The organism is Aquabacterium sp. NJ1 (genome assembly GCF_000768065.1).
Classification (GTDB): domain Bacteria; phylum Pseudomonadota; class Gammaproteobacteria; order Burkholderiales; family Burkholderiaceae_C; genus Aquabacterium.
Genome location: NZ_JRKM01000001.1, coordinates 1721276 through 1834436 on the forward strand (window position 1 = coordinate 1721276; position 113161 = coordinate 1834436).

Annotated in this window: 108 protein-coding genes and 3 tRNA genes (2 of these 111 cut by a window edge); 33 read left to right on the plus strand and 78 right to left on the minus strand. The window is 64.5% G+C overall.

Features of this window, described 5'->3' with window-relative positions; all coding sequences use genetic code 11:
• From JY96_RS07325 to JY96_RS07335, 3 genes are all read left to right on the plus strand, one after another.
• A protein-coding gene (locus JY96_RS07325; protein WP_035036217.1) for a zinc-ribbon and DUF3426 domain-containing protein crosses the window boundary here: on the plus strand, nt 1-56 show its end. 1696 nt of this gene lie to the left of the window's left edge; only the last 56 of its 1752 coding nucleotides appear in the window; its start codon lies beyond the left edge, outside the window; it ends in the stop codon at nt 54-56.
• A gap of 24 nt (nt 57-80) precedes the next feature.
• Nucleotides 81-986 carry a carbohydrate kinase family protein gene (locus JY96_RS07330; RefSeq protein ID WP_035036219.1) on the plus strand — a complete coding sequence of 302 codons (906 nt, stop codon included), beginning with the start codon at nt 81-83 and terminating at the stop codon, nt 984-986.
• A gap of 130 nt (nt 987-1116) precedes the next feature.
• Nucleotides 1117-2142, plus strand: coding sequence for an endonuclease/exonuclease/phosphatase family protein (locus JY96_RS07335; protein WP_052162243.1), 1026 nt, complete (start codon nt 1117-1119; stop codon nt 2140-2142).
• A gap of 25 nt (nt 2143-2167) precedes the next feature.
• On the opposite strand, the gene gpmA is transcribed toward JY96_RS07335, so the two are convergent.
• Complete coding sequence (gpmA, locus tag JY96_RS07340; protein WP_035036223.1) at nt 2168-2911, minus strand: 2,3-diphosphoglycerate-dependent phosphoglycerate mutase; 744 nt, start codon at nt 2909-2911, stop codon at nt 2168-2170.
• Nucleotides 2912-3064: 153 nt separating this feature from the next.
• On the opposite strand from gpmA, the gene JY96_RS07345 reads away from it, so the two are divergent.
• From JY96_RS07345 to JY96_RS07365, 5 genes are all read left to right on the plus strand, one after another.
• Nucleotides 3065-3478: a rhodanese-like domain-containing protein gene (locus JY96_RS07345; protein ID WP_035036225.1), complete on the plus strand. Its 414-nt coding sequence runs from the start codon at nt 3065-3067 to the stop codon at nt 3476-3478.
• 170 nt (nt 3479-3648) lie between these two features.
• Nucleotides 3649-3909 carry a glutaredoxin 3 gene (gene grxC, locus JY96_RS07350; protein WP_035036227.1) on the plus strand — a complete coding sequence of 87 codons (261 nt, stop codon included), beginning with the start codon at nt 3649-3651 and terminating at the stop codon, nt 3907-3909.
• A 108-nt stretch (nt 3910-4017) separates the two neighbouring features.
• Nucleotides 4018-5550 (plus strand): methyl-accepting chemotaxis protein, encoded by a 1533-nt coding sequence (locus tag JY96_RS24195; RefSeq protein WP_035041623.1) that lies wholly within the window; start codon nt 4018-4020, stop codon nt 5548-5550.
• Between the two features lie 167 nt (nt 5551-5717).
• Entirely contained in the window at nt 5718-6176 is a 459-nt protein-coding gene (gene secB / locus JY96_RS07360) for a protein-export chaperone SecB (protein WP_035036229.1), read from the plus strand.
• Nucleotide 6177: 1 nt separating this feature from the next.
• Nucleotides 6178-7203, plus strand: coding sequence for an NAD(P)H-dependent glycerol-3-phosphate dehydrogenase (locus JY96_RS07365; protein WP_052162244.1), 1026 nt, complete (start codon nt 6178-6180; stop codon nt 7201-7203).
• Between the two features lie 213 nt (nt 7204-7416).
• Here the strand turns inward: JY96_RS07365 and trmL are convergent, their stop codons facing one another.
• From trmL to JY96_RS07385, 4 genes are all read right to left on the minus strand, one after another.
• Nucleotides 7417-7887, minus strand: a complete 471-nt coding sequence (gene trmL / locus JY96_RS07370) for a tRNA (uridine(34)/cytosine(34)/5-carboxymethylaminomethyluridine(34)-2'-O)-methyltransferase TrmL (protein ID WP_035036232.1) — start codon at nt 7885-7887, stop codon at nt 7417-7419.
• Between the two features lie 27 nt (nt 7888-7914).
• Entirely contained in the window at nt 7915-9534 is a 1620-nt protein-coding gene (locus tag JY96_RS07375; RefSeq protein WP_161784257.1) for an HDOD domain-containing protein, read from the minus strand.
• Between the two features lie 91 nt (nt 9535-9625).
• Nucleotides 9626-11545 carry a tetratricopeptide repeat protein gene (locus tag JY96_RS07380; RefSeq protein ID WP_052162246.1) on the minus strand — a complete coding sequence of 640 codons (1920 nt, stop codon included), beginning with the start codon at nt 11543-11545 and terminating at the stop codon, nt 9626-9628.
• Nucleotides 11546-11727: 182 nt separating this feature from the next.
• A complete protein-coding gene (locus JY96_RS07385; RefSeq protein WP_035036236.1) occupies nt 11728-14580 on the minus strand; it encodes a YncE family protein in 2853 nt (950 codons plus the stop codon).
• A gap of 397 nt (nt 14581-14977) precedes the next feature.
• Here JY96_RS07385 and JY96_RS07390 point away from each other — a divergent pair, with 397 nt between their 5' ends.
• Nucleotides 14978-15223 (plus strand): helix-turn-helix transcriptional regulator, encoded by a 246-nt coding sequence (locus JY96_RS07390; protein WP_369796191.1) that lies wholly within the window; start codon nt 14978-14980, stop codon nt 15221-15223.
• 9 nt (nt 15224-15232) lie between these two features.
• Entirely contained in the window at nt 15233-16576 is a 1344-nt protein-coding gene (locus JY96_RS07395) for a type II toxin-antitoxin system HipA family toxin (protein WP_035036242.1), read from the plus strand.
• 75 nt (nt 16577-16651) lie between these two features.
• Here the strand turns inward: JY96_RS07395 and JY96_RS07400 are convergent.
• A tRNA-Arg gene (locus tag JY96_RS07400) sits at nt 16652-16727 on the minus strand.
• 140 nt (nt 16728-16867) lie between these two features.
• On the opposite strand from JY96_RS07400, the gene JY96_RS07405 reads away from it, so the two are divergent.
• On the plus strand, nt 16868-17404 hold the full coding sequence (locus JY96_RS07405) for a cytochrome c5 family protein (RefSeq protein WP_035036245.1): 537 nt from the start codon (nt 16868-16870) through the stop codon (nt 17402-17404).
• 66 nt (nt 17405-17470) lie between these two features.
• Here JY96_RS07405 and JY96_RS07410 read toward each other — a convergent pair whose 3' ends face one another.
• The 9 genes from JY96_RS07410 to JY96_RS07450 all read right to left on the minus strand — a co-directional run bounded on the left by JY96_RS07410 (nt 17471) and on the right by JY96_RS07450 (nt 25779).
• A complete protein-coding gene (locus JY96_RS07410; protein ID WP_035036247.1) occupies nt 17471-18022 on the minus strand; it encodes a DUF2946 family protein in 552 nt (183 codons plus the stop codon).
• An 18-nt stretch (nt 18023-18040) separates the two neighbouring features.
• On the minus strand, nt 18041-19078 hold the full coding sequence (locus JY96_RS07415; RefSeq protein WP_035036250.1) for a YheT family hydrolase: 1038 nt from the start codon (nt 19076-19078) through the stop codon (nt 18041-18043).
• A gap of 7 nt (nt 19079-19085) precedes the next feature.
• Nucleotides 19086-19544, minus strand: a complete 459-nt coding sequence (locus JY96_RS07420; protein WP_035036252.1) for a nuclear transport factor 2 family protein — start codon at nt 19542-19544, stop codon at nt 19086-19088.
• A gap of 30 nt (nt 19545-19574) precedes the next feature.
• Entirely contained in the window at nt 19575-20459 is an 885-nt protein-coding gene (gene purU, locus JY96_RS07425) for a formyltetrahydrofolate deformylase (RefSeq protein WP_035036254.1), read from the minus strand.
• A gap of 97 nt (nt 20460-20556) precedes the next feature.
• Nucleotides 20557-20772, minus strand: a complete 216-nt coding sequence (locus tag JY96_RS07430; protein ID WP_035041634.1) for a zinc-finger domain-containing protein — start codon at nt 20770-20772, stop codon at nt 20557-20559.
• Nucleotides 20773-20788: 16 nt separating this feature from the next.
• Nucleotides 20789-21712 (minus strand): branched-chain amino acid transaminase, encoded by a 924-nt coding sequence (locus JY96_RS07435; protein ID WP_035036256.1) that lies wholly within the window; start codon nt 21710-21712, stop codon nt 20789-20791.
• A 106-nt stretch (nt 21713-21818) separates the two neighbouring features.
• Nucleotides 21819-23015, minus strand: coding sequence for an acetate/propionate family kinase (locus JY96_RS07440; protein WP_035036258.1), 1197 nt, complete (start codon nt 23013-23015; stop codon nt 21819-21821).
• A gap of 10 nt (nt 23016-23025) precedes the next feature.
• Nucleotides 23026-24426: a bifunctional enoyl-CoA hydratase/phosphate acetyltransferase gene (locus JY96_RS07445; protein ID WP_035036260.1), complete on the minus strand. Its 1401-nt coding sequence runs from the start codon at nt 24424-24426 to the stop codon at nt 23026-23028.
• Between the two features lie 168 nt (nt 24427-24594).
• Complete coding sequence (locus JY96_RS07450; RefSeq protein WP_052162247.1) at nt 24595-25779, minus strand: diguanylate cyclase; 1185 nt, start codon at nt 25777-25779, stop codon at nt 24595-24597.
• 231 nt (nt 25780-26010) lie between these two features.
• Between JY96_RS07450 and JY96_RS07455 the strand changes: the two genes are divergently transcribed.
• The 4 genes from JY96_RS07455 (at nt 26011) to JY96_RS07470 (ending at nt 30953) form a co-directional block, all read left to right on the plus strand.
• Nucleotides 26011-27624 carry a DUF1800 domain-containing protein gene (locus tag JY96_RS07455; protein ID WP_035036262.1) on the plus strand — a complete coding sequence of 538 codons (1614 nt, stop codon included), beginning with the start codon at nt 26011-26013 and terminating at the stop codon, nt 27622-27624.
• A gap of 14 nt (nt 27625-27638) precedes the next feature.
• On the plus strand, nt 27639-28838 hold the full coding sequence (locus JY96_RS07460; protein WP_035036264.1) for a DUF1501 domain-containing protein: 1200 nt from the start codon (nt 27639-27641) through the stop codon (nt 28836-28838).
• Nucleotides 28839-29039: 201 nt separating this feature from the next.
• A complete protein-coding gene (locus JY96_RS23715) occupies nt 29040-29801 on the plus strand; it encodes a PEP-CTERM sorting domain-containing protein (RefSeq protein ID WP_035036266.1) in 762 nt (253 codons plus the stop codon).
• Nucleotides 29802-29897: 96 nt separating this feature from the next.
• A complete protein-coding gene (locus JY96_RS07470; protein WP_161784258.1) occupies nt 29898-30953 on the plus strand; it encodes an AraC family transcriptional regulator in 1056 nt (351 codons plus the stop codon).
• 71 nt (nt 30954-31024) lie between these two features.
• Here the strand turns inward: JY96_RS07470 and JY96_RS07475 are convergent, their stop codons facing one another.
• Nucleotides 31025-31354: a DUF962 domain-containing protein gene (locus JY96_RS07475; RefSeq protein ID WP_035036271.1), complete on the minus strand. Its 330-nt coding sequence runs from the start codon at nt 31352-31354 to the stop codon at nt 31025-31027.
• Nucleotides 31355-31449: 95 nt separating this feature from the next.
• Here JY96_RS07475 and JY96_RS07480 point away from each other — a divergent pair, with 95 nt between their 5' ends.
• Nucleotides 31450-32334, plus strand: a complete 885-nt coding sequence (locus JY96_RS07480) for a LysR family transcriptional regulator (protein ID WP_035036273.1) — start codon at nt 31450-31452, stop codon at nt 32332-32334.
• Nucleotides 32335-32586: 252 nt separating this feature from the next.
• Here the strand turns inward: JY96_RS07480 and JY96_RS07485 are convergent, their stop codons facing one another.
• Complete coding sequence (locus JY96_RS07485) at nt 32587-34218, minus strand: GMC family oxidoreductase (protein ID WP_235333874.1); 1632 nt, start codon at nt 34216-34218, stop codon at nt 32587-32589.
• Between the two features lie 61 nt (nt 34219-34279).
• Between JY96_RS07485 and JY96_RS07490 the strand changes: the two genes are divergently transcribed.
• Complete coding sequence (locus JY96_RS07490; protein ID WP_052162248.1) at nt 34280-34885, plus strand: TetR/AcrR family transcriptional regulator; 606 nt, start codon at nt 34280-34282, stop codon at nt 34883-34885.
• 405 nt (nt 34886-35290) lie between these two features.
• Here the strand turns inward: JY96_RS07490 and JY96_RS07495 are convergent, their stop codons facing one another.
• Nucleotides 35291-35854 carry a TetR/AcrR family transcriptional regulator gene (locus JY96_RS07495; RefSeq protein WP_035036275.1) on the minus strand — a complete coding sequence of 188 codons (564 nt, stop codon included), beginning with the start codon at nt 35852-35854 and terminating at the stop codon, nt 35291-35293.
• A gap of 128 nt (nt 35855-35982) precedes the next feature.
• Between JY96_RS07495 and JY96_RS07500 the strand changes: the two genes are divergently transcribed.
• The 5 genes from JY96_RS07500 to JY96_RS07520 are packed head-to-tail and all read left to right on the plus strand — an operon-like array spanning nt 35983 to nt 41406.
• Nucleotides 35983-37515: an NAD(P)/FAD-dependent oxidoreductase gene (locus JY96_RS07500; protein ID WP_035036277.1), complete on the plus strand. Its 1533-nt coding sequence runs from the start codon at nt 35983-35985 to the stop codon at nt 37513-37515.
• Entirely contained in the window at nt 37512-38537 is a 1026-nt protein-coding gene (locus JY96_RS07505; RefSeq protein WP_052162249.1) for an alpha/beta hydrolase, read from the plus strand. Before JY96_RS07500 ends, JY96_RS07505 begins: the two co-directional genes overlap by 4 nt.
• A 2-nt stretch (nt 38538-38539) precedes the next feature.
• Complete coding sequence (locus tag JY96_RS07510; RefSeq protein WP_035036279.1) at nt 38540-39430, plus strand: SDR family oxidoreductase; 891 nt, start codon at nt 38540-38542, stop codon at nt 39428-39430.
• A 1-nt stretch (nt 39431) separates the two neighbouring features.
• The gene (locus JY96_RS07515) at nt 39432-40250 is read left to right on the plus strand and encodes an SDR family oxidoreductase (protein ID WP_035036283.1); all 819 of its coding nucleotides are present in this window, start codon (nt 39432-39434) and stop codon (nt 40248-40250) included.
• Between the two features lie 28 nt (nt 40251-40278).
• The gene (locus tag JY96_RS07520) at nt 40279-41406 is read left to right on the plus strand and encodes an SMP-30/gluconolactonase/LRE family protein (protein ID WP_035036286.1); all 1128 of its coding nucleotides are present in this window, start codon (nt 40279-40281) and stop codon (nt 41404-41406) included.
• A 5-nt stretch (nt 41407-41411) separates the two neighbouring features.
• Here JY96_RS07520 and JY96_RS07525 read toward each other — a convergent pair whose 3' ends face one another.
• The 25 genes from JY96_RS07525 to rsmI all read right to left on the minus strand — a co-directional run bounded on the left by JY96_RS07525 (nt 41412) and on the right by rsmI (nt 58615).
• Entirely contained in the window at nt 41412-42299 is an 888-nt protein-coding gene (locus JY96_RS07525; protein WP_200883450.1) for an alpha/beta hydrolase, read from the minus strand.
• Nucleotides 42300-42563: 264 nt separating this feature from the next.
• Nucleotides 42564-42640 (minus strand) — tRNA-Met (locus tag JY96_RS07530).
• Between the two features lie 97 nt (nt 42641-42737).
• Nucleotides 42738-42814, minus strand: a tRNA-Met gene (locus JY96_RS07535).
• A 204-nt stretch (nt 42815-43018) separates the two neighbouring features.
• The gene (rplQ, locus tag JY96_RS07540; protein WP_035036289.1) at nt 43019-43408 is read right to left on the minus strand and encodes a 50S ribosomal protein L17; all 390 of its coding nucleotides are present in this window, start codon (nt 43406-43408) and stop codon (nt 43019-43021) included.
• 97 nt (nt 43409-43505) lie between these two features.
• Entirely contained in the window at nt 43506-44492 is a 987-nt protein-coding gene (gene rpoA / locus JY96_RS07545) for a DNA-directed RNA polymerase subunit alpha (protein ID WP_035036291.1), read from the minus strand.
• A 142-nt stretch (nt 44493-44634) separates the two neighbouring features.
• Nucleotides 44635-45258, minus strand: a complete 624-nt coding sequence (gene rpsD / locus JY96_RS07550; RefSeq protein WP_035036295.1) for a 30S ribosomal protein S4 — start codon at nt 45256-45258, stop codon at nt 44635-44637.
• A gap of 323 nt (nt 45259-45581) precedes the next feature.
• Nucleotides 45582-45986 carry a 30S ribosomal protein S11 gene (gene rpsK, locus JY96_RS07555; protein WP_035036296.1) on the minus strand — a complete coding sequence of 135 codons (405 nt, stop codon included), beginning with the start codon at nt 45984-45986 and terminating at the stop codon, nt 45582-45584.
• 35 nt (nt 45987-46021) lie between these two features.
• Entirely contained in the window at nt 46022-46384 is a 363-nt protein-coding gene (rpsM, locus tag JY96_RS07560) for a 30S ribosomal protein S13 (protein WP_035036299.1), read from the minus strand.
• Between the two features lie 41 nt (nt 46385-46425).
• Nucleotides 46426-46539: a 50S ribosomal protein L36 gene (rpmJ, locus tag JY96_RS07565; protein ID WP_035036301.1), complete on the minus strand. Its 114-nt coding sequence runs from the start codon at nt 46537-46539 to the stop codon at nt 46426-46428.
• 319 nt (nt 46540-46858) lie between these two features.
• Nucleotides 46859-48169 carry a preprotein translocase subunit SecY gene (secY, locus tag JY96_RS07570; protein ID WP_035036304.1) on the minus strand — a complete coding sequence of 437 codons (1311 nt, stop codon included), beginning with the start codon at nt 48167-48169 and terminating at the stop codon, nt 46859-46861.
• 45 nt (nt 48170-48214) lie between these two features.
• Complete coding sequence (gene rplO / locus JY96_RS07575) at nt 48215-48649, minus strand: 50S ribosomal protein L15 (RefSeq protein ID WP_035036307.1); 435 nt, start codon at nt 48647-48649, stop codon at nt 48215-48217.
• Between the two features lie 24 nt (nt 48650-48673).
• Nucleotides 48674-48856, minus strand: a complete 183-nt coding sequence (rpmD, locus tag JY96_RS07580) for a 50S ribosomal protein L30 (protein ID WP_035036309.1) — start codon at nt 48854-48856, stop codon at nt 48674-48676.
• Between the two features lie 16 nt (nt 48857-48872).
• Nucleotides 48873-49391 carry a 30S ribosomal protein S5 gene (gene rpsE, locus JY96_RS07585; protein WP_035036311.1) on the minus strand — a complete coding sequence of 173 codons (519 nt, stop codon included), beginning with the start codon at nt 49389-49391 and terminating at the stop codon, nt 48873-48875.
• A 29-nt stretch (nt 49392-49420) separates the two neighbouring features.
• Nucleotides 49421-49783, minus strand: coding sequence for a 50S ribosomal protein L18 (gene rplR, locus JY96_RS07590; protein ID WP_035036312.1), 363 nt, complete (start codon nt 49781-49783; stop codon nt 49421-49423).
• A gap of 14 nt (nt 49784-49797) precedes the next feature.
• On the minus strand, nt 49798-50331 hold the full coding sequence (rplF, locus tag JY96_RS07595; RefSeq protein WP_035036314.1) for a 50S ribosomal protein L6: 534 nt from the start codon (nt 50329-50331) through the stop codon (nt 49798-49800).
• Nucleotides 50332-50347: 16 nt separating this feature from the next.
• The gene (rpsH, locus tag JY96_RS07600; RefSeq protein ID WP_035036316.1) at nt 50348-50743 is read right to left on the minus strand and encodes a 30S ribosomal protein S8; all 396 of its coding nucleotides are present in this window, start codon (nt 50741-50743) and stop codon (nt 50348-50350) included.
• Between the two features lie 30 nt (nt 50744-50773).
• A complete protein-coding gene (gene rpsN, locus JY96_RS07605; RefSeq protein WP_035036319.1) occupies nt 50774-51079 on the minus strand; it encodes a 30S ribosomal protein S14 in 306 nt (101 codons plus the stop codon).
• Between the two features lie 8 nt (nt 51080-51087).
• A complete protein-coding gene (gene rplE, locus JY96_RS07610; protein ID WP_035036321.1) occupies nt 51088-51639 on the minus strand; it encodes a 50S ribosomal protein L5 in 552 nt (183 codons plus the stop codon).
• 8 nt (nt 51640-51647) lie between these two features.
• Nucleotides 51648-51965: a 50S ribosomal protein L24 gene (rplX, locus tag JY96_RS07615; protein ID WP_035036324.1), complete on the minus strand. Its 318-nt coding sequence runs from the start codon at nt 51963-51965 to the stop codon at nt 51648-51650.
• Nucleotides 51966-51991: 26 nt separating this feature from the next.
• Nucleotides 51992-52360 carry a 50S ribosomal protein L14 gene (gene rplN / locus JY96_RS07620; protein ID WP_035036327.1) on the minus strand — a complete coding sequence of 123 codons (369 nt, stop codon included), beginning with the start codon at nt 52358-52360 and terminating at the stop codon, nt 51992-51994.
• 355 nt (nt 52361-52715) lie between these two features.
• Nucleotides 52716-54176 (minus strand): metalloprotease TldD, encoded by a 1461-nt coding sequence (gene tldD, locus JY96_RS07625; RefSeq protein WP_035036332.1) that lies wholly within the window; start codon nt 54174-54176, stop codon nt 52716-52718.
• Nucleotides 54177-54255: 79 nt separating this feature from the next.
• Nucleotides 54256-55197: a lipase secretion chaperone gene (locus tag JY96_RS07630; protein ID WP_035036335.1), complete on the minus strand. Its 942-nt coding sequence runs from the start codon at nt 55195-55197 to the stop codon at nt 54256-54258.
• A gap of 179 nt (nt 55198-55376) precedes the next feature.
• Nucleotides 55377-56324, minus strand: a complete 948-nt coding sequence (locus tag JY96_RS07635) for a triacylglycerol lipase (protein WP_035036338.1) — start codon at nt 56322-56324, stop codon at nt 55377-55379.
• A gap of 267 nt (nt 56325-56591) precedes the next feature.
• Entirely contained in the window at nt 56592-57557 is a 966-nt protein-coding gene (locus JY96_RS07640) for a triacylglycerol lipase (RefSeq protein ID WP_052162251.1), read from the minus strand.
• A 146-nt stretch (nt 57558-57703) separates the two neighbouring features.
• Nucleotides 57704-58615: a 16S rRNA (cytidine(1402)-2'-O)-methyltransferase gene (gene rsmI / locus JY96_RS07645; protein ID WP_035036340.1), complete on the minus strand. Its 912-nt coding sequence runs from the start codon at nt 58613-58615 to the stop codon at nt 57704-57706.
• A gap of 1 nt (nt 58616) precedes the next feature.
• Between rsmI and JY96_RS07650 the strand changes: the two genes are divergently transcribed.
• Genes JY96_RS07650 through JY96_RS07660 form a run of 3 tightly spaced genes read left to right on the plus strand, consistent with a single transcriptional unit; the run spans nt 58617 to nt 60241 of the window.
• Entirely contained in the window at nt 58617-58994 is a 378-nt protein-coding gene (locus JY96_RS07650) for a YraN family protein (protein ID WP_235333875.1), read from the plus strand.
• A gap of 36 nt (nt 58995-59030) precedes the next feature.
• A complete protein-coding gene (locus JY96_RS07655) occupies nt 59031-59609 on the plus strand; it encodes an SIS domain-containing protein (protein WP_035041642.1) in 579 nt (192 codons plus the stop codon).
• Nucleotides 59609-60241 carry a BON domain-containing protein gene (locus tag JY96_RS07660; protein ID WP_035036346.1) on the plus strand — a complete coding sequence of 211 codons (633 nt, stop codon included), beginning with the start codon at nt 59609-59611 and terminating at the stop codon, nt 60239-60241. Before JY96_RS07655 ends, JY96_RS07660 begins: the two co-directional genes overlap by 1 nt.
• A gap of 360 nt (nt 60242-60601) precedes the next feature.
• On the opposite strand, the gene JY96_RS23520 is transcribed toward JY96_RS07660, so the two are convergent.
• The 5 genes from JY96_RS23520 to JY96_RS07685 form a co-directional block, all read right to left on the minus strand.
• Nucleotides 60602-60835 carry a hypothetical protein gene (locus JY96_RS23520; protein WP_161784259.1) on the minus strand — a complete coding sequence of 78 codons (234 nt, stop codon included), beginning with the start codon at nt 60833-60835 and terminating at the stop codon, nt 60602-60604.
• A gap of 344 nt (nt 60836-61179) precedes the next feature.
• Complete coding sequence (locus JY96_RS07670) at nt 61180-62079, minus strand: NAD(P)-dependent oxidoreductase (protein ID WP_035041644.1); 900 nt, start codon at nt 62077-62079, stop codon at nt 61180-61182.
• Nucleotides 62080-62150: 71 nt separating this feature from the next.
• A complete protein-coding gene (locus tag JY96_RS07675) occupies nt 62151-63287 on the minus strand; it encodes a PilT/PilU family type 4a pilus ATPase (RefSeq protein ID WP_035036352.1) in 1137 nt (378 codons plus the stop codon).
• A gap of 47 nt (nt 63288-63334) precedes the next feature.
• Nucleotides 63335-63988: a Crp/Fnr family transcriptional regulator gene (locus JY96_RS07680; protein ID WP_035036356.1), complete on the minus strand. Its 654-nt coding sequence runs from the start codon at nt 63986-63988 to the stop codon at nt 63335-63337.
• Between the two features lie 2 nt (nt 63989-63990).
• The gene (locus tag JY96_RS07685) at nt 63991-65034 is read right to left on the minus strand and encodes a type IV pilus twitching motility protein PilT (RefSeq protein WP_035036359.1); all 1044 of its coding nucleotides are present in this window, start codon (nt 65032-65034) and stop codon (nt 63991-63993) included.
• Between the two features lie 36 nt (nt 65035-65070).
• Between JY96_RS07685 and JY96_RS07690 the strand changes: the two genes are divergently transcribed.
• Genes JY96_RS07690 through proC form a run of 4 tightly spaced genes read left to right on the plus strand, consistent with a single transcriptional unit; the run spans nt 65071 to nt 69230 of the window.
• Nucleotides 65071-65757 (plus strand): YggS family pyridoxal phosphate-dependent enzyme, encoded by a 687-nt coding sequence (locus tag JY96_RS07690; RefSeq protein ID WP_035036361.1) that lies wholly within the window; start codon nt 65071-65073, stop codon nt 65755-65757.
• Between the two features lie 39 nt (nt 65758-65796).
• Complete coding sequence (locus JY96_RS07695) at nt 65797-66537, plus strand: response regulator transcription factor (RefSeq protein ID WP_035036363.1); 741 nt, start codon at nt 65797-65799, stop codon at nt 66535-66537.
• On the plus strand, nt 66534-68390 hold the full coding sequence (locus JY96_RS07700; RefSeq protein ID WP_035036365.1) for a hybrid sensor histidine kinase/response regulator: 1857 nt from the start codon (nt 66534-66536) through the stop codon (nt 68388-68390). The genes JY96_RS07695 and JY96_RS07700 overlap by 4 nt, the downstream gene beginning before the upstream one ends.
• Nucleotides 68391-68399: 9 nt before the next feature.
• A complete protein-coding gene (gene proC, locus JY96_RS07705; RefSeq protein WP_035036367.1) occupies nt 68400-69230 on the plus strand; it encodes a pyrroline-5-carboxylate reductase in 831 nt (276 codons plus the stop codon).
• Between the two features lie 437 nt (nt 69231-69667).
• Here proC and ubiA read toward each other — a convergent pair whose 3' ends face one another.
• The gene (ubiA, locus tag JY96_RS07710) at nt 69668-70555 is read right to left on the minus strand and encodes a 4-hydroxybenzoate octaprenyltransferase (protein WP_235333876.1); all 888 of its coding nucleotides are present in this window, start codon (nt 70553-70555) and stop codon (nt 69668-69670) included.
• A 115-nt stretch (nt 70556-70670) separates the two neighbouring features.
• Between ubiA and JY96_RS07715 the strand changes: the two genes are divergently transcribed.
• The gene (locus tag JY96_RS07715; protein ID WP_035036369.1) at nt 70671-71432 is read left to right on the plus strand and encodes a SapC family protein; all 762 of its coding nucleotides are present in this window, start codon (nt 70671-70673) and stop codon (nt 71430-71432) included.
• Here JY96_RS07715 and JY96_RS07720 read toward each other — a convergent pair.
• From JY96_RS07720 to JY96_RS07730, 3 genes are read right to left on the minus strand one after another with little or no spacing between them, the layout of a single operon-like run.
• A complete protein-coding gene (locus JY96_RS07720) occupies nt 71426-72976 on the minus strand; it encodes an efflux transporter outer membrane subunit (protein ID WP_035036373.1) in 1551 nt (516 codons plus the stop codon). The genes JY96_RS07715 and JY96_RS07720 overlap by 7 nt on opposite strands.
• Nucleotides 72969-76109, minus strand: a complete 3141-nt coding sequence (locus JY96_RS07725; protein ID WP_035036376.1) for an efflux RND transporter permease subunit — start codon at nt 76107-76109, stop codon at nt 72969-72971. Before JY96_RS07725 ends, JY96_RS07720 begins: the two co-directional genes overlap by 8 nt.
• 13 nt (nt 76110-76122) lie before the next feature.
• On the minus strand, nt 76123-77424 hold the full coding sequence (locus JY96_RS07730) for an efflux RND transporter periplasmic adaptor subunit (RefSeq protein ID WP_369796130.1): 1302 nt from the start codon (nt 77422-77424) through the stop codon (nt 76123-76125).
• A gap of 137 nt (nt 77425-77561) precedes the next feature.
• Here JY96_RS07730 and JY96_RS07735 point away from each other — a divergent pair, with 137 nt between their 5' ends.
• Nucleotides 77562-78170, plus strand: a complete 609-nt coding sequence (locus JY96_RS07735; protein WP_035036388.1) for a TetR family transcriptional regulator — start codon at nt 77562-77564, stop codon at nt 78168-78170.
• 29 nt (nt 78171-78199) lie between these two features.
• On the opposite strand, the gene JY96_RS07740 is transcribed toward JY96_RS07735, so the two are convergent.
• The 25 genes from JY96_RS07740 to gspG all read right to left on the minus strand — a co-directional run bounded on the left by JY96_RS07740 (nt 78200) and on the right by gspG (nt 111601).
• Nucleotides 78200-78883 (minus strand): histidine phosphatase family protein, encoded by a 684-nt coding sequence (locus tag JY96_RS07740; RefSeq protein ID WP_035041649.1) that lies wholly within the window; start codon nt 78881-78883, stop codon nt 78200-78202.
• Nucleotides 78884-78933: 50 nt separating this feature from the next.
• Nucleotides 78934-79266 carry a DUF1840 domain-containing protein gene (locus JY96_RS07745; protein WP_035036394.1) on the minus strand — a complete coding sequence of 111 codons (333 nt, stop codon included), beginning with the start codon at nt 79264-79266 and terminating at the stop codon, nt 78934-78936.
• A gap of 62 nt (nt 79267-79328) precedes the next feature.
• The gene (locus JY96_RS07750) at nt 79329-80000 is read right to left on the minus strand and encodes a hypothetical protein (protein WP_152606396.1); all 672 of its coding nucleotides are present in this window, start codon (nt 79998-80000) and stop codon (nt 79329-79331) included.
• On the minus strand, nt 79987-81693 hold the full coding sequence (locus tag JY96_RS07755; RefSeq protein ID WP_200883452.1) for a putative porin: 1707 nt from the start codon (nt 81691-81693) through the stop codon (nt 79987-79989). The genes JY96_RS07750 and JY96_RS07755 overlap by 14 nt, the downstream gene beginning before the upstream one ends.
• 16 nt (nt 81694-81709) lie before the next feature.
• Nucleotides 81710-82396 (minus strand): hypothetical protein, encoded by a 687-nt coding sequence (locus JY96_RS07760; RefSeq protein ID WP_052162253.1) that lies wholly within the window; start codon nt 82394-82396, stop codon nt 81710-81712.
• A gap of 9 nt (nt 82397-82405) precedes the next feature.
• A complete protein-coding gene (locus JY96_RS07765) occupies nt 82406-82807 on the minus strand; it encodes a biopolymer transporter ExbD (RefSeq protein WP_035036400.1) in 402 nt (133 codons plus the stop codon).
• A 14-nt stretch (nt 82808-82821) separates the two neighbouring features.
• A complete protein-coding gene (locus tag JY96_RS07770; protein ID WP_035036401.1) occupies nt 82822-83229 on the minus strand; it encodes a biopolymer transporter ExbD in 408 nt (135 codons plus the stop codon).
• A 13-nt stretch (nt 83230-83242) separates the two neighbouring features.
• Nucleotides 83243-84949, minus strand: coding sequence for a DUF2341 domain-containing protein (locus JY96_RS07775; protein WP_035036402.1), 1707 nt, complete (start codon nt 84947-84949; stop codon nt 83243-83245).
• A 173-nt stretch (nt 84950-85122) separates the two neighbouring features.
• Complete coding sequence (locus tag JY96_RS07780) at nt 85123-96012, minus strand: filamentous haemagglutinin family protein (protein ID WP_035036404.1); 10890 nt, start codon at nt 96010-96012, stop codon at nt 85123-85125.
• Between the two features lie 34 nt (nt 96013-96046).
• A complete protein-coding gene (locus tag JY96_RS07785) occupies nt 96047-97672 on the minus strand; it encodes a ShlB/FhaC/HecB family hemolysin secretion/activation protein (protein WP_035036406.1) in 1626 nt (541 codons plus the stop codon).
• 109 nt (nt 97673-97781) lie between these two features.
• Entirely contained in the window at nt 97782-99089 is a 1308-nt protein-coding gene (locus JY96_RS07790) for a hypothetical protein (protein WP_035036407.1), read from the minus strand.
• 74 nt (nt 99090-99163) lie between these two features.
• A complete protein-coding gene (locus JY96_RS07795) occupies nt 99164-100045 on the minus strand; it encodes a PEP-CTERM sorting domain-containing protein (RefSeq protein ID WP_035036409.1) in 882 nt (293 codons plus the stop codon).
• 379 nt (nt 100046-100424) lie between these two features.
• Nucleotides 100425-101297: an ankyrin repeat domain-containing protein gene (locus JY96_RS22075; RefSeq protein ID WP_081961115.1), complete on the minus strand. Its 873-nt coding sequence runs from the start codon at nt 101295-101297 to the stop codon at nt 100425-100427.
• Between the two features lie 9 nt (nt 101298-101306).
• Nucleotides 101307-102095 (minus strand): LuxR C-terminal-related transcriptional regulator, encoded by a 789-nt coding sequence (locus JY96_RS22080; protein ID WP_161784260.1) that lies wholly within the window; start codon nt 102093-102095, stop codon nt 101307-101309.
• A 117-nt stretch (nt 102096-102212) separates the two neighbouring features.
• Complete coding sequence (locus tag JY96_RS07810; protein WP_235333877.1) at nt 102213-102611, minus strand: type II secretion system protein; 399 nt, start codon at nt 102609-102611, stop codon at nt 102213-102215.
• A gap of 44 nt (nt 102612-102655) precedes the next feature.
• Nucleotides 102656-103051, minus strand: coding sequence for a type II secretion system protein (locus JY96_RS07815; protein WP_200883454.1), 396 nt, complete (start codon nt 103049-103051; stop codon nt 102656-102658).
• A gap of 18 nt (nt 103052-103069) precedes the next feature.
• On the minus strand, nt 103070-103540 hold the full coding sequence (locus JY96_RS07820) for a type II secretion system protein (protein ID WP_035036411.1): 471 nt from the start codon (nt 103538-103540) through the stop codon (nt 103070-103072).
• A 1-nt stretch (nt 103541) separates the two neighbouring features.
• Nucleotides 103542-105734: a secretin N-terminal domain-containing protein gene (locus tag JY96_RS07825; RefSeq protein WP_161784261.1), complete on the minus strand. Its 2193-nt coding sequence runs from the start codon at nt 105732-105734 to the stop codon at nt 103542-103544.
• A gap of 2 nt (nt 105735-105736) precedes the next feature.
• Nucleotides 105737-106414: a hypothetical protein gene (locus JY96_RS22085; protein ID WP_052162257.1), complete on the minus strand. Its 678-nt coding sequence runs from the start codon at nt 106412-106414 to the stop codon at nt 105737-105739.
• Entirely contained in the window at nt 106411-106983 is a 573-nt protein-coding gene (locus JY96_RS07835) for a hypothetical protein (protein ID WP_152606397.1), read from the minus strand. The genes JY96_RS22085 and JY96_RS07835 overlap by 4 nt, the downstream gene beginning before the upstream one ends.
• Nucleotides 106980-107597, minus strand: coding sequence for a hypothetical protein (locus JY96_RS07840; protein ID WP_035036416.1), 618 nt, complete (start codon nt 107595-107597; stop codon nt 106980-106982). The genes JY96_RS07835 and JY96_RS07840 overlap by 4 nt, the downstream gene beginning before the upstream one ends.
• Nucleotides 107594-108412: a hypothetical protein gene (locus JY96_RS07845; protein WP_152606398.1), complete on the minus strand. Its 819-nt coding sequence runs from the start codon at nt 108410-108412 to the stop codon at nt 107594-107596. The genes JY96_RS07840 and JY96_RS07845 overlap by 4 nt, the downstream gene beginning before the upstream one ends.
• Nucleotides 108413-108414: 2 nt before the next feature.
• Nucleotides 108415-109995, minus strand: a complete 1581-nt coding sequence (locus JY96_RS07850; protein WP_052162258.1) for a GspE/PulE family protein — start codon at nt 109993-109995, stop codon at nt 108415-108417.
• A complete protein-coding gene (locus tag JY96_RS07855) occupies nt 109992-111080 on the minus strand; it encodes a type II secretion system F family protein (RefSeq protein WP_161784262.1) in 1089 nt (362 codons plus the stop codon). Before JY96_RS07855 ends, JY96_RS07850 begins: the two co-directional genes overlap by 4 nt.
• A gap of 17 nt (nt 111081-111097) precedes the next feature.
• Complete coding sequence (gene gspG, locus JY96_RS07860; RefSeq protein WP_081961117.1) at nt 111098-111601, minus strand: type II secretion system major pseudopilin GspG; 504 nt, start codon at nt 111599-111601, stop codon at nt 111098-111100.
• A gap of 210 nt (nt 111602-111811) precedes the next feature.
• Here gspG and JY96_RS07865 point away from each other — a divergent pair, with 210 nt between their 5' ends.
• A complete protein-coding gene (locus JY96_RS07865) occupies nt 111812-112414 on the plus strand; it encodes a YqiA/YcfP family alpha/beta fold hydrolase (protein WP_035036425.1) in 603 nt (200 codons plus the stop codon).
• Here JY96_RS07865 and JY96_RS07870 read toward each other — a convergent pair.
• Nucleotides 112353-112985: a GNAT family N-acetyltransferase gene (locus JY96_RS07870; protein ID WP_052162260.1), complete on the minus strand. Its 633-nt coding sequence runs from the start codon at nt 112983-112985 to the stop codon at nt 112353-112355. The two genes, JY96_RS07865 and JY96_RS07870, sit on opposite strands and share 62 nt — an antisense overlap.
• A 114-nt stretch (nt 112986-113099) precedes the next feature.
• Between JY96_RS07870 and JY96_RS07875 the strand changes: the two genes are divergently transcribed.
• A protein-coding gene (locus JY96_RS07875) for a ribonuclease catalytic domain-containing protein (RefSeq protein ID WP_035036427.1) crosses the window boundary here: on the plus strand, nt 113100-113161 show its 5' end (the start). The gene runs 1999 nt beyond the window's last position; only the first 62 of its 2061 coding nucleotides appear in the window; it begins with the start codon at nt 113100-113102; the stop codon falls past the right edge of the window.

Here is a 113161-nt window from a genome sequence, read left to right on the forward strand (position 1 = left end):
TGAAGGCGACCGACCTCCACCCGGCCGGCTACACCGCCGAGCTGTTCTACCCCTGACCCGATTCACCCCCGAGGATCACCATGTCCGTTCTGATCTGCGGCTCCCTGGCCTTTGACACCATCACCACCTTCCCCGGCCGATTTGCCCAGCAGATCCTGCCCGAGCAGGTGCACATCCTCAACGTGTCCTTCCTGGTGCCCACCCTGCGCAAGGAATTCGGCGGTTGCGCCGGCAACATCGCCTACAGCCTCAAGCAGCTGGGCGGCCACCCCCGCATCATGGCCATGCTGGGCAAGGACGGCGCCATCTACCGCAACCACCTCGACAGCCTGGGCATGATGCTGGCCGACGTGCGCATGGTCGAAGACGACTACACCGCGCAGGCCATCATCATCACCGACCAGGACAACAACCAGATCACGGCCTTCCACCCCGGCGCCATGGGGCAGGCCCACCTGCAGAAGATCGAAGCCAACCCCGCGATCAAGCTGGCCATCATCGCCCCGGACGGCCGCGACGCCATGATCCAGCACGCACGCCAGGCGCACACCGTCGGCATTCCCTTCGTGTTCGACCCGGGCCAGGGCCTGCCCATGTTCGATGGCGAAGAGCTCAAGACCTTCATCTCGCAAGCCACCTGGGTCACCGTCAACGACTACGAAGGCAAGATGCTGGCCGACCGCACCGGCAGCAGCCTGGCCAACCTGTCCAAATCGCACCTCAAGGGCCTGATCGAGACCCTGGGCGCCGATGGCTGCAACGTCTACATCCAGGGCGAAAAGACCCACGTGCCCGGCGTCAAGGCCTCGGCCGTGGTCGACCCCACCGGTTGCGGCGATGCCTTCCGCGGCGGCCTGCTCTACGGCCTGGCCAATGGCTGGGACCTGGTCAAGTCCGTGGCCCTGGGCAACCGCATCGGCGCCATCAAGATCGCCGCTGCCGGCCCGCAGAACTACACGCTGGACCGCGCTGCGCTGGGCGTCTGATCACGCGTCACACCCTGTCACAAGACACCCCTGACGGGGTGTCGGCGCACAGCAGCGGCAGCGCGTTGGACACGGTCGGGGCTGAAGCACTCGGCACCGACCCACCACCACAAACGCTGCGGAGCCCGCCTTGCCATCGCCCTTCCTGTCGCGCGCCCTTGCGCTGACCTGCGCCCTGAGCGCCACCCTGTTTACCGCGTGCAGCCACGCCGGCTGGCTCGACAGCACCGCCTCATCCAGCAAAAGCAGCCTGACCCTGGCCACCTGGAACCTGGACTGGCTGATGACCCCGCGGGCCCATGACGACATGGCACCCCGCTGCACCAGTCACCAGCCTGCCAGCGACGAACGCACCTTCCCCTGCACACCCGGCAGGCCGCAACCGCCCTCACGCACGCAGGCCGACTTTGATGCGCTGGCGCACACCGCCGCGCAACTGCGCGACGAGCAGCAGGCCGATGTCGTCGCGCTGCAGGAAGTGGATGGCCCCGAGGCGGCCCGCATGGTGTTCAGCAAAGGCTGGAAGCTCGATTGCTTCGTGAACCGCGCGCATCCGCAGAAGGTGGGCTTTGCCATCCGCGACGGGCTGCCCTACCGCTGCAACGGCGATCTCGCCGCGCTGGACGTGGACGGCGCCACGCGCGCCGGCGCCGACATCACGCTCTACCCGGGCACGCCTCAGGAAGTGCGACTGCTGGCCGTGCACCTCAAGAGCGGTTGCTTCGACGGCCGCCTGGACCGCCACTTCAGCCCCTGCGAGCGCCTGCGCCAGCAAGCCCCCATCGTCGAAGCCTGGATCGACCAGCGTGTGCGTGAAGGCAAGGCCTTTGCTGTGCTCGGTGACTTCAACCGCCGCCTGGAAAAGGACGCCCGCTACCCCGCCGGCCCGGATGAAGCCGCGCCCATCAACCTGATGCAGGCCTGGAGCGACAACGAGCCGCCCGGCGCCATCCTGACGCGCGCCACCGAGGGCCAGGCCTATGTGCCCTGCGATGCCGGCGACCACCACAAGGCCTACATCGACGACATCCTCATCGACACCAAACTGGCCGCCAGAAACAAGAACAGGCGCTTTGCGCGCCTGCCTTTCAACCCTCAGGACCGTGGCCGGGAACTCTCCGACCACTGCCCGGTGGTGTGGGGCTTGAGCCCCTGATGCTTAAAGTCTGATCACGCCCTGATCAGGCCTTGCCTTGCGTGGCCACGGCCGCTGCGGCCTTGGCAGCGGCTTCCGCGTCGCCCAGGTAGTAGTGCTTGATGGGCTTGAGGTTCTCGTCCAGCTCGTACACCAGGGGGATGCCGTTGGGAATGTTCAGGCCCACGATGTCGGCATCACCGATGTTGTCCAGGTACTTGACCAGCGCACGGATCGAGTTGCCGTGGGCGGCGATCACCACGCGCTTGCCCGACTTGATGGTCGGGGCGATCTCTTCGTTCCAGTAAGGCAGCACGCGGGCCACGGTGTCCTTGAGGCACTCGGTCAGCGGGATCTGGTCGGCGGGCAGGCCGGCGTAGCGCTTGTCCTGGCGCTGGCCCATGGGGTCGTTGGGGGCCAGGGCAGGCGGCGGGGTGTCATAGCTGCGGCGCCACACCAGCACCTGCTCGTCACCGTGCTTCTGGGCCGTCTCGGCCTTGTTCAGGCCTTGCAGGCCACCGTAGTGGCGCTCGTTGAGGCGCCAGCTCTTGACCACCGGCAACCAGATGCGGTCCATCTCGTCGAGGCAGTAGTTCAGCGTGTGGATGGCACGCTTGAGCACCGAGGTGTAGGCGATGTCGAACTCGTAGCCTTCGGCCTTGAGCAACTGGCCAGCGGACATGGCTTGCGACACGCCGGTGGGCGTCAGGTCCACATCGACCCAGCCGGTGAAACGGTTTTCCAGATTCCAGGTCGATTCGCCGTGGCGAATCAGCACGAGCTTGTACATGAGGTCGATCCCGATGAGCTAAGAAAGTGGTGCCGGCAGCCGTGGCCAGCGTAATCCGCGATTTTATAATCCTCGCCTGCCCGAGCGGCCATTGGTTCGCGGGCCCGCAGGGCGTTGCCTCCAGGCACCCTGCACACAAAGAGAGTTTTTTGCATGACTTCCACGAGCTACATCGCTGACAACTGGTACTGGATGGTGGCGGCCGGTGCGTCCGGCGCCCTGCTGCTGTGGCAACAGATCAAGGAAGGCGGCGGTGGCGGCCTGAGCCCGGCCCTGGCCGTGCAGCTGATCAACAAGGAAAAGGCCCAGGTCATCGACGTGTGCGAGCCGGCCGAGTTCGCCGCCGCCCACGTGGCCGGCGCCAAGAACATCCCGCTGGGTGAAATCGGCAGCGGCAAGGGCCTGCCCGGCAACAAGAAGCTGCCCTTGGTGGTGGTGTGCGCCGCGGGCGTGCGTTCGGCCAAGGCCGTGACCCAACTCAAGGCCATGGGTTACGAGAACGTCCAGTCGCTCGCCGGCGGCCTCAAGGCCTGGCGCGAAGCCAACCTGCCGATCGACAAGGCCTGAAACCGCGGCCGGTACGCACAGGCCTGCCCAACACCCCGGCCTCGTCTGCGCACGCAGGCCCGGCGTGACATGTCACCGTTAGTCCCCATGAATCAGGCGGACATGTCCAAGCGGTGACAATACGGACATCGCCACTCATACCCCCAGCGGTTTCCCGCCGTTGCCCGATCATGCAAGCCGTCAAGATGTACACCACCCAGGTCTGCCCTTACTGCCTGCGCGCCAAGGCCTTGCTCAAGCAGCGCGGGGTCGAGGCCATCGAAGAGATCCGCATCGACCTGGACCCGGCCCAGCGCGAGCACATGATGGCCATCACCGGCCGCCGTACGGTGCCGCAAATCTTCATCGGCGACACGCACGTGGGTGGCTGTGACGACCTGATGGACCTGGACAAGCGCGGCGGCCTGCTGCCACTCCTCGGCGCTGCCTGAGCTCAAGTCCCGGGCGCTCATACCGAAAAAAGCCTTGTTCTGCGTCATGCAGGATGGCAGTCATCCCTCCCGATGCCTGCACCAAAGAGTCAAGGCAAGGTCATCGGTATGAATTTCAACAAGCGTTTGCTGCTGTGCACGGTCATTCCGGCCGCGCTTTTCGTGGCGGCCCTGGCCGTCAGCCTGTGGGGGCTGGTCCGCACCCAGAGCGAGTTCGACGACTACATCGGGCATGAACAGGCCGTGGCCAATGGCCTGGCCGAGATGTACGCCCAGGGTTTGCAGATGGGCCAGGCCCTGCGCAACGTGGTGCTGGACCCGGCCAACCCCAAGGCCTATGAGAATTTTGCGGCCGCGCAATCTGGCTACGACAAGACTTATGCCCAGACGCTGACGGCCGCCAAGGGCTCGGCCCTGGAGGCGCGTCTGCATGAACTGGCACCGCTGCGCGACGCCCAGGCAGACAAGCAACGTGCCGTGCTGGATGCGATCAAGAGCGACAGCGCCACCGCCATCCGCCTGCTGATCAAAGAAGAAACGCCCGTCTGGCGCAACCTGCGCGCGCCCTTGCTGGACAACCTCAAAACCGCGCGCGCCAGCGCCGATGAGGCCCATGATCGAACACAACGGCGGGGCCGCAACGCCACCATCGCCGTGGTGGCTTTGGCGCTGATCGCCGTGGGCGTGGCCGCGACCCTGAGCCTGCTGATGAAGCGCACCGTGGACACCGAAATCGGCGGCGACCCTGCCGTGGCCCGCGACCTGCTGCGCCGCATTGCGGAGGGCGATTTGACCCTGGAGTTGTCCTCGCAGCAGGCCAGCCAGGGCCTGATGGGCGAGTTGCGCCGCACGCAGCAGAACCTGCAAGGCATGGTCGCGCAGGTTCGCGCCAGCTCGGACAGCATCAACAACGCCAGCACCGAAATCGCCAGCGGCAATCTGGATCTCAGTGCGCGCACGGAAACCGCCGCCAGCAACCTGCAGCAGACGGCCAGCTCGATGGAGCAGCTGACGGGCACCGTCCGCCAGAGCGCCGATTCCGCGCGACAAGCCAACCAGCTGGCCCAATCGGCGGCCGAGGTCGCCCAGCGTGGCGGCTCGGTGGTGGCCGAAGTGGTGTCCACGATGGACGAGATCAACGGCTCGTCGAAGAAGATCGCCGACATCATCGGGGTGATCGACGGCATCGCCTTCCAGACCAACATCCTGGCGCTCAACGCCGCGGTGGAAGCCGCGCGTGCTGGCGAACAAGGCCGTGGTTTTGCCGTGGTGGCAGGCGAAGTGCGTTCGCTGGCCCAGCGCTCGGCGGAGGCCGCCAAGGAGATCAAGAGCCTGATCGGCACCAGCGTGGACAAGGTCGAGACCGGGGCCAGGCTGGTGGGCGAGGCCGGCGCCACCATGAGCGAGATCGTGGCCTCCGTGCAGCGCGTGAGTGACATCATTGGCGAGATCTCGGCTGCGGCGGCCGAACAGTCCGATGGCATCGGGCAAGTCAACACCGCCATCACCCAGCTCGATCAGATGATCCAGCAGAACGCGGCGCTGGTCGAGCAGTCCACCGCGGCGGCCGAATCGCTCAAGGGCCAGGCCGACACGCTGACGGGCACGATGCAGCTGTTCCGCCTGCGTCACACGGCCTGAAGCCGACACCTTCAAACGCGGGGCCTTGCCCCGGCGCAAACCCTGAGCACTGTGTGACAGTGCCGTCATCGGGCTGGTTCATAATCCAGCCCGAATGTCTTTCTGGCTTGGACTTTTTGCGCCAACCGCAGCGCCCCGGCCTACATCACCTCGTTTAAGGATCTGTCATGACTGACCAAGCCAACCAACCTTCGTTCTCGATTCAGCGCATCTACCTGAAGGACCTGTCGCTGGAGCTGCCCAATGCCCCCCAGATCCTGCTGGAGCAAGGTCAACCCAACGTTGATGTGCAACTGAACCTGCACGCCGAGCCCGTGACCGACGGCCTGTACGAAGTGGCCGTGACCGCCACCGTGACCGCCAAGGTCAACGACAAGGTGCTGTTCCTGGTGGAAGCCAAGCAAGCCGGCCTGTTCGAGATCAAGAACGTGCCGCAAGAGCAGATGCAGCCCATCATCGCGATTGCCTGCCCGCAGATCGTCTACCCCTACCTGCGCGCCACCGTGGCCGACGTGCTCAACCGCACCGGCTTCCCGCCCGTGCACCTGACCGAAGTGAACTTCCAGGCCATGTACGAGTCGCAGCTGCAACAAGCCGCTGCCGCCGGTCAAGTTCCCCAAGCCTGAATTGGCCAACGACGCAGCCACGACTGGGCTCGCCACGCGCAAGCTCACTGTGCTGGGCGCGGGGGCCTGGGGCACGGCCCTGGCGATCAGCGCGGCACGCCACAACCCGCAGGTGATGCTGTGGGCACGGGACGCCGCGCAGGTCGAAGGCATGCGCTCAAGCCGCTGCAACGCGCGCTACCTGCCCGAGGCGAGCTTTCCTGAGGCCCTGCAACTGAGCCACGACCTCGATGAGGCCGTGGCGCACGCGCGCGCCGATGGCGGGCTGGTCATCATCGGCACCCCCATGGCCGCTTTGGGCAACATGCTGCAGAGCCTGCCCGATGACGTGGCCACGCTGTGGTTGTGCAAGGGCTTTGAAAAAGGCACGGGCCGGCTGGGGCATGAAATCGCCCAGGCCCTGCGGCCGCATGCGCGCAGCGGCGTGCTGTCGGGGCCGAGCTTTGCGCATGAAGTGGCATTGGGCCAGCCCACCGCCCTGGTGGCGGCGAGCACCGACATCGCCCTGGCCGAACAGGCCGTGGCGGCCTTCCACAGCGACAGCCTGCGCGTCTACACCTCCACCGACCCGATTGGTGTCGAAGTGGGTGGCGCCGTCAAGAACGTGCTGGCCATTGCCACCGGGATTGCCGATGGCATGGAGCTGGGGTTGAACGCCCGCGCCGCGCTGATCACGCGTGGTCTGGCCGAAATGACTCGACTGGGCGTGGCCCTGGGCGCCCGCGCCGACACCTTCATGGGTTTGTCGGGCCTGGGTGACCTGGTGTTGACGGCCACGGGCAACCTGTCGCGCAACCGCACGGTGGGCCTGCAACTGGCTTCGGGCAAGACGCTGCAGCAGATCCTGCATGACCTGGGGCACGTGGCCGAAGGTGTCTACAGCGCCGCCACCGTGTGGCAACGCGCGCAGACGCTGGGGGTGGCGATGCCCATCACCGAGGCGGTGGTTGCCGTGCTGGATGGGCGTTTGACACCGGCTGCAGCCGTGGGCGCCTTGATGCGGCGCGAAGCCAAAGCCGAGGGTTGAGCCCAAACCGCAGCGTCTCCAGCCAGGGGCGCTGGGCGGTCAACGCAGCGAGGTAAAGGAGGAGGGGCCGGCGCAGCCGGACACGGGGGAGAGAGCCCGGACATCAAGAGTCCTGAGGACTGTTGATGCCTGGCGAGCGCGAAGGGCTCTGCCCCTGAGCACGAGCGGAGTTGACCGCCCAGTGCCCCTGGCTCGCTCAGATGCCAACCAGCCTCAAGCCCCGCCCGCGTAGCCGTTCTGCCGCCAGGCCTCGAACACCGCCACCGCCACCGCGTTGCTGAGGTTCAGGCTGCGCTGCTCTGGCCGCATCGGCAGGCGCACACGCTGCGCCGTGTCGAAGGTTTCACGCAAAGCCGGGTCCAGACCGCGGGTCTCGCAGCCGAACACGAACCAGTCACCCGGCTGCCATTGCACCTCGCTGAAGGGCCGGCTGCCGCGTGTCGTGAACGCGAACATGCGCGATCGGTCTGGCTGCATGGCCTCGATGAAGGCGTTCCAACTGGCGTGGCGGCGCACCGCGGCGTACTCGTGGTAATCGAGCCCGGCGCGGCGCAGCAGCTTGTCGTCCATGGAGAAACCCAGGGGCTCGATCAGGTGCAGCTCGCAGCCGGTGTTGGCCGCCAGGCGGATCACGTTGCCCGTGTTGGGCGGAATCTCAGGTTCAACCAGGACGATGCGGAACATGGGGGCGCATTATCCACGCACCGAACTTCAGCCGCCCGTGGTCTGCTTGAAGGCCATCACGGCCTGGTTGCGCAGCGTGCGCAACAGTGACAGCTCTTTTTCATTGAGCTGCAGGGTGTTGGCCTTGCCCTTGTCGGCGTAGATCATGCCCAGCACCATGTCGGCGTGGCCCTTGCGCTTCATCACCAGAGGCAGCATCAGGAAGGTCGGCGCCTGCACATGGTCGCGGAACCACGCAGGCAGGCGACCCACGATGCTGGCGGCAGACGCGTCGGCGATCAGCATGTCGGCATTCTTGAGGCACACCACGGTGAACAGGTCGGGCGTGCCGCCTGCAGGCACGGTCAGCGGGATCTTGAAGGCGGCCTTGACGATGTCCACCCCCTCGCCGATGCCCAGTCGGCCCAGCAACTGGCCGGTCTTGGCGTCGCGCATGCAGAAGATGACGCGGCGGCAGTCCATGGCGCGCAGCATGGTCTCCAGGATCATGTGCAGCACGTCGTTGAGCTTGAAGGGCTCCAGCAAGGTGTTGGTGATGTCCTGAATGCCATTGGTGAGCACGTTGGCGGTGTCCTGCTCGGGCAGGGGCATGTCGGCCGTGAGTGCGCCGTTTTCAGTGGTGAGGCCCAGGTCGCGGGCGCTGGGGCCGTCGGTCTGGCCGGCGTTGGGCGCATCCACGTAATAGCGGTCCAGCAGCTTGTCGGCGGGCGACTGCGCGGGCACGGACATGTTCAGGGCCTGCGTGAGGTCGGTCAGGCGCTTGCGGGCGCGGCTGGCGGCATCCTGCAAGGCATGTGGCGTCAGATCCAGCGCACGGGCATAGGTCTTGGTCAGGTCAGTGAGGATGTCACCCAGGTCGACGGGCTCCGCCTTGAGCATGCTGTCGGCGGTGTCGTTGGCCAGGCTGGCCAGCCACCAGACGCGCTCGGGGCGCGCAGCCAGCGACATCTTGGGCACATCCCGATCGGGGTGGGCCATGCAGGCACGCAGGCCCTCGGGCAGGCCCCACATCTCACCCACGCGGTCGGCCAGCTTGTCCAGCGACACACCCAGCACGTTCTGGGCGGCCTGTTGCTCGGTGATCGGCGGCGCCTCGTCCGTGCCTTCGCACAAGGTGCGGATCTGCTCGGCGTCGTCAGGCAGGTAGAAGGACACCAGCAGGCGCCCCAGGTTGCGGAACAACGCCCCCAGGTAGGCGTCTTCGGCCTCCTTGGCACCCCGGCTGAGTTCGCTGGCCAGGGTACCGGCCATCACGGTGCGCAGGAACTCGACCTTCAGTTGCTGGGCATGGGCTTTGTCCTCCATGTGGTCCAGCAGCATCAGCGACAAGGCCAGGTTGCGCACGCCGCCTACGCCAATCAGGGCCACCGCGCGCGACACGGTGCTGATGGGGTCGGAGCCGGCGCGGCGGAAATGCGCCGTGTTGACCACGCGCAGCAGCTTTTGCGTCAGGGCGACGTCTTGCAGCACCTCGTCACACAAGGACTGCATGCTGTCAGTTTCAGAGTTGGACAAGGCCTGCACCCGCGACACCGAGGCCGACAGCGCCGGAAAGTCGCTTTTGAAGCGCATGCGGCGCAGCAGATACTCGAGCGTCAGCTCGGCATCGTCGATTTCGGAACCCTGTGGTGGCGCTGAGTTGGGCATGGTGCTCTTATCCTCTTGCGACATTGGGCACCAGTTCCCGCCTTTTGAAAACGGGATTCGCGCCAATTTATGAGCGCAAATCCGGCCCAGCTCAGCTTGATTTGGGTGCAGAGGCCAGCCAGGCCGGCAGCGCGGCAGCCACCTCCTGCAAGGGCGCCTGCCATTGGCCCCAGCTGGTTTGCCTGAACAGGCGGGCGCTGGGGTACCAGGGGCAGTCGGGGCGGTCGACCAGCCAGCGCCAGTCGGGCACGCGCGACAGCAGGATCCAGCAGGGCTTGCCCATGGCCCCGGCCAGGTGGGCGATCGAGGTGTCCACGGTGATCACCAGGTCCATCTGGTCAAGCAAGGCGGCGGTGCTGTCAAAGCCTTGCAGCGCGTCGTGCAGGCGGATGATGTCCGGGCGATCCTTCAAGGTGGGCAGATCGGCCTCGCGGATGTCTTTTTGCAGGCAGTAGTACTGCACGCCGCTGCTGGGCAAGGCCGACATCAGCGTAGCCAGGGGCATGGAGCGGTTGGCGTCGTTGCGATGCGCGGCGTTGCCCGACCAGACGAGGCCGATGCGCGGCTGGCTGCGGGGCGCCAGGCGCGCGGCCACCGCCTGCACCTGCTGCGGGTCGGCATGCAGGTACGACGCCGGCGCCGGCAAGTGCGCAGGCGTGCTCTTGAAGGCCAGGGGCAGGCTCATCAGGGGGCAATGCACATCAAAAGCCGGCAGGGGCTCACCGCGCGCGATCACCTGGGCGCCACCGGCCAGGCTGCGCATCAGGCCCTTCAAGGGAGGCTGCACTTCCAACACCACCTTGGCGCCGAGCTCGGCCACCAGGGGCGCATAGCGGCAGAAGTTGATGGTGTCGCCCAAGCCTTGCTCGGCGTGCAGCAAGATGGTGCGGCCACGCAGGTCGGTCTCGCCCAGCCACAGGGGCTGCGTGAAGCCGCGGGGTTCAGACGAGAAGCCCGGCTTCTTCCAGCGCACCTCGAACAGGGGCAGGCCTGTGGCCCAGTCGCCGGCCAGCAGGCTCGTCCAGCCCAGTGCCCACTGCACCTCCACGTCGGTGGGCTGCGCCTGGCGCGCCATGGCAAAGGCCTGCCTGGCCTCGTCGAGCCGCGCCATGTCCAGCAGGGCGTTGCCGCGGTTCATGTGGGCACCGCCCAGTTTCGGGTCGACCTCCAATGCCCGGTCGGCCATGGCCAGGGCCTCGGCGTGGCGGGCCGATTCACGCAAGGCCCCGCTGAGGTTGGACAGGATGATGGCGTTGCGCGGCGCCAGCTGGAGCGCCTGCTCATAGCAGTCGATGGCCTCCGGCAGGCGCTTGAGCTTGAGCAAGGTGCTGGCGCGGTTGCCCAGCAGATCGGGTTGATCGGCCTTCAAGGCCAGCGAACGGTCATAAGCGGCCAGCGCTTGCGGCAAACGCTGCATGGACAACAAGGCATCGCCCAGCCCGGCAAAGGCCCCGGCGCGCTGCGGCTCGATGGCAATCGCTTTTTCATAGCAGGCCACCGCATCATCAAAACGCTGGAGCATCAGGCAGGCATGACCACGGTTGATCAGCGCAGCCACATGGCCGGGCTGCACGGCCAGCACCTGGGCAAAACTGGCTTCGGTGGCGGCCCATTGTTTCAGGGCCTGCTGCGCGGCGCCGCGCCCGAAGAAGGCTTCGACCGAGGGCTCCAGCACCACGGCTTTGTCAAAGCTGGCCAGGGCCTTTTCTGGCTGGCCCGATTCCATGCAGGCGATGCCCAGGTTGGTGTAGGCCATGCCGGCCTCGGGGTCTGCGGCAATGGCCTGCTCGAACAGCGCGATGGCTTGCGGCAAGGCGCGCTTTTGCATGGCCATGACGCCCAGCATGTGCAGGGCATCGAAGTCCTGCGGGTCGAGTGCCAGCACCGCCTGGAAGTGCCCCTGAGCCTGATCCAGTCGCCCTTGTTCATAAGCGGCAAAGGCCTGGTCAAGCAAGGCGTCGATCTGATCGCGCTTGGCGGCCGAAGCAGGTGCAGGTTGTTCGCTGTGCATGGTCAATTCATCCCTGGGCGCCAAAGCGGTTGAGCGCAAAAGGAAGACATCCTAATCGCCGGGCAGATCACGGCGGCGCCGGTCTTTCCCTGGGAAACACTTGCCAACAAAAAACCCGGCCCACGTGCCGGCAAGGCACGCAGACCGGGTGGGCAAACAGAGCCGGTCAGGTCCAAGTCGGATCACAGCGTGGCGGCGATGCGCTTGCCCGAGCCGGGGGGCGTGCAGGTGTAGGTTACTTCCTGGCCCACCGTGCTGGCCAGGGCGCGCAAGGCGGCATCGGTACGGTGTGCACCGTCACCGGCCACGAAGCTGCTGGACGCCAGGTCATACACATAGCCGCGGCGCGTGCCACCTTCCACCAGTTGGGCCACCAGATCGCACTCGGTGACGTTGCCGCCCAATTCCTTGGACACATAAGGCGTGCTGGCACGCTGGATCAGCAAGTCGATGCGAGGATTGACCGCCGCGGCATTGGCCGATGTCAGCGTGACCTGCTGGCCGACGATGGGCGCCATGTCGCTGTCCATGACGTGCATGAAGTCAGACACGTCACGACGGGTCGCATCGGGGTTGATCAGCGGGAAGCCCGAGTTCAAGGTGGGCTGGAACACGCGCACCGTGAAGAAGTGCGCCAGGGTGTCGGCCGTGCCGTCATGCACGAAGCCAAAGCCCCGCACCTGATCGCCCAGGAAGCCGGTGGCATCGGCCGTGGAGAAGGGGATGGCCGGCGAGCCAAAGCGGCCCACCTTCTGGTACATGTTGCGCAGCTGGGGCACCTTCACGATCTGCGAGATGCCTTCGAAACTCTGGAAGCCCCCTGTGCCATACATGCCCTTGGCCGGGTCCACGGTGTGGCAGCCATTGCAGTTGTTGTTGGGCGTGACCGACTTGCCGTTGATCACGAACTTGAATCCATCAGCAGGACGACTGCCGAAATAGAAATCGTGGCCGCGCTGTTGGGCGGCCGTCAGCGAGTTGTCCAGGTTGCGGATGGGGTTGGGTGGCAGCTGCACATTGAGCATGAAGTCGGCGAAGGTCTGCATCTCGGCTTCGCTCATCTGGTTGGCATTGCCCAAGAGGCCGGCAAAGGCCACGGCGAAGTTCTTGAACGAGAGGTTGCTGTCCATCGCCGAGATGCCGAACACGCCGTTGGATCGGTCACCACGCCAGTGCATGGCCCCCGAGTTGCGCATGCCCTTGAGCGTCTGCGTGATCATCGGGCCCTTCATGGGGTGGAAGTCGGTGGGCTTGTCGCTGCCGTTGATCTTGTTCTTCACACCAAAGATCAGCTTGGCAATGGAGAACTGCAGCGAATCGGTGAACTTGCCGGGGATGGGGCTGGTGGTGACCACGTCGTCCGGGTTGCCCAGGTCCCAGGCCAGGTCGTCCATCTCACCAAAGATGTGGCAGCTGGCGCACGAGGCTTCGCCATTGGCCGATGAGCGGCTTGCGTCATACAACATGGGCCGGCCAGCCACGATGGCGGCAGGCTCGGGGTTGGGCAATGCGGTCTGGGCCACCTCGGCACGCGTGGCCAGGTTCACCACCTTCACGGCGTTGTCGAAGCGGGTCATGACGTACAGGCGGCCGCGGTTCTCATCGAGCACGATGCCGCTGGGGCCACCGCCACTGACCGTGATGTAGCGGGCACTGGCGGCGCGCGGGTTGAAGGTGTCACCTTCCAGCTCGGCGGTGTTGAACACGCCGATGCGGCTGGACCCGAAGGCGGTCACGTACAAGGTCTGGCCATCGCGGGTCACGGCCATCTCCAGCGGCGTGGCCAGGCTGTGCTCCTTGGCTGTCGGATCAAAGCCCGGGTCGTTGACCAGCTTGCTGTAGTCGATGTGCTTGTTGAGGTGGTGCGGCGTGACCGTGCCGTTGTCGATCACGGTCACGCGTGACAAGGCGATCTTGCCCTGCACGGTCGAGCCCCCGAACTTGCCGGGCCCTTCGAACCGCGTCATGTTGTTGGCCTCGGTATTGCTCACGTACAGCTTGCCGCTCACGGGGTTCACGGCCATGTTGAACAAGGTGGTGCCCACATGCCGGTAGGCCGTCTTCTCGCTCAGGCTGTTGGCGTCCACGGCGAACACATCCTTGTCAGGCAGGCTGAAGGACACGGCCGCATCCCAGTTGCGTCCGACCACGTCTTCCCAATGCCCGGATGTGCGGTTGAACTTCACCAGCAGGCCGGTCTTGGGCGCGGGGCTGCCCGCTGCGTTGGTCTGCGGGCCCAGGCGGCCACCTGGCATGGTCACGCCCTTGACGGTGCACTTGGTGTTGAGCGCGAAGCTGTCGCACACCAGCTGCTCGTTGATGGACGACGTCTCGTTGCCGGATTTGAAAGCGGCCACATACACGGTGTTGCGGTCGGGGCTCACGGCCAGTGCGCGCGGCGTATCGGCAAAGAAGCTCAGGATGCTTTGCGGGACGCCTCCCAGCGTGTTGCCCAGGCTGCCCGGGTTGAACACCCACACATCAGCCCGGCCCACGCCCGGCGTGGTGAGCTTGGGGTCACCGGCGCCCGGCACGTTGGCCAGAGATGGGTCCAGACGTTGCTGGCCGCGGTGCGCCGTGGTGATGAAGGCTTTGGCAGGCAAGCCGGCGAACACGATGTCACGCGGCTCGTCGCCCACCAGCAGGGTGCGCACCACGCGAGGTGCACCATCCAGGCTGACCACGCTGACACTGTCGGACAAGTGGTTGACCACCCAGACCTCGTTGTCGTTGCGCAAGGCCACGGCCACCGGCTCCATGCCCACGGGCACGCGGGCGAACAACTGCAGGCCCGTGCTGGTGATGTTGAAGATCTCCAGCGTGTTGTTGGGCGTGTTGACGGCAAACAGCCTGCTGCCGTCTGACGACATGGCCAGCGGCCTCACCTGCCCGCTCTCGAAGGCGATGAAAGAAGGCGATGCCGCCTGTGCGGCAGGCGTTGCCACGGTCATCAGTGGCACGGACAGCGCCAGCGGGCCTGCCAATGCCTGCAGCATCGACAAGGCACCCAGGCCTTTGCGGAAACGGGTTGTCATGGCGTGTGCTCCTCGCGCTCGGTTCTTCGAGATTCAAATCAAATGGACGCTTTGACTCTAGAAACCGATGCGCCTGGGCGGAAGGCGGGAAGCGCGCACTTCCTGCCTACGGCGAGCCCCACCCCCTGAGATGCGGGCGCGAAAACACGACAACATCCGTTAATCGGATGGCGACAAACCCTTTTAGTAAAAACGGGCTGGCCGATCACCGAACGACACAACAACAAACCCGCCCCGCTTTTGAGCGATTCGATCTCCCTCACGGGAACAAATCAAAAGCTGTCATTCAAAAATACAGCATTGATTGTGTATTCATGATTTACAACTCATAATGCGTATATCAAGAATACAAACCCTGACCTGTATGCAAGCGTTTCCAGTTCGCAGTCCAGACCAGTTGCCGGCCCTGCTTCAATCGTTTCGCAAGGCCGCTGGCTTGACGCAAGCCGAGACCGCGCTGCGCCTGGGGGTCACACAGCAAACCTATTCTGCGCTGGAGCGCCATGCCAGCAAGGTCAGCGCCGAGCGCCTGCTCCAGCTCCTCAACCTGCTCGGCGTGGAGTTGGTGCTGCATGCCAAGTCCACACCCCAACCCGGCGTCCGGGCGGCAGAGCCCTCGGCGGACAACGGTCCGGCTTGGTGAAGTAACGCCATGGGAAGACGCGCTCACACCCGAGCCTTGGGCCTGTGGATGAACGGTGTCCGTGTGGGCACCTGGCGCATGGCGCCACACAGCCCGGACACCTTGCAGTACGACCCGAGCTGGGTGCAAAGCCGCGAAGGTCGGCCACTGTCCCTGTCGCTGCCCTTCACGCCTGGCAATGCCCCGCATCGGGGCGAGCGCGTGCGCCACTATTTCGACAACCTGCTGCCTGACAGCCCGGACATCCGCACGCGCCTGGCTCGCCGTTATCAGGCCCACTCTGCAAACGCCTTTGATCTGCTGGCACAAGCCGGACAGGACTGTGTCGGGGCACTGCAGATCCTGCCCAACGATGCCAGCCCAGGCGCCGCTTCCGTGCAAGCACGCCCGCTGAGCGTCAGCGAAGTGGCCGATGTCTTGCGACACGCCACCGCAGCCACAACCCCGGGCTTCATGGAGAACGACGACGTCCGCATCTCGATCGCCGGCGCACAGGAGAAGACCGCCCTGCTCCGGCTGGACGACCGATGGTGCATGCCGCAAGGTGCCACACCCACCACCCACATCCTCAAGCTGCCACTGGGTCTGGTCGGCGGCATGGGCCTGGACCTGCGTGAATCGGTCGAGAACGAGTGGCTCTGCGCGCAGATCCTGGCCGCTTATAACCTGCCGATAGCCCAATGCGAGCCGGTGCAATTCGATGGCGTGAAAGCGCTGGCCGTGGCGCGCTTTGACCGCATGTGGTGGACCGCTGCCGATGGCGAGCGACATCTCATCCGCTTGCCGCAGGAAGACTTGTGCCAGGCGACCGCCACAGCCCCCGATCTGAAGTACGAAGCGCAAGGCGGCCCAGGCATCGACCGCATCATGTCGGTGTTGGCCGGGTCAATGACACCCGAGCAGGACAAGCGCACCTTTTTCATGGCCCAGGTGCTGTTCTGGATGCTGTGTGCACCCGACGGTCATGCCAAGAATTTCAGCCTGTTCATCCGGCCTGGTGGGCGCTACCAGCTCACCCCTCTGTACGACGTGATCTCGGCTTACCCCATCCTGGGCCATGGTCCCAACCAGATCTCGCCGTTCAAAGTCAAACTGGCCATGGCGGTGCGCGGCAAGAACGCACACTGGAAGATGAACGACATCCAGCGGCGACATTGGGTGGCCATGGGTACACGACACGGTGTGATCACGGCAGATGGCCAAGCTGTCGAAGCGCTGCTGGAAGATCTCGTCGCACGCACGCCAGCGGTCATCCATGAAGTCAGGCGCCAACTGCCTGCGGGCTTCCCCAGGCAGTTGGCCGACAGCATTCTGCTCGGACTCGCGGATGCGTCCGAGCGGCTTGGCGGCTGAAAGGCTTGCCGATCATGGCACCCGGACAACAAAAAACCCGATGCGCTTCTGGCGACATCGAGTTCATGCAGGTGGTGGCGCGCCCGGCTGGGATCGAACCAGCAACCCCTGCCTTCGGAGGGCAGTACTCTATCCATTGAGCTACGGGCGCAGCAATGCCGGATTCTAGCAGTCAGCCAGACGGGCAATTTCCGGGATGGCGTATACACGACTTATAATTGCCCTTTCGCCGGGCCGGATACCCGCTATCCGCCCCACGCCACGCCACAACCAGCGCCTCCTGAACACCCCATGAGCCAAGCGCCCCAATCCCAAGAGTCCGGTCACCACCAAGGCCCGATCAGCACCCCTCAGCAACTGATTGCTGCCGTGCTGGCCGCGTTCATCATCCCGGTGGTCATCATCGTGTTGCTGGTGAACTATGTGTCGTCCAACAACAGCTCGGCGGCAGGCAGCGAGGCGCTGAGCGCCCAGGCGGTGTCGCAGCGCATCATGCCCGTGGGCACGGTGGAGATCAAAGTGGCGTCGGCCAATGCCGGCCCGCGCTCGGGTGAAGAGGTCTACAAGGCCCAATGTACGAACTGCCACGCTGCAGGCATGCTCAATGCACCCAAGTTTGGTGACGCGGGTGCCTGGGGCCCTCGCATCGCCAAGGGTGAAACCCTCCTGCTGGAACACGCTTTGAAGGGTTTCAACGCCATGCCTGCTCAAGGTGGCGGTGATTTCTCTGATCTGGAAGTGCACCGCGGCATGGTCTACATGGCCAACGCCGGTGGCGCCAAGTTCACCGAGCCTGCTGCACCGGCTGCCGCTGCATCGGCCCCCTGATACGGCTGATCGCCCAACGCAAAACCGGCTCCTGCGAGCCGGTTTTTTTATGCCCGCCTTGCCCTTTCAGGCACGGGATGCAGGCTGCGGGTCGAGCGCATAGTGGAAGCGCCCGGGCATCTCGGCAAAGGGCAGTTCTTGAGGCACCCAGGCCCCAGCCTCCACGGCATCGGCCGCTGCATCCATGTCCATGGAGCGCACCACGCCAAAGCCCTTGTCCGTGTCCAGGAAGAGGCGGCCATGTTCGTCCAGCCAGCACGATTGGACCTGTTCCACCACTTGCCCCGTGTGGGTCTCGATCAGGTAGGTAGCCTGCGCGCCCTCACCCACCTTGCGCACCAGCAGCACGAAGGGTGAGGCCTCCAGTTGCAGGTAGACGCGCTGCGGGCCGTTCTGGAAGAACCAGGCACCGCGATCGTCATGGTCGTAGTTGCGGTGGATGAATTCCTTGAGCTTGTCGTGGTTGACGCGGCTGCCCTTGACCTGCGGGAAGGGCCCGGCGGCCTGGGTGGCCTCGTCACGCATGTACCAGTCACCACGCGCATCCAGCGCCAGCCAGCCGTAGCAGTCGGGCACGTTGGGCCACTTCTTCAAAGCGGCTTTGACGATGTCGTCCATGATCGGTCCTCAGTCAGCTCAGAGTTGTTGTGACAGCCATTGGCCCACGGCCTGGGGCAGGTCGGCCACATGGCCGGGGAAACGCCCCGCCGGAAAGCCCACGTGCCCGCCTTCGTGCGGTTGCCACAGCGTCACGGCCGGGCCCACCTCGCCTTTCGTGGGCAGGCAGGACGCAGGCACGAAGGGGTCGTTGCGGGCGTTGAGCACCAACGCAGGGACGTCTCGCATGTGGCGCAGGCCGGGCTTGGCCGAGCACTTTGCCCAGTAGTCCTCGGTGCTGGCAAAGCCGTGCAAGGGCGCAGTGAAAGCATTGTCGTACTCGTACAGATCCCTGGATGCGCGCAGGGCGGCTTCATTGAACAAGCCGGGGAACTGCTTGAGCTTGGCCAGGGCCTTGGGCTTCATCGTGTTGAGGAACATGCGGGTGTAAACCTGCCGGTTGAAGCCCCGGCCAATCGCATGCCCTGCGGCGGCCAGGTCAATGGGCGAGGAGATGGCCACCACGGCCCGCACGACGCGGCTGGCATCGGCGCCCTCCTCTTGCGCCCAGCGCAGCAAGGCATTGCCACCCAAGGAGACACCCACGGCCAGCACGGGGCCATCGTGGCCCAGCGCGAGGCGGCGCAGGATCCAGTTGATCTCGGCGTGGTCGCCCGAGTGGTAGGCGCGCGGGCCGCGGTTCAACTCGCCCGAGCAGCCCCTGAAGTGCGGCACGACGTAGTCCCAGCCCTGCGCGTGGGCCCAGTGTGCAAAGGCGCGGGCGTAATGGCTTTGTGACGAACCCTCCAGCCCATGGAAGAGGGCGAGCAAGGGGCGGCCCTCGCCGCTGGGCTGGGCATCAACCTGTGGGAGGGCCTGTGTGGGAGTGGGTGCCGCGGGCCGGAAGTCCACGTCGATGAAGTCGCCATCGGGGGTGTCCCAGCGTTCGCGCCGGTAGGCCACGGGCACGTTGCCATGGTCCACGTGCGCACGGCTGTACAGCGCAGGCCAGATGGTCTGGGCGTTGCCAGCCAAGGGCCCATGCCCGGCCAGCCAGCGTGGGGCACGGTACTGCATCGTGGTGTCAGTGCAAGGTGGTGCGGGGCTCGGTGATGTCAGGCAGGTCTTGCGGCAGGCCAGCGCTGGCATGGTGCGCCACCATGCGCCAGCCCATGGCCGTACGCAGGAACACATTGGTGGCGATCACATAGGCTGTCTCCAGGCCACGCTCGGTCATGGCCTGCACCTTCTCGGTCACGTGGTGCACGGCGCACACGGCGGATTCCATACGGCGTACATGGTGCACCTGCACATGCACCGGCCCGTTGACGAACACCGCTTCAAAAGCAGCACGCACGGCCACGGTGCCGACCACGCGCGGGCCGCCGGGATGCACGCAGGCGATCTCTTCATCATCGGCCCAGACGGACATCATCTTGTCCAGATCGCCTTGCTGCATGGCCTCGTAGAAGGAGGCTTCGGTCTCGTCGGCCGTGCTCATCAGGGCTGCCTGGGAGACTTTGCGGGCACGCGGGTCGCTCATGGTCGAATCCTGCCGAAATGAAGGAGCTTGCTACTTGAAGACGACGGTCTTGTGACCGTTCATCAGCACGCGGTGTTCGGTGTGCCACTTCACGGCACGGGCCAGGACCACGCACTCCACGTCGCGGCCCACGGCGGTGAAATCTTCGGGGCTCAAGGTGTGGTCCACACGCTCGACATCCTGCTCGATGATGGGGCCTTCGTCCAGATCCGCCGTCACGTAATGGGCGGTGGCACCGATCAGCTTCACGCCGCGGTCATGCGCCTGGTAGTAAGGCTTGGCGCCCTTGAAGCTGGGCAGGAAGCTGTGGTGGATGTTGATGGCCCGGCCCTTGAGGAAGGCGCAGAACTCGGGGCTGAGGATCTGCATGTAGCGGGCCAGCACGACCAGGTCGATGCCTTCGCGCTCGACCAGCGCCTCCACCTGCTGCTCCTGGGCACGCTTGACCTCGGCGCCAGAGCCCGTGGGCAGCGGCAGGTGGTGGAAGGGAATGCCGTAGCTGGCGGCCAGTTCGGCATAGTCCGGGTGGTTGGACACGATGGCCGGGATGTCGATGGGCAACCAGCCCGAGCGCCAGCGGAACAGCAGGTCATTGAAACAGTGGCCGTGCTTGCTGACCATGATCAGCACGCGGGGCTTGCGGGCCAGCGCATGGATCTGGGCCGTCATGGCGAACTGCTGGCGCACATGGCCAAACAGCTTGTCCAGCGTCTTGATGTCGGCCAGGTGCTCAGGCGCGGCGAAGTGCACGCGCATGAAGAACAGGCCGGTGGAGTCCTCGCTTTGAACGTCGCCAAACTGCTGCGAGTCGATGATGTTGCAGCCTGCCTGGTACAGCAGGCCGGACACGGCGTGAACGATGCCTTTGGTGTCCACGCAGGACAAGGTCAGGACGAATTCTTGCGAGGTTTTCATGATGGGCCCGATTGTAGGCGGCCATCATGAAAAACGCGCCCCGGAACGAACAAGCCCGGCACATGGCCGGGCTTGCGCAAGGTGAACGCGACGCAGCTCAGTGGCCGTGGCCGATGTGCTCGCCTTCCTTGACCTTGTAGACGGTGCCACAGTAGGGGCACTGGCCTTCGCCGGAATGGGCCACGTCGATGTAGACGCGGGGGTGGTGGCTCCACATCGGCATCTTCGGGTTCGGGCAGAAGACCACGCCGGGGCCTTGCACGTCGGCCGCCGTCACTTCCACCACAGACTTGGCTTTTTGCGTATTGCTCATGGCCATGCCCTCTCGATCAGACCTTGGTCAGCCACTCGGCGTACTTGGGGTTGCGGCCGTTGACGATGTCAAAGAACGCCGTCTGGATCTTCTCGGTGATGGGGCCACGCGAGCCGATGCCGATCTGGACGCGGTCCAGTTCGCGGATCGGGGTCACTTCGGCGGCGGTACCGGTGAAGAAGGCTTCATCACAGATGTAGACCTCGTCGCGGGTGATGCGCTTTTCCTTGATCTCCAGGCCCAGGTCCTTGGCGATCGCGAAAATGGTGTTGCGGGTGATGCCGTTCAGGGCGCCAGCCGACAGGTCGGGCGTGTAGATCACGCCGTTCTTGATGATGAACAGGTTCTCGCCGGCGCCTTCGGACACGAAACCGGCGCTGTCAAGCAGCATGGCTTCGTCGTAGCCGTCATCCGTGGCTTCCATATTGGCCAGGATGGAGTTGGTGTAGTTGCTCACAGCCTTGGCCTGCGTCATCGTGATGTTGACGTGGTGGCGCGTGTAGCTGGAGGTCTTGACGCGGATGCCGCGCTTCATGCCCTCTTCGCCCAGGTAGGCGCCCCAGGTCCAGGCGGCGACCATGACGTGCACCTTGGCACCCTTGGGGCTCACACCCAGCTTTTCAGAGCCCAGCCACACCAGGGGGCGGATGTAGCCGCTTTCCAGGTTGTTGGCCTTGACCACGTCCAGCTGCGCCTGGCTGATCTGCTCTGGCGTGAAGGGCATGGGCATGCGCAGGATCTTGGCGCTGTTGAACAGGCGCTCGGTGTGCTCGCGCAGGCGGAAGATCGCCGTGCCGTTGACCGTGTTGTAGGCGCGCACGCCTTCGAAAGCGCCGCAACCGTAGTGCAGCGTGTGGGTCAGCACGTGGATCTTGGCGTCACGCCATTCCACCATCTGGCCATCCATCCAGATCTTGCCGTCGCGATCGTCCATCGACATGGGAAATCCTCTCAAAGGGGTGCGCCGCCCCGGAGAAACATCCGAAACGGGGGCTCATCGAACCTTAGATTGTAGCGCGGTGGCAGGCCCGCTTCCCGGACACCCCCTAGGCTGGCCGGGCCACCAGGCGTGCGGTGTGCCGCGCAATCATCAGCTCTTCATTGGTCGGGATGACCCAGGCGGCCACGCGGCTGTCCGCTTTGCTGATGCGCAGGGCCTGGCCGTCGGCCACCGGCAGCAGATTGGCAGCGTCGTCCAGCTCGACACCCAGCCAGGCCGCGTCACGCAGGACCCGCTCGCGGATCGGCGCGGCGTGCTCGCCAATACCGGCCGTGAACACGATGGCATCCAGGCCCCCCAGGGCCGCGCTCAACGAGCCCAGCTCGCGGCCGATGCGGTACACGTACAAATCGACCGCCTCCCGGGCTCTGGCGCTGTCGCTCTCCAGCAGGGTGCGCATGTCGGACGACAAGCCCGATACGCCCAACAAGCCCGATTCGCTGTAGAGCAGGTGCTCGATCTGGCGGGCGTTCAGGCCGCGCTCGTCCATCAGCCACAGCAGGACGCCCGCATCGATGCTGCCGCAGCGCGTGCCCATGGGCAGGCCGTCCAGCGCGGTGAAGCCCATCGAGCTGGCGATGCTGCGCCCCGCTTGCAAGGCGCACATGCTGGCGCCATTGCCCAGGTGCATGACCACGGTGCGGCCTTTGGCAGCGTGCGCATCGACATGCGGCAAGCGCGAGGCGATGTACTCGTAAGACAAACCGTGGAAGCCATAACGGCGCACGCCGGCCTCGTGCAGTTCGTAAGGCAGGGCAAAGCGCACGGCCACCTCGGGGTTGCCGGCGTGAAAGGCCGTGTCGAAACAGGCCACCTGCGGCAGATGCGGGGCCAGCTTGTGCAAGGCCGCCACGGGCGACAGGTTGTGCGGCTCGTGCAGCGGCGCCAGCGGGATCAACGTGTGCAGTTCGGCCAGCACCGCCTCATTCAACAACACCGGCTCATGGAAATGCACGCCGCCATGCACGATGCGGTGCCCCACCGCCACCAGGTGGTGGCCTTGCAGATGCGGCGGCAAGGCCTGCAGCAGGTAGGCCAGCGCGGCCTCATGGTCCATGTGTGCATCGGGCGCCCAGCGCTGCTCCAGCAGCACGTGGCCATCGTGGGCCTTGGCGATGGCGTGTGCACCATTGCCCAGGCCCTCCACCTGCCCATGCAGCAGCGGCTTGAAGGCCTTGGAGGTGAAGACAGAAAACTTCAGGCTGGACGAGCCCGCGTTGACAACGGCAATCGCATCGGTCATGGGCGCGGCCTCAGGCGTTGGACGCGGCCTTGGCGCGCGAATGGGCCAGCAGCTTGAGCACAGCCGTCGACGCCAGGCGCGTGCGCACGGAATCGGCACGGCTGGTCAGCACGATGGGCACCCGCGTGCCCAGCACGATGCCCGCGCTGTCGGCCCCCGCCAGGTATTGCAACTGCTTGGCCACCATGTTGCCCGCTTCGATATTGGGCACGACCAGGATGTCGGCCAGCCCCGCCACGGCAGACTGGATGTGCTTGGTGCGCGCGGCCTCCACGCTCACGGCGTTGTCGAAAGCCAGCGGGCCATCCACGATGCCGCCGGTGATCTGCCCGCGATCGGCCATCTTGCACAGCATGGCCGCGTCGATGGTGGCCTGCATCTCGGGGTTGACGGTTTCCACCGCGGCCAGGATGGCCACGCGCGGCTCGGGCACGCCCAGCACGTGCGCCAGGTCGATGGCGTTCTGCACGATGTCGAGCTTGTCTTCGATGCTGGGCGAGATGTTCACGGCCGCATCGGTCACCAGCAGCATGCGCGGGTAGGTGGGCACGTCCATCACGAAGACGTGGCTGATGCGCCGGCCGGTGCGCAAGCCCGTGGCCGAGGGCACGACGGCCGCCATCAACTCGTCGGTGTGCAGGCTGCCCTTCATGAGGGCCTGCACTTCGCCACTGCGTGCCAGGGCCACGGCGCGCTCGGCGGCGGCATGGCTGTGCTCGGTGTCTTCCAGGCGGAAGCCTGAGATGTCCCAGCCACCGGCCTTGGCCACGGCCTGGATCTTGGCGCGCGGGCCCACCAGCACGGGCTCGATCAGGCCATGGCGCGCGGCCTCCAGCGCACCGGCCAATGAATCCGCATCACAGGGGTGCACCACGGCACAAGGCACGGGCGGCGTGTCTTCACAGGCGCTGAACAGTTTGCCGAACACATCGTTGCGACGCAGGATCACGGCGGGCGGGTCGCGCTGGTCCACCGTCTGGTTGTGCGAGGGGGCCGCCACCGTCACGCGGCCATTGAGCAACACCGTCTTGCCGCGCGTCACCACGCAGTCCATGACCAGGCGATCAGGTGGCTGCTTGTCCACCACCGTGACCTTGGCCAGCAACTGGTCGCCCATGCTGACCTGCCCGGCGTATTCAAGGTGGTGGGCCACGATGGTCGTGCCCGGCCCAGGCAGGCGGCGCTTGAGCACACCGTGGATCAAGGCCTCGGCGCTCACGCCCTCACACACGGGCTCACGCTGGCCGGCGGGCTGCCCGTCTGCAGCCAGCACGGAGGCATCGCCCGACACCAGGGCCAGCAGGGCCACGTCGTCACGCGTCACGCTGTGGGCCACTTCCACGCTGGCGCCCACCTTGATCTGGTCGTACGTCAGGTTGCTGAATGAGGTCACGGCGGTCAAATCGTTCATGTTCGAGGCTACCCATGTTCTGCGCAGATGGTGACTAGCATAGGTCAGGATGGCTGCCGGTGTCGCCACCAATCGCGCGCACTTGATGCAAGTCCAGCCCTTGGGCGGCCGTCAAGGCCGCGCCGCCGCCCCGGACGCGACGAAGCGCCACACAGGCTGCGTCCCCGCTCAGAAAGCCCGCGTCGATTTGATCAGTGCGGCGGTCACTTCCGACAGGGCCGGCTCCAGCGCCAGCTCGCTGCGGTTGCGGCCCAGCACCTTGGCCCGGTGGAGCGCAGCCTCGGCCCGCTCCAGTGCCTTGTCCAGCGGTTCCAGCGGGGTCATCTCGGCCACCCCGGCCGAGAAATGCACACGCAGGTCCGGGGCCTGCGGTGGGCCCTCGGCCTTCATCAGGCCATCGCGCACGCGGTCCATCGCCACGAGGGCCTGGTCTGCGGTGGTCGCCGTCAACAAGATCAGGAACTCCTCGCCGCCCCAGCGTGCCACCAAGTCGGTGTCCCGCAAGACCTTGCACACCTCTTGCGCAAACAAGCGCAAGGCATCGTCGCCCACCGCATGGCCGTACAAGTCGTTGATGCGCTTGAACGCGTCCAGGTCGATCAGGGCCAGCACGCTGCCATCACCGCTGCGCGACTGCAGCTTGAGGTGATGCATGGCCATATCGCGCATGGCCCGGCGGTTGAGCAAGCCTGTCATCTCGTCCTTGTCCACCAATGTCTGGATGCGGTCCAGTGCGGTTTCGAGCGCCGCCTTTTGCGTGGCCAGCCTGGCACGCATGGTCGTCAACTGCACACCCAGCAAGGACACTGGCGCCAGCACCGTCAGCAGCACGGTGAAATGCGTCCACTCCATGGCGGGTGCATAGGTTTGGGGCGACAGCTCTGTCAGCGCCACCATGGTCAGCCCCATCACCAGCAAGGCGTTGCCGGCCATCTGCAGCTGTGCGCGCAAGCCCAGGCTGGAGATCGCGAACAGGGCGATCATCACCTGCAGCGACAACATCGCGCCGCGCACCGGGCTCATCACGGCATACACCATGGCCGCGGCCACCTGCGCCACCATGATCTGGGCCACCGCCAGGGAGGGGTCGACAAAGCGCAGGCTCCAGCCCGTGCGCACCGCCAGGTACATGCCACTGGCCGCCAGCACGCTGCTCAGCTGGCACAGGCGCACGCCCATGGGCGGCAGCTGCCACTGGCGCAAGCCGAACTCGCACAAGAGGCAGCCCATGGCATACACGAAAGCGGCCATCAGGGCTCGCGAAACGCGCACCCGCTGCAGGAGGTCGGTGCCCAACACGGCGTTGAGCAGGCGCGCCAGACCGGACAAGGAAGGCGTGTTGTTTTCAGGCATGACACATCGGTGTCGGCAGCCCTCGCGCCGGCTTGAGCGCTACGCCGGCCACTCGGCCTGCCCTGGCTCATTCGGCCTCGAAAAATGTGAACGCCTTCACGGACACAACCGCTGCCCGACACCCATGAAGTTGAAGCCGATCTGGTGCCCGTTTGATGCCAGCCGGACAACTTTACATGCCCCCGTTCCACCCTGGTCAACACGCCGCCGAGCCGCTGCGTTCAACAAGCCATGAGCACCACACCGCCCCCCTCCGCCTCGCCCGCCCTGCTCCGCCGCCGAACGCTCCTGGCCCTGGCAGCCAGCGCCACAGCGGGGTCCTGCGGTTTGTTGACGGCGTGTGCCGGCCAGCCCCCACAAAACAGCCCCAAGCCGGCCAACGCCCGGCCCCTCGCCCGCCCCATCACCAAGCTCGCCAGCCAGACCAGCCCAGGCGATCCCAGGCTCTATGTGCTGGTCAATCGCCTCAGCTGGGGCGCCAGTGACGCCGAGCTGAACCTGGCACAGCAGCTCGGCCCCGCCCGCTACGTCGCCCAGCAAACCGCCTCGTCGCCCCCTGCCGCGCTGCCGCCCGCGGTGCAAACCCAGATCGACCTGCTGACCATCTCGCAAAAGCCGCTCACCGCCCTGCTGGCCGACCTCGACACCCTCAAGCAAACCGACGACAAGCAGTCCTACCAGAAGGCGCTCACCCGCCTGGCCCGCGAGGCCGCCAGCCGTCACTTGCTGCGCGCCCTGTACTCGCCCCAGCAATTGCGCGAGCACATGAGCTGGTTCTGGTTCAACCACTTCAACGTGCACCAGCACAAGCACAACATTCGCGCCATGCTGGGCGATTACGAAGAGCGCGCGCTGCGCCCCCACGCCCTGGGCCGCTTCCGAGACCTGCTAGGCGCCGTCACCCGCCACCCCGCCATGCTGCGTTACCTGGACAACGACCAGAACGCTGCCAACCGCCTCAACGAAAACCACGCCCGCGAACTGCTGGAGCTGCACACCCTGGGTGTGGATGCCGGCTACACGCAACACGACGTGCAGGAACTGGCCCGCGTGCTCACCGGCCACGGCGTGCAACACGGCGACAAGACACCCCATCTGCGCCGCGAACTGGCCGGCCTCTACGTGCGTGAAGGCGCCTACGCGTTCAACCCCGCACGGCACGATTTCGGGGACAAGACCGTGCTGGGCCGGCACATCCAGGGCCGCGGCGCCGCCGAACTCGGCGAGGTGCTGGACACCCTGGCCAGCCACCCCGCCACGGCCCGCTTCGTCTGCGGCAAGATCGCCCGCTTCCTGCTCTCCGACACACCGCCCCCGGCACTCATCCAAAGCATGAGCGACACCTTCCTGGCCAGCCAGGGGCACATCGGCGAGACGCTGAAAGTGCTGTTCAACGCGCCCGAGTTCACGCAGCCCACACCCGGCAAGTTCAAGGACCCGATGCACTATGTGATCTCCGCCCTGCGCGCAGCCTACGACGACAAGCCCATCCGCAACACCACGCCCATCATCAACTGGCTCAACTGGCTGGGTGAAGGCCTCTACAACCGCCAGACACCCGATGGCTACCCCGCCACCGCCGATGACTGGTCCAGCTCGGGCCAGATGGCGGTGCGCTTCGAGATCGCCCGGGCCATCGGCACGCACAGCGCCGGCCTGTTCAAATCCGAAGACGGCACCCCGGGGGGCGAACCAGCCGCCTTCCCCCAACTGGCCCGCGCCAGCTACTACCAGTACACCCGAGCCATGCTGGGCCCGGATACCCGCCAGGCCCTGGACAACACCAGCTCGCCCCAGGACTGGAACACCTTGTACCTGTCCTCGCCCGAGTTCATGTACCGCTGACCCACGAGGCCACCATGCAACGCCGCACCTTCCTGAGCCACGCCTGTGCCGTCTGCGCCGCCAGTGCAACCCTGCCCTTCAGCAGCCGCCTGCTGGCGGCCACACCTGATGCGCCGCGCTTCCTGCTGGTCTTCCTGCGTGGCGGCTACGACGCCCTCAGCCTGCTCGTGCCCATCGGCAGCAGCTTCTACCAGGAGGTCCGCCCGCACATCGCCATCCCGCTGGCTGCAGGCGACCAGGCCGGCGCCGTCGCCCTCAACGCACAGTGGGCCCTGCACCCTGCCGCAGAGGCACCGCTGCGCCCGCTGCTGCAGGCCCGGCAGCTCAGCTTCATCCCCTTTGCCGGCACGGACGACACCTCGCGCAGCCATTTCGAGACGCAAGACAGCATCGAGCTGGGCCAACCCTTGGGCGCACAGCGCAACTTCCAGTCCGGCTTCCTCAACCGGCTGGCCTCGGTGCTGCCGGGTAACGCCGCCATGTCCTTCACGGACCAGTTGCCCACGGTGTTTCGCGGGCCTGTCGATGTCGCCAACACCTCGCTCAAGGGCCAGCTCAAGAACGGCCTGGCCAAGCCGCTGCAATCCGCCCTGGCCAGCATGTACCAGCACCACCCCCTGGGTGCCAAGGTGCAGGAGGGCTTCGAGGTGCGCCAGGAAGTCGGCAAGGACATGGCCGGTGAAATGGAAGCCGCCAGCCGCAACGCCGTGTCCACCAACGGCTTCGAGCAAGAGGCGCGCCGCATGGCCAGGCTCATGCGCGAACGCTATGCCCTGGGCTTCGTGGATGTGGGCGGCTGGGACACCCATGTCGGCCAGGGGCAAGTGACGGGCTACCTCGCCACCCGCCTGGGCCAGCTGGCCAGCGGCCTGGCCGGCTTTGCCGAAGAGATGGGGCCCACCATGTGGAAACAGACCACCGTCCTAGTCATCAGCGAGTTCGGCCGCACCATGCGCGAGAACGGCAACCGCGGCACGGACCACGGCCACGGCAGCGTCTACTGGGCCCTGGGCGGTGGCCTGCGTGGCCAGCCCGTGCTGGGCGAACAAACCAGCATCGAAGCCCGCAGCCTCTTCCAGAACCGGGATCTGCCCGTGCTCAACGACTACCGCGCCACCCTGGCCGGCCTGTTTCAGCGCCAGTACGGCCTGTCACCTTCTGCCCTCGACAAGGTGTTCCCCGGCTGCCAGCCGCGCGACATCGGCCTGATCTGAGCCCTTCGCGAGGTCCTTCACCCCCTGACCGGGGGATCCATTCGAGCCCCTCAACCGGCTTCGCGCGCCAGGTTTTGGCTTGGGCTGCCATTCCTGCCCCCTACACAGTGCAACCCATTCTTACTATCAATGCCACAGATGCCCGTCATCTGCTGGTGCTGATGTTGCGCCTGATGTAACCCTTACCTACCGAGGCAGACAATGACCCGTTTCTTCCAGAAGACCCTGATCGCCGCCGCCCTGCTGACCGCCCTGGGCGCCCAGGCCGCCACCGTGACCGTCGCATCGGGCGGTTCCTACAAGGGCCTGCAGCTCACCGGCGCCGACACCATCTCCTTCAGCTCCGACCTGCTCGGTGCACTGGACACCGGCAAAGTGGTGCTCAGCCCCGTCAACGGGGCCTCGGGCGTGATCCAGAAGGACGTCGATGGCTACTACACCCAGGCCGACATCACCGCGCAACTGAAGTCCTTTGACATCAACGACAGCACCAACCGCATCCTCAACGCCTACAGCGTGGGTGGCTCCAACCAGACCTCGCCTTCGCTCAAGAGCGTCTCCAGCGGCGGCTTCGTCACCATCGGTGACTTGTGGATCGACCGCACCGCCAAAGTCGTGCACGGCACGCTCACCGGCGGCAACGGCGTGGGCACCATCAACGACCTGATCGTCTGGGACATCACCAGCATCCAGGGCGACAGCGCCATCACCGCCGCCGGCAGCTACACCACCACCTTCTCCGGCCTGACGGTGACCACCACCGCCTTCGACGCCATCTCCAAGTCGCTGGGCCTGCTGACCCTGGGCAAGAGCGCGCTGTCGGGTGTCACCGACTTCGGCACCATCACCTCGCACCTGACCGTGACGGCCGCGACCCCAGCCGTGCCCGAACCCGCCACCTACGCCCTGATGGGCCTGGGCCTGATCGGCATGACCGTCGCCGCACGTCGCCGTCGCGGCTGACAATGCGTGAACCAGGTCGCAACAGGCCTGGTGTTTTTTTAGCCGCTTGATGTGGTTCATGGCGCGAGCAAGCCTTCTTGAGGCAAGCTCGCGTTGTTGCTTCCAGGTCCTGGTATCGAGCCGATGATCCCCTTGCGCACGCTGATGTTTCCGATCCAGTACCAGGAGGTCGGCGAGGCTTTCATGCGCGCCAAAGGCCTGACCACGCCCAGCGCCGCCGAGTGGCTGGCCACACTCGGGATCGACCCCACCCGCGGCAGCGACGCCCCGGATGTGCCACCCGGCTTCGTGCACGGCGAACACTTTGCTGCGCTCTTGCGCATCCTGTCGCAACACTGCAGCGACGACCGCGCCCACAGCGAACAGATCCTCGAGTGCTTCCCCGTCTCCGCGCACGGCCCCCTGGGCCTGCTGGCCATCGTGGCCACCAACATGCGCGAATGCATCGACTACGCCATCCAGTTCGGGCCGCTGGTGATGCCGGCCTTCGGCTTGCGCATGGAGATCATCGACCACCAGGTCCACCTGATCTTCGAGCGCCGCACGGACTTTGGCCCGCTCAACAGCCTCATCACCGAAATCACCCTGGGCTGCTACGGCCAGTTCAAGAACTACGCCGATACGCCCCGCCCTGATGGCGACTACTACTTCCGCCACCAGCCGGACGGCGTGCCGATGTACATCCCGGGCACGCCGCCGCGCTGCATCCATTACGGCTGCCGGGAGGACAAGCTCGTGTTCCCCGAAGAATTTCTGGATCGCCCCCTGATCATGACCAGCAAAGGCTCACGCAACGCGCTGGAATCCGTTCTCAAGGAACAGGTGGCGGTGCTGGCGCCCCAGCAGCCCTTCACCCACAAGGTGCGCCAGCTCATCCAGAGCGACGTGCATGCCGGCCTGCCCAGTGAGCTGGCCTCGGTGGCCACGCGCCTGGAGATGTCCTCCCGCACACTCAGCCGGCGGCTGCAGGAAGAGCACAGCACCTTTGCCCAGTTGAACGCGCAGATCCGCATCGAGCATGCCAAGGCGCAGCTCCTGCACACCAACAAGCCGGTATCGCAGATCGCCCTGGAGGCCGGCTTCAACGAAGTCGGCAGCTTCAGCCGGGCGTTCAAGCGCGTCTACGACAAGACGCCATCTGAGATGCGTTGAGCCCGCTCACACAGAAGCGCCAACCACCGTGACGGCCAGAACCGTTGCATCGAAGAGGAGCACTCCGCTCGTCAATGGACATCCCTTCGCGATTCAGACAACAGCCAGCGACCTCTTGTCATGGCCTCCCACACCATCTTCCAATCACCGAGGAAGCTGTACAAGGGCCAGTTGAAGGTCGCAGGCTTGTTCTTTTCGAAGACGAAATGCCCCACCCAGGAGAACCCATATCCGACAACGGGCCCAGCCAGGATGACCCACCAGTCCTGGGAGATCACAGCAAACAAGGTCACCGCAAACCCCAGCAAGGTCCCAACGATGTGCAGGTTACGGCACACGGGATTGCTGTGTTGGGAGAGGTAGAACGGATAGAACTCACGGAAAGATGAATAGTGCTTCATGATGGACCCAAGGAAAGTTCATGGGTATGGTGGGCAAGTTCAGGCATGAAATCAAATAGCCAATACAATACAGACCCATAACTTTCAGGCATGTCATGCTATCGACTGAAGTGCTGTATTTCATCGAGGTGGCCAGGTGCCGTGGCATGGGGCGTGCGGCGGAGGTCCTGGGCTTGAGTCAGCCCGCGCTCAGCAAGGCAATCGCGCGACTGGAGCGCGACGCCGGGACGGCGTTGGTGACGCGCCTGCCTCGTGGCATCGAATTAACAGATGCTGGTCGCGCGTTTTATGAGCAGGCCTGTCACGCGGCGGCGGCGCTCGAAGATGGTTTACAGGCTGCACGTGACATTGGGGGCGGCCACGCGGGGTTGTTACGCCTGGGCATGACGCCTGCGACGTCCCATTTTGTGCTGAGCGCGCTTTTCCCACGCTTGAGGCAAGAGCGCCCTGCCGCCGTTTTGAACATCAGAACGGCCTTTGGCGACGAGCTCTTTGCGCTGCTGGAACAACAACGCCTCAGTTTCGCCGTAGGACCGGTCCCCCCGCAGATTCCAGATAGCCTGAGCTTTGAAGTTCTGTACGAAGAAGGCTTCTCAATGGTGTTCAGCCAGGCTCACCCCTTGGCCACCAAAAATGAATTGACGGCGGCCGACCTGGAAGGACTGGAGGTCGCAGCCCCTGGACCTGATGAAGCCGCACGCCAGGTTGCGGAGCAAACCTTGCGTTCGATGGGTTTGCGCGCCTCAAGGGTCATGGTCGAGGCCAACACGCTTGAGACACTGTTGTTCGCGACAGCCACTTCACAGTTGGTGACCTTGATCCCCACCGATACGCCGGCCCATCATTTGCCTGAAGGGCTGGTGACCAGGCCGTTGCCTCGCTCCATCATCAAGCGACAGATCGCCATCTTTTACGGTCGTGGATACGTATCACCAATCGCGGAGCGCGCCATACAGCTCTTGCGTGAACATCGTCCGTGATCACTTCTCACGGTTGAGCCCGCTGGAAATTTCCGTTGGCAACATGTTCAAGGGTACGGCCACTCGTCCCTCCATGCGTATGAGGACGCTGCTCAACGTCTTCAGATGCCCCTGAATACGCTCAGGCATCACAGACGAGGCACTTACACCAAGCCAGGTGTCCACTCGAAGGCCGATGCCATTCAAGAGGCGCGCAGGAGAAGGTGGCTGCAGCCGTCCTGAACATCTTCACGGCAGCCCGGTGAGTCCGAGTCAGGCGAGGCTCGATCCACTGCGCAGCAACATGTCCGAGGCCTTTTCCGCAATCATCACGGTTGGGGCATTCGTATTGCCCCCCACCAAGGTGGGCATGATCGAAGCATCAACCACGCGAAGGCCTTGCGTACCGTGCACACGCAGCTCGTGATCCACCACGCTCATCGGATTGTCCCCAGGCCCCATGCGACATGTACCCACCGGGTGATAGATGGTCTCGGCATGGCTGCGGATGAAGGCTTCAAGTTCTGCATCACTCTGCGCTTGCTTACCAGGCATGAGCTCGTCGCCACGATCCAGATCGAATGCCGATGCGGCAAAGATGCGCCGCACTTGTCGAATACCCAGAATCATCTTGCGCAGGTCTTCAGGGTGCGACAGGTAGTTCGCGTGGATGGCGGGCGCTGCCATAGGGTCGGCCGAAGCAAGAGAGATGTGCCCTCGGCTCTTGGGCCGAAGAAAGCACACGTGCATTGAAAACCCCTGCCCGGCGAGATAGCGCAGATCTCTGCCATGGTCCCGTAATCGTGCCGGCATGAAATGCAGCTGCAGATCGGGGACAGGCTCCTCTGGTGAGCTCTTGATGAAAGCATTGCCCTCGGCGCCGTTGCTCGTCAGCATGCCGGCCCCCTGAAGCGCCAGCCTGGCCAGCTCCCATGGTCCCTTCAACAAGGTCAACGGGGTGAGGCCCGTTGAGCGCGCTCGCCTGCCCTGGTGGACCACCATGACATCCAGATGGTCCTGCAAATTTTGCCCGACCCCAGGAAGGTCCACGATGGGCCTGAGACCATGATGTGCCAGATGGGATCCTGGCCCGACGCCGGAGAGCATCAGCAGTTGTGGGCTTTGCACGGCACCAGCGGACAGGATGACCTCCCGTCGGGCAGCAAAGTAGCTTGGGATGCCCCCCTCCCTCTGCGCCACAACGCCACAAGCGCGAAGCCCCTCAAACACGACCCTTTGGGCATGCGCGTTGGTCACGATCTTGAGGTTCGGGCGCGCTCTTGCCGGGGACAGATAACCCTTTGCCGTGCTCCAGCGCAAACCCCTTTTCTGTGTCGTCTGGAACAAGCCGACGCCTTCCAGGTCTGCCCCATTGAAGTCGGTGCAATGCGGGAAGCCCGCTTGCTGTCCCGCCTCTATGAATGTCTGTGTCAGTGCAGTCGGCGCCTCAAAATCTGACACATGCAGCGGGCCCCCGACACCATGGAATGCTGACGGCCCACGCGCCTGATCCTCTGATCGCTTGAAATAAGGCAGGACATCACGGAAGGCCCAGCCGCGATTGCCTTCGGCCTCCCAGGCATCGTAGTCACGCGGATGGCCCCTCGTGTAGCACATCGCATTGATAGAACTGCTACCGCCCAGCGTGCGCCCACGAGGCCAAAAGAGGCGGCGCCGCGCAAGGGCAGGCTCGGGCTCCGTGTGGAATTGCCAATTGAGCACCTTGCTGCGCATGAGCCAGAGCATTCCCGCCGGGATGTGGATCGCCCAGTTGGTGTCCGCAGGCCCCGCCTCCAGAAGGCACACGGTCACGCCAGGGTCGGCACTCAAGCGATTTGCCAGAACGCACCCGGCAGATCCGCCGCCGACGATCACGTAGTCGAAAATACCCTCGGTGGCCTTCACCTGCGGTTCACCGTGTACATGCCCCATTTGAGATACCCAAAAGATGTCAGATACTAACAGTATGCGAAAGAAGACTGACGCTGTCAAACGGCTTCGGGATGTCCATGCGGCGGCTACACGTGCGGCGCTCATCAGCGCGGCAACGGAACGCTTCGTTCTGCATGGTTACGCGGGCACTTCTCTGGACGACATCGCCGCCGACGTGGGAACGACCAAGGGTGCGATCTACCACCATTTCAAGGACAAACGAGCCTTGTTCTGCGCGGTGTACGAGCAGCTTTCCCGGCAATTGATTGATGTCGTCGCCACGACTGCCACCATGCCTTCGGCCTCCGTAGAGAGTGCATTGCAGGCTTTTGTGATCAGCGCCAGCGAAGCGCGTTACGTACGCGTGCTTTTTCTGGACGGCCCTGCAGCCCTTGGTAACGTGGCTTGCAGGGAAATCGACATGCGGCATTCGCTGGGCTTGATTACCCAGTTGATCCAACTTCATGCGCCAGCTGACTTGGTGGAGACCGCTGGACTGGAGGTTCTAGCCAGACTGTTGTTGTCGTCGCTGGTGGAGGCTGCGCAGATCGTTGCCAGTTCACCTGACGTGGCAGCGGCCTCGTCGCGTGTGCTGATGGTGTTGAACCGCGTTGTGCAAGGCTTGCTTCAGAGCAAATGAAGCCATGCCGCATCGCCTCATTCAGGTGTCATCCGGTAACGGCGGGCCTGCACAGGCCCCAAGCTGCACTCGAGCAAGGTGGTTGAAGCAAGGTCCAGCAAGTTGCCTTTTGTATTGCGCGGCGAACCTTGAGCAACTCAGGCAAGATGAATGCGCCGATCCGGCGCCCCTTTCGCCGCCGCTGAGCGCTACACCACGGAGGTACTTGCAAACAGCTCGGTCTAGCCATTTCGGTTGCTGGTCGACCTTGCCTGCGCGTGATGGTCCAGGAAGATCGAAGCGCATGCTGCGCGGCGTTGTAAACACCTATAGGCGGCAGGTCATGACTCGCATCCGTCTGAGTGAAGGCCTGTTGGCGGCCACCGAGTTTTGCCCCGCTCTCTCACGCAACGATGATTCGGCCTGTCAACTGGGTGAACCGTGGCTTTGGCTCAAGAGAAGCTGACCCAAGATCAGCCGTTGACTGACGTTCTCAAGATCACTCAGGCGGTCTGCCTGCCCATCTTCGATCTTGAAAAGGATCAATTCGTTGATGCCGGCCACGATCGCCAGAACCGATTCGGGATCCAGGGGCGGGAGTGACGGCAGCAGCGCACGCTCCGCGTCATAGGCGGCCACCAGCACGTCCGCAAACTGATGCAGCACCTCTCGCTTGGCCTTCATGCCTTCCGTGCCCAGGTACAAGATGTCGATGTACAGCCGCTTCATCAGCGCGGACTGCTCCTGCATGAACGACAGGTAAGCCTTGGCCCCCAACTGGATGCGCTCCAGCGCCGAGAGACCGGGGGTACCCGAGGCCTCTTGGAGGACGCCCAGCACCCGCGCACTGTTCTCTCGGTACAGCGCCAGGAAGCAGGCTTCCTTGTTGGCAAAGTGTTGGTAGAAGGTCCGCTTGGACACCCCGGCTTCTTTCACCACATCGTCGGCGTAGAGCTCGGACAGCGCCCGTTGTTCCAACACCTTGGCCATGCCAGCGATCAGGCGACTGCGCGGTGAAATGCCATCTTTCGTCGGGGCCATGAATGAGTGGGAAACGCAAAAGCGAGACTTGGATTATTGCGGTACACTTTTGTACCACTTTTCTGTTTCCTCGCGCCATGGCTCTGCAAAACGGTTCATCCACTTCAAACGGCTTCGCTGCCACCCACGTCGCCATCGTCGGTTCAGGCTTTGGTGGGTTGGCCACGGCCCATTACCTGAGGCGAGCCGGTGTCGAGGACTTCCTCATCCTCGAGCGAGCTGGCGATGTCGGTGGGGTGTGGCGAGACAACAGCTACCCGGGGTGCGCCTGCGACGTGCAGTCCCATCTGTATTCGTTCTCCTTCGCACCCAACCCGGACTGGAGTCGGGCTTTTTCGCCCCAAGGCGAAATCCTGAGCTACCTGAAGCGATGCGCGCAGGAGTTGGGGCTGACGCCCCACCTGCGACTGAACCACGACGTCCATCAAGCCAAGTGGGACGAGGCCAGCGCCACCTGGATCCTGCAGACCAGCCAAGGTGAAGTGCGCGCCCGTCACCTGGTTGGCGCTTTCGGCTCTTTGAGCGACCCGTTGATGCCCAAGCTGCCGGGGCTGGATTCGTTCAAGGGCGAGGTCTTCCACTCGGCCAACTGGCCCAGAAGCTTCAAACCAAAGGGCAAACGCGTTGCGGTCATGGGCACCGGGGCTTCTGCATTGCAGTTCATTCCCGCCATCCAGCCAGACGTGGCGCAAATGCATGTGTTCCAGCGCACGCCACCTTGGGTCATGCCTCGCCACGACGGCCCCATTTCACCGTTTGCCCGGTCCTTGTTTCGCAAGCTGCCCTGGCTGCAAAAGCTCGCGCGCGCGCAAATCTATGTTCACCGCGAGGCCCTGGCCCTGGGTTTCCTGCACCCGCGGCTCATGGCGCGCGCGCAAGCCAAGGCGCTCAAGCACATGCATGCGGCCGTGAAGGACCCAGGCTTGCGCAAGAAGCTCACGCCCGACTACACCCTGGGCTGCAAGCGGATCCTGATCTCGAACACCTACTACCCGGCGCTGGCGCAAGCCAATGTCGAAGTCATCACCGATGGCATCAAGCAGGTCTTGCCGGACGGCGTCATCGGGCAGGACGGCGTGTTCAGGCCGGTAGACACCATCATCTATGGGACCGGTTTCCAGACCAAGGACCTGCCTTTCGCCCACCTGATTCATGATGGCAAGGGCCACACGCTGGCCTCGTCCTGGAAGAGCAGCCCCCAGGCCTATATGGGCACCACGGTTCACGGCTTTCCCAACCTGTACCTGCTGCACGGCCCCAACATCGGGCTGGGCCACACCTCCGTGGTGTACATGCTGGAGGCTCAGGCCCGGCACATCGTGGGCGTGATCAAACTGGCGCAAGCCCATGGCTACGACGCGGTGGAGCCAACAGCCTCGGCCCAGCAGCGCTTTCTGGCACGGATCGAAAAAATGATGCGAGGCACCGTGTGGGTGGCTGGCGGCTGCGAGAGCTGGTACCTGGACGAGACCGGTCGCAATTCCAGCATCTGGCCTGGCTTCACCTTCAGCTATGCACAGGCCGCGAGCAAGGTTGCAGAGAAGGACTATGCAGGGCGACGCCTTGCCTCAACGGCATCTGCACCCGGCAGCGCCAGGGCCAGCGCATGAAGCCAAACCGAGCCAAAGGCCGATTCCTGCGCGGCCTGGACCACTTGTTGGGTGCCGGTGACCACCCGCCCAGGCCAGATGCCCATGCAGTTGATCAACTCGCGCCATTCCTTCAGGTGCTGCGACGTCTCAGGCGCCTGGGCCACCGAGACGGCTCGGCCCTGGCCACGCGCCAGCGGTTTCGCGCGGACATGGCCGCCTTCCAAGTAGGCTTTGACATCGGCTCCTCGCAAGACCTGTCCATCCCGACCGATCACGGCACGCTGGCGGCCCGTCTTTATCGCCCCAGTTCGCCTTCCGGCCTGGCACCACTGACCGTGTTTTTCCACGGTGGGGGTTTCATCATGGGAGACCTGGACACCCACGACGATGCTTGCCGTTTGTTGTGTGAGGGCAGCGGCATGCCCTTGTTGTCCGTGGCCTACCGGCTCGCACCAGAGGCACCATTTCCTGCGGCGGTCGACGACGCCATGGCCAGCGCGCGCTGGGCGCTCAAGGAGCTTGGCACCATCGGGGCGACAGGCATGGCATTGGCCGGCGACAGCGCAGGCGCCAACCTGGCCGCCGTCACGGCGGCTCGCCTGGCCCAAGAGGGGCAGCCTGTCGTCGCGCAATTGCTGATCTACCCGGGAACCGATTTGTCGGCAAAACGGCCATCGCACGCCCAGTTCGGTGCGGGCTACTTCCTCGACCGCACCGAGAGAGAAACGTTCTACGGGGCTTATCTGGGGGACGTCCAGGCTCTCGCCAAGGACGAGCGAGTTTCCCCCCTGCTCGCCAGCGTACCGCCAGGGATGGCCCCTGCCCTGGTCGTCACCGCTGGCTACGACATGCTGAAGGATGAAGGGCAGGCTTATGTCCACCACCTGCGGCGAGCAGACACACCCGTTCAGCACATGCACTTTCCGCGTCTGGGCCATGCCTTCATCAACTTGGCGAGCGTCCACCGGGAATCGCGCACAGCGGTGGCGCAAATCGCCCGCCAATGGCGAGAGCTGGCATTGAAATCACAAAGGAATTGACCATGAAGCCAAGAGAACAGCGTGTACTGATCACAGGTGCAGCCAGAGGCATCGGCGCAGAGACCGCGCGGCAACTCGCTGCGCAGGGGGCCACCTTGGCGCTGGTGGGGCTGGAGGCCGATCGGCTGGCCGCCCTCGCGAAAGAACTGGGCCCTCGCCATTGCTGGGCCGAATGCGACGTGACCGACCACCACTCGGTGCAGTGCGCCGTGAACGCAGCCCTGACCCACCTTGGCTGGCTCGATGTGGTGATCGCCAACGCCGGCATCGCCAGCAATGGCACGGTGGCCGTCAGCCCTGTCGACGCCCTCGTCAAGACGGTGGAGGTCAATCTGATCGGCGTCATCCGAACGGTCAGCGCCACCTTGCCTGCCATCACGGACAGCCAGGGCTATTTCCTGCTGGTCTCGTCGGCAGCGGCGCTCAAGTCCATGCCGGGCACCTCGGCCTATGCCGCATCCAAGAGCGGGGTGGACCAGTTTGCCAATGCCTTGCGCCTGGAAGTGGCCCACAAAGGCGTCGATGTCGGTGTGGTCTACCCGGCCTGGATCGACACCGACCTGGTACGTGACCAGCGACGCGAACTGGCCTCGTTCAACGATGCCCTCAAGCAACTGCCTTGGCCATTCAACGTGGTGACCTCGGTGGAGGATTGCGCCAAGTCCATGGTCAACGCGGTGAATCAGCGCCAACGCAAAACCTATGTGCCCGCAGCGCTGGCTCCCATCGGTGCGGTACGTCAGTTTTTCATGAGCCCCTTGTGGGAGTTTTTCGTCAAACGCAAGGCCCGTGTGGCCGTGCCCAAGGTCGAGGCCGAGGTTGTGGCGATGGGCCGCTCGTTTGGCGCCAGCAGCATGGGCCACGCCCTGACCGCCAAGAAAACAGAGGGCTGACATGGCGATCACTCCATTTGAGGGCCAGGTGGTCTGGATCACCGGGGCCTCTCGCGGTATCGGCGCCGAGTTGGCCAAAGCCTTTGCGGCACAAGGCGCTCGACTCATCCTGTCCGCCCCCGAATCCGAGCGGCCCGGTTTGGACAAGACGGCGGCCATTTGCCAGGGCCTGAACGTCAAAGGCGCCACATGCCGCATCGAGACCTTCGATCTCGCCTCCAGCGAAGAGGTTGAGCAGGCCTACGCTCGCGTCAAGTCCTGCGGATGGCAGGTGGACGTCCTGGTGCACAACGCAGGCATCACGCACCGATCCATGGCCCTTGAAACAAGCCTGGATGTGGACCGCAAGATCATGGCAGTGAACTACTTCGGGCCGTTGCAGCTGACCAAACTGGTCGCGCCGGACATGATCCGTCGCGGACGCGGCAGCATCGTCGCAGTGGCCAGCGTGCTGGGGCTGATCGCCACGCCACATCGCTCGGCCTACATCGCCGCCAAGCATGCCATGCATGGCTTCTTCGAGGCCCTTCGCACCGAGACCATGGGCCAAGGCCTGCACGTGATGCTGGCCTACCCCGGCTTTGTGAACACCGACATCTCGATGCACGCGCTCACGGCACAGGGCGGCACCCATGGCCAGCGAGACCCCGGTCAGTCCAAGGCCATGTCGCCGCAGCGCGTGGCCAAGGCGATCGTTGAGGGGCTCGCCCAACGCCAGCCCAGGCTGTTGATCGCGGGCAAGGAGGGCTGGCTGGTGCTCCTCCAACGCCTGGCTCCTCGCTTGGTGACGCGCATTGTTCGACGCGTTGCGACCACCTGAATGTACCGACCACCTTGCCGGTGAACCCATGATCAAAAAGCCCCTCCTGACAAGCGCCGCGCTGGCCTTGGTCGCCACCGTCGGCTACCTGCTTTTCTGGCCCACCGGTGTCCAGCCGGTGGCTTGGCAGCCCCAACCTTCGCCGGGCTACAGCGGCCCCTACGCGCGCAACGAGCGGCTGGCCGACCTGCGTCAGATTCCACTCGCGCCAGGGGCTGGTCCCGAGCATGTGGCCCAAGGCCCCGACGGCTTGATGTACACCGCACTGAGCAATGGCCACATCGTGCGCCTGCAGCCCGATGGCAGCCACCTGGAGCTCGTGGCAGACACTGGTGGGCGCGTATTGGGCTTCGACTTCGACGGGGACGGCAACATCATCGCCGCGGATGCCTACAAGGGCCTGCTGCGTGTGACGCCCAAGGGCCAGGTCAGCCTGATCACCAATCGGGTATCGGACACCGATGCCATCGTCTTCGTTGACGCCGTGGCCGTCGCACCGGATGGGCGCATCTATTTCACCGAGGCCAGCCACCGCTTCCAACCTGGCCCCTGGGGTGACCCGATGGCGGTGAGCCTGGCCGAGATTCTGGAGCAGCGTGGTAACGGACGGGTGCTGGTGCATGACCCTGCGACACACACCACGGAGGTCATCGCCACGGGTCTGGTGTTCGCCAACGGCATCGTGCTGGCTTCAGATGGCCAATCACTGTTGGTGGCAGAGACAGGACGCTATCGCATCTGGCGCATCCCCATCTCGGCGCGGCAGCTTGACCTCCGCTTGCCGGGTCACACGGCCCACGTGATCCTGGACAACCTGCCAGCCTTTCCCGACAACCTGACCAAGGGCGAATCGGGCCGCTACTGGGTTGGGCTACCCAAAGCCCGCAGCGCGCTGGCCGATGCGCTCGCGCCCTGGCCCTTCTTGCGTGCGGCTTCCTTCCGCCTGCCCCATTTCTTGTTGCCGGTGCCCAAGCCATATGGCCACGCACTGGCCTTTAATGAGCAAGGCCAGATCCTCGCAGACCTGCAGGACCCCAGCGGACGCTACCCGGAAGTGACAGGCATCACCGAAGTGAAGGGCACCTTGTATGTCCACAGTCTCGTCGCACCCGCGCTCGGCATGGTCAGGGCGGCAGCGGGTTGGCTGCCCAGGTGAAGATCTCAGCCTTTCTCTGACACGGCCTCGTGGCGGCCTTCCAACCATGCTTCAGCCAACTTGAATTGGTCACTGCCGGCGTCCGGGTGAGTCAGGATGCTAACGTGGTTGTAGTCATGCTTCGCGCCGCCCAGCTTCGACAGCACATGGACTCGGGACAGGTGCGGGCCGGACTCCGCACGAAAGCGCTTCACGTCCTCCGGGTTCCCCCGGCAAGGATCGTCGATGGCAGCCAGATAAAGGGTAGGCGGCAACTTGACGTGCTGCGCAACGAGGCCGTAGTCAAAGCCGTCCTCATCATCCACCCAGCGCTCCGCCTCGACCCAGGCCTGAATCTGGCGACGCGTCTTGCGGGTCTCGTTGTCTGCGCCGATGCGCAGTTGCCTGGCGGGCAAGTAGCCCATCCAACGCGTCACGCGCTTCAAGACCCCATTCCACATCAGGTCGATTTCTATTCTGCGCTGGATGTTGCGAACCCTCACGCGGCGCTTGGCGGCGAAGTGCACCACACTGGCCACCTGATCAATGAGGGAGGGATGGCGCAGCAGGCAGCTGTTCATCACCACCCCACCCCACGAGTGAGACACCCAATGCACTTGACTGGCCTGGGCGTGAAGCAAGACAGCGGCATGCAAGGCTGGCAAGTCGACGCCAATCATCTCGCTCTGACCATGTCGCGCATGCCGGTCGATGCGCGGCGTGCTACAGCCTTTGCCGCGCAGGTCTGCCACAAAAACATCATAGCCACGCTCGGCCAGCCACGGCGCCAAGCCCCTGCCCGAACGGCTGTAAAAGACACGTCCGTTGGACATCATGCCGTGCAACATCAATACCGCGGGGCCGCGCCCATCAGCTCGCCTGAACCGGTGCAGGCACAAGCTGGCATCGTCCACGGGGACGGTTATGCGCGTTGGTCGAATCGTCATGGAACTGCGTAGGGCCAAATCCGGCTCGAAATTAACTTTGAGCCATGTCAAAGCAATATGGTACCGTCTGCGGTACGTTTTTGTACCGCCTATTTGGATGACAAAATCGGCCCCCTCATGGAGCCAAAGCAGTGCCGCCCCAGGCGCCATGCCCACACATGGGCTACACGTGGGCCATAGATGGGCCACAAACAAAAAAGGCCCTCGCATGGAGGGCCTTTTTCTTTGCTTTGGTTGCGGGGGCCGGATTTGAACCAACGACCTTCGGGTTATGAGCCCGACGAGCTACCAGACTGCTCCACCCCGCGTCAGATGCGGTGATCCGGCTTGCTTGAGGCCTCTGGAAGGCCTGCCGGTTGATCAACGAAACCGTGTCGATTGACAGCGACTTCATCGTCTTGAATTTGGTTGCGGGGGCCGGATTTGAACCAACGACCTTTGGGTTATGAGCCCAACGAGCTACCAGACTGCTCCACCCCGCGACAGAGACAGCTATTATGGCACGACTTTGACGCTTTGGCTACAACTCGCACAAAACAATTCCAATCAGGCGCTCATCCGGGCTGGCAGCCAACAGCAAGCCCCAAGAAAAAGCCCGCAGCGTCTGCACGTTGCGGGCTCTTTCCGGCCTGAGGCCGACATCGCTTCACCAGCGCAGCATACGCATGCGCCAGCGAATGGATGATTTACTCAGCAGCGCCTTCGGCAGCAGCTTCTTCGGTACGCTCAACCAGCTCCATGTAGGCCATCGGGGCGTTGTCGCCCACGCGGAAGCCCATCTTCAGGATGCGGGTGTAGCCGCCGGGGCGCTTGGCAAAGCGAGGGCCCAGCACGTTGAACAGCTTGACCACGTTGTCGCGGTTACGCAGACGGTCAAAAGCCAGACGCTTGTTGGCCAGCGTGGGTTCCTTGGCCAGGGTGATCAGCGGCTCGACAACGCGACGCAGTTCCTTGGCCTTGGGCACGGTGGTCTTGATGGCTTCGTGCTCGATCAGCGAGTTGGCCATGTTGCGCAGCATCGCCAGACGGTGCGACGAAGTGCGGTTCAGTTTACGGAGTCCATTTCCGTGACGCATGGTGCTAGTCCTTTCTTTATAAAACCGGCGGCCGGATTAAGGTACCGCCGGGTGCACCGCATGGCCCTCTTTCGAGCGCCATGCATTCTTCAGAATATCAACGCTTGTCGAGACCTTGGGGAGGCCAGGCTTCCAGGCGCGAACCCAGGGCCAGACCACGGGAAGCCAGAACTTCCTTGATCTCGTTGAGCGACTTGCGACCCAGGTTGGGGGTCTTGAGCAGCTCGGTTTCGGTACGCTGGATCAGGTCGCCGATGTAGTAGATGTTTTCGGCCTTCAGGCAGTTGGCCGAACGCACCGTCAGTTCCAGCTCGTCCACAGGACGCAGCAGGATCGGGTCGAAGTTCTGAGCCGACTTGGCAGGCGCGTCGAATGCGGCGATCTCGGAGCCTTCCAGCTGCGCGAACACAGCCAGCTGCTCAACCAGGATCTTGGCCGAAGCACGGATCGCTTCCTCAGGCGAAATGGCGCCGTTGGTTTCGATTTCCATGACCAGCTTGTCCAGGTCGGTACGCTGTTCCACACGGGCGCTTTCGACCGTGTAGCTCACGCGGCGAACCGGCGAGAAGGAAGCGTCCAGCACGATGCGGCCAATGGCCTTGCTCGACTCTTCACCATAGCGACGGATGTTGCCAGGCACGTAACCACGGCCCTTTTCCACCTTGATCTGCATGTCCAGCTTGCCGCCTTGCGACAGGTGGGCGATCACATGACCAGGGTTGACGATCTCGACGTCGTGAGGTGTCTGGATGTCAGCGGCGGTCACGGGACCTTCGCCATCCTTGCGCAGCACCAGCGTGACTTCGTCACGGTTGTGCAGACGGAACACCACGCCCTTGAGGTTCAACATGATGTGGACCACGTCTTCCTGCACGCCATCAATGGCGGAGTATTCGTGGAGCACGCCAGCGATGGTGACTTCAGTGGGTGCGAAACCGACCATCGACGACAACAGCACGCGACGCAGCGCGTTGCCGAGGGTGTGGCCATAGCCGCGCTCGAACGGTTCGAGCGTGACCTTGGCGCGGTGACCGCCGAGCGGTTCCACCTGGATGGCTTTGGGTTTCAGCAAATTCGTTTGCATGAGGTCTTCCTGTCAATACCCTCGGCTCGTTACACCGATAAGGCTGCTGGACCAACCGGAGCGGTTGCTCCGGCCCTGAAATACAAATGCACAAGGCCACGCGACACGACCAACAAGCCGTGAAGCGCAGCCACTGCGTGCATTAACGAGAATACAGTTCGACGATCAGCGATTCGTTGATGTCGGAACCGAACTCATCGCGGTCCGGGGTCTTCTTGAAGACGCCTTCCAGCTTGGCGCCATCAACAGAAACCCAACCGGGCAGGCCGATGGACTCGGCCAGCTTGTATGCTTCCTGCACACGGACTTGCTTCTTGGCCTTCTCGCGCACAGCCACCACGTCATTGGCCTTGACCAGGTAAGACGGGATGTTCACGACTTGACCGTTCACGACCACACCCTTGTGGCCCACCAGCTGGCGAGCTTCAGCGCGGGTGGAGGCAAAGCCCATGCGGTACACGACGTTGTCCAGGCGCGATTCCAGCAGCGACAGCAGGTTCGAGCCGGTGTTGCCCTTGCGACGCTCGGCTTCGGCGAAGTAACGGCGGAATTGCTTCTCCAGCACGCCGTACATGCGCTTGACCTTCTGCTTTTCACGCAGTTGCAGACCGAAGTCAGAGGTGCGCGAGCCGGAGGTGCGGCCATGCTGACCAGGCTTGGTGTCAAACTTGGCCTTGTCGCTGATGGGGCGGCGGGCGCTCTTGAGGAACAGGTCGGTGCCTTCGCGGCGGGCCAGTTTGGCCTTGGGTCCGAGGTAACGTGCCACTTTTCGTGTCCTTGTAATCAATCTGACGCCGGGGCCGCGCAACGCGGTTGACCGACGCGAGTCTGGCGAAACACAATCGCGCAGACGGTGGGCTTCAAATCAAGGCAGCGGGCCAGCTTGCAGGGCTTGATACGAAATCAATCACCCACAACTACCCACCACCGCAGAGAACTTGCGATTATAGCAAGCCGTGCGCATGCCTGTACACCACTGTCATGCAGTTTTGTCAAGATAGCGCAACGCACAAACCCCGCACACCCTGCTGCCAAGGTAAGCGAGGTCGTGATCTGGCCGGACAAGCCCGGCCAGTCAGCATCAACGCATCAGATGCGGCGACGCTTTTGAGGACGGCAACCGTTGTGAGGAACGGGCGTCACGTCGGAGATCGAGTTGATGCGAATGCCCAGCGAAGCCAGGGCGCGCACCGACGACTCACGACCAGGACCAGGGCCCTTGATCTCGACGTCCAGGTTCTTGATGCCTTGTTCTTGAGCAGCGCGACCAGCCACTTCAGCGGCCACCTGGGCAGCGAAAGGAGTGGACTTGCGCGAGCCCTTGAAGCCTTGACCACCCGACGAAGCCCAGGACAGTGCATTGCCCTGACGGTCGGTGATGGTGATGATGGTGTTGTTGAACGAGGCGTGCACGTGGGCGATGCCGTCCGCAATGTTCTTGCGGACCTTCTTGCTCACACGACGGGCAGCGCTGTTCGCAGGTGCTTTAGCCATGATGTCTTTCTCTTGAACTCAGCGATTAGCCCAGATCACTTCTTGCCAGCGATCGCCTTGCGCGGACCCTTGCGAGTACGTGCATTCGTGCGAGTGCGTTGACCGCGCATGGGCAGGCCACGGCGATGACGGAAGCCGCGGTAGCAGCCCAAGTCCATCAGTCGCTTGATATTCATCGAGAGCTCGCGGCGCAGGTCACCCTCAATGGTGAGCTTGCCCACTTCTTCACGAATCTTTTCCAGGTCGCCGTCAGTCAATTCCTTGATCTTCTTGTCGAAGGGAATGCCTGCAGCCGTGCAGATTTTCTGCGCGGTCGTGCGACCAATGCCGTAGATCGAAGTCAGACCGATTTCGGTATGCTTGTGCGGCGGAATGTTGATGCCAGCAATACGTGCCATAACTGTCCTCTGAACGCGTGTGTCGTCGCCAGGTCAGGCGATCAGCCTTGACGCTGCTTGTGACGGGGGTCGGTGCAGATCACGCGAACCACGCCCTTGCGGCGGATGATTTTGCAATTACGGCACATCTTCTTGACGGATGCCGAGACTTTCATGGTCTTCTCCTGAACCGTTGATTCAACAACGGAAATTCGCCCACGTTTCCGGGGTCACCAAAACTTCAGCTCACTTCGCCCGGAACACGATGCGAGCACGACTCAAACCGTACCAGGCGAGCACCTTTGCCACTTTGTCATCAAGGCAGGGTGCGCATTGTAGCGCAGACACTCTGCCGAGGACGTGGCCTGGACACACAACCCGGTTCAAGCTTCACACGAAAGCCCGCCAAGGAGACCACACTGGATCTCAACTCAACACTGGGCGATTCACACGCCCTAAGCCTTCTTGCTGGGTTTCGGCCTTAGCCGACCCTCTTCAGCTTGCTTTGAAATTCGCCTTCTTCAGCAGAGAGTCATACTGCTGAGACATGACGTAGGACTGCACTTGTGCCCAGAAATCCATCGTGACAACCACGATGATCAGCAGCGAAGTCCCACCAAAATAGAACGGAACGTTGTACTTGAGCACGAGGAACTCGGGCAGCAGGCACACGGCCGTGATGTAAACAGCACCAGCCAGGGTCAGACGGGCGAGGATCTTGTCGATGTAACGCGCAGTCTGGTCACCAGGGCGGATACCAGGAATGAATGCACCGCTCTTCTTCAGGTTGTCTGCTGTCTCACGGCTGTTGAACACCAGCGCTGTGTAGAAGAAGCAGAAGAAGACGATGGCCACAGAATACAAAAGCACGTAGATCGGTTGACCGGGGGACAACATGCTGGCGATGTCTTTCAACCAGCGCATGCTGTCGCCTGTGGCGAACCAACCCACCGCCGTCGTCGGCAACAGGATGATCGACGACGCGAAGATCGGGGGAATCACACCAGCCATGTTGATCTTCAAGGGCAGGTGCGACGATTGACCACCGTACACACGGTTGCCAACCTGGCGCTTGGCGTAGTTGACCAGGATCTTGCGCTGGCCACGTTCGACAAACACCACGAAGTAAGTCACCAGAACCACCAGCGCCACGATGAAGATAGCGGCCGGGATGCTCATGGCACCAGTGCGGATCAGCTCGAACAGACCACCCATCGCATTGGGCAGACCTGCAGCGATACCGCCGAAAATCAGGATCGAGATACCGTTACCCAGACCACGCTCGGTGATCTGCTCGCCCAGCCACATCAGGAACATCGTGCCAGCCGTCAGGCTGATCACGGTGGTCATGCGGAACCCAAAACCGGGGCTGATCACCAGGCCGGCCGTGCCTTCCAGGGCCACAGCGATACCGAAGGACTGGAACAATGCCAGGCCCACCGTCGCGTAACGTGTGTACTGCGTCGTCTTGCGACGACCCGCCTCGCCCTCTTTCTTGAGCTGCTCAAGCTGAGGGATCACGTAGCCCATCATCTGCATGATGATGGACGACGAGATGTAAGGCATGATGCCCAGCGCGAACACGGTGAAGCGCGACAGCGCACCGCCCGAGAACATGTTGAACAGACTCAGGATGCCACCTTGCTGCCCCTTGAACAACTGCTGCAGCTGCGACGGGTCGATACCGGGCACAGGCACGTGTGCGCCAATGCGGTAGACGACCAGCGCCAGCAGCAGGAAAGTCAGACGACGCTGAAGGTCGCCAAACTTGCCGCTTTGAGCCAGTTGAGTGGGAGAAGTTGCCACGTTTGAGTCCGTTCCAGGTTCTAACGTTCTTACTGAGCTCTTGGCTTATTCAGCCAACGAGCCGCCAGCGGCTTCGATCGCGACCTTGGCACCGGCGGTTGCGCCGATACCCTTGAGCACGACCTTGGAGGTCAGTTCACCTGACTTGATGACCTTGACGACCTTGGCGATCTGAGGGATCAGACCGGCGGCCTTCAGGGACAGCACGTCGACTTCAGCCGCGCCCAGTGCTTGCAGTTCGCCCAGAGTGATCTCGGCGTTGTACTTCAGCAGGTGCGACTTGAAACCGCGCTTGGGCAGACGGCGTTGCAGAGGCATTTGACCGCCTTCGAAACCGACCTTGTGGTAGCCGCCCGAACGCGACTTCTGACCCTTGTGACCGCGACCAGCGGTCTTGCCCAGACCGGAGCCGATGCCGCGGCCGACACGGCGCTTGGCATGCTTGGCGCCTTCAGAAGGCTTGATGGTATTGAGTTGCATGGTATTCCCCAAAGCTGCGGTGGTTTAGACCACCACGACCATGTAGCGGACCTTGTTGATCATGCCGCGCACAGCAGGCGTGTCTTCCAGGACGCGGGTGCCGTTCAGACGGCGCAGGCCCAGACCGGCCACGGTGGCACGGTGGTCGGCACGGGTGCCGATGGGGCTGCGAACCAGCTTGACGGTGACAGTTTTCTTTTCGCTCATGTCAGCTCTCCGACGATCAGTTGAAGATCTCTTCAACAGTCAGACCGCGCTTGGCAGCGACTTCGGCCGGGGTCGTTGCCTTGTTCAAGGCATCGAACGTGGCGCGAACCATGTTGTAAGGGTTGCTGGAACCGAGGCTCTTGGCGACCACGTCGGTGATGCCCAGAACTTCGAACACAGCGCGCATCGGGCCACCCGCGATGATGCCGGTACCAGCAGGAGCCGGAGCCAGCAGCACCTTGGCTGCACCGTGCTCGCCCACCAGGTTGTGGTGAACGGAACCGTTCTTCAGGGGTACCTTGACCATGTTGCGACGAGCCTGGTCCATGGCCTTTTGAACAGCCAGCGGCACTTCACGCGCCTTGCCCTTGCCCATGCCAACGCGGCCATCGCCATCGCCAACAACGGTCAGAGCTGCGAAGCCCATGATCCGGCCGCCCTTGACCACTTTGGTCACGCGGTTCACCTGGATCATCTTCTCGCGCAGACCGTCGTCACGACCTTCGTCTGCTACCTTGGGTTGAAACTTAGCCATTTGAAATTCCTTCCGGATGCAGACGCGGCTTAGAACTGGAGGCCGGCTTCACGCGCAGCATCAGCCAGGGCCTTGATACGGCCGTGGTATTGATAACCAGCGCGGTCGAAAGCGACCTTCTCGACACCAGCTGCCTTGGCCTTCTCGGCAATACGCTTGCCAATCAGAGCGGCGGCTGCCACGTTGCCACCAGCCTTTTGCAGCTGGTCGCGCACTTCCTTCTCGGCGGTCGAAGCCGTAGCCAGGACCTTGTCGCCTTCGCCAGAAATCACGCTGGCGTAGATGTGCAGGTTGGTACGGAAAACCGTCAGACGCACGGCGCCTTGAAGAGCGATACGGGCACGTGTTTGACGTGCACGACGCAGGCGCTGTTCTTTCTTGCTTGTTGCCATGATGAATCAGCTCCTTACTTCTTCTTGGTCTCTTTCAAGACCACGCGCTCGTCGACGTAGCGGATGCCCTTGCCCTTGTAAGGCTCGGGCGGACGGAAGGCGCGCACTTCGGCGGCGATCTGACCAACCACTTGACGATCCATACCCTTGATCAGGATTTCGGTCTGAGACGGGGTCTCGACCTTGATGCCGGCAGGCATGTCCTTGATGACGGGGTGAGAGAAACCGATTTGCAGGTTCAGCTTCTGGCCTTGGGCCTGGGCACGGAAACCCACGCCAACCAGGCTCAGCTTCTTCTCGAAGCCCTTGCTCACACCGTTGACGGTGTTGTTGAGCAGGGCGCGGAAGGTGCCAGACATGGCATTGGCTTCAGCGGAATCATTCACCGGAGCGACCTTCAGCGTGGCGCCTTCTTGCGACACGGTGACCAGGCCGTTGACCGGCAGGCTCAGGGTGCCCAGGCTGCCCTTGACGGTCACAGCCTCGGCAGAGATCTTCACGTCCACACCTTGAGGGACGGCGATCGGCATTTTTCCAACGCGGGACATTGCGATTGCTCCTCGATTAGGCGACGTAGCAGAGCACTTCGCCACCGATACCGGCAGCGCGGGCCTTGCGATCGGTCATCACACCCTTGGGGGTTGTCACGATAGCCACACCCAGGCCGTTCTGGACCTGAGGAATGTCGTGACGGCCCTTGTAGATGCGCAGACCAGGACGGGACACACGCTCGATGCGCTCGATGACCGGGCGACCTGCGTAGTACTTCAGCGAAATTTCCAGTGTGGGCTTCGCAGCTTCGCCGGTGACGGCGAAACCGTCGATGTAGCCTTCGTCCTTCAGGACCTGGGCAATCGCGACTTTCAGCTTGGACGACGGCAGTGCAACGGCGGTCTTGTTGACCATTTGGGCGTTGCGAATGCGTGTCAGCATGTCGGCGATGGGATCACTCATGCTCATGGGATAACTCCTGTTCGTGCCCTGCTGGGATTACCAGCTCGCCTTGGTGACACCGGGGATGTCGCCAGCGAATGCCAATTCACGGATCTTCATACGGCCCAGGCCGAACTGACGGAAGGTGCCACGTGGGCGACCAGTCAGACCGCAGCGTGCGCGCAGACGGGTGGGGTTGGCGTTACGGGGCAGCTTTTGCAGTTCAAGACGAGCGGCGTAGCGCTCTTCGTCGGACTTCTTGCTGTCGTTGATGACAGCCTTCAGTTCGGCGACCTTCTTGGCGTACTTGGCAACCAGCTTTTCGCGCTTTTCTTCGCGTTGCTTCAGGGATACTTTTGCCATGGTGTACCTCAGTTCTTGAACGGGAACTTGAAAGCAGCCAGGAGAGCCTTGGCTTCTTCGTCGGTCTTGGCCGTCGTCGTGATGCTGATGTTCAGACCACGGATGGCGTCGATCTTGTCGTACTCGATTTCCGGGAAGATGATCTGTTCCTTGACGCCGACGTTGTAGTTGCCGCGACCGTCAAAAGAACGACCAGAGATACCGCGGAAGTCACGAACGCGGGGCAGCGAGATCGTGACGAAACGGTCCAGGAATTCGAACATCGTGACACCGCGCAGGGTGACCATCGTGCCGATAGGCATGTTTTCGCGGATCTTGAAACCGGCGATAGCCTTCTTGGACATGGTGATCACGGGCTTCTGGCCGGCGATCTTGGTCAGGTCGCTCACGGCGTGCTCCATGACCTTCTTGTCCGACACGGCTTCCGAGACACCCATGTTCAGGGTGATCTTGGTCAGACGCGGCACTTCCATGATCGACTTGTAGCCGAACTGCTTCATCAGTTCAGGCACGATCTTTTCGCGGTAGATCTGCTGCAGGCGAGCTTGTTGTTGAGCCATTTTTGACCTCAAGCCTTGATTTCTTCGCCGCTGGACTTGAAGACGCGCACTTTCTTGCCGTCAGCCAGGAGCTTGATACCGACGCGGTCAGCCTTGCCAGAGGCAGGGTTGAAAATCGCCACGTTGGACTGGTGGATGGGCATGGTCTTGTCAACGATGCCGCCGGTGGTGCCCTTCATGGGGTTGGGCTTGACGTGCTTCTTGGCAACGTTCACGCCATCAACCAGCAGATGGGAGTCGTCCACGCGAGCGGAGACGGTGCCACGCTTGCCTTTGTCGCGACCGGTCAGAACGATGACCTGATCGCCTGTCTTGAGTTTGTTCATGAGCTGTCCTTTGCGTTGCCCGAGGATTACAGAACCTCAGGAGCCAGCGAAACGATCTTCATGAAGCGCTCGTTACGCAGTTCACGCGTCACTGGGCCGAAGATACGTGTGCCGATAGGCTCGAGCTTGGCGTTCAGCAGCACGGCGGCATTGCCGTCGAACTTCACCAGGGAACCGTCTTGACGACGAACACCCTTGGCGGTACGGACGACCACAGCGCTGTAAACCTCGCCCTTCTTGACGCGGCCACGAGGTGCAGCTTCTTTGATGCTCACCTTGATGATGTCGCCGATACCGGCGTAACGACGCTTAGAGCCACCGAGCACCTTGATGCACATGACGCTCTTAGCACCAGTGTTGTCAGCGACGTCAAGTCGCGATTGCATTTGGATCATGGTTACCCCAACTTGGCCCGAACGGCTGCACAAACAACTGCACAACAACGAACGGTCAGTCTTGGGCCCGTAGAACGGGCGGATCTGAAAAAAGCAACAGGCTTTGTGAGTCCCTGCCGCAGCGCTTTGATCACATGCAATTTGAGTCTTGCCAGCAATCTTTGCGAGGGCCCTGAACTTTCAGCACTTGCGCGCTTGAACTCAGGTTTTGGGCCAAAGTCCGCTGCTTGATCAGCGAAGCCTTGAATTATGCACGAGATTCAGTGCCTTGGTCAAGCACTGCCTGCAAATAATTGAACAAGGGGCGAAAACAGGAGCAGGCCAGGCGGGATCAAGCCAGGCGCGGCACGACGGCTCAGGCGGTGCCGCCCACCGTCAGGCCATCGATGCGCAGAGTCGGCTGGCCGACGCCCACCGGGACGCTCTGGCCTTCCTTGCCGCAGGTGCCGACGCCGGAGTCCAGCGCCAGGTCGTTGCCGATCATGCTGACGCGGGTCATGGCCTCGGGGCCGTTGCCGATCAGGGTCGCGCCCTTGACCGGATACTGGATCTTGCCGTTTTCGACCCAATAGGCCTCGCTGGCGGAGAAAACGAACTTGCCGGAGGTGATGTCCACCTGGCCGCCGCCGAAGTTCACGGCGTACAGGCCGCGGTCGATGGAGGCCACGATTTCGTGGGGATCCTTGTCGCCGGCCAGCATGTAGGTGTTGGTCATGCGGGGCATGGGCAGGTGGGCGTAGCTTTCGCGACGGCCGTTGCCGGTCTGCCCGGTCTTCATCAGGCGAGCGTTGGTGGCGTCCTGCATATAGCCCTTGAGGATGCCGTCCTCGATCAGCACGGTGCGCTGGGTGGCGTGACCCTCGTCGTCGATGTTGAGCGAGCCGCGGCGGTCGGGGATGGTGCCGTCGTCCAGGACGGTGACGCCCTTGGCGGCCACGCGCTGGCCCACCCGGCCCGAGAACACGCTGGAGCCCTTGCGGTTGAAGTCACCTTCCAGGCCGTGGCCGACGGCCTCGTGCAGCAGGATGCCGGGCCAGCCGTTGCCCAGGACCACGGTCATTTCGCCAGCGGGCGCGGGGCGGGCTTCCAGGTTGATCAGGGCGGCGTGCACGGCCTGGTCCACGTACTGGTCGGTCACGGCGGGCGTGAAGTAGGACAGGTCGTAGCGGCCACCGCCGCCGGAGGAGCCGACTTCACGGCGGCCACTTTGTTCGGCGATCACAGTGAGCGACAGGCGGATCAGGGGGCGGACGTCGGCGGCCAGGGTGCCATCGGCACGGGCAATCAGCACGACGTCGTATTCGCAGCCCAGGCCAGCCATGACCTGCACCACGCGCGGGTCCTTGGCACGTGCGCGACGTTCAACGTCTTCCAGCAGGGCGACTTTGGCGGCGCTGTCGAGCGAGGCGATGGGGTCGAAGGAGGCGTACAGGCTGCGTGAGGCGGCCACGCGGTGCTCACCCACCTTGACGCGGCGGCTCTGGCCTGCGGCGGCAATGGTGCGCACGGTGCGGGCGGCGTCCAGCAAGGCGGCTTCGGAGATGTCGTCGGAGTAGGCGAAGGCGGTTTTTTCACCGGAGATGGCGCGCACGCCCACGCCCTGGTCGATGCCGAAGCTGCCGGACTTGACGATGCCTTCTTCCAGGCTCCAGCCTTCGCTGCGGGTGTACTGGAAGTACAGGTCCGCGTCATCGACCCGGTGTTCGGTGATGACCTTGAGGGCCTTGAGCAGGGTGGATTCGTCCAGACCGAAGGGGGCAAGCAGCAACTCGCGGGCGGTCTGGAGACGGGCGATGGTGGCGTCGACGGCGATCATGGCCCCATTGTAGGCACGGGCCGCAAGGGCCCGCACCCCACCTGACTATTCACGGGGTATCTACCGTGTCAGAGATGCCTCACAGGTGAAGAAGGGCCTGGACGCGCAGGTACTCGTCGGGCTTGAAGTTGTTGTTGATGTAGGCCTGCATGTCCTGCTTGCGCTGGGCGTCCGACAGGTTGGGCGAACCCTTGAGGCGATCCCATTCGGCGCGGGCACCGGCGAGGCGACGCTCCCAGTCGGCCCATTCTTCGTCGGCCTTGGCCAGGCGGTCGGCAGCGGCTTCGCCATAGCGGGCCACGCGCTCGGCGCGCACGGCGGCCGGGTCCTTGCCGGGCGCCATCTGGGGCACGGGCTCTCCAGGGTCAGGTGGCGGCGGCAGGCCGGATTCGAGTTGGTCGTAGTACTGCTTGAAGTGCTGCTCGTCCTGATCGAAGAAGGCCTTGGCCCAGTCGGCACCCAGGATCTGACGGCGTACGGCCTTCTGCTCCTCGAAGACAGGCATCCAGGTGCTGCGGTCGGACTGGTCGAACCGGTTGCGCCAGGCGTAGGTGCGCAGCTGCCAGTACTTGTCCCAGATGGCCATGATCTCGTTGGCCAGTTGCTCGCCGTGCGCCTTGCGCGCTTCGTCGGCCACCAGGGCCTTGATGTCGGCGATGCTCACCTCGCCCAGGCCCAGGATGTAGTACTCGAAGCGTTTGCGCAGCTCAGGGCAGGGGCTGAGCTTGGCAGAGGCCACGCACCAGTCACCCGAAGGTTCGGTGCCGGCGAAGGAGCCATCCCTGAACAGGCGGGTGCGCACTTGTTCCGGGGTCAGGGCTGCGGCGGGTGCGGAGCCTGCACCAGCGGGCGCATCAGGGGTGGGGCTGATCATGCTCCATCCGGAAGCACCGGGGGTACCGCTGCCTGCCGGCGCATCGGCCGCGCCCTTGTGGGCCACCCAGGCGGCCATGGCCACGGCGGCAAGGGCCAGTGCCCCCACCGTCTTCCATCCACGCATCTGCATCGCGGGCATCTTCATGTTTCTCCAAGCACTTCCGACAGAGGCGCTGTTTCACGCCTTGCGAACCCATTGTGGCGGGTCCGTGTTTCAGTCATACACAGGGCAATCGCCCAGTTCGGCAACGAACAAAGGCCGATCCCCCTCGAATGAAGGATCGACCTTGTGGCGCATGGGCGATCAGCCCGCGCGAGCCCCAATCAGAGGAAGGCCCACTTCAGGCGGTTGGCGTGCTGGACGTAGAAGGCCACGGGATCAGCCGCGCCAGAGCCGATGGTACCCAGGACCTGGTTGATTTCGTCCAGATGGTTCCAGGTGTAGTTGTCCTTGATGACCTTGCCCCAGTGGCTGGAACACCGCGACACCAGGCCGTCGTTGGCCTCGCCCTTGAAGTAGTCGGCGGTGTAGGCCAGCAAGGCATCGGACACGTCCCAGCCATTGGTCTTGACCGAGGTGCCGGAGAACGAGTACCAGTTCATGCTGTTGCCGGCGATCTTGGCCGTGAGCGGGCCGCTGCCGCAGGTGGTGGTGGGCGCGCCGACCGGGAACTTGGCGTTGAAGGCCGCTGCACCCGGCGTGCTCAGCGCGTTGAGCGCAGTCAGCAGGTCGGTCTGGCTGGTGGTCTTGTTGCCGGTCAGCCAGGAGATCAGCTTCAGGCCGGCGGTCGCGGCGGTGTCGAAGGTGCCGCCCGGGGTGGTGTTGGCCAGGATGTCGTCGGCGACCTTGGAGCCGAAGTGCGTGCCGGCCATGGTGCTGACCGAGGCCACCATGGAGGGCACGGTGCCGGCGGCGTAGCGCACGGTGGGGCCGCCATGGCTGTGGCCGATCAGGTTGAACTTCTTGACGCCGTCCTTGGCGGCCCACTGCTTCATCTGCTGGATCAGCTCTTCACCACGGAATTCGGTGGTCTGCGAGGGGTTGACCGAGGCGATGTAGACGGTGGCGCCTTCGTTGCGCAGGGCGCTGGGGATTTGATAGAAGTACTGGATACCCAGCACGTTGTCAAAGCCGATGAAGCCGTGGACCAGCACGATGGGGTACTTGGTCTTGGCGGTGGTGCCGGCGTGGGCTGCCGGGGCGACGGACATGGCCGCGGCAGTCATGGCCACGGCCGTGCAGAGGGTTTTGAGGGAAGCGTTGAATGGCATGCTTGGACTCCTTGTGCTCGCCTGCTTGCGCTTGGTTGACGTTTATCGATCAGCAGGCGAGTGGAGTATCAATACAGGGGTCTAAACACGACGCAGGGCATACCCGATAGAACGGGGAAGTCCTCTCCCACGGTAGTTGTAGCCCCTCATAACAAAGTTGTGGCGTCGGGCAATGTGGTGTCGCGATGAGCACAAAAAAGCCGGCCCCCGAAAGAGGGCCGGCTCGAAAAGGACGGTTCGGAAGGGTTCAAAGGACCGGTGACAGGCTCACAAGCCCGCCAGCTTCAGACGGTTGGCCTGCTGCTTGTAGAAGGCCACAGGGTCCGGGGCATCCTTGCCCACGATGCCCAGGACCTGGTTGACTTCGTCCAGGTGGTTCCAGGCGTAGTTGTCCTTGATGACCTTGCCCCAGTGGCTGGAACAGCGCGCCACCAGGCCGTCGTTGGGCTCGCCCTTGAAGTAGTCGGCGGTGTAGGCCAGGATGGCATCGGAAATGTCCCAGCCATTGGTCTTGACCGAGGTGCCCGAGAACGAGTACCAGCGCATGCTGTTGCCGTTCACGCTGGCCACTTCGGGGCCGCTGCCGCAGGTGGTGGTCGGGGCACCAACCGGGAACTTGGCATTGAAGGCTTCGGAGCCCTTGGTGCTCAAGGCGTTGAGCGCTGTGAGCAGATCAGCCTGCTTGTAGGTGGTATTGCCGGTGAGCCAGCCGATGAGTTGCAGGCCCGCGGTGGCCAGCTTGTCAAACGTGCCGTCGGGCGTGGTGCTGGCCAGGATGTCGTCAGCGACCTTGGAGCCGAAGTGGGTGGCCGCCATGGTGCTGACCGAGGCCACCATGGAGGGCACGGTGCCGGCGGCGTAACGCACGGTGGGGCCGCCATGGCTGTGGCCGATCAGGTTGAACTTCTTGACGCCGTCCTTGGCGGCCCACTGCTTCATCTGCTGGACCAGCTCTTCGCCGCGGAACTCGGTGGTCTGCGAAGGGTTGACCGAGGCGATGTAGACGGTGGCGCCGTCGTCACGCAGGGCCTTGGGGATTTGATAGAAGTACTGGATGCCCAGCACGTTGTCGAAACCGATGAAGCCGTGGACCAGCACGATGGGGTACTTGGTCTTGGAGGCCGGGCTCAGCAGGCTCGACAAAGACAACTGGGCATGCGCGGGTGCGGCGGCCACGGCGGCGGCGGTCAGCGCAACAGCGGCGCAGATGCGGCGAAGGGATGAAGACGTCATGGAAGCTCTCCTCGATAAGGCACCGCTCGTGATGGCGGCTGAGCTTCATTCTTGGCCTGACGTTAAATATTGCCCCCAGGGTTAATGCTCAATACGAGGGTTGCCCCTCAACGCACTCAAGGGGTCTTCGACTGATCACGCCAGGCTCAGTCCGATTCGCCGAGATCCTGATCGGCCTGGCGATGCGCCAGGGCAACGTCGTACAGCGCCTTGCGCGGCAAGCCGGCCGCGTCGGCGACCAGACCGGCGGCCTGCTTGACAGGGATGTGGCGCACCAGTTCGGCCAGGATGGCCTCCATCGCGGGAGACAACGCCTGGGAGTCCTGCGCCGAGGGCACGGCATGCACGACCAGCACGAACTCGCCGCGCAGGCGGTTGGCATCGCCCTTGAGCCAGTCGGCCATGGTGGTGATGTCCATCGTGGTGATGCTCTCGAACTGCTTGGTCAGCTCGCGACAGACGGTGACGCGGCCCTGGGGCAGCACTTCGGCCAGCTCGGTGGCCAGGGCTTCGATGCGGTGCGGCGCCTCGAACAGCACCACGCTGTGGTCCTGGCCCAGCACCTCACGCAGGGCGTTGACGCGGGCGGCGCCTTTGGAGGGCAGGAAGCCCAGGAAGCGAAAGCCCTGGGCGTGGGCATCACCGGCCACACTCATGGCAGTGGTGACGCTGCTGGCGCCAGGCAGGGCCACCACAGGCAGGCCCGCCAGTTGCGCCGCGTGAACCAGGTGGGCGCCGGGGTCGGAGACGGCAGGCGTGCCGGCGTCACTCACATAAGCCACGCGTTGGCCTGCTTGCAGCAGCGCCAGCACACCTTGCGCACCGCCCACTTCGTTGTGCTGGTGCAGCGCGATCAGCTTTTTGTCGAGCCCCAGGTGACGCAGCAGGTTGCCGGTGACACGGGTGTCTTCGCAGGCCACGACGTCCACCAGGCTGAGCACATGCAGGGCGCGCAGGCTCATGTCGGCCAGGTTGCCGATGGGCGTGGCGACCAGGTAGAGCGCACCTTTGGGATACTGCTGGCTGCCGGCCACCTGGTGAGCCGCCTGGAGCAGCATATTGGCATCAAAGGTCACAACGAAATCCCGGGGAGATGAGGGAGAAGACAAGGCACTGGTCTATTTGCAAGGCCAGGGCCTGACGCTGGTCGAACGCAATTATCGGGTGGCGCGCGGCCCGAGCGCCCGCGGCGCCGAAGTGGACCTGATCATGCGTGACCGCGACGGCACCTTGGTGTTCGTGGAGGTGCGCGTGCGCAGTGGCGCGGACCATGGCGGCGCAGCGGCCACCGTCAGCCGCGGCAAACAGCGCAAATGCATCATGGGGGCGCAGTATTACCTGATGAACCTGCGCGAATGGCCGCCCTGCCGCTTCGACGTGGTCGCCATCGATGGTGAAGCTTTACATTGGATCCCCGCAGCCTTTGATGCGTCCTGAAACATGCAGGGCTTACCCTGACTTATGATCCGCGCCATGCCGGACTCCCATTTTCAGCAGACATCGCTTCAGCAACCCTTGCTGGAGACCGCCGACTGGCTCTACCAATCGTCAGACCGCCTGGCGCAGCAACTCAACTATGCCGCGCAGGCCATCATGCACACCATCACCTCTGGTGGACGTGTGCTGTGTGCCGGCGAGGGCGAGGCCGCCTGGCTGGCGCAACAGGCCGCGTCGCTGCTGGTCAATGGCTCGGGGCGCGAGCGCCCTCCCCTGGCCGCACATGCGCTGATCCCGCCCCAAGGTGGCGCGCAAGCCTCGCTGACGCAGCAGGTGCGGGCGCTGGGCCACCCGGGTGACGTGTGGCTGGCGTTTTCGATGGAGCGCGACGAGGCCGACCTGCGTACCGCCACGGAAGCCGCGCGCGACAACGACCTGACCCTGGTTGCCTTCACGGGAGAAAGCGCCCGAACCCTGGGGCCCTTGATGCGTGACACGGATGTCTGGGTGCCCCTGCCCGGCACCCGCCCTGAAACCCTGTTTGCCACGGGCTGGCTGGCCTTGCATGGCCTGTGCGCTGCCGTGGACACCCATTTGCTTGGAGAGGATGCCTGATGTTCCAGACGATCACGAAACAACGCACGCTGCGCTGGGTTGCCGCCGCCGTGCTGACCATGGGCAGCCTGTCTGCCTGCGCGCCGCTGGTGCTGGGCACCGCCGTGGGTAGCGCCTTCGTGGCGACCGATCGCCGCACGTCGGGGATGCAGCTGGAAGACCAGACCATCGAGATCAAGGCCAGCAACCGCATCAAGGATGCGATTGGTAGCCTGGGCCATGTCAATGTGAATGCGTACAACCGCTGGATCTTGCTGACCGGCGAGGTGCCCACGGAGGCAGACAAGACCGCTGCCGAGCAGGCGGCGCGTGCGGTGGAGAACGTGTCCAACGTCTACAACGAGTTGACGGTGAGCCTCAACAGTTCGCTGGGGTCACGCTCGAGTGATGTGCTGCTGGCGGGCAAGATCAAGGCGACGCTGGTGGATGCGCGCGACATCATCTCGAATGCGTTCAGCGTGGTGGTGGAGCGCGGCGATGTGTTCATCATGGGTCTGGTCACCGAGCGCGAGGCGAATCGTGCGGCTGAACTGGCGGCCAGCGTGAAGGGCGTGAACCGGGTGGTGAAGGTGATGCAGATCATCAGCGAGGATGAGCTGGCTCGCAAGCTGCCGCGGCCACCGCAGCAGTAAGCGCAAGGTGATGGAGAGGCCGCAGAGATGCGGCCTTTTTTGTTTTGACCGGGTGATGCCAGGTCATGGCGGCTCTCGTGCTGAATCGTGCATTGGGTGAGACGCTTTTTCGGTGGAGCGTTTTGTCGGCAGAGCGCGAGGCGGGGGCCGAGCCGGCATCCGTCCAGGCTTCATGTTGGTGGCCCCGCAAAGCGGGGCTGCCTTGCGATGCTCGTGGCAAGGTGGGGCCCTCCAACTCGCTGCGCGGCTGCGCCGCTGCGCTCAAACATATCGGGCCAGTCAGTTGACGAAGCGCGCTGCGCGCGCCCACCTCGCCACTGCGCTTCTCAGCACCAACAAGGCGCCCGGCCAGATGCCGGCTCAGCCCTTTTCCGCCTCGCTGGTGACATGCATAGGCCCGCGTTCTGGCGGAAGCATGGGGCAAGCTTTGATAAGGCCGGTCGTGCGGATGCGGATGCGGATGCGGATGCGGATGCGGATGCGGATGCGGATGCGGATGTCATGATCGTTTGCCTCCACCTGACCTTTACCGCGCGACTCCATCACTGTTGGATCACCATTACGCGCAGCGCCAGCCACCGTGGCGATACTCAAGCGGGGCGATAAAAGGCTGAGGTGGTGTGCGGCTGGGCGCCTTGGGGACGCCGAGACGCGCAGTGGCGAGGTGGGCACGCGCAGCGTGCATCGTCCATCTGACTGGCCCGATATGTTTGAGCGCAGCGGCACAGCCGCGTAGCGAGTTAGAGGGCCCCACCTCGTCACGAGCATCGCAGGGTAGTCCTGCCTGCGGCAGGACCGTCAACATGAAGCCCAGCCGCATGCCACCTCAGCCGCGCCCTGCGCTGCAACGAAAAAGCGCGCACCAATCAAGCAGGCACGCAGCAGCCTCATCTCACCAGATCCAATAGCGTCGACGGAAAGTTTCTGCGACGACTCTTTCAACGCAAACGCTTGATCAAGCTCGACGTATCCAGCCTGCCGCCGCCCATGGCCTGCACATCCGCATAGAACTGGTCGATCAAGGCCGTCACCGGCAAACGCGAGCCCTGCCGGCGCCCTTCTTCCAGCACCAGCCCCAGGTCCTTGCGCATCCAGTCCACCGCAAAACCAAAGTCGAACTCGTCCTTGATCATGGTGGGCCCGCGGTTGACCATCTGCCAGCTGCTGGCCGCCCCCTGGGAGATCACCTCGATCACCTGCTGCATGTCCAGCCCGGCCTTCTGACCGAAAGCCAGCGCCTCGGCCAGGCTCTGCAGCACGCCGCCCACGCAGATCTGGTTGACCATCTTGGCGAGCTGCCCCGAACCACTGTCACCCAGCAAGGTCACGGCGCGCGAGTAAGCCGCGATCACCGGCTTGACGCGGTCAAACGCGTAAGCCGCGCCACCACACATCACCGTTAGCACCCCATTGATGGCGCCCAGGTTGCCACCCGACACGGGCGCATCCACAAACGAGCACCCGTGTTCCAGCGCCAGGTGCGACAGTTCACGCGCCACCTCGGCCGAGGTCGTGGTGTGGTCCACCAGCACCCCGCCCTTGGGCAAGGTCTGCAGGGCGCCTTCGGGGCCGCTGACCACCTCGCGCAGGTCATCGTCATTGCCCACACAGGTGATCACGATCTCCGCGCCTTGTGCCGCTTCGGCCGGCGTGGACGCCTGCTTGCCGCCATGCTCGGCCACCCAGGCACGTGCCTTGGCCGCTGTGCGGTTGTAGACGGTCACATCATGACCCGCACGCAGCAGGTGCACGGCCATGGGCGCGCCCATGGTGCCCAGGCCAATGAAGGCCACCTTGCGGGCGGTTGAAGGTTCGTAGGTCTTGTCGGCAGCGGTCATCGGCATCAACTCCATGGCGGATGGCCGATTCTGTCAGAGCCTGCGATGGCCCGCCGCCTGATCGATCAGGATCAGACGATCTTGAAGTGCTCGGTGCCGGCGGCCAGATCGGTGTTGCGTGCGCGGTGGCTGTTGAGCTTGATCTGCAGACGCAAGTCGTTGACCGAGTCCGCGTTGCGCAGCGCGTCCTCGTAGGTGACGTAGTTGCCTTCGTACAGGTCGAACAAGGCCTGGTCGAAGGTCTGCATGCCCAGCTCGCGCGACTTCTTCATGATCTCCTTGATCTCGCCCACCTCACCCTTGAAGATGAGGTCGGAGATCAACGGCGTGTTGAGCAGGATCTCGACGGCGGCCGCCCGGCCCTTGCCCTCCTGACGCGGCAGCAGGCGCTGCGAGACCAGGCCCTTGAGGTTGAGCGACAAGTCCATCAACAGCTGGGCGCGGCGCTCTTCGGGGAAGAAGTTGATGATGCGGTCCAGCGCCTGGTTGGCGCTGTTGGCGTGCAGCGTGGCCATGCACAGGTGGCCGGTTTCGGCGAACTGCACGGCGTGCTCCATGGTCTCGCGGTCGCGGATTTCGCCCATCAGGATCACGTCGGGCGCCTGGCGCAGGGTGTTCTTGAGCGCCATCTCCCAGCCATCGGTGTCGATGCCGATCTCGCGCTGGGTGACGATGCAGTTCTTGTGCGGGTGCACGAATTCAACCGGGTCTTCCAGCGTGATGATGTGGCCGAACGAGTTCTCGTTGCGGTGGTCCACCATGGCGGCCAAGGTGGTGGATTTGCCCGAGCCCGTGGCGCCCACCAGGATGACCAGGCCGCGCTTGGTCATGACCAGCTCCTTGAGCACCTGGGGCAGGCCCATGCCGTCCACCGTGGGCAGCTGTTGGGGGATCACACGCAGCACGAGGCCGACGTGGCCTTGCTGGATGAAGGCATTGACGCGGAAACGGCCCACGCCACCCGGCGAGATCGCGAAGTTGCACTCCTTGGTGCGCTCGAACTCGGCGGCCTGCTTGTCGTTCATGATGGACCGCGCCAGCGCCATGGTGTGCCCCGGGTTCAAGGGCTGGGGCGAGACCTTGGTGACCTTGCCGTCCACCTTGATGGCGGGCGGGAATTCGGCCGTCAGGAACAGGTCGGAGCCACCACGCGTCACGAGCAGCTTGAGCAAGTCGTTGATGAATTTCGAGGCCTGGTCGCGTTCCATGATGGGTCCTGCCTAAATCTTGGTTCGGTGGGGTGAATGATGCGGCCTCAGCCGGCTGTGAGCAAGGCGCCCAGCCGCGCACTGAGCTGGCGCATGCGCAGGGACAGGCGGCGTGCCGTGGAGGTCATCAAGGCCAGGCCCAGACGGGGCTCTTCAATGGCCAGTTCGTCCAGCGCGCTGTTGCTCAGCACGGCCAGCGAGCAGCGGCTCAGGGTGAGGCAGGAGGCGAAACGCGCGCCGGCATCCAGCAGCGACATCTCGCCCAGCACATCGCCCTCGCGGGCTTCGGCCAGGCGGGCGCGCGCGCCGGTGGGCTGCACGCGGTCCACGGCCACCAGGCCTTCCAGCACGATGAGGGCGTAGTCACCCTTTTCTTCCTGCACGATGAGCTCGCGCCCAGGCGGCACGGTCACGAAATCCAGGTGCTCGATCAGCTTGCGGTGGTCTTCAGGGGCCAGCGAGGCCATGAGGACGTCCTTGCCCCAGGCCTTGAGCAGCAGGCCGAGGCCCACTTCAGGGTCCAGCGCGTGGGCGCCCACGGCCAGGCCGCGGGCCGTCCAGGCGGAGCTGGCCTTGCTGATCTCGGGCCGCTCCATGAACTGGGTGGCGAAATAACCTTCGTCGTCTGCCTTGGCTTCGGCGGGGGCCTCCCCCTGCCGGCCAGCTGTGTTGAGCGAGAAACGATCAAACAACCGCTTCATGCTCAACCTGGGAAGTTTTCGGGGATCTTGGCCTTGGCGCGCGCCTCGGCGGGCGAGATCACATTGCGGCGGACCAGGTCCGTCAGGTTCTGGTCCAGCGTCTGCATGCCCAGGCTGTTACCCGTCTGGATCGACGAGTACATCTGGGCGATCTTGTTTTCGCGGATCAGGTTGCGGATGGCGGGCGTGCCGATCATGATCTCGTGCGCGGCCACGCGGCCCGATCCGTCCTTGGTCTTGCACAGCGTTTGCGAGATCACGGCCTGCAGCGATTCGGACAACATGGCGCGAACCATGTCCTTTTCAGCGGCGGGGAACACGTCGACCACGCGGTCGATGGTCTTGGCGGCCGAGGACGTGTGCAGCGTGCCGAACACCAGGTGGCCGGTTTCGGCGGCGGTCAGCGCCAGGCGGATGGTTTCCAGGTCACGCATTTCGCCCACGAGGATGGCGTCCGGGTCTTCACGCAAGGCCGAGCGCAGCGCGTTGGCAAAGCTCATGGTGTGCGGGCCGACTTCGCGCTGGTTGATCAGACACTTCTTGGACTCGTGCACGAATTCGATCGGGTCTTCCACGGTCAGGATGTGGCCGTACTCGGACTCGTTGAGGTGGTTGACCATGGCCGCCAGCGTGGTGGACTTGCCCGAGCCGGTTGGCCCCGTCACCAGCACCAGACCGCGCGGCTTCATGGCCAGATCCTGGAAGACCTTGGGCGCGTTGAGCTGCTCCAGCGTCAGGATCTTGGAAGGAATCGTCCGGAACACGGCGCCGGCGCCGCGGTTCTGGTTGAAGGCGTTGACCCGGAAACGCGCCAGGCCCTGGATCTCGAAGGAGAAGTCGCACTCCAGCGTCTCTTCGTACATCTTGCGCTGGGCGTCGTTCATGATGTCGTACACCATGTCATGGACCTGCTTGTGGTCCAGCGCGTCGACGTTGATGCGCCGCACGTCACCGTGCACCCGGATCATCGGCGGCAGGCCTGCAGACAAGTGCAAGTCAGATGCCTTGTTTTTGACCGAGAACGAAAGCAGTTGGGTGATATCCATGGATGATGACAACCTGACAAATCGTGACAGACCATTATGGCGACGATCGCAAGCAACCTACAACTCGTGACAGCGCGGATAAACCAGGCTTGTTCGCGCGTTGGGCGCCGGCCTGACAGTGTGACCTTGCTGGCCGTGAGCAAAACGTTTCCAGCTGAAACAGTGCGGGAAGCCTTTCACGCTGGTCAAAGAAAATTCGGCGAAAACTACGTCCAGGAGGCGCTCGACAAGATCGCCGCGCTGGCGGACCTGCGTGATCAGATCGAGTGGCACATGATCGGGCCGCTGCAGAGCAACAAGACCCGCGTGGTGGCCGAGGCCTTCGACTGGGTGCACACCATCGACCGGCTCAAGATCGCGCAGCGCCTGAACGAGCAGCGCCCGGCGCACCTGCCACCGCTGCAGGTGTGCATCCAGGTCAACACCAGTGGCGAGGCCAGCAAGAGCGGCGTGGCGCCCGACGAGGCCCTGGCGCTGGCCCAGGCCGTGAGCGCCCTGCCCCGCCTGAGGCTGCGCGGCGTGATGGCCCTGCCCGCCCCCACCACCGACCCGGCGTTGCAAAAAGCGCAACTGCACGCGGTACGTGTCGTGTTTGATGACCTCAAAATCAAGGGTTTGCCCCTGGACACCTTGTCAATGGGGATGAGCGCTGATCTCGAAGCCGCCGTGGAGGAGGGATCCTCCATGTTGAGGGTGGGTACGGCCCTATTTGGGAACCGTTAATGCCAAATTAAGATGAGCTCGTCTCATAAGGACCTTGGTATGGACGATCCGCGAGCCCCCCACTATTTGTTGGTTGATGACCACAGCCTGATCCGCGAAGGCATGATGCAGGCCATCCGCAGCCTGGACCCCTCCGCGCGTTTCTCGCACGCCAACACGCTGCAAGGCGCCTTGAGCAAGCTGGTGGACGCCGGCATCGACGACCCGATCGACGTGGTCCTGCTGGACCTGGGTCTGCCCGACAGCCGCGGCATGGCCACGCTGCAGGCCGTACGCGCCGCCGCCCCGACCCAGCGCATCGGCATCATCACCGGGCAAAGCGACGTGCAGATCGCCCTGGAATGCATCCACCACGGTGCTTCGTGCTTCATCCCCAAGCTGGCCGAGATCGACGGTTTCATGAGCGCGCTGCGCGCTCTGGTGGAAGGCCGCCTGCACTTCCCCTCCGAGTTGCTGTCACCCAGCGATGTGGAATGGCCTGCACCGGCCGACGACACGCCGCCCCGCGTGATCCGCCTGACGCCGCGCCAGAAGGACGTGCTGCAGTGGATCCTCAAGGGTTGCACCAACCACGCGATTGCCTCGGCCCTGGGCATCAGCGCCGAGACGGTCAAGCTGCATGTCAGCGCGATCTTCCGTGCCTACGGCGTGCACAGCCGCACGCAACTGGTGCTGCTGTGCTCGCGCAGCCCGTCCGCCCTGCCTTCGTCGGACGACGATGACGCACTGCACACCCAGCCCCAGGGCTTGAACGAGACGGCCAGGGAAACGGCTGCGTGAGCATCCTGCGGCGCTCGCTTCGGGGCCTGTCTCCGATCGAGGCCCGCATCGACCTGCAGATGTTGCAGGACAGCTGGCGCACGTCCCCGGGTGGCCTGATCGGCCAGTTCATCGGCCTGATCGTGCTGGGCTGGATGATCCACGACTGGCCCGTGCCGACCTGGCACTGGCTGCTGCCCGCCACAGGCCTCATCACCGTGTGGACCATTGTCGTGATGATGGCGCGGCACTTTCGCCGCTTCGGCATCCCCGCTTCCGGCTATGAGCGCTGGCGCCTGAGCCTGCTGTGGTGGCACGGCGCCCAGAGCCTGCTATGGGGCCTGATGGCCATCGCGCTGTTGGGCGTGGCCAGCGCGGGCTGGAAGCTCACCTTCGTGGCGGCCATCATCGTGTATGGCTACACCATCATGCTGGTGGTGGTGCACGACTGGGCGGTGGCCTTCCTGGGCAGCGGGCCGTTGTTGGTCATGGCCGCCGGCCGCCTGCTGGTGGACCAGGAGCCCAGCTCCAACTACCTGGCCGTGGTGATGACGGTGTCGCTCATCACCTGCATGATCGTGTCGATGGGCATCAGCCGCCGCCTGCGTGAGGGCGCCTTGTTGCGCCACGAAAACGCTGACCTGGTGCTGCAACTGCGCGACGAGATCAACAAGGTCACCCAGGCCAAAGCCCGCGCTGAAACCGCCGACCGGCAAAAGGGCGAGTTCTTCGCCTCGGCCAGCCACGACCTGCGCCAGCCGCTGCACGTGATGATGCTGCTGGCCAGTGCGCTCAAGCCACACGTGGACGAGCAGGAGGGCGCGCCCTTGCTGGCCAAGATCCACACGGCGCTGGGCTCGCTGAGCACCATGTTCGAGAAGATGTTCGACGTGGCCCGCATTGACGCGCAGCGCATCGACTACCGCGCCCAGGCCCTGCCGCTGGCCGCGCTGTGGTCACGGTTGGACAACGAATTCTCGGTGCTGTGCGAGAACAAGGGCCTGCGATGGCGCATGGACGTGACCGATGACTGGGTGCAGGCCGACCCGCATGTGCTGGAGCGCATCTTGCGCAACCTGCTCAACAACGCGGTGCGCTACACCGAAAAAGGCGAGGTGCGCCTGAGAGCCCGGGCCCGTGGCCCTTCGGTCATGTGCCAGGTGTGGGATACCGGCGTGGGCGTGCAACGCCAGCACCGCCACCGCATCTTCGAGGATTATTTCCAGGCCTACAACCAGGGCCGGCGCAGCAGCGAAGGCCTGGGGCTGGGCCTGGCCGTGGTGCGGCGCCTGAGCATGCTGGGGCCCACGCCGGTGACGCTGCTGTCGCGGCCCGGGCGAGGCTCGTGTTTCTCGGTGCGCCTGCCGCGCCTGATCCCGGCTGGCTCGGAGGGCCTGGTGACGCGCCACGCCGAGCCGGTGCACCGTGCGGCGGAAGCCAAGCCTTTGGCCACGCCCCAGCAGCGCGACAAGACGGGCGGCGTGATCGTGCTGATCGACGATGAACCGGAAGTGCTGGAAGGCACCTCGCTGGTGCTGCGGCAGCAGGGCTGGCAGGTGGCGGCCGCGAGCACGCCCGACGGCGCGCTGGATGCCGTCATCCACCTGCAGGAAAACGGTGTGATGCCCGAAGGCGACATGCCCGTGGCCCTGATCAGCGACCACCGGCTGGGCTTGTCGGTCAATGGTCTGGAGGCCATCAAGCAGTTGCGCTACGAGTTCGGCGACGAGTTGCCTGCGTTTTTGCTCACAGGCGAAGCCACGCCGGGCCTGGCCAACGATGCCCAGGCTGCCCGCGTGCACCTGCTGCACAAGCCCATTCAAGCCGAACGCCTGCTGCGGCTGCTGAAAGAAGCCACCACAGATGCGGCATGATGGCGGGTTATGAGCACCCCCACGACCACCCCCATCGACATCGCATTCATCGGCGGCGGCAACATGGCCACCGCCATCATCGGCGGCCTGCTGCGCCAGGGCCGTAACCCGGCCTCCATCCTGGTCATCGACCCGATGGCCGAGCAGCGCACGCGCCTGACGCAAACGCTGGGCGTGCAGACGGCGGAAGGCCCCAGCCCGGCTTTGACACAAGCCCGCACGGTGGTGTGGGCCGTCAAGCCGCAGCAGTTCAAGGACGCCGCCCACACGTATGCCAAGCTGATCGGCCACGCCCTGCATTACAGCGTGATGGCGGGCCTGCGCACCGACGACATGGCAAACCTGCTGGGCACACCGCGTATCGTGCGCGCCATGCCCAACACGCCGGCGCTGGTCGGCCAGGGCATGACGGGGCTGTTTGCACGCAGCGAGGTCAGCGTGGTGGAACGCGAAGCCATCCAGCACATGGTGGAGCCCACGGGGCAAGCCATGTGGGTGCAGCAGGAGGCTGATCTGGATGCGGTGACGGCGCTGTCGGGCTCGGGCCCGGCGTATGTGTTCTATTTCATCGAGGCCATGATGCAGGCGGCGCAGGACATGGGGCTGAGCGCAGAGCAAGGCCGCCAATTGGCGCTGGCCACGTTTGGTGGCGCCACCACGCTGGCGGCGCAGTCCACGGATGCGCCCTCGGTGTTGCGTGAGCGTGTGACGTCCAAGGGCGGCACGACGTATGCAGCGCTGACCAGCATGGAAACGGCTGGGGTGAAGGCCGCGTTCATTGCGGCGATGCGGGCGGCGCAGAAGCGGGCAGGTGAGCTGGGGGATGAGTTCGGGCGCTGATCGCCTTGTTGCGCTTGATGCGCTTGCCACGCGCGAGGTTTAGAGCGTCTTTTCGATGCAGCGCGGGGCGCGGGCGGAGCCGGTCGCCCCGCTGGTGGCGTGCCGACAGGGACCGTGGCATGCGGAGAGCAGGGTGAAACAGGATGAGGCGGTGGGCGCTGGGCGATTTCGGTGGCGTCGAGGAGCACAGCGGCGAGCTTGGCGTGCGCAGCACGCCTCCACCAACTGACTCGCTGGGACTGTTTGACCAGAGCGAACGCCGTTCGCGGCGGGAGTTTCCCAGCGCAAGCTCGCCGCGCGCACCGCAGAGCAGTCCTGCGCAGCGGGACCGCCAACGTATGAGCCCGGCGCCCACCGACTCATCCGCACCCTGCGGTTGCCCCGACAAAGCGCACCAACCCAGGCACGCCAACCAAGAGCGCCCTCAACAACACGGGTCAACGCCCCAACGACGAGCCCCAAGCCGTATCCACCAGCACCCCCAGCCAAACCGTCAGCCCCAACCAGTGGTTGAGCCGGAAGGCCTTGAAGCAATCCTCACGCACCCGGCCCTTGATCAGCCAGCCATGCCACAGCGCCTGCCCAGCCGCCACTGCCAATGACAGCTCATAAAAAACACCGCGCCCACTGAGCCGCCCCACCTGGTACCAACAAACCAGGCACAAGGCATAAAAGCCCATCACCCCGATCACATCGAAGCGCCCCAGCGTGATCGCCGACGTGCGGATGCCGATCTTCAAGTCGTCATTACGGTCCACCATGGCGTACTCGGTGTCGTAGGCCAGCACCCAGGCCAGGTTGCCCACCATCAGCCACCACACCACAGGTGGCACCTGCTGCTGGATCGCCGCATACGCCATCGGGATGCCGAAGCTGAAGGCCACGCCCAGCACCGCCTGCGGCATCGAGAAAAAGCGCTTCGTAAACGGGTAGACGATGGTGACAGCCAGCGCGCCAAACGACATCGCAATCGTCAGCGCATTGGTGGTCAGCACCAGCCCGAAGGCCACCAGCGACAGCACCGCGCCCACAGCCAAGGCTTCTTTCACCGAAATGCGCCCACTGGTGATGGGCCGCTGCGCGGTGCGCTGCACGTGCAGGTCGAAATCCTTGTCGGCCACGTCGTTGACGGCACAACCCGCGCTGCGCATCAGGATCGTGCCCAGCGTGAACACCAACAGCAGGTGCCAGCCCGGGAAACCGCCCGCCGCCAGCCACAAGGCCACATAAGTCGGCCACAACAACAGCAGCCAGCCCTGAGGCCGGTTCCAGCGGATGAGATCGAGGTAGAGCGACCAGCGGTCGCGCAAGGTCAAGGTAGTCACGGCCATCATTATCGCGACATGGCCCGGCGTTTACCCGCAAGCGGCATCAATCTGTCATCCATTCGGACTATGCTGAGCTGAACGTGCCCTTGTGCACGCCAGACCTGGATCAAACATGAAGACACTGATGATGTACGAACGCCTGGTCCCGCTGGACCGCGAACAACACCGCACCCTGCGCGTCCACCAGGGTGCAGGCGGCCTGAGCTTTGCCCGCGAGACCAACTCGATGCTGCTGGCCGCCTCCGAACTGCCGCTGGCGGCGCTGGACTACCCTTGCGTGTTCGTGCAGGCCGATGCGAGCCACACGCTGGTGTCCATCGTGGGCCTGCGCGACAAGGAAAACCTGATGATCGAGCCTGATGGCAACTGGGCCGAGCAGCACTACGTGCCCGCCTTCGTGCGCCGCTACCCCTTCGTGCTGGCCGAACAACCCGGCCAGGCCCAGATGACCGTCTGCCTGGACGAAGCCTTTGATGGCCTGGACCAGACACAAGGCGAGGCCCTGTTCGATGTACAAGGCCAGGCCACGCCTTATCTGCAGCAACTGCAGCAGTTCCTGCTGTCGTACCACCAGGACATGCTGGCCACCGCCCGTTTCGCCCAGCATCTGGCCGACCTGGGCCTGCTGGTCGAGCGCAGCATCGATTGCAAGATCAATGGCGCGAGCATGACGCTCAATGGCTTCAAGGTGGTGGACGAGACCAAGCTGCGCGCCCTGCCGCCGGATACGGTTCAGTCGCTGTTTGCCTCAGGTGCGCTGGGCTGGGTGCACGCCCACCTGCTGTCACTCAACAACGTGAACAAGCTGAGCGCGCGACTGGGTCACAAGCTGCTGGCGGCAACGGATGCCGCCCCCAGCCCCACCACTCACTGAGCGCTGGCCTGGGTGCTGCCTGCCTGCCAGCCACCACCCAGCGCCTTGTACACGCTGATGTGCGCCTGCTGGCGCGCCAGTTGCGCCGCGATCAAGGCCTGCTGGGCCGAGAACAGCGCGCGCTGCGCATCCAGCAGATCCAGCTGGCTGGCCACGCCGGTGTCATAGCGCAAGGTCGACAAGCGCAAGCGCGCGGCTTCGGCCTGGGCCTGGGCCAGTTGGGCCTGCGCCTGCTCGGCATAGGTGCGGCGCGCCACCAGGGCATCGGCCACTTCCTTGAAAGCGGTCTGGATGGCCTTGTCGTACTGCGCCACAGCGATGTCGCGCTTGACCTTGGCCACATCCACACCGGCTGCGGCCCGGCCCGCATCAAAAATGGGCACGGTCACCGAGGGCGCGAAACTCCAGGCGTTGCGGCCATCATTGAACAGCCCCGACAGCGAATCGCTGACCACGCCGGCGCTGGCCGTCAGGCTGATGCGCGGGAAGCGGGCCGCGCGCGCCGCACCGATGTTGGCGTTGGCGCTGATCAGCTGCTGTTCGGCCTGGGCGATGTCCGGGCGCTGCAGCAGCACGTCGGATGACAAGCCCACGGGCAGCTCGCTCAGGTCAGGCCAGAGCGTGGCCTGCACGGTCTGTGCGGCGGCCTGGCTGTCCTTGCTGGTGGCTGCGGCCTGCATGCTGTTGGCGTCAGGCACCGGTGGCAACAGGTCAGTGGGCGCGGGGCTGCCCAGCAGCAGGCTCAAGGCGTTGAGATCCTGTGCCCATTGGCGTTGCGCCTGGGCACGGGTCACACGAGCGGCTTCGACCAGGGACTGGGCTGAGCGCAGGTCCAGCTCGTTGAGCACGCCGCTGTCGAACTTCAGCTGCTGCAGCTTGAGCGAGTCCTGGCGTGTGGTGAGCGTCTGCTCGGTCAAGGCCAGTTGCCAGCGGTCGGCCCACAAGGCGTAGTAGGCATTGGCCACCGAGGCGACCAGGCTGATGTGCACCGTCTTGCGCGCTTCTTCAGAAGCCACCACTTGCGCGGCCGCCGCTTCACTCAAGGCCTTGACGCGGCCGAACAGGTCCAACTCGAAAGCGGACACCGTGACACCGCCCGTCACCGTGGTGGTCAACGGATAGGGCGATGCGCTCGAAGGCTGGCGAGTGCCGCTGATGCTGCCGTTGAGCGTCGGGAAGCGGTCGGCGTTCTGGATCTGGTAGGCCGCGCGCAACTGGTCGATGTTGAGCACCGCCACCCGCAAGTCGCGGTTGTTGTCCAGCGCCAGGCGGATCAGGCCTTGCAGGCGGGTATCCGGGAAGTAAGTGGCCCAGGGCAGGTCCACCACGGCGCGGGCGGCTTGTGCGTCGGTCGGGGTGCTGGCGGCACCACCGGCAGCAGCGCTCGCTGCCTCTTGAGGCAACTGGGCGGGCACCGCCATGGCAGGCCGCTCGTACACCGGCACCATGGAGCAACCCGACATCAGCAGCACGGCGCTGGCAACCAGGGCACTCAGCAAGGCCGGGCGCATGGCCGGCTTGGAGGGCGTGAACGGCTTATTCATGTTGAGACTCCACTGCAGCAGTGGCAGCTTCAGCGCGCGGCGGCTTGGCCGGGAAGAAGCGACGCACCACCACGAAGAACACGGGCACGAAGAACACGGCCAGCACGGTGGCGGCGATCATGCCGCTCATCACGCCGGTACCGATGGCGCGCTGGCTGGCCGCGCCTGCACCGCTGGAGACCACCAGGGGCAGCACCCCGAGGATGAAGGCCACCGAGGTCATGATGATCGGGCGGAAGCGCAGGTGGCAGGCTTGCAAGGTGGCGTCCAGCACGCTCATGCCCTTGCTTTGCAGCTCACGCGCAAACTCGATGATCAGGATGGCGTTCTTGGCCGACAAGCCGATGATGGTGATCAGACCCACCTTGAAGAACACGTCGTTGGGCAGGTCACGCAGGTTGGCACCCAGCAGCGAACCCAGCACACCCAGCGGCACCACCAGCATCACCGCAAACGGGATGGACCAGCTTTCATACAGCGCGGCCAGGCACAGGAACACGGCCAGCAAGGAGAAGGCCAGCAGCGTGGTGGCTTGCGAACCCGACAACTGCTCTTCACGCGACAAGCCCGTCCACTCGATGCCGATGCCCGGGGGCAGCTTGGCAGCCATGGCTTCCATCTCGGCAATGGCCTGACCCGTGGACGATCCGGGCGCGGCATCACCGGCCAGGCGCATGGCAGGGTAGCCGTTGTAGCGCACGGCCTGCATCTGGCCGGTCACCCAGCGTGCCCGCACGAAGGATGACAGCGGCACGCTCTGACCCTGGTTGTTGGTCACGTTGAGCTGCAGGATCTGCTCGGGCTGCATGCGGGCCTTGGCATCGGCCTGCACCACCACACGCTGCAGGCGAGCCTGGTTGGGGAAGTCGTTGATGTAGGCCGAACCCAAGGCGGTAGACAGCGTCGAGCTGATCGCGTCGAAGCTCACGCCCAGGGCATAGGCCTTCTCGCGGTCGATGTCCAGCTGCACTTGCGGCGCGTCTTCCAGGCCGTCAGGGCGCAAGCCCGTCACCACCTTGCTCTCGCGGGCCATGCCCAGCAACTGGTTGCGCGCCGCCAGCAAGGCGTCGTGACCCAGGCCACCACGGTCCTGCAGGCGCAGGGCAAAGCCGGTGGCGTTACCCAGTTCGCGGATCGGCGGCGGGTTCAGCGGGTAGATGAAGGCGTCACGGATGCCCATCAAGGCGCCGAAGGCACGCTTGGCCAGGGCTTGCGAGGAATGCGCCTCACCCTTGCGCTGGTCGAAGTCCTTCAAGGTGACGAAGCCCAGCGCCGCGTTCTGGCCAGTGCCGGAGAAGCTGAAGCCAACCACGCCCACCACCGAAGCCACCTCGGGCTGCTTCATGAAGTAGTCCTCCACCTGCGCGATCACGGCCTCGGTGCGAGGGGTGGTGGCGCCAGGCGGCAGCTGCACGTTGACGATCAGGTTGCCCTGGTCTTCATTGGGCAGGAAGGCAGACGGCATGCGCACATACAACCAGCCCACCACGCCCACGATCAGCACGTAGACGATCAGCACACGGCCACCACGGCGCACCAGCTTGGCCGCGAAGTTTTCGTAGCCATGCGTGGTCGACGTGAAGAAGCGGTTGAACCAGCCGAAGAAGCCGCCCTTTTCATGGTGGTCATCGGGCACGGGCTTGAGCAGCGTGGCGCACAAGGCCGGTGTCAGCGACAAGGCCAGGAAGGCCGAGAACAGCATCGAAGCCACCATCGACAGCGAGAACTGGCGATAGATGTTGCCCACCGAGCCGGCGAAGAAGGCCATCGGGATGAACACGGACACCAGCACCACGGTGATGCCGATGATGGCGCCACTGATCTGGCTCATGGCCTTCTTGGTGGCCTCGTAAGGCGACAGGCCCTCTTGCGCCATCAGGCGCTCGACGTTCTCCACCACCACGATGGCGTCGTCCACCAGGATACCGATGGCCAGCACCATGCCGAACATGGTCAGCACGTTGATCGAGAAGCCCGCCACCGACATCACACCGAAGGTGCCCAGCAGCGCCACGGGCACCACCAGCGTCGGGATCAGCGTGTAGCGGAAGTTCTGCAGGAACAGGTACATCACCAGGAAGACCAGGATCACGGCCTCCACCAGCGTCTCCACCACCTGGCTGATTGACACCTGGATGAAGCCCGAGGTGTCATACGGGAAGGAGTAGCTCACGCCTTGCGGGAAGTACTTCTGCAGTTCGATCATGCGGGCCTTGACCAGCTTGGCCGACTCCAGCGCGTTACCCGTGGGCGAGAGCTGCACGGCCATGCCGACAGCGGGCTTGCCGTTGAGGCGCGCGTAGGTGCCATAGGTCTGGCCGCCGAGTTCGAGGCGGGCCACGTCCTTGAGGCGCACGGTGGAGCCGTCCGGCTTGGCGCGCAGCACGATGTTGGCGAACTGGTCGACGTTCTCCAGCTGGCCATTGACCACCACGGTGGCGGTCATGGTCTGGTCGATCAGGTTGGGGCGGTCACCCAGGGCACCTGCGGGCACCAGGCTGTTTTGGGCCTTGATGGCGGCGTTCACCTCGGCCACGCTCAAGCCATAGGACACCAGCTTGGCCGGGTCCACCCAGACACGCATGGCGCGCTCGGTGCCGTACAGCTGCACCTGGCCGATGCCCTTGACGCGTTGCAGCTCGGGCAGGATGTTGCGCGAGGCATAGTCACCCAGGGCCACCGGGTCATAAGCCGGGTTGGTGGACGACAGCATCACGAACAGCAGCACGTTGCTGCGCGACTTGTCGACCTTCACGCCCTGCTGCGTCACGGCAGCGGGCAGGCGTGGCGAGGCACGAGACAGGCGGTTCTGCACGTCCACCTGGGCCAGGTCGATGTTGGTGCCCGTTTCGAAGGTGACGGTGATCGAGCCCGTGCCGTTGGCCTGGCTGACCGATTCCATATAAGCCAGGCCGGGCGAGCCGTTGAGCTCCTGCTCGATCACGCTGATGACGCTTTCGTCCAGCGTCTTGGCCGAGGCGCCAGGGTAAGTGGCACTGATGACCACGGAAGGCGGCGCCACCGTGGGGTACTGCGCAATGGGCAGCTGGGTGATGGCCACCCCGCCGAACACCAGGATGAACAGCGCGATCACCCAGGCAAAGATGGGCCTGTCAATGAAGAAGCGTGGCATGGCGGCGCTCCTCTCAGCGTGCAGCGGCCGAGGCAGCCGAAGATGCAGCGGCGGCAGGTGCAGCAGCGGCAGCCTGTTGCGGCGACCAGGGCACGGCCTTCACGGGGGCCTTGGGGTTCATCATCTTCTGGAAGCCATCGACCATGACCTGCTCGCCAGCCTTCAGGCCGCCCAGCACGATCCATTCATTGCCGCGAGCACCGCCCAGCTTGACGGGGCGCGGGCTGACCTTGCCTTCGGCGTCCACCACCATCACGATGTCGCCCTGGCTGCCGCGGGTCACGGCCTGTTGAGGCAGCAACATGCCGCCATCCACCTCGGCCTGTTCCAGGCGCACGCGCACATACATGCCGGGCAGCAGCAGCCCTTGCGGGTTGGGCAGCTCGGCGCGCAGCGAGACCTGGCCGGAGGTGGGGTCCACGCTCAGGTCAGAGAACAGCAGCTTGCCCTGCAGCGGGTACTCGGTGCCGTCGTCCAACACCACGCGCACGGCCGCAGCCTGGTTGCCGAGCTTCTTGATGGTGCCGGCTTCCATGGCCTTCTTGAGCTTGATGACGTCGTTGGCCGACTGCGTGAAGTTCACGTACAGCGGGTTGACCTGCTGGATCAGGGCCAGCTGGGTGGCTTCACCCTGCCCCACCAGGGCACCTTCGGTCACCAGGGCACGGCCGATGCGGCCCGAGATGGGCGCCGTCACCGAGGCGTAACCCAGGTTGATGCTGGCGGTCTGCACGGCGGCCTTGGCGGCAGCCACGTCGGCCTGGGCCTGGCGTTGCGCCACCTGGGCGTTGAGGTATTCCTGCGGGCTGATGGCCTTGGCGGCCTGCAGCGGCTGGTAACGGTCAGCCAGGGCGATGGCTTGCGCCAGGTTGGCTTCGGCCTTGGCCTGGGTGGCCTTGGCGCTGTCCAGCGCGGCCTTGTAGGTGCTGGCGTCGATCTGGAACAAGGTCTGGCCGGCCTTCACGTCCGCCCCTTCGGTGAACAGGCGCTGCTGCAGGATGCCGGCGACGCGGGCGCGAACCTGGGCGGTGCGCAGGGCTTCCAGGCGACCCGGCAGCTCGGCCATCACGGGCACGCTTTGCGGCTGCACCGTCACCACACCCACCTGGGCAGGCGGCATGCCGCCACCGGGCTTGGCTGCGCCAGCGCCGGCCTGCTGGTCCTTCTGGCCGCAACCGGTCAGGAAGGAGGCGGCAACCGCACACAGGGCCAGCACGCCCACGGCATTGGCCGTCCAGCGCCAGAGCTGATCCTTGTTCACCAAGGGTGCCTTGGCTGCAGCAACCATGTTGTTTTCTTCTTGTGAAACTGCCATCTCACGACTCGCCATGGGACACCTCTTGAAATACTTGCCTGGTCAACAATATGGGTGAGTATACATACACGTTTGTATGTATCAGCACGTATCGGCGACAATCACCCTCTGAATTCAACGGTTTTCTTCAACCCGTCATGCGCCGCACCAAAGAAGATGCACAACACACCCGCGAGAGCCTGCTGGACGCGGCCGAGCGGCTGTTTGCCGAACGGGGCGTGTCGCGCACCTCCCTGCAGGACATCGCCAAGGTGGCGGGTGTCACGCGGGGGGCGGTCTACTGGCACTTCCAGGACAAGGCCGAGCTGTTCAACGCGATGATGTCGCGCACCACCCTGCCGATGGAGGACACGCTCAAATCCATCGACACGGAGCGCGAAGCCAACCCGCTGGCGGAATTAAAAGCGTCCATGATGAACGTGATGCGGCGCATCGCGCATGACCCGCGCACGCAGCGGGTCTTTGACATCGCCACCCTGAAGGTCGAATACGTGGAAGAACTCTCGGGCATCCGGGATCGCCATCTGAACGTGCACGGCTCGTGCCAGAACCATGTCGAGGCCACCTTCCGCCGCGCGCAGGCGCTGGGGCAGATACGGGCTGATCTGGATTTGCATGTGCTGGCCGTGACCTACATGGCCCTGGTCAATGGCCTGATCCACAACTGGATGCTGGATCAGACCCGTTATGGCCTGGTGGATGCCGCCGATGCGAGCATCGACCTGTTTCTCAAGGGGCTGCGCTGAGCCAGCGTCGAACCAGCACGGAAGGCCCGTCAGGCGCGGCGGGCCACCATGCCGTCGGTGCGTTCGTCCAAGGCCACGGAAGAATCGATGCCGGGTTCATCCAGGTGGCGGTTGTCGGCCCAGCCCACCATGCTGAAGCCTTCACCGTTGTAGAGCAGGCGGTTGACGCTGGCGTTGGTGATCTTCCAGTTACGGGGCAGATCCAGTTCCAAGCCGTTGGCCGCGCGGTAGAAGCAATCGAGCACGCCGCCATGGGCCACCACGGCGATGCTTTGCCCCGGGTGCTGCTGGGCCAGACGTGTGAGGGCATCCAGGCAGCGGTCGTAGAAGGCTTGCAGGGTTTCGCCACCGTGCGGGCCATAAGCCGGATCACGTTCGCGCCAGCGGCGGGCCTCTTCGGGCCACTGAGCGGCCACTTCTTCCTGTGTCATGCCCTCGAAACGCCCGAAGTGGCGTTCGCGCAAGGTGTTGTCGAGCTTCAGGGGCAGGCCGGCAGCCTGGGCGACCGCCTCGGCGGTGTACCGGGCGCGCGCCAGATCGCTGCTGTAGATGGCGTGGAGTTCTTCGTCAGCCAGGGCCTGGGCCAGGCGCTCGGCTTGCCAGCGCCCCTTGCCATTGAGCGGGATGTCAATGTGGCCCTGGATGCGGGCCTCGGTGTTCCAGGCGGTTTCGCCGTGGCGGATGACAAGCAGGCGGGTGACGTGATCTGACATGGTCAAGATCATGCCTCAGGTTTGCTGCACCGCACAACACCCTGACTGAATCACACACCCCAGACGATGGGTTTGCTGGCGGCCTGCGCCTCTTCGATCATCTTGACCAGCGGCCAGGCGCGCTTGCGCAGGCTGACCTTCTCATCCTGGAAGGCGGGCTCGGCGCGGGCCTGCGCCTCATCGGCGTCCGCATGGGGATCGACGGGGGCGGGCTCGGGCTGGTCGGGCAGCGCCTTGAGCACCAGCAGCGCGGCAGGCATGTCTTCAGGGGTCAGGATGCCCTGCCCTTCAGCGGACTTGCCCAGCACACGCAAGACGGCGGCGGCATGGGCTTGCACCATCACCAGATCGCCGGTGGCCTGGCTTTTGAACTTCACGGGCATGGGGCGGCTTTCATCTTCATCATCGAGACGCCAGCCAGCTTACGCGCAAATTCAGGCCTTCATCAAGGCGAGGCAAGCTTCAGGCGCGCGGCATCCAGCTTGTCCTGGTACTGGGCCTTGGTGTTCTCCAGCGTGACACGGGCGGTCTGGATGAAGGGCTCGTTGCTGACCAGCACCTCGCCCAGGCCCTTGTGCTCATAGCGCGCGAGCAACTCGGTGCCGAGTTCGTACAGGGCGGCATTCTGCGTGCGGCACTGGTCATGCTGCTCGCCCAGGGCCTTGAGGCTGGCTTGTGTGGCGGCCAGGGTCGCAGCAGCCTGATGGCTCTGTTGGGTGGCCTGCGACTTGCTCTCTTCCAGGGCCTTTTGCAGTTGCGAGACCTGCTCGGCGAGCTGAGCCTTGTCCTGCTTGAGCGTGCTCAGTTCGGTTTCGAGAGACTGCACACGGCGTGTGGCGGCGCTGGCGGCGCGGCGCTGGGCTTGCGCATCACCTTGTGCGGATTGCAGGCTGGCAGCCATGGCCGCCTTGTCGGCATTGGCCCTGGCCTGGGCTTCCTGCACCGCGGTGTCCTTCTCCTGCTGTTGCTGGCGCAGTTGCAGCTTGAGGCGACGCAGTTGCTCCTGCTCGCGTTCACCCGAATCGGCCCAGGCATGCGTGGCCATGAACAAGGCCAGCAAGGCGGCCGTCATGAGGCGCCAGCCCACGCGGCGTGGCTGTTGATCAGAAGCGCACATTGAGGTCCACCTGCACGGAGTTCACGCGGTATCGCGCATTGGGTTCAAACTGGTCGTTGATGGGCGAGTCGATGGTGCGCGACGAGAGGTAGCGCAGGCCCAGGCCGGTGTTGCGATACAGGCCATAGGTGAAGCCCAGGGTGTAGCCCTGCACGTTGGTGCCACCCAGGCCGAGGTCGCTGTCGTTGAAGGCATCGAGCACGGCGTCCGAACCGAGGTAACGGTAGGACACGGCGGCCTGCCACTGGCCGGGGTCACGCACTTCGGCGGCACCGAAGGCGGCCTTGAGCTGGTAGCCCTTGTCCTTGCCACCCGGGTCCAGATTGAGGCCGGAGCGGCGCTGGAAGTCAGCCTTGTCGAAGCCCGTGTTCTTCACGAACTCGGCCGATAGCAGCAGGCTGTAGGGGCTGAAGTGGGTGAACTCGGCCGAGGCGGTCAGCACCAGGGGCTTGAACTGGTAGGCCAGACCCCATACCGGTGGCAACCCGGCGGGCGAAGCGGGGTTCGTTTCGAACAGCGTGTTGCCCTTCTGGCGCAGGCCGGCAGCGTATTCATACTGGCCATAGGTGGCACCAGGCTGCAGCGTTGTCTTGCCATCAACGGTTGCAATGGTGTAGTCCTGATCCTGGCGGCCGGCCAGGTTCTTGTACTGGTAGTAGGCCAGGCCGAACTTCAGGCGCGTGCGCTCGGCGGGCACCCAGCTGGCGCCAGCCTGCGCGCCGTACAACCAGCGTCCACCACGGGTGGGCGGGGTTTCTTCACGCAAGGGGAAGGCGCCCACGGTGGCAAAGGGCACGAAGCTGGCTTCGGGCTGCTCCCAGCGCGCCGTGGTGGCCAGGCCTTCGAAATTGAGGTTCTCACTCCAGATCATGTCGGTGCTGAACCAGGGATTGGGGAAGCGGCCGGCCAGCACGTCCACGCCTTCAACCGGGGTCAGGCGCACGAAGGCGCGGTCCACGAGCAAGGGGTACTTGTTGAGGCTTTGGCCCAAGGTCTGGTTGGTGGAGACGCGGTCGGTGGCGCTGCCCGTGGCCAGGCGCACGCCCACGCCCACTTCGTCCGACACCTTGGCGGTGATGCCCAGGCGCAGGCGGATGCGTTCGCGGTTGCGGTTGTCGGTGGTCGCCCCCGTGGCCACGTCCGAGTTGGCCGGCAAGTAGCTGGCGAAATCAGCGGCACGGATGATGCCGTCGTTGAGGCTTTCGCTGGCCAGGTAGTAGTAGGCGGGGGTGTTGGTGTTGCCGGCGTGGTCGGACTGGTAGCGGAAGCGGAAGTCGCCATCGACCTTGATGCGGTCCGTCCAGGCCGCGGAGGCATTGGGCACGCCCCAGCGCTCGGCACGGGCTTGCGTGAGCACCTCTTCCTTGACCTCGTTGCGGATCTGGGCCTTCATGGCCTCCGACACGTAGGGGATGCGTTGCACGGGCTTGGCTTCAGCGGCCGTTGGGGTCGCAGCTGCCGTTGCGGCCGTGGCGGCCGGTTTGGCCTGCGCCTGCTTGAGCATGGCGTCTGCGGCATCACGGCTGAGCACGCCCTTGTCCACCAGGGCGTTGATCAGGCCCAGCGTGGTCTGGCGCAGCGCTTCAAGCGATTCGCGTTCGTCGGCATGGGCCAGGCCCGCGTGCAGGGTGAGGCTCAGGGCCAGGCTCAGGGTGGTCAGTTGGGGCCACCGGCTTGTCTTCATGGGTTTCATGGCTTCACTTCAAGGGTCAACCGGTCATGCGGTTGGAGATGCCCAGCCGCACCGGCTGGCGGATGCCTGTCGGCATGTCGGAGATGGGGGGCAGACGCGCGAATGAATCACGCAAGGCCTGGTCGATCTTGTCGTCGCCGGTCGGGGCGTCGAGCTGCACGCGCTGGATCACGCCGTGTTCATCGAGCCAGACACTGACCTTGACGCGGTAGTCACCCAGCTTGATGGACTTGTCACGCGCCAGGGCCAGCTGGATGTGCCTTTGCAGACGGCGACCGAACAAGGCCTCTTGCAGGCGGTCGCCACCACCCTGCCCTGTGCCGATCTCGCCCTTCTGGTATTCGTTGTTCACCGAACCTGCGGAGAAGGCACTGGGGCCGTCACCAGCGGCACCTTCCATCTTGAGCTGCTCGGGCTCGGGCGCCTTGTCCAGCGGCTTTTGCTCTTCCTGCTGGGGCTGCGGCTTTTGCTCCTTGAGCTCGGGCTCGGGCTTCTTTTCCTGCGGTGGGGGCGGTGGCGGCGGGGGCGTATCGGGCAAGACCGCGATCTTCACGGTCTGGCGCTTGGGGCCCGTGCTGCCGGCGTGAAACGAGGTCACGGCCCAGTAGATGAGCCCTGCCAGTGCCAGCAGCGCGCAGGCCAATGCCAGCTTGCCGCCCCAGCCCTCACCGTCTTCGTCGTGAACGTCATCAACCACGGCCATGGGTGCTCCTCATGTGCCGATGCGGGCCGTGACCAGCCCCATCGACACTTCCAGCTTGTTGCACAGGTCGATGACGGCCACGACCTTGGCGTACTGCGTGCGCGAGTCACCCTTGATGGCCACGCTCATCTTGGCGTCCTCGGCCTTGGCCTGCTGCAAACGCGTTTCCAGCTCGGCCATGCTCACGGGCACGCCGTTGAGCGCGAGCGTGCCTTCGGGCAGCACCTGCACCACCTTGAGCGGGTGCTTCTCGGTGCTGGGCTTGTTGCTGGGCTTGGGCATGTTGACGCTCAGGCCCTGCACGGAGGCCGTCGTCATCAGGATGAACACCACGAGCAGCACGTACGCCAGGTCCAGCATGGGCGTGACGTTGATGGTGTCGTAGGGTTTGGCGTCGTCTTGAACTTGCATGGGGTGTCCCGCCTTTACTGCAGGCGCTTGGTCGCCAGGCCGATCTCGGTGATGTCGAGCTTCTTGGCGATTTCCAGCACAGCCATGACCTTTTCGTACTGCGTGGCGGCATCGGCCTTGAGCACCACGGGCAAGGCCGGGTTGGCAGCCTTGTACTGCGCCAGAGAAGACTGGAGCTGGTCCAGGCTCACGGGGTAGGCATCGAGGTAGACCTGGCCATCGGCCGTGATCGTGATGCCGCGGGTCTGCGGCTTGGCCAGGTTGTTGGTGGCCTGGGTCAGGGGCGGCTGGACCTTCACGCCCTGCACGGAGGCCGTGGTCATGATGATGAAGGTCACCAGCAGCACATACGCGAGGTCCAACATCGGGGTGATGTTGATGTCGTCGTAAGGCTGGTTATCCGCTTTGACGTCGCCGGCCATGGTGTGCCCCTGCTCAGCGTGCGCCGTAGGTTTCGGCCACGCGGGTCACGAACTCGTCGACGAAGATCTGCATGTCCGACGAGATGTTCTTGATGCGGGAGGCCAGGTAGTTGTAGCCGAACAGCGCAGGAATGGCCACGCCCAGGCCGGCCACGGTGGCCAGCAAGGCGGCCGCGATACCGGGGGCGATGGCGTTGACGTTGACGTCGCCCGCCGCTGCAATGGCCGCGAAGGTGATCATCACGCCCACCACGGTACCCAGCAGGCCCAGGAAGGGACCGCCGGAGATGGCGATGGTCAGCAGCACCATCTTGGAGTTGAGCTCGTGGCTCTCGCGCACAAGGTCAGCGTCGATGGCCGCCTTGACGGCGTCGATGGAGGCGCCCGACAAGGCTTTCGCGTCGGCCTTGCCCACATCGCGCTTGTTCAACTCGCGCAGACCGGCTTCATACAGACGTTGCAGCGAGGAGTGCTTGAGCGCCTTGGCTTCGATCTGCATCACATCACGCGCATCGCGGAAGCGTTGCAGGAAGGCGCGGTTGGCCTTGTCGGCGCGGCCGACGAACACGGCCTTGGCATACATGACCCAGGCCGCCACGGCGAACATCACGCCCAGGATGCCGATCACCACCCAGGCGTCCACCGTGAGGTTGCCCACGAGGATGCCGAAGTAACCGGGCTCGCTGCCGCCCTCCTTGGCGGTATCCGGCGTCTGGCTGACACCGGCCACCAGCTTGGCATCGGCGCTTTGCGCGGCATGCGCGAACTTGAGCCAGTCGGCGCTGCGCACGGTGCTGGCGATTTCCAGCTCGTCGATCTGGGCGGCCAGGCCCTGGCCCAGGCTGATCTCGCCTTCAATGGGTGTGGTCGACGCGGCCAGGTCAGCCTGTGCCGCTTGTTCGCCGTTGAGGAACAGCGTCAGCTTGTTGTTGCCCACCACCACGGCCACATGGGCCCAGGCGGAGGCTGGCAGTTCGCCGCCGATGGCTTGCACCTTGCCCAGGTCCGCCTGCAGCTTGCCGGCGTTCAGGGCGATGGTCAGCGGGGCCTGCTTGAAGATGATCCCGGTGAGCGCGCCGGGCTTGATCCACAGGCTGACGGTGTAAGGGCCGGAGGCCGAGGCCTTGAGCTTGTCGCTGGCGGGGATCACCAGGGGCTGCTGGCCGTCGAGCTTGGCGGCAGGGCCGATCAGGCCATTGGTTTCACGCGGCACGGGCGCCGAGGTGGCGAGCTGGCTGACGGCATCTTGCGCGGCGGCGCCGTCCTTGCCCGCGAACGAGAAGGCGGCGCTCATGCTGCCGTCGTACACGGCGGTGGAAACCGATTCAGCCGCGGCCTTGTCATTGCCGGCGTAGACGTACACCACGTTCTTGTCGGTGCCGGGCGCCACGCTGGGCAACTGCACCCAGACCACGGCCAGCTCGTTGGCACCGTCAAAACGTTCAACCCAGTACCTCAACGGCGTCTTGTCATCGGCCGCGACCACGCGCAGGTCCGAGCCATCGGGCTTGGCCGACAGGAAATCGAAGTTGCCGGAATGCAGGCGCACCGGCACCACCACGCCCGACAAGGCTTCCTTGGTTTCCACACCTTGGGCTGTGGTGTTCAAGGTGATCTTGGCCCGGGCCTTCCAGTCACCGTTCCACCAGGCGTGGGCAGAGGTGGAGAAAAGGCCGCCCATCAGGGCCGCACCCAACATCAAGGATCTGACAGTGTTCATGGGGATCAGTCCGCGTCCAAATACAAACGGTTATTGTCAAAAGCACATGTGTCGCCCTCGGGAAAACGCATGATCCGGAAGGACCACCGCTGACGACGAAGGGGTGTCATGGCTTAGTCACAAAGGACCGACACCCCGCAGACGGGGGTGTCGGTTCGAGCGCCAGTCGGGCCTCAGCGCTTGGCGCAGGCCTTGGCCTTGTCCTTCTTCTCGTCGTCTTCGCAAGCCTCGTTGCCGGCTGCAGGGGCGGGGTTGCCGGCGGCAGGCGCATTCGCGTCATCGCCCATGCCCAGCAGGTCCACGGTCACCACGGAGGCGGGGTCCTTGGCCTTGCCTTCCTGGCTGGCTGCGGCAGCTTGCGCACCAGCGGCGGTCTGGCTGGGCACGCTGGTGTTGACGTTGATGGCCACGTTGACGGAGACCGCAGGCGGTGCACCGTTGACCTTGCCGGCGATGTTGTCGCCACCCTTGACCACCTGGGCACCGATGTTGATCTCGCCGCCGCCCTCGTTGCGGATCTGTGCATCCAGGGCTCGGATTTCACCGTTGGGTGCGTTGAGGTAGACCTGGCCCACCGAGGCGCCTTCAGACGACTTGAGGCGGCCGATACCACTGCCGGTGGTCAGCGGCGGCAACTGGAAGCTCACGCTGCCATCGCTGTTGCGCACGGCCACAGGCGGCGGCACGGTCACGTCGGTGTTGGCGCCGCGGCCGGCATCCAGGCTGCCGTAGGAGGACCACAGCATGATGTCGCCATTGCCCACCACGAAAGCCTTTTGCGCATTGACGAGGAAGTCCCCGGCCGACATGGCGCGGATGCTGCCGCCGCCATAGGTGACCAGGCCGTGCTCCTTGGCTTCTCTTTGGTCCTGCTGCTTCACCGTCAGTGCATTGAGGCCCACCAACACACCACCACCAGGCGTCAGGATGTCGATGCCGCCGGTGTTCAGGTCACCACTGCCCTGGGTCTGCACGCCGCTGCCGGCGATCTGGATGTCACCGACGAACTGGAAGCCCTTGCCCAGGCCAGCCAGATCGATGGCGGCGAAGGCCTTGTCGTACAGGGCCTGGCGCTTGGCGGTGGCCAGCGCGTTGGCAGCAGGGTCCAGTGACAAGGGCACATCGGCCGCCGCCTTGCCCCAGACCTTGAGCTCGTTCATGAGCACATTGGTCTTGAACTGCGCAAAAGCGGTGCTGTCATACGCCGTGGCGGGGACGCCCAGCACCTGGGCCTTGTCCTGCCAGGCCTGGGCGTAGTCACTGCCGCTGCCCAGGTAGGCCTGAATGAAGGCCTTGTTGATCACCGCATTCGCGAAGGCGACCTGGTTTTCACGCGTGAAGCCCTTGTAGTAGCTCAGGGCCTGCTCATAGGCTGCGGCCTGGTCCGCAGGCAGATCGGTGTCCGCCAGTTGAAGCACCTGCTTCACATAGCTGACCAGATCGGCACGAGCGACCTCACCCGCGGGCATGAAACGCTGTGCGAAGGTGTCCACATCCAGCGTCTTGGCCATGCCGGCGGCCAGCGTGATCTTGGCGGAGTCCGCCGAGAGCTCGGTGTTGTACTTGTTGCCGATGGTGCGCACGCCGCCCGCTTCAACGAGGTCCATCTGGCGGCCCGCCTTGACTTGCAACTCGCCCGGTCCCGCCAGCGCGATGACGCCAGAACCACCACCCAGCGATGCGGTGAATGAGTCCGTGTTCCTGCCAACAATATTGCGGCCCGCTTCGATCAGCGTGACATCACCATCGTGGTACTGCTGACCCACGTAGGTCAACTGATTGATGTCCCGGCCAGCAGTGACTTCAGCGGCCTTCGGCAAGTTGAAGGACGCCCCAACAAAGCCAGCATCCGTGCTGCCGATGTCGCGCTCGGCGTGAATGTGGGCAGCGGTGGCGTCGCTCTCATGCAGCGTTGACGACGTCAGGCCGCCGATGCCCGTGACGGTGGGCGTACCACCCACCATATACCGCGGCCAGGCAACGAGCAAATTGCCGATACCAGAAACACCCACCGCTGACTGTAAACCCGGCCAGAGATCCAGACTGCCATCCGCCATGGACATGCGGGCACCGGAGCTCATCTTGATGTCTCGACCCGCATACAGATCCAATTGCCCCTGTGGCGAGGGGAACAAGGTCATCATCATGCCGCCGGAGGGCGTACTGAAGACCAGATCACCTGACAGAGCAGTCAGAGCCAAAGAAGGGGGAGTGACCATGCTCAAGGCGTAATTGGTCGCGTATGCGGTCGGCAGCTTGTCCGATCCCGCGATCTTGTCGAGTTGGTTCAGGTACTCCCTATAGCGGTCGCTTTCAGGTGTCCATTTCAGGTCACCCGAGATGCTGGTGACGGCCAAGCCCGCATCGGCGCCGTAGCTGAAGTAGGCCGACTGCTCGGCTTCCATGCGGCTGGATGCTGGCAGGATCGTCGGGTTGTATGCAACGGCCATGGTGACATCCTTGCCTGCCTGCAAGGCGACATGGCCATCCATCACCGCCACCACGGTCCCAACCTGTGGCACCTTGGCATTGACGCTGTCCCCCTTGGTGATGGCGCCACCAGCCTGAATCAGCGCGTTACCGCGGCCCAGGAAGTACACCCCACCCTTGATGTCCCCGCCAGCGCGCACATTGATGTCGCCGCCGTTGTCGACCAGCACCGTGCGCTCCCCTGTGGCGTCGTTCGTCACTTGCCTCATGGAAGTGGGTGACACCACGCCGAGGTTGTTGATCGACTGGCCGGCACGCACGTCGATGTTGCCGCCACCGAAGGAGCCCACACCTTGCTTGAAGTTGTCAAAGAAGCTGAACCATGAACCACCAAAGTCCTCGGTGGAGCCGGTGTGTTCGAACCAGTGGTTGATCAACTGCGCAGCGCCGGGCGCCACGATGTTGCCGCCCGCAGCCAGCGACACACGCCCGCCGTGGTTCGTGAACTGCGCCCAGCTATTGGGTGAGAACGACTGCCCAGCAGGCAGCTCGGCGAGCTGGCCGGCCGCGTACACCACCGCCTGAACCGGCGAGGCGCCCGTGCCTGGCTTGAGCTGGATGTCCTGTGCCGCGGCCAGCTCGATCGAGCCACTGGTGGTGCGCACCATCTTGCCGCCATCGATACGCAGGTTGCCCGTGGTGGCCCTGGCATCGGTCTTGAGCATGTTGGCCGCCGACAGGTCGGCCCCCGCCACCAGGCGGAAGGATGCGGCGGGCCCGGCCTGGATTGCCGTCGGTTCGCTGGCACCCGTGCCGATGCGGGTGGCCGTGGCAAAGCCATCGCTCAGGCTGCCCTTGATGTTGAGGGCACCTGCCGCGCGGATGGTGAGGTTCAAGGGCTCGCCGCCGGTGCGCTCTTCGGTCCACAGGTTCCAATCCCTGCTGACCTCGAAATCGCCGCTGGCGCGGATTTCCACGCCCGAGCGCAGGTGCGCATTGGCGAGTCCGCCCAGGCCCAGCGCGCTGGCGATGGCATCCTTGCTGGCCATGAAATCATCGTTGTCGGCGATCAGGCTCGTCTGGCCCAGCGTGGTGCCAAAGCTTGGCCCGGTCGACAGCTTGGTACCGGTGTAGACGCGCACGGCCTCCACCGTGAACTCACCCGCCTTGATCTTCGTGTTGGGGCCGATGGGGTCCACATTGACACGCAGTTCGTCGGGCAGGTTGCCATCGTCGTTGCGCTGGGCACGCACGATCACACGGCCGTCCTGTTCGTCGTCGCCTGCCGCAGACAAGGTCACGCCATCCTGGATACGGACCTGGCCTTCCGACGAAGCCAGCAGGATGTCGCCGCCATTGGCGCCTGCGCGCGAGGAATCAGCCCGCACATCCGTACCAATGATGAGGTCCTGCCCTGCCGCCAGCTGCACCACGCCACCTTGGGGCGCGCGGGCATCGATGCTGCCCTTGTGGGTCACCAGCTGGCCATTGGCCTGCAGCGTCTGGCTTTGGCCCAGCGACAGGCTGCCAGCGTCCGCGCTGATGAACACGCGCTGTGCGGTCAGCTCGGTGTTGAGCGATTGCGCGCCTTCACGGATGCGCCAGTCCACCTCGCGGTGCACGCCGCCGGCCTTGGTGATGTCGGCCAGGCGGTCCAGCGTGCCGTGTGTGATCGCCGCGGCCTGTGCGGCGGCAGACAAGCCCGCAACAGGCTCGTTGCTCAGGCGTTGCGCGTCCACAGCAAGGCTGGCCGACAAGCGGTCGCTGCCCGCGCTGCCCTTGAGGCTGGCTTTTTCGCCCACCACCAGTTGGCCGCGGTAGCCGTCGGTCGGGTTGAGGCCATTGGCCAGCAGCGTCACCGTGCCCGCAGCCTGGCCCTGGTCGGGCTTGCTGCTGGCCACCGGCGCCGACACGTCGATCTGGCCACGCCAGATCACATCACCCTGCACCGCCTGAACGGTGACGTCGCCACCGGGCGCGTCAACCGACCAATTCTGGCCCACCGGCTGGGTCCAGCCCGCAGCCCTGGTGACCGAGCGCTCGGTCAACGTCACGGTGTCGCGGCGCTGGGTGGTGTTGCCCTTGCCAAGGATGTTGATCTTGCCGGAGGCCACGTCCACCACGCCGTCCTGCACCACGCGTTCACCGCTGAGGCTCAAGGTGCCGCCTGCCCCCACGCGCTCACCCAGCGTGCGGGCGTTGGCGGCCGTTGTGATGGTCAAGGTGGCAGCACTGTCCACACCGTGCTCTGCCGAGTTGGTCGCGGTCACACGGGCTGCGGCCAGGGTGACATCACCCTGCGCGCCCAGCTTGCCCTGGCCATCGAACACGATGTCACCCTGGGATGACAAGGTGCTGTTGGCGAAAGCCAGGCGCTGTTCGCCTTGGCCGACGGTGATGCCACCCGTGGTCTTGTCCGAGATCACGGGCTCGGCCTGGATGTGCAGCGTCGACGATCCGGCTTCAGTCAACGACGGGGCAATGCCCGATGTGTTGCGCAAGGTGACGCTTTGCGCGGTCACGCTGACCGTGTCGGTGCGCTGGCCCAGGCCACGCAGCTGGGGCGCGTCCAGCACCACCTTGCGCAGCAGCGGCTTGCCATCCGCGCCACGCGCATCAAAGGCCTGTGAGCCCTTGAAATCGATGCTGCTGTAGCTGCGCAGCTGCATGCTGTCCGCACCCTTGAGCGAGTTCAGCAAGATGCCGTCCAGCGCCACCGCGCCCGCTGTGTCAGCCGCCCCGCCCACCACAGTACGCGGAGCACCCAGGCCAAACAGCTTGCTGTTGACCGTGGCGTTGGCATGGAGGTTCAGGCTCCTGGATGCGTCCAATTGAACCGCCTGGCCAGTCAACGTGGCCTGCCCGATGTTGAGCGTGCCCTTGTCCACCGTCACGCCGCTCAGATCACGGCGGATGTCGGTGTTGCTATTTTGGCTGACCACCACCGCCGCGCCCTGCCCCTGGATGGTGAGCTGGTTGGCCTTGTTGCTGACTGCGCCCTCGGCTGTCAGCTTGACACCATCGTCCACCGTGACGGTGTCAGACGCCACGGCGATCACCTCGCCCGCAGACAAGCTGCTGCTGGCCACACGCACCGTGCTGGTCCCGACCGTGGCCGTGGCCCCTTCCACCGTGCCCGTTCGGGTACCGCCCAGCATGATGCTGCCGGCATGCGTGCCGTTGAGCGACTGGGCTGACACGCGTGCCGAACCCTCCGCCACCTGAACAGTCGTGTCCCCGTCATCAACGACGGTCAAAGAAGGCATCGTGACGTCAAGCTGGCCTGCCGCCAAGGCGCCCTTGCCAGCCAGGTTGAACTGCCCCAGCAGGTCGAAGGCGCTCTGGGCCGTCAGCGACACGCGGCCGGCATCACCCGCCAGGCTGGGCAGCAAGGTGTCCAGCTGCACCGCACGGTCGGTGAGCAGGCTGTTGATGGACGTCAGCGCGTAGGCCGATTTGGCGCGGAAAGTCGCGGCCGATTCGAGCATGAAGGTCTGGCGAGGGTCGCCGCCCGTGATGGCCGTGCCCGTGGCCGTGCGCTGGCCGGACACGAACACACTGCCATCGTCCTGCGTGATCGCCTGGTTCAAGGTGCCGCCCGCGCCCACATTGGCCGCAGACACCAGCACGGCGCCTGGCAACAAGGCATAGCGCGAGGGCAGCAGGGTGTAGGTGCCCTTGGCCAGCACACCGTTGGCCGTGCTGATCGTGATCTTGTCGCCCGCTTGCAAGCTGCTGCCATTCAAGGCCGCGGACTTGACGATCTCGGTGTCATACGGCGCGAAGTCGTACTGGTAGTTGGGCAGCACGGCGAACAAGCCGGCGCGGTTGAGCGTGTCGGTGCTGCCACCCACGCCGCGGATGAATTCCCAGGCCTGCAGGTCACCACCTGCCTGAGCCTGGACGACGCTGGTGTTGCTCAGGCTGATGCCCTGGCCATTGATCTGGATACCCTTGGCCACGGGCAGGCCATCGAGGTTCTTCACCACGGGTGTCGTGGCGTTTGAATCAGTGGGGTTGGGCGTGTAGACCCAGTTGCGCTCATTGACCGTGGTGCCCACCGGCACCGTCACGCCGTCACCGGAAACGGACAAGGTGCTGCCTGCACCCAGGGTCACCTTGTTGACGGCATTGAGCGTCAGGGCACCGAAGGGCTGACGCAATACACCGTCGTGCTCGATGTCATCGGCCTGCAAGGTGAGCGAGGCCAGCGCCGTCAGCGGTGTGGCACTGGTCGAGCTGCCCGCCGATGGTTGCGCTGTCAGGAGCGAGGAATGGCCCAAAGCGCCTTGCACCGTGAAGTTGGACAAGGTGGAGGCGTAACTCTGGCCCGCGCGCAGCGTGAGCAGGCCGTCAAAACCCAGGTAGCCTGTCAAATCGACGCTGTTGATGTCGAACGTGCGGCCAATGAAGCGGATCTCGCCATCACGGCGGGTGTTGCCAAAGGACTTGTCCAGCGTGGCATTGAGGTCCACAGACTGCCAACCCTGGAGGGCCGACTTGCCGTGCACCTCGATGAGGCCGGCATTCACCGCCAGCGTGGCGTTGCCCGCTGCGGAAGCCGGGCGGCTGTCGGTGGTGGCGTCAAACTTGCTGATCAGGTTGACATCACCCAGTGCCACATAGCTGGCGCGCAGCTCGTGCGCACCACCGTCTTCGGCCTTCAAGACTGGCGAGGACACGGTGATGGCGCGCAGCTTCTGGCCATCGGCGGTGCCGATACTGGCACCCTTGTCCAGCACCACACGGTCGTCGGCACGCAGGCTGATGTGGTCAAAGCCGGCATCGGCCAGTTGCTGGGCTGACACGACACCTTCACCTTGTGTCTGCGCATGGGCCGCCACTTCAGCTTGGGTAGCCGTCACCCTCAGGACGCGGTCATTGGCATCGTAGGGCGTGGCGGTGATGGCCACCACATCGCTGTGCCCTTCCTTGCTGATCGAGGCCTGGAACAGGCCACCGCCCACGCTGCCATCGGGTGCCTGAGCCCGGATATCGCCCATGAGCGCAAAGCCGTTGGCACCGCCAACACTCACCGTACCCGCCCCCTGGCTGATGGTGGTGCCGCGGCTGCCTCGTCCAAGATTGATGTCTGCAGACTTGCCGCTGACGTCAATCAGGGCTGCGCCCGCCTGCTCGTTGGCGCCTTCCATGATGACGCGACCACGCTGCCCGCGCTGCTCACTGTCCTTGCTGTCGAGGTCGTAGTTCAGGGTGACCGTGCCGCCCCCCAGCACGGAACCTGTGACGCGCTCCCGGCCGTTCACGATCTGCGTCTGCGTGCGGGCGATGCCCGACACATCAATGCGAGAGCCCGCGCTCAAGCGAACCTCGTTATCAGACACGAAGCCCATGTCGTCGGAGGATTGCACGGTGCCGTTGTTGATGGAGCCGCCGGCGCGGTAGCCGCTCAGGTACAAGGCGACGGCGCCACCATGTGCTGTGACGCCAGTATCAGAGGACAACAAGATCTGACGACCGGCCGAGGCCGTGAAGCTGCCACCCGCTCCCAGATCAAGCTGTGCCCCCTGGCCGATGCGCACGCGCCCACCTTCCTTGTAGCCTTCTCGATTGTCCTGGCCCGGCTTGACCGCCGTGAGTGTCAGATTGATGGGTGCGCGCAGCGCGTCGTTCAACTCCGTGGTGATGAACAAGGCTGAACCATTCCCGCCCCCCAAACGCGCTGCGTCAAGCTGGTAGTTCTTCAATCGTGGCTTCAGTACCGTGCCGGCCGCCACGTCCACGTCACCAAGCGAGCTCAGCTCAAAGCTGCTAAAGCCGTTGTCACTGAAGAAGGCCGTGGACAAGCGCATATCATCCGTCTTGCCGCCCTGACCGATGGTCAGGCCCGATACGCCGTTGATGTTCAATGTGCCGCCGGACTGGAAGTCGTAGCCACTCAGACGCCCATCCAGCACCATTTTGCTGACCAATGGATTGGTCGACTCCAGGGTGAGCTCACCCGCCTTGCCGGTGGTGATGCCCCCCGTGTTGGCTCGCCAAACCCCAGCAGAGACATCCACCTGACTGGCCTTGCTCAGGTTCAACTCACCGTTCGCCTGGAGCGTCACCGAACCACCGTTCACGTCCAGTGGCGTCGTGCCATTGGCTTGTCCCAGCTCGTCAAGCTTGCTGCCTGATACGTCGATGGCTGCGCCTTCACCCAGCACCAAGTCACCGATGGCCAACAAGCTGACACTCCCGCCCTCAGCCTTGACCTGGCCATCGACCTGGATGCTGCCCACCGCTTTCGCGTTCAGCGCGCCGGTAGGGCCCAGGTTCAGGCTGGCATCCTTGTTCACGTTCAGGCCCGCGGCATACACCGTCAGGCCGGCAAAGCCGCCCTTGCTCAAGGTATCGGCCGTGAGCTGGTTGTGCAGCGGTGAAGCACTGACCTGTTGCATCACGGCCGCGTCGTCCACGCCGGACACCGAGCCCAAGCTGCTGGAACGCGCCCCGCTCACGGTGACGCCATCCATGTTGATGGCCATTTTGTCGGAGAAGCCCAGCGTCAAGCTCGCACCCAAGGGCCGAACCGACCCATACAAATCCGGTCGTTTGCTCAAGTCCACCTTGGACGAGATGGCGCCGCCGCGCTGGTACGGGCCGACCACCACGTCGCCCTTGAGCGTGCCTTCACCCACGTAGAACTGCGGCGCGAACAACTGGATCTCGCCGCCATCCTTGCCTTCCACGTAGCTGGCCTGCAGGGTCGATGCACCGCGGCCGCTGCCGGAGATCAGCTCGTCGTACTGGACGCCGGCCTGGGCATCTTCCAGCCTGACCAGCGTGTTGCCCTTGCGCAGCAGGCTGCTGGTGACGGCACCTGCCTGGTAGACCACGCTGCCGCCCGACACATCCACCTTGGCACCATCGGCCAACACGGTGCTGCCTTGCGCCTGGATCTTGACCGTGCCGGCCTTGGTCGAAATTTCTTCAGCAGTGCGGCCCACCAGGTTGTAGAAGCCGGTCACATTGGCGACCTTGACCACGCTGCGCGCATCGGCGGACACCTCGCTGCGGTACAGCACGCCGCCGCGTTGAACCGGTGAATCGGCCAGCTCATTGGCAAAGAGGCGCCCATTGAGTTGGTTGCGGCTCATGGGCAGCGTCACGTCACGCAAGCCCGCAGCGCTGATCAAGGCACCGTCCTCCACCACGATGCTGCTGTTGTCTTTGCTCAAGCTGGCCGAGGTGCCAAACAAGGCCGACTGGGTCGCATCTTCTGCGGCCAGCAAGTTGATCTTGCCATTGGGGGCCACCACCTGGGCCCCACCCTGCACACGGATGCTGGCGCCGCTGATCTCGATGCGCGACTGGCTGAAGGTTTCCGCATCCGTCTGCGTGGGTGCTTCAAACTTTTTGGTCTCCTCGTTGTAGACCTGTGCGCTGGAGGGGGTGACCTGGGTCACGCTGCCCGCCCCCAGTTCGACCGCGCCCAATTGCCCGGCGATACGTGGTGTGGCATTGCTGTCCGACGAGGTGACAGCCGGCGAGCTGCCTGCGATATAGGCCGCGGTGGACTTCTGCGCCTGCAGGTAGATGCTGCCGTTCTGCCCCTTCACCGCCGTGGTGGCCGTGAGGATGCCGTTGTTGCGCACGGTCAGGCCCACCAGGTTGATGGAGCCTTGCTCGGCCACGATCTGGTTGACCTTCCTGGCCAGGCCAGCGGTATCGTCCGGCGTGCTGTTGTCGACCGTTTTGCCATCCACCGTGCGGTACTCGGCTGCGGTGGCGTTCTCCACGGTGTTGACGCCTGCGGGGCCCGATGCGAACGGGTCCACGGCCACGAGCAGGCCACGTTGCGCCGGGTCCAGCGAGCTGTAGAGGTAGACCTTCTGGCCAGCGGCTAGCACGGTCTGGCCCTTGGGGGTTTCGATCGTGCCTTCGTTGTAGACCTTGGGCGCGATCATCAGCACATCGCCGCCCGCCAGGGCCTTGACCTCGGCACCGCGCTCGATCGTGATGAAGCCATTGGGATCGGCATCGTCGCCGCCGAACATCACCTGCCCATCGCGGTTGGCGCGCAGGCCCTTGCTGATGGCCTCTTCGGTCATCTTCAAGGCGGTGGTCACGAAGCGGCCCGTCTGCACGCGTGCTGTGGCGCCGAAAATCACACCGTGCGTGTTCTCCAGGATCACCTCGCCATTGGCCGTGATCTTGCCCATGACAACGGTCGGGTTCAGGTCCCAGATGCGGTTGTAGGCCGAGCCGCCCTTGGGCTGGTTGAACAACACGCTGTAGTCGGCGCCCACATTGAAGCTGTCCCAGTTGATGATGACCCGGTTGTCGTACTGGTCGATCTGGGTGGTGAGGCCATCCGGGTTGGTGACCTTGAACTGCGAAGCCTTGCCCGCGTCGCGCGCGGCACTCCACACGGGGCCGGTGTTGCGCGCGATGTTGAAAGTGGAGGCGCGCATCATGGTGTCCACGATGCTGCGGTTGGCTGATGGGGTCACATCCCGGGCATCCGCCACGCCGCTCAAGGCCATGGACACCAGCGTCACACCGGCCACGGCGCGCGCACGGGTCTGGCCGCCCGCGGCCTTGCCTGCGGCACGCACGTTCTCGGCGGCGGGCACACGCATGCCGCGCTTGCGATCAAAAACCAGACGGTGGATGTGCTTGTTCATGTCAACTGCTCCAAGGGGTTCGCTGCGGGCCGGATCAGAAGGACTGGCGCAGGGCTGCGTCCAGGCGCCAGCGGCGCGCGCTCTGACTGCCGGTTGCGGCCTCCTGGCCGCCAGACTCGGTGGGTTTGCTCGTGTCGTAAATCGGGAAGGCCAGGTCCAGGCGAGCCGTCAGGCCCTTGCTGTTGTCCAGGCGCAGGCCCAGGCCGTAGCTGCCCATCTGCACCTTCTGGATCTCGGTGGGCAGGGGCTTGATGAGGCGCAGCTCGCCACGGTCCCAGAACAACAAGGCGCGCACGCCTTCGTCATCCTTGAGCTTGAGCCAGGCCGGCGAAATCAGCTCCAGGCGCGTGTTCCAGCCCTGGTCAGCCGACTGTTCGTAGTCGTAATAACCCCGGATGGAATCGATGCCGCCCAGGCTGTATTGTTCGGCGGGCACCAGCGGGCCCGAGGCCAGCTGCGCATCGATGTCAAACTTGACTTGCCAGTTGGCGGGCAGGTTCTGCACACGGCCCATGCCGAGCTTGAACACGCTGAAGTCTGCCGAGGCGCCACTGCGTTTGCAGGCGAATTGCTCAAGCCTCACGCCATTGCAGTCCACCTGGCGCTCCGAGATGGAACGGAAGGAGGAGTACAGGCCCGCACGCCAGTTGGTGACGTTGTCGTTCTCGCCGCGCCAGCTCAGGTTGTAGCGAGCCGACAGCACCTCGTAATGCAGGCTGGGCTTTTCGGTGGTGACACCGCCGATGTCGATGTTGCGGTCGCTGCTGCGCTTGAAGTCCAGGCCCAGATCAAAACCATGGGTGACCGGCCACTGGCGGGCTTGCAGGTCGTGGTGGTAGACCAGGCCACCATAGCGGCCGCGCGTGAAGGTGGAACCACCCAGACCGGACTTGGTGGGCGTGTCGGTGTTGCTGCGGGCGTAATAGGCCGACAGCGTGTCCACCGTGGTGAGCGGCACGCTGTAGAGCGCTGCCAGGGTGTTGGCGTCAGCCGGCCGCGATGGGGCATAGATCCAGCTCAGGCCGATGGTGTGATCACGCTGGAACAGGTTGCCGTAAGTGAGCACGGCCTCGGTACGGCCTTGCGTGGTGTTGAAGTTCTGGCGGGAGTTGGCCTCCAGCGAGCCATGTACGGGCAGGCTGTCCTTGACCTTGAGTTCCACGTCGATCTGGCGTGGGTCCTGGCCTGGCCCGATCAAAGGGGTGACCTCCACATCCTGACCTTGCACCGTGGCCAGTTGTTCCTGCACCTCGGGGAAGTAAGGCACCTGGCCCGCGCCCAGGGCTGGCGTCTTGTCGGCGATCAGGCTGGGGCGGTGGTATTGCGAGCCGGTGACCTTGAGCTTGTCCACGGTGGCCTGGATGACTTCGAGCTTGACCTCGCCACTGTCCACGCGCTGATCAGGCAGGTTGACCACCACCGACAGGTAGCCTGCATCCTGATAGGCCTTCTCCAGCGCCGTGCGGGCGGCCTCCATGTCCTTGAAGGTCCTGCCCGGGCCCATGAAGGGGGACACCACACGCTCGACCTGCTCGGGCGGCAACACCGTGTTGCCTTCGACCACGAACTCCATGACATCGAAGGTGACAGCGGCGGGCACCTGGGCCTGCGCCAAGGCGGCCACGGCAGACAACACAAACAGGGAAGCCAGTTTTTTCATTTGAGACTGCACACAAAGCAACAGTCCCCAAGCGGGGACTGTGTGCAAAAGAGCTGAAATAGCCCGGGTATCAGGCCCCCGAACAAACGCTCGGGGGCACCGTCACCAATTAACGCGAGGCGTAAGGCTTGTTGGAGTTGCCGCCGCGGCCGAAGCGCGACTCAACACCGGTCACGAAGATGCCAGGGCTGGAGGTACCAGCCGCCACGTTGGCCTTGATGCCTTCGATGACGGGAGCGCAAGTGCCGGCGGGGCAGTAAGCCGACAGCTCGTACACGTAGTCATAACGACCAGCGATGGCGGTGGCCGTTTGCGAAGCGCCAGCCACACCTTCGGTGGCAGCCACTTCGCTCAGGCGAACGAAGCGATAGGTGTCGGAGCCACCGATGGGGTTGTTTTCCATGGACAGCGAACCGAACTTGTAGCCGTCAGACAGGGTGTTGGCGTTCAGGCAGTTCTTGACGTTGCCCGACGAAGCGTTTTCAACTGCGGCGTACTTCGACAGGGTCACGTTGCCGATGATGGGCTCCTTGCCACCCAGCGAACCCAGTGCGTCGTAGTTCAGGAAGTACAGCTGGGCGCCTTGCTGCGTACCCGAAGACTGAGGGCGCTTGCAGTAGGTGATCTTGTTGCCGCCGGTGGCCAGGCCAGCGGTCTGGTAGGCTGCGGGCACCAGGTAGGCCAGGCCGCCCGTCTTGGCGGGATTGCTGGTGGAGGAGTTGATCAGCGAGGTGATCTGGGCACGGCTCAGGCTGGGCTGGCAAGCAGGCGTGGTGTCGCCGGCAGCGCAAGTAGCGGGCACGATGTTGCCACCGGCGACCGTCTTCTGGTAGGCCTGAAGGTCGTTGTACAGGGTGGAGTTGACGGCGATGCCGAACACCTGGCTGAAGCCAGAGGGAGCGAAGTCACCGGCGTCGTAGCTGGTGTTGAAGACAGGGCCTTCTTCGTCCATGAAGCCGCCATCAGACTTGCTGTTGTCAGCCAGCGTGGTGCCGCAGTTCAGCATCTGGCCAGCAGCCAGGAACGACAGAGACTCGGTACCAGCAGGCAGGGCCGTGCACGAACCGGAGGGCACCAGGAAGCCGATGGTGGTCGACGAGGGATAAGCAGCGGCGTTGGTGATGGCGGTTTCAGAACCGTTGGCCACGTTCACGCGCAGTTCGTTGGCGGTGACGGGGATGTTGGCGTCGAAATCGGTCGAGCAGGTCACGGTGAACTGGTTGCCCAGAGAGCTCGTGCTGGACGAGGTCTTGTACACCAGGGCGGAGCCACCGTTGTTCACGCACATGTTCACGGCGCCGCGAACCACGTTGATGGACGAAGCGGAAGAACCGGTCAGGCGGGTCACGCCAGCGGCCATGGCTTGCGAAGCACCGCACACGGCGATGGCGGCGATCATCAGCTTGGAGAGTTTCATAGTGGTATCCAGTTAAAGCAGAAGGATGAAGCGGGGGCAAACAAGGGCGCAGCGCGGGCTGCGCCCCTCAGGCATTACTTGGCCTTGCGACGAGCAGCAAAGCCCATGGCGGCCAGGGCCACCAGGCCCAGGGCGTAGGTGCTGGGCTCAGGGACGGAAGGCGTCACGGCCAGGGAGGCGGTCTGCCAGGTCAGGGTCTGGGCAGCGGCGTTGTACGTGAAGGTGCCACGGGCATTCAGCAGGCCGGTGGTGGTGGTGCCAGCGGGAGCTGCGCCAACGAACTCTTCGCTACCGTCGCCATTGGCGAACACGAAGTTGGTTTGCGTGCCAGCGGTCAGGGCGTTCCAGGTGATGTTGTTCATCCACTTGCCCAGCGTGCCGATACCACCATCGTTGCTGCCGGTCCAGGCGGGGTCGGTGTTGGTGGCGGCGTAGTACGAACCGTTGTCAGCCGAGCTGGTGATGGCAGCGGCAGTACGGGTCCACAGGGGCGCAACCAGTTGCAGTGCGGAAGAGTCGATCTGGTTGGTCAGGTTGGAGGCCGTGGGCGTACCCGTGGTCAGGTAGCGGGTCATGTAGTCCACACCCACGGTATCACCAGCGATCACACCCCACTTGGCGTCGGCACCAGCCGAAGCGAAGAAAGGAGCGACAGCCGAGAAGTCGTTGCTGCCAGCGACGGCCTGGCCGTTGCGGGTGATGGTGTTGTTGGCGAAGTTCCACACCACGGTGTTGTTGACGTCGGACAGGTTGCCGATGCCGCCTTGCGATGCGGGCATGAAGTCAGCGAAGGTGTAGCCCAGGTCCACGAACACCGAACCTTGAACGGTGCTGGTGACGTCTTGAGCGATGAAGGCGACCGAGCTGGCGGTGCCGGCGTCCATGCCGTTGAGGCTGGCGTTGGCGGCGCCGGTGGCAGCCAGGGCCAGGGCGGCGACGATGGTTTGCAATTTCATGTGCTTGCTCCGTTTAGGAAGTCAGATGGATAAGAAAATTTTTGGAACCCCGAGCGAACTGCTCCTCGGAGTGCGTGCAGTGTCAAAAACACGTGTGACAGGCGTTCCGGGTCAACCCTGAGTGCACATGAGCCGTTCAGACTGCCGCTGCAAGGGGCTTCGCAACTCGGCTCACGATAGTCAGCAGGCGTGACACCGATGAAGCCCGACAAGGCCGCCAAACGTGAGCCGAAAGGACCAAGTCACGTGACGCCACGGCGTCAATCAGGGCCATGCACCTTGCACCCCCTTGTTTGAGTGGGGCGACGCGCGCATGCACCATGAACAACGCCACGCCCCTTTCGGAGGCGTGGCGTTGCATTCGGAGGTGGCGCCAGCGTCAGGGCACGACAACCAGCCCCTGCTCACTGTTGAGCTGGTCGATGAGCAACTGCGTCAGCACCGAGTTCACAGGCACGCCCTGCGCACGCAGCCAGGCCAGGGTTTCGCGCTGTTCGCCCATGGTCGCCGCATGGACGGCGTTGAGCCCGTGGAGATCAGGGGTTGCCAGATCCACGCCGCGCATCTGGAACAACTTCAACACGGGCACGTGCCCCGCGTACGCGGCCTCGGCCACGGCATGCCGACCTTGTCTGTTGGTCAAGCGCCAGTTGGCACCTGCGTCCAGCAGCATGGCCACGGTGCGTGGCCGGCCGCTCACGCAAGCCAGGTGCAATGGCGTCTGGCCCATGGCGTTGGCCTTGTCGATGTCCGCACCGTTTCTCAACAGGTCGCGCACCATGGTTTCCTGTCCGGCCAGGGCCGCCGCACCCAGTGGGGTCATGCCTGAGGCGCCGGCGCGGTCCACGTCGGCCCCGCGCTTGATCATCTCGCGGGCCAGCACCAACTGGTCGGCCTGCACGGCCATGGTCAGCGGCGTGCGCCCTGTTTCATCATGGCGATTGAGATCAGGCTGGTTCTGCTTGAGCCACGCCAGGGCTTCGCGCCAGCGCTGCTCGTCCAGCATCTTCAACAAGGTACGCTCGGAAGCCGAGAGCGCGCCTTCGGACCGGCGCGACCAGGGGCTCTCTCGGCGCACATCCTGGAAGTCCTGATCCAGCACAGGGCCTGTGCGCTCAGGCTGATTGGCGGCCGGGACGAAAGACGTCCACTCGGTCTGGTCACCACTGCTGATGCCTTGGGCCTGAGCAGCCAGGCTGGCGAAACAAAAGAAAGCCGCGCACAACGCGCGGCCGGAAAGGACATGGTTCATGCTGGTGTTTCAGTAATAGGCCTCGCCGGAGCCATGGGGCATGGCACCAAAGGCGTTCATGGTCATGGCCTTGGCAACCGCCTGTGCGCGGTTGGCTGCGCCCAACTTGCGCAGGATCTTCTGCACGTGGTTCTTGACCGTCAGGGCGCTGATGCCCAGCTTCTCGCTGATCTGCTGGTTGCTCAAGCCATCTCGCACCCAGAGCAGGATTTCGCGCTCGCGCTCGGTGATGGGCACCACCCTTTGATAAGGCACGGGGGAACTGGTGCCCGTCATGGGCAACCGCGCCGACACCATCTGGCGCTCGGTCACACACACGCGTTGGTAAGCCGTGTGCAGACAGGGCAGCAGCATCTCCAGCGCCAGAAGGTCTGGATCGTCGTAGAGCCGTTGAGGCTGGCCAAAGACAAAAAAGCTCTCGAGTTCCTCGGGGCGGCCTGGCCTGGTCACACCATGGATCAACAGATGCTGATAGCCCATGTCCAGCAGGATCCGCACTGCGGGGTCCGTCTTGTCCAGCAGGACCAGATCCAGGCGGCAGGCCTGATAACGGGCACGACGCCAGCATTGCAAGGCAGCGGTCATCAAGGGTGCACGTGCATTTTTGAGCCGCTCGGCAATGTCTTCGGGAACCGGAACGCTGTTGAAGAGATCAAACACCACGTCACGCTGGTCTCGGTCGTAGCTGCCGCACACGCTGAACTTGTGAGGCAGCCAGCGCTGGAAGTCGCCCTGGCACCAGACAAAGTACTGGTGCCTGCGGCGGACTTGAGGCGCGGCCTCAACGACACGCAGCAAACACTCGGATTGCTCTGGTGCGATGTTGGGATATGGCATGGTGGGTAAAGGGGGTAGCCGCCGTAGTCTAGAAACGGTCAATGACGGTTTGTTGACGAAACATTCGTGAAACAGCCTTTATCCGTTTGACACCACGAAGCGCCATTGCTTGTACTGGTCCACACCCTCCGGTGCGGCCAAGGGTCTGCCCGTCGAGTTGCTGTACACACCCTTGATGCCAACGCCCTCCATGACGAGCCCCCAGTTCGCATCCCCCGTGATGGGATCGGGCCAGAGGCGACGCAAGTGGCGCACCATCACCGGGCCGCGGCGGTCCTCCAACAGGTCCTCCAGGCGGCTTGGCCATTGGGCCGCACCACCGGGCACGATCACCCTGTGATAGGCCTCGATGGCCTGACGGATCTGTTCACCTCGAAACACCAGCTCGGCCTCACGCTGGCGACGCATGGCATGCGACCAGTTGTCCGCCAGGGCAGCCAGCATCAGGCCGGACAGCGCCACCCACCAGATCAGCATCAAGTAGGTGAAACCGCCTTGAGCCTGGCCGCGATGCAGGCCCTTCACCATGACGAAAATGGGCGGCCGTTCTGCCCATTGCCCGTGGCACCGCTGCGCACATCGGCCATATTGCCGGGCACACTGGCATCGGCTGGTGGCGGCAGCATCTGCCAGCTGTCGCGCCGACCGGTCACCGGGTCTTCCGGAATCTGGCGGATGTAGCCCAGCGCAACCAGCTCGTCGAGCGAATCGGGGTAATGCCCTTTGTCGCCCACATACTTGTCGATGGCGTCCCGCATCACATTCAGTGACGTGCGCAGAGTGGCCTCGCGCGCGTTGTCGACGGTGCGCACATAACGCGGCGCCACGATGCTGGCCAGCAGGCCGATGATGGCCAGCACGACGATCAATTCGATCAAGGTGAAGCCACGACGGGTGACACGGCGGGGATGCATCATGGCTGGCTCACTGATGCGTCACCATTGCCGATAGGGCGTGCCATCCAGCCCCCCGCCCTCATGGGTGGTGTAGACGTCGAACACGTCGGTTCCCTCGGCTGGCGCGTCAGGCGGACTGGCATAGCTGCGCAGGCCCCATGTCTGGGCGGCAGGCAAAGTGGGGTCGGCAAAGGGGTCACGGGGCAGGCGTCGCAAGAAGTAGATGCGCCGGCCTTTGGGGGATGAGGCGTCCTTGACGCCCTTGACCAGCAGATCCAGCGAGGGTGGGTAGCCCGAGTCATCGGGCTTTTTCTCGATGCGACCTTGCTCCCAGGCGCGCTTGTAGTCGTCCAGCGCGGTGCGCAGCACACGCAGGGCCTGCCGCAACTCGGCCTCCTGCGTGCGCCGCTTGTGCAAGGCCGCCAGGGGCATGGCGGCGCTGGCGAGGATGCTGACGATCAGCACCACCACGACCATCTCGATGAGCGTGAAGCCCCTCGCGCGACGCATGTCAATGGAAGGCTGCACCATTGCCGACATCCCCGCCCTGCTGCTCATCGCCGTCCGATGCGGCCTCGTTGTGGACCTTGATCCGCCACAAGGCACCGGACGGCTCCAGCGTGAGCAAGGCTTCGCTCTGCGCGGTGTTCGGCCGCATGCGCATGGTCACGGTCTGCACCCCGTTGGGCGGCAGGGTCACAGACAGGCGGCCATTGGCGCTTGCCGCAGCGTCAAGCTCCAGCACGGTGGGATCGACCACCAGCGTCACAGGCGAGGCCTGGGCCTTCTGGTTGCTCAAGGTGACCTGAAAGCTGGCGCCGGGGCTGACCTCATCGGGGCCACTCACACTCGCACCCTCCCCCACGCCATTGATCGGCTTGGGTGCGGATGCGCCACGCCCGCCGCTCACGTTGCCCGAGCCTGAACCCGACATGCTGGCTTCGTCGCGCAGAATCAATGCAGGAGCGCCTGGTTGAGCTTCGGTGCCCGAGGGCATGAAAGCCGCTGCCGTGCCAGGCTGGATCACATTGCGCACGATGTGCGGCGTCACCAGCAGGATGATCTCGGACTTCTTGTGCTCGTTGGTGGTCAGGCCGAACAGGCGGCCTGCGATGGGCAGGTCGTGCAGGCCGGGAATGCCCGCCGAGCTGCGGCTTTCACTGTCGTTGATGAGGCCAGCAAGGATCTGCGTTTCACCATCATGCAGGCGCAAGGTGGTGGTGGCCTGGCGTGTGCCAACCTGGTAGGCAAAAGAATCGGATGGGCCCGATACCTTGTTGGTGATGCTGCTGACTTCCAGCGCCACCTTGATGGTCACGTCGTTGTCGAGTTGAACCTGTGGCTCGACATCCAGCTTGAGGCCCACATCGATGTAGCTCACGGAAACCGCATTCGAGATCGCCCCGTTGCTGGGTGTGGACGTGGTGGTGAACACCGGCAGCTTCTCGCCCAGCAGCACCTTGGCCTTCTCTCTGTTGCGCGCACGGATCTTCGGGTTGGCCAGGATGTTGGTGGTGTCGTGCGACGCCTTGAGCGTGGCCAGCGCCAGCGGGTTGGCGGTGTAAGCCTGCAGACCGGTGAAGCTGGTGATCGGGTCGCTGCCGCCTGGTACGCCATAGGACACATTGGTCGGCCAGCTCAGCCCCATGGAATTGAGCTTGTTGTTGGAGACTTCCATCACCTCCAGCTCCAGCATCACCTCCGGGTCGGCCAGGTCGATGCTCTGGATCAGGCGCTCGACCAGGCGCACCACCTCGGGCGTGTCACGCACCACCAGCAGGTTCAGGCGCTCGTCCACGAAGATGTCGCGGGTCTTGGCCACCGTGCGCACCAGCGACTGCGCCTGCTTGGGGTCGGCGTTGACCAGGTAGAAGGTGCGCGTGACGGTATCCAGCAAGTCACGCTGCTTTTGTTGCGTGGCCGGGAACACCAGCACCGTGTTGTCGTTGAGCAGCTTGGCGGCCAGTTGCTGTGTGTTGAGGATCACGCGCATGGCCTCGTCCACCGTGGTGTTCTTCAGGAACAGCGTGACCTTGGCCTCACCACGCACATCCTTGTCGAACACGAAGTTGACATTGGCGGCACGCGACAGGGCCTCGAACACGGTGCGCACCGAAGCCTCCCGGAACTCGAGCGTCACCGGGTTGTTGGCCGTGGCCAGTTGCAGCGTGGCCTGCTTGCGGCTCTGGGTTTCACGCATCTCGGCCACGCGGGCCATCTGGGCGCGGGCCTTGGCATTGCCGGGGTCTTCGGCGAGCACGGTCTGCAAGGCGGCTTCTGCGCGTTCGTACTGCCTGGCGTCCAGGCGCTGCTGGGCCTCGGTCATCAGACGCTGGTGGCGCTGCAAACGCGCCAGTTCGCTGCGCAGCCAGGCCACACGCGGATGCTGGGGCGCGGCCAGCTCCAGCCGTTTGAGCACGTTCTCGACCTCATCCAGCCGGCCGGCTGCCCGGGCGGCATCGGCCAGGTAAATCAGATAACCCACGGTGGCGTCGCGCTGCATCAGCACTTCATTGCGCAACTGCCGATCAGCCTGATCCTGCTGCGCAGCCTGGGTCAGGCGCTGCAAGGCGGCTTCATGCTGCCCCTGGCCAGCAAGCCGGTGCGCGTCTTCAATGGCCGGGTTGGCACACCCCGCCAGCCAGACCGCGATCAAGCACATTGCCATCACAAGCTGCGTGCGCAGCGCCGACAAATCCATCATGTTCATCTCATCACAACAGTCTGCTGCTGCTTCAGGGGCAGGTAGGTCAGACTCATGGTTCGGTCCTGAATGCGATCAACGCGCCATTGGCCTTCGATCACGTCGCCCGCGCGGACGACCCAGGTGTTCTGGGGCCCGGCCAGCACGGCACGGGCGACGGCTTGCGATACGGGCGCCGAGGCCCCGCTGGCGACACCACTGGCGGCCATGGCCACGGGCTCATCATTGAAGCGCCCCACCCAGGCATGCGGGAAGGGCGGCGCGGTGGGCGCGGGCGGTGGGCCAGGGTCAACCGCCACGCGTGGCGGGGGCGGCGGCGGTGGAGGCTGCACGCTGCGCCAGGCGGTCGCATCGGCCATCGGGCCCGATGCCGGTGAAGCCTGCGCCGTTTGCCAGCGCGCCTGCCAGCGCACGACGCCCTGGGTCAGCCCATCGGCCAACCACGGCGCCATCGGGGGGGAGCGCTTCTCGGCAGCACGGGGCGAGCCGCCCGTCGCTCGGTGGCGGTCAGGCTGATCACCTCGCTCGCCGCTTTGCTCGTCCGCACGCCGGTTTGTCTGGGCCCCGGGCTTGCCACCAGCCTGGCGTGAGGGTGCCAGCAAGTCATCATCAGACTGGCTGCCCAGGTACAGGCTCAGGCCGCCCACGAGCGCCAGCGCCAGCAACAAGCCGCGGTTCATGGCTTGATCCTTTCCGGCCGACGCCACCACAGCGACACCGCCACACGGGCCTTGACCTGGTCGCTCATGACATCGCTGCGCTGCAGATCCAGGCTGTCGATGCTGAGTGCGGGTTCCTGCAGCAGTTGCGCCAGCCAGGCGCGCACGGCGCCGTAGCCGCCTTCGACGGGCATCACCATGCGCTGGCGCCACAACACGACCCCATCCTGCGCGGCCCAGGGCTGCTTGCTGCCTGCGTACTGCACCGCGTTGACCACCAGGCCCTGTTGTCGAGCCTGTGCCAGCACCTGCGACTGCAGCGCCACGCGCTGGTCGGCACCAGGCAAGGTCTGCCACAGGCGTTGCCAGGCCTGCTCGGGTGTACCCAGGGCCTCGGGCTGGCTGCCGGCCTTTGCCTGCAAGGCAGCCTGCAGCTCGTGCCGGGTGCGGCGCGCCTGAGAGCCCCATTCGTCGAGCTGGGCATGCTGGCGGGGCAGCCACACCGTTTGCAGCCAGCCGGCACCGCCCAGCAAGCACACGCCCAGCAGGCCGGCCACCCCGAATCGTTGCCACGTGCGAGCGCTCATCATGGTGCGCCCCCTGCGAGCAAGGCTTCGGCCCGCCACTCGTAGTTGCCCGCCGTTGCCACAAAGGGCGTGGCCAGGCGCTCACGGCTGAGCAACTGCGCGGCGCCACCTTGTGCCTGCACCCAGCGCAGGGCCGAGGTGTCATCGCGCACAGCGGCACTGAGGCGCACGTCGGGCACGCTGTCCGCCCGGCTGCCCAAGGTGGCGAGGTCCAGATTGAAAGCCAGCATCACGGCTTGCTCGGCCTTGGCGGCGTGGTCCACCTGGTCCAGCACGTCCAGCCAGGGGTAGCCCAGCCACTGCGCCAGCTGCGCAGCGTGCTGGGCCGAGTCTGCGGACAAGGCAGGCGCCTGGTCGGCCTTGCGCCCCGCCCCCTTTGGCGCTTTGGCGGCCAGGGCCTGCTGGTGTACCGCCCGTTGCAGGCGCTTGAGCGTGGCCTGTGCCTCCGCTTGCTGATCAAGCACACCCTGCACCTGTGGCAACACGATGCCGAGTGCGACCAGGCCCAGCAGCAAGAGCAGCCAGGACCAGGGCGATGGGCTGAGGCGGGGGCCCACAAAGTCCAGCTCCTGCGCCCATTGGGGCGGGCTCATCCACCGCATCAACAGGTGCTTCATGGCTGGCGCCCCCACACGGCGGCATCACCTTGCAACACCGGCACCAACTGCGGTTGATCCCAGACATGGGCATGGTGCGGCTGGCAGGTGATGCCCAGTTGTGCAGGAGATACCAGCTCGACCGACACGTCAGCCGGCGGCGTCAATGCCCCCTCGTTCATCTCGACCCACACACGTTGAAGGCGAGCGGGCCGCCGGGGCATGACACTGGCCTGCACGTGCACGAGCAGCCCGGGCTCCTGCGCCACCAGCGTGACGGTGGCCCCGTTGGCATCGGGTGGCATGCCTGCTGCCAGCCCCGGATGGCTCAACCAGCTTTGCACACCATGCGCCCACCAGGGCCCCACCCAGGCCAGGCGAACGCCATGCGCCCTGGCCACCGTCTGCAAGGCTTCGATCAAACCAAGCGGAACGGCACACACCAGGTGCTGCCCCGCCACAGTGACCCGGCGCAGCAACCAGTTGGCCTCCAGCTCCGCGGCATCCACATCCATGTAGTGGGCCCATTGCTGCACGGCCTGTGCGATGGCATCGTGCTCGCTCAGATCGTCGCTCACCAACGCATGCAGCAGACACTGGCTGGACAGCCCGATCACACAGCGCTCTCCCACGTGGTCAGTACACCAGGCGGCAAGGCTTTCCGCCACCGCATCCCAAGGCGCATCCGCAGCCAGTGAGCCGGGTTGCACATACAGCACGCGAGGCTGCAGCGCCGTTCGCAGCTGGCCATGCAGGCCGGCGATCCACCGGCCCGGCTTGAACCACGAAGCGAGCCCGGATGCCGACGCGGGGGCCATGACAACAGCAGTGCTCATGCTCATTCCGCCAAGGTCACGCGGTTGAGTTCATCCAGCGTGGACTCGCCACGCAAGACCGCCGCCAGCGCCGACTCCCGCAACAGCCGTGTGCCACTGGATCGGGCATGCGCCTTGATCTTGATGAGCGAGGCACGCGTCACGATCAGGTCGCGCAAGGTGTCGTCCATCAAGAGGATCTCGGACACGGCGCGCCGGCCCCTGAAGCCGGTACCACGGCAGGCCGGGCACCCCACAGACTTGAAGAAACGGCCATGCGTGTCCAGCGGCAGCTGTGCCATCCGCAGATCGGCGATAGCGGGCTGCCAGGGCTGCGCGCACTGCATGCACAGCTTGCGCATCAGGCGCTGCGCCACCACGCCATTGAGCGCGGACACCATGTTGTACAGGTCCACCCCCATGTGCATGAAGCGGCCCACCACATCGAACACATTGTTGGCGTGGATGGTGGACAGCACCAGGTGGCCGGTGAGCGCCGCTTGTGACGCGATCTGCGCGGTCTCTGCGTCGCGGATCTCGCCGACCATCACGCGGTCCGGGTCATGGCGCAGGATGCTGCGCAGACCACGCGCAAACGTCAGGCCCTTCTTCTCGTTCACCGGGATCTGCACGACACCACCGAGCTGGTACTCCACCGGGTCTTCGATGGTGATGATCTTGTCGGTGCCGTCATTGATCTCCTGCACGACGGCGTACAGCGTGGTGGTCTTGCCGCTGCCGGTCGGTCCGGTCACCAGCAGCATGCCGTAGGGCTTGCGCGCCAGGCGCCGCACCACCGCCGCATCGTCGGCATCAAAGCCCAGGCCTTCCAGGCTCAAGGCTTGTGCCTCGGTCGACAGGCGGCTGCGATCCAGGATGCGCAGCACGGCGTCTTCGCCAAAACTGCTGGGCATGATGGAGACACGGAAATCCACATCGCGCACACCCGAATCGGCCGATTGCTGCACGCGCAGCTTGAAGCGGCCATCCTGCGGCAAGCGGCGCTCGCCGATGTCCAGCTCGGCCATCACCTTCAGGCGCGAGACCAGCTGCTCGGCCACCTCGCGCGAACCCACATCGCCCACATGCACCATCACGCCGTCCAGCCGGTGGCGGATCACCATGCCGGTGGCGGTGGACTCCAGGTGCAAGTCACTGGCCTGGGCCTTGAGTGCGTCGAACAAGGTCGCGTCCAGCAGCTTGACCACGGGGCTGCTCTGGCGGCTGATGGCGTCCACCGACAAGGCGTGCACCTCACCTGCCTGCTGGCTGGCCTCGCCGCGGGATTCGTCGCGGATCAAGGCGCCACGCGCCTCGTAGCTCTGCTCGCCTTGTGCCAGCAAGACCGCCAGCGTGTCCTCGTCCACTTCACGCCAGGACACCGGGCGCGCCACGGCGCGGCTCACGGCCTCGCGCAGCAGCACGTCTTCCGTGTTCGGGGTCAGGGCCCAGCACTGCCGGGCCGCATCTTGGGCCACCACCACGCGCAAACGCATGGCCTTGGCCAAAGGCCAGATGGCCCAGTCCGGCGTCCAGTTCAAAATGGATGTTGCTTCGTCCAGCTCAGGCTGGATCGACAGCTCAGGCTTGAGCACCGCACTCATTGGATCTGCTCCGCCACCTGGAAGATGGGCAGGTACATCAGCACCACGATGCCGCCGATCAGCACGCCCATCACCAGCATCAGCACGGGGCTGACCACCTTGCCCACCCACTCGGTGAAGCGCGCCAGCTCTTCATCGTAGAAGGTGGCAGCACGCTCCAGCATGGGCCCCAGCTCGCCTGTCTGTTCGCCCACGCGCATCATGCGCAAGGACACCGGCGTGGTCAGCGTGCACTGGTGCAGGCTGTCGGACAGGCGTGTGCCCTCCTTGACCCGGCGTGTGGCCGTCTGCAAGGCGCCGCGCAGGGAAGGCCCCACCAATTCGCTGGACGCCTCCATGGCGGGCACCACGGCCACACCGGCTTGCAGCAGCAAGCCCAGCGTGCGGTACAGCGCCGCCAGTTCGATCAAGCGCATGCGCGGGCCGATCACCGGTGTGCGCCACAAACGGGCCGAAGCGGCGGCGCGAACGGCAGGCGAGCGCCAGGCTGCAACCGCACCCAGGACCAGGGCGATCAGGCCTGCCAGCACGGGCCAGGGGTGCTCGCCCACGACCTTGCCCGTGCTCAGCAGCAGGCCCGACAACCAGGGCAGCTCCCCGCCCATGCCTTCATAGATATCGGCAAAGCGCGGCACCACGAACACCGTCAGAAAGGTGATCACCAGGAAACTCGCCCCGATGAGGATGGCGGGGTAGATGGCCGCACTCACCAGCTTGTCACGCATGCCGGTGAGCCAGGCCAAATAGGCCGCATGCTGGCGCAAGGCCTGTGCCGTCTGCCCCGTGCGCTGGCTCGCTTCAATCGAAGCGATCAGCAAGGAGCTGAACGCCAGCGGCTGCATGCGCATGGCCTGTGACAAGGTCTTGCCCTGCGACAAGGCCGTGGTCAAGGTGGACAGCACCTGCGCCACGGCGGCCGACTCTTCCTTCTCGCGCAAGGTCATCAGCGATTCGTACAGCGGGATGCCGGCATCCAGCAGCACGGCCAGCTCCTGGCAGAACAGGCGGCGCGGGAAGTCCGCAGCCGCACGCTGCGCCACAGCCGACTTGTCCAGTCCGAGCGAAAGAGAAGCGGGGCGACGCATGTTGACTACCTTGCCCATCACCAGTTGGTGATGTCCTGGTCTTCGCCCTCACCACCCTCGCGGCCATCCTTGCCCAGCGAGAACAGGTCGTAGTCCCCATGTTCACCGGGGGCTTTGTACTGGTACTCGCGGCCCCAGGGGTCCTTGGGCGGGGCCTTGCGCAGATACGGCCCCCACCAACGGGTTTCGTCACCCGGCTTCACCCACAGCGCGCCGAGGCCTTGCTCGGTACTGGGGTAGTGGCCGGTGTCCAGTCGATACTGGTCCAGCGCCTTGCCCAACGCATCCAGCTGCGCAGCGGCCGTCTTGACTTCCGACTTGCCGATCTGGGCAAAGAAGCGCGGGCCCACATAGCCTGCCAGCAGGCCGATGATCACCAGCACCACCAGCAGTTCCAGCAAGGTGAAGCCGCGCGAGTTAGCACGCGAGATCACACGCGAGGCCTTGGCCTGGCGAACCGACAAAACAGCAGGGACGAGTTCAGCCCGCACCTCATGCCGAGGCGCTTGACAGGTATGCATCAAGGGAGATCCTTCCAGCCGCATCAGGGGGGCGATGCAGCACTGGGCGTGATCCTATTGGGCTATTGCTGACAGCTTTGTGACAAGCGCCCCGCCACCCCGCAGACCCGGGCCGTGCTGGCCCCATTCAGGGCCGGAAACCTCAGCACAAATCCTGCACACGCCTGCACAATGGGACAAGCTCCCCTCGCATGCCCGACCGCACACGCCATGACCACCACGACCCACATCCTGTACCTGCACGGCTTTCGCTCCTCGCCCAAATCCTTCAAGGCGCAGATGCTCGCGCGCCATGTGGCGCACCTCAATGAGCAAGGCGCCCAGCTCACCTGGGTCTGCCCGCAGCTGCCGCCCTCGCCAGCACAAGCCTGGGCCCTGATCGAACAGACCACAGCCGCCTGGCCGACCGACAAAATGGTTGTGCTCGGCTCCTCACTGGGCGGCTTCTATGCCACCGTGCTGGCCGAGCACCGGGGCTGTCGCGCTGGCGTGATCAACCCGGCCATCGAGCCTGCGCGTGACCTGGCGCGCTACATCGGCGAGCAGACCTCGTTCCACGACCCGCAGGACCACTTCTTCTTCCGTGCTGAATTCATCGACGAATTCAAGGCCCTGGCCCGCTACCCCATCACCCGGCCCGAGCGCTACTGGGCCCTGATCGCCAAGGGTGACGAGGTGCTGGACTGGCGGGAGATGAGCGCGCGCTACCAGGGCGCCCAACTGACGCTGCTCGAAGGCAGCGATCACGCGGTCAGCGACTTTGATCAGCACATGCCGGCGCTGCTGTCCTGGCTGGGTCTGCCTGCTGCCTGAGCCAATCGTCGCGCGACAGGGCATAGAGCCACGCATCCCGCGGCACATCGTCCACATGCGGGTGGGACAGCACCCGGCGCAGGCAGCCCTCGCGTTGCATGCCGATGCGCGCGAGCATCGCGGCCGAGCCCTTGTTGTCCACATCGCACAGGGCATCCACCCGCCAGACACCATACTGGCCAAACGCGGCGCCCACCACCGCCTGCGCCGCCTCGGCCATCAAGCCCTGCCCCCAGTGGTTGACCGCCATCAGGTAACCCAGCCGCAGATGGTGTGCCCGCTCGGACGGGTAGCTCATCGGTAGCAATTCGATCTGCCCAAACACTCGCCCCGCCTGCGCGTGCGGCTCCTGGCGCGTCAGCCCCCAGACCCAGGCGCTGCGCTTCATCCAGCGGTGGATGTCATACGCGATCTGCTGCCGGCTGTCATCGGGCGACGTGTGCGGCGTCCATTGCAGATAGCGCAAAACACGCGGGTCGCGCCCGTAGGACGCGAACACATCCTCGGCATCCCCCGGGCGCATGTCCCGCAGGTGCAGACGTGGGGTGTCGATCAGGCGCGGCAGGTCCATGGCGCCTACGATGCCGCATCACGGCCTGGCTGTCAGCCCCCACATTCAAGCCCTGGCAACAAAATGGGACAATCACCCCCTGATTCCCCAAAGCCCCACAGAGCCCCCCATTCGATGTTTGCCCTTTTTGACGATGCCGGTAAGTTCCTCGCCGGCCGTGTGATGTCCGAAGCCGA

Bases quoted from the DNA above. Each gene is read 5' to 3' on its own strand.
- JY96_RS07695 (WP_035036363.1), top strand. From the start codon at position 65,797: ATGGACGATCCGCGAGCCCCCCACTATTTGTTGGTTGATGACCACAGC.
- JY96_RS07680 (WP_035036356.1), bottom strand. From the start codon at position 63,988: ATGAAGCGGTTGTTTGATCGTTTCTCGCTCAACACAGCTGGCCGGCAG.
- JY96_RS07490 (WP_052162248.1), top strand. From the start codon at position 34,280: ATGCGAAAGAAGACTGACGCTGTCAAACGGCTTCGGGATGTCCATGCG.
- JY96_RS07330 (WP_035036219.1), top strand. From the start codon at position 81: ATGTCCGTTCTGATCTGCGGCTCCCTGGCCTTTGACACCATCACCACC.
- JY96_RS07825 (WP_161784261.1), bottom strand. From the start codon at position 105,734: ATGATGGATTTGTCGGCGCTGCGCACGCAGCTTGTGATGGCAATGTGC.
- tldD (WP_035036332.1), bottom strand. From the start codon at position 54,176: ATGATCGCCGTCGACGCCACCATCGCCCGTCTCCAGACCGCCCGCGAG.
- JY96_RS07460 (WP_035036264.1), top strand. From the start codon at position 27,639: ATGCAACGCCGCACCTTCCTGAGCCACGCCTGTGCCGTCTGCGCCGCC.
- JY96_RS07345 (WP_035036225.1), top strand. From the start codon at position 3,065: ATGACTTCCACGAGCTACATCGCTGACAACTGGTACTGGATGGTGGCG.
- JY96_RS07410 (WP_035036247.1), bottom strand. From the start codon at position 18,022: ATGGACGACATCGTCAAAGCCGCTTTGAAGAAGTGGCCCAACGTGCCC.
- rpmD (WP_035036309.1), bottom strand. From the start codon at position 48,856: ATGAGCGAAAAGAAAACTGTCACCGTCAAGCTGGTTCGCAGCCCCATC.
- JY96_RS07420 (WP_035036252.1), bottom strand. From the start codon at position 19,544: ATGAGCGACCCGCGTGCCCGCAAAGTCTCCCAGGCAGCCCTGATGAGC.
- JY96_RS07495 (WP_035036275.1), bottom strand. From the start codon at position 35,854: ATGGCCAAGGTGTTGGAACAACGGGCGCTGTCCGAGCTCTACGCCGAC.
- JY96_RS07765 (WP_035036400.1), bottom strand. From the start codon at position 82,807: ATGCAAGTTCAAGACGACGCCAAACCCTACGACACCATCAACGTCACG.
- JY96_RS07775 (WP_035036402.1), bottom strand. From the start codon at position 84,949: ATGAACACTGTCAGATCCTTGATGTTGGGTGCGGCCCTGATGGGCGGC.
- JY96_RS07715 (WP_035036369.1), top strand. From the start codon at position 70,671: ATGAAGACACTGATGATGTACGAACGCCTGGTCCCGCTGGACCGCGAA.
- JY96_RS07660 (WP_035036346.1), top strand. From the start codon at position 59,609: ATGTTCCAGACGATCACGAAACAACGCACGCTGCGCTGGGTTGCCGCC.
- rpsE (WP_035036311.1), bottom strand. From the start codon at position 49,391: ATGGCTAAGTTTCAACCCAAGGTAGCAGACGAAGGTCGTGACGACGGT.
- JY96_RS07430 (WP_035041634.1), bottom strand. From the start codon at position 20,772: ATGAGCAATACGCAAAAAGCCAAGTCTGTGGTGGAAGTGACGGCGGCC.
- rsmI (WP_035036340.1), bottom strand. From the start codon at position 58,615: ATGCTGCTCCAGGCGGCTCACCAGGTGGCCGGCAGCCAGCAGTATCCC.
- JY96_RS07375 (WP_161784257.1), bottom strand. From the start codon at position 9,534: ATGCCCAACTCAGCGCCACCACAGGGTTCCGAAATCGACGATGCCGAG.
- rplQ (WP_035036289.1), bottom strand. From the start codon at position 43,408: ATGCGTCACGGAAATGGACTCCGTAAACTGAACCGCACTTCGTCGCAC.
- JY96_RS07630 (WP_035036335.1), bottom strand. From the start codon at position 55,197: ATGAAGATGCCCGCGATGCAGATGCGTGGATGGAAGACGGTGGGGGCA.
- JY96_RS07480 (WP_035036273.1), top strand. From the start codon at position 31,450: ATGCTATCGACTGAAGTGCTGTATTTCATCGAGGTGGCCAGGTGCCGT.
- rpsN (WP_035036319.1), bottom strand. From the start codon at position 51,079: ATGGCAAAAGTATCCCTGAAGCAACGCGAAGAAAAGCGCGAAAAGCTG.
- JY96_RS07865 (WP_035036425.1), top strand. From the start codon at position 111,812: ATGACCACCACGACCCACATCCTGTACCTGCACGGCTTTCGCTCCTCG.
- JY96_RS07505 (WP_052162249.1), top strand. From the start codon at position 37,512: ATGAAGCCAAACCGAGCCAAAGGCCGATTCCTGCGCGGCCTGGACCAC.
- rplX (WP_035036324.1), bottom strand. From the start codon at position 51,965: ATGAACAAACTCAAGACAGGCGATCAGGTCATCGTTCTGACCGGTCGC.
- JY96_RS22085 (WP_052162257.1), bottom strand. From the start codon at position 106,414: ATGAACCGCGGCTTGTTGCTGGCGCTGGCGCTCGTGGGCGGCCTGAGC.
- JY96_RS07855 (WP_161784262.1), bottom strand. From the start codon at position 111,080: ATGCGTCGCCCCGCTTCTCTTTCGCTCGGACTGGACAAGTCGGCTGTG.
- JY96_RS07810 (WP_235333877.1), bottom strand. From the start codon at position 102,611: ATGCTGATCTGGTGGGTGGCGCTGTCCGGCCTGATGCTGGCTGCCCTG.
- JY96_RS07415 (WP_035036250.1), bottom strand. From the start codon at position 19,078: ATGCAGTACCGTGCCCCACGCTGGCTGGCCGGGCATGGGCCCTTGGCT.
- gpmA (WP_035036223.1), bottom strand. From the start codon at position 2,911: ATGTACAAGCTCGTGCTGATTCGCCACGGCGAATCGACCTGGAATCTG.
- JY96_RS24195 (WP_035041623.1), top strand. From the start codon at position 4,018: ATGAATTTCAACAAGCGTTTGCTGCTGTGCACGGTCATTCCGGCCGCG.
- JY96_RS07435 (WP_035036256.1), bottom strand. From the start codon at position 21,712: ATGTCGATGGACGATCGCGACGGCAAGATCTGGATGGATGGCCAGATG.
- JY96_RS07510 (WP_035036279.1), top strand. From the start codon at position 38,540: ATGAAGCCAAGAGAACAGCGTGTACTGATCACAGGTGCAGCCAGAGGC.
- JY96_RS07750 (WP_152606396.1), bottom strand. From the start codon at position 80,000: ATGTGCGCTTCTGATCAACAGCCACGCCGCGTGGGCTGGCGCCTCATG.
- JY96_RS07785 (WP_035036406.1), bottom strand. From the start codon at position 97,672: ATGAAAAAACTGGCTTCCCTGTTTGTGTTGTCTGCCGTGGCCGCCTTG.
- JY96_RS07770 (WP_035036401.1), bottom strand. From the start codon at position 83,229: ATGGCCGGCGACGTCAAAGCGGATAACCAGCCTTACGACGACATCAAC.
- JY96_RS07640 (WP_052162251.1), bottom strand. From the start codon at position 57,557: ATGACGTCTTCATCCCTTCGCCGCATCTGCGCCGCTGTTGCGCTGACC.
- rpsH (WP_035036316.1), bottom strand. From the start codon at position 50,743: ATGAGCATGAGTGATCCCATCGCCGACATGCTGACACGCATTCGCAAC.
- trmL (WP_035036232.1), bottom strand. From the start codon at position 7,887: ATGTTCCGCATCGTCCTGGTTGAACCTGAGATTCCGCCCAACACGGGC.
- JY96_RS07740 (WP_035041649.1), bottom strand. From the start codon at position 78,883: ATGTCAGATCACGTCACCCGCCTGCTTGTCATCCGCCACGGCGAAACC.
- secB (WP_035036229.1), top strand. From the start codon at position 5,718: ATGACTGACCAAGCCAACCAACCTTCGTTCTCGATTCAGCGCATCTAC.
- rpsK (WP_035036296.1), bottom strand. From the start codon at position 45,986: ATGGCTAAAGCACCTGCGAACAGCGCTGCCCGTCGTGTGAGCAAGAAG.
- JY96_RS07475 (WP_035036271.1), bottom strand. From the start codon at position 31,354: ATGAAGCACTATTCATCTTTCCGTGAGTTCTATCCGTTCTACCTCTCC.
- JY96_RS07725 (WP_035036376.1), bottom strand. From the start codon at position 76,109: ATGCCACGCTTCTTCATTGACAGGCCCATCTTTGCCTGGGTGATCGCG.
- JY96_RS07815 (WP_200883454.1), bottom strand. From the start codon at position 103,051: ATGATGCATCCCCGCCGTGTCACCCGTCGTGGCTTCACCTTGATCGAA.
- rplE (WP_035036321.1), bottom strand. From the start codon at position 51,639: ATGGCTCAACAACAAGCTCGCCTGCAGCAGATCTACCGCGAAAAGATC.
- JY96_RS07790 (WP_035036407.1), bottom strand. From the start codon at position 99,089: ATGAAACTCTCCAAGCTGATGATCGCCGCCATCGCCGTGTGCGGTGCT.
- JY96_RS07440 (WP_035036258.1), bottom strand. From the start codon at position 23,015: ATGACCGATGCGATTGCCGTTGTCAACGCGGGCTCGTCCAGCCTGAAG.
- JY96_RS07840 (WP_035036416.1), bottom strand. From the start codon at position 107,597: ATGAAGCACCTGTTGATGCGGTGGATGAGCCCGCCCCAATGGGCGCAG.
- JY96_RS07500 (WP_035036277.1), top strand. From the start codon at position 35,983: ATGGCTCTGCAAAACGGTTCATCCACTTCAAACGGCTTCGCTGCCACC.
- JY96_RS07720 (WP_035036373.1), bottom strand. From the start codon at position 72,976: ATGAATAAGCCGTTCACGCCCTCCAAGCCGGCCATGCGCCCGGCCTTG.
- JY96_RS07835 (WP_152606397.1), bottom strand. From the start codon at position 106,983: ATGATGAGCGCTCGCACGTGGCAACGATTCGGGGTGGCCGGCCTGCTG.
- JY96_RS22075 (WP_081961115.1), bottom strand. From the start codon at position 101,297: ATGAACCATGTCCTTTCCGGCCGCGCGTTGTGCGCGGCTTTCTTTTGT.
- JY96_RS07685 (WP_035036359.1), bottom strand. From the start codon at position 65,034: ATGGATATCACCCAACTGCTTTCGTTCTCGGTCAAAAACAAGGCATCT.
- JY96_RS07385 (WP_035036236.1), bottom strand. From the start codon at position 14,580: ATGACAACCCGTTTCCGCAAAGGCCTGGGTGCCTTGTCGATGCTGCAG.
- JY96_RS07445 (WP_035036260.1), bottom strand. From the start codon at position 24,426: ATGAACGATTTGACCGCCGTGACCTCATTCAGCAACCTGACGTACGAC.
- rplO (WP_035036307.1), bottom strand. From the start codon at position 48,649: ATGCAACTCAATACCATCAAGCCTTCTGAAGGCGCCAAGCATGCCAAG.
- JY96_RS07380 (WP_052162246.1), bottom strand. From the start codon at position 11,545: ATGCACAGCGAACAACCTGCACCTGCTTCGGCCGCCAAGCGCGATCAG.
- rpmJ (WP_035036301.1), bottom strand. From the start codon at position 46,539: ATGAAAGTCTCGGCATCCGTCAAGAAGATGTGCCGTAATTGCAAAATC.
- JY96_RS23715 (WP_035036266.1), top strand. From the start codon at position 29,040: ATGACCCGTTTCTTCCAGAAGACCCTGATCGCCGCCGCCCTGCTGACC.
- JY96_RS07405 (WP_035036245.1), top strand. From the start codon at position 16,868: ATGAGCCAAGCGCCCCAATCCCAAGAGTCCGGTCACCACCAAGGCCCG.
- rplF (WP_035036314.1), bottom strand. From the start codon at position 50,331: ATGTCCCGCGTTGGAAAAATGCCGATCGCCGTCCCTCAAGGTGTGGAC.
- JY96_RS07670 (WP_035041644.1), bottom strand. From the start codon at position 62,079: ATGACCGCTGCCGACAAGACCTACGAACCTTCAACCGCCCGCAAGGTG.
- rplR (WP_035036312.1), bottom strand. From the start codon at position 49,783: ATGGCAACAAGCAAGAAAGAACAGCGCCTGCGTCGTGCACGTCAAACA.
- JY96_RS07690 (WP_035036361.1), top strand. From the start codon at position 65,071: ATGGCGACGATCGCAAGCAACCTACAACTCGTGACAGCGCGGATAAAC.
- rplN (WP_035036327.1), bottom strand. From the start codon at position 52,360: ATGATCCAAATGCAATCGCGACTTGACGTCGCTGACAACACTGGTGCT.
- JY96_RS07395 (WP_035036242.1), top strand. From the start codon at position 15,233: ATGGGAAGACGCGCTCACACCCGAGCCTTGGGCCTGTGGATGAACGGT.
- JY96_RS07755 (WP_200883452.1), bottom strand. From the start codon at position 81,693: ATGAAACCCATGAAGACAAGCCGGTGGCCCCAACTGACCACCCTGAGC.
- gspG (WP_081961117.1), bottom strand. From the start codon at position 111,601: ATGCATACCTGTCAAGCGCCTCGGCATGAGGTGCGGGCTGAACTCGTC.
- rpsM (WP_035036299.1), bottom strand. From the start codon at position 46,384: ATGGCACGTATTGCTGGCATCAACATTCCGCCGCACAAGCATACCGAA.
- proC (WP_035036367.1), top strand. From the start codon at position 68,400: ATGAGCACCCCCACGACCACCCCCATCGACATCGCATTCATCGGCGGC.
- JY96_RS07745 (WP_035036394.1), bottom strand. From the start codon at position 79,266: ATGCCCGTGAAGTTCAAAAGCCAGGCCACCGGCGATCTGGTGATGGTG.
- JY96_RS07675 (WP_035036352.1), bottom strand. From the start codon at position 63,287: ATGGAACGCGACCAGGCCTCGAAATTCATCAACGACTTGCTCAAGCTG.
- JY96_RS07515 (WP_035036283.1), top strand. From the start codon at position 39,432: ATGGCGATCACTCCATTTGAGGGCCAGGTGGTCTGGATCACCGGGGCC.
- JY96_RS07795 (WP_035036409.1), bottom strand. From the start codon at position 100,045: ATGAAATTGCAAACCATCGTCGCCGCCCTGGCCCTGGCTGCCACCGGC.
- JY96_RS07735 (WP_035036388.1), top strand. From the start codon at position 77,562: ATGCGCCGCACCAAAGAAGATGCACAACACACCCGCGAGAGCCTGCTG.
- JY96_RS07635 (WP_035036338.1), bottom strand. From the start codon at position 56,324: ATGCCATTCAACGCTTCCCTCAAAACCCTCTGCACGGCCGTGGCCATG.
- JY96_RS07870 (WP_052162260.1), bottom strand. From the start codon at position 112,985: ATGGACCTGCCGCGCCTGATCGACACCCCACGTCTGCACCTGCGGGAC.
- grxC (WP_035036227.1), top strand. From the start codon at position 3,649: ATGCAAGCCGTCAAGATGTACACCACCCAGGTCTGCCCTTACTGCCTG.
- JY96_RS07455 (WP_035036262.1), top strand. From the start codon at position 26,011: ATGAGCACCACACCGCCCCCCTCCGCCTCGCCCGCCCTGCTCCGCCGC.
- purU (WP_035036254.1), bottom strand. From the start codon at position 20,459: ATGAAAACCTCGCAAGAATTCGTCCTGACCTTGTCCTGCGTGGACACC.
- JY96_RS07820 (WP_035036411.1), bottom strand. From the start codon at position 103,540: ATGCGTCGCGCGAGGGGCTTCACGCTCATCGAGATGGTCGTGGTGGTG.
- JY96_RS07520 (WP_035036286.1), top strand. From the start codon at position 40,279: ATGATCAAAAAGCCCCTCCTGACAAGCGCCGCGCTGGCCTTGGTCGCC.
- rpoA (WP_035036291.1), bottom strand. From the start codon at position 44,492: ATGCAAACGAATTTGCTGAAACCCAAAGCCATCCAGGTGGAACCGCTC.
- JY96_RS07780 (WP_035036404.1), bottom strand. From the start codon at position 96,012: ATGAACAAGCACATCCACCGTCTGGTTTTTGATCGCAAGCGCGGCATG.
- JY96_RS07730 (WP_369796130.1), bottom strand. From the start codon at position 77,424: ATGGCAGTTTCACAAGAAGAAAACAACATGGTTGCTGCAGCCAAGGCA.
- JY96_RS07655 (WP_035041642.1), top strand. From the start codon at position 59,031: ATGCCGGACTCCCATTTTCAGCAGACATCGCTTCAGCAACCCTTGCTG.
- JY96_RS07450 (WP_052162247.1), bottom strand. From the start codon at position 25,779: ATGCCTGAAAACAACACGCCTTCCTTGTCCGGTCTGGCGCGCCTGCTC.
- JY96_RS07760 (WP_052162253.1), bottom strand. From the start codon at position 82,396: ATGGCCGTGGTTGATGACGTTCACGACGAAGACGGTGAGGGCTGGGGC.
- JY96_RS07845 (WP_152606398.1), bottom strand. From the start codon at position 108,412: ATGAGCACTGCTGTTGTCATGGCCCCCGCGTCGGCATCCGGGCTCGCT.
- JY96_RS07850 (WP_052162258.1), bottom strand. From the start codon at position 109,995: ATGAGTGCGGTGCTCAAGCCTGAGCTGTCGATCCAGCCTGAGCTGGAC.